This window comes from Salipiger sp. H15 (assembly GCF_040409955.1).
In the GTDB taxonomy this organism is placed as follows: Bacteria; Pseudomonadota; Alphaproteobacteria; order Rhodobacterales; family Rhodobacteraceae; genus Salipiger.
The window spans coordinates 610900-721239 of the sequence record NZ_CP123384.1; the positions used below are offsets into that span (position 1 = coordinate 610900).

The window sequence follows — 110340 nt, forward strand, 5'->3', positions numbered from 1 at the left end:
GGCGCTGATCGAGAATGCCGCGAAGCTCGCCGGAATGCCGCTCGGGCCGCTGCAGCTGGTCGACGAGACCTCGATCGAGCTCGGGGTGAAGATCGCGCAGGCCACCAAGGCGGCGATGGGCGAGAGCTACCGCGACGCCGACGTCGACGAGGTGCTGGGCCGGATGGTCGAACTCGGCCGGCTCGGGCGCAAGGCGGGCGCCGGCTTCTACGCCTACGAGGACGGCAAGCGGCTCGGGCTCTGGGAGGGGCTGGCCGCGGAATGGCCTGTCGCCGCCGAGCAGCCGGACCTCATGGAGCTGCAGCACCGCCTGCTCTTCGTGCAGAGCCTCGAGGCGGTGCGCGCGCTGGAACGGCACGTGCTGTCGGACATCCGCGAGGGCGACGTGGGCGCGGTGCTGGGCTGGGGCTTTGCGCCCTGGTCGGGCGGGCCGTTCTCGTGGCTCGACATGCTGGGCGCGCCCTATGCCGCCGCGCGCGCTGCCGAGCTGGCCGAGCGCCACGGCCGCCGCTTCGCCTGCCCCGAGACGCTGGCCGAGATGGCGCGGAAAGGCCAGAGCTTCTACGGCAGCCGCGCAGCGGGGACCTAGGTCAGGACGCTCGGCGGCAGGTGGGTCCTGAGGAAGCCCACCTGCGCCGCCGCCGCCTCCTCGAAGAGCGGGCCGTCGGTCCAGAGCAGGCCGAAATGGCCGCCGTCGATCTCGTGGAAGGATTTGCGCCCCGGGATGCGGGCGTAGACCGCGCGCTGCACCTCGGGGTCGCAGCCCGGCATCTCGTCGCCGCGCCCGACCATCACCAGCACCGGCATGACCAGCCGCGGCGCGGTGATCCAGGGGGTGAAGGGCACCGGCGTCGCCGGGATCACCCGCGTCACCCGGTTCTGCCAGAGCGTGCCGAAGCGCCCGCCGTATTCGATGAACCAGCGGAAGGCCTGGATCGGGGTCAGCAGCGAGGGCGTTCCGGCCTGGTCGAAGGAGACCACCGGCAGCGGGCCCGTCGTCTCGCCCGGCCCGCCCGAGACATCGCCGCCCGCGAAGGTCTCGCGCAGCAGCTCGAACGCGCCCTCGGGCATCTCCCCCGGCAGGCTGGCGCCACAGGCGGGGATCTGCGCGACGATGGCGCCGATCTCCTCGATCAGCGCCCCCGCCACCAGCACCACCATCGCGGAGTAGCTGTCACCCCAGAGCGCGATGCGCCCGGCCCCGCCGCCGCGCCGCAGGTAGGCGACGGCGTCGCGGTAGCCGCGGCCCTGGGTCCACGGGTTGATCTCCTGCCGCGGCTCGCCGCCGCTCGCGCCGAAGCCGCGGTGGTCATAGGCCAGCACATCGTAGCCCGCGGCAAAGAAGGCCTCGGCATAGGCATCCATCGCCATGGGCACCGTCGCCGAGGTGCCATGCGCCATGACGAGGGTGACCCCCGCCCCGTCCGCATGGGCATAGTGCCGCCCGCGCAGGATAGCCCCTTCCGAGGGAAACTCGACCAGTTCGAACATGTGAGGCTCCTCCCGCGACCGGCCCAGCATAGCACGGCCCGCCCGGGAAGCGTCACGCGAAGGGCAGCGCGCGCGCCCGGCCCTTCTTCTCTTTGAAAATACGCCGGGGGTGAATTGGCCGAAGGCCAAGAGGGGGCAGCGCCCCCTCCCGCTTTTCCGGCTTCAGCCCGTCAGCGCGTCCTCGAAGGTGCGCAGCCCGGTGCGCGGGGCCTGCACCAGCACCGCCATGTTGCCGGGCTTGTGCTGGTTGCGCAGCATCTTCACATGCGCCGCGGGGATCTCGTCCCAGCTGAACACCTCGGACATGCAGGGATCGAGCCGCCGCTCGATCATCAGCTTGTTCGCCGCCGAGGCCTGCTTGAGATGGGCGAAGTGCGAGCCCTGCAGGCGCTTCTGGTGCATCCACATGTAGCGCACGTCGAAGGTGCAGTTGAAGCCGGAGGTGCCGGCGCAGATCACCACCATGCCGCCCTTTTTGCAGACCAGCGCCGAGACCGGGAAGGTCGCCTCGCCCGGGTGCTCGAAGACCATGTCGACGCTGACGCCCTTGCCGGTGATGTCCCAGATCGCCTTGCCGAACTTGCGCGCCTCCTTGAGCCAGTCGTTGTACTCGGGCGTGTTGACCTTGGGCAGCTGGCCCCAGCACTTGAACTCGTTGCGGTTGATGACGCCCTTGGCGCCCATCGACATGACGAACTCGCGCTTGCTCTCGTCCGAGATCACCCCGATGGCATTGGCGCCCGCGGTGTTGATCAGCTGGATCGCGTAGGAGCCGAGCCCGCCCGAGGCGCCCCAGACCAGCACGTTCTGCCCCGGCTTCAGCTCGTGCGGCTCGTGGCCGAAGAGCATCCGGTAGGCGGTGGCCAGCGTCAGCGTGTAGCAGGCGCTTTCCTCCCAGGTGAGGTGCTTCGGCCGCGGCATCAGCTGCTGCGCCTGCACGCGGGTGAACTGGGCGAAGCTGCCGTCCGGCGTCTCGTAGCCCCAGATCCGCTGCGAGGGCGAGAACATCGGATCGCCGCCGTTGCACTCCTCGTCGTCGCCGTCATCCTGGTTGCAGTGGATGACCACCTCGTCACCGACCTTCCAGCGGGTGACCTTGTCGCCCACCTTCCAGACGATGCCCGAGGCGTCCGAGCCCGCGATGTGATAGGGCGCGCCATGGCCGTCGAAGGGGCTGATCGGCACGCCGAGCCCGGCCCAGACGCCGTTGTAGTTGACCCCGGCCGCCATCACCAGGACCAGCACTTCCGAGCTGTCGATCTCCCAGGTGTCGACAACCTCCTTCTGGAAGGACTTGTCCGGCTCGCCGTGACGCTCGCGGCGGATCGCCCAGGCGTACATCTGCTTCGGCACGTGGCCGAGGGGCGGCATCTCGCCGATCTCGTAGAGGTCCTTCATCGGCGCGTCGTAGGGCGCGATCTCGGTCTTGCTGTCCAGCGCCATCATGGCCTCCTTCCTCACTCCTGCATGGCCCGCGCCGCAGTGCAGAATCGCGGGGCTCCTCCCCATCGGGATACAATCGGCTGCGCAATATTGCAACTCAAATGGATTACCATGAGAAACTTTATAACCTCGCGGATGCAGAAACTTTCAGCGCCTCCGATGCCAAACGCATGTATGCTGGGCTCTGGACGATCCGCGTCGCGCTGCGCTGCGGCTGCGGGCGTCCGCCGCGCCGCGGCGAATTGACGAGACATTTTATTTCTCTTATCCACTGCGAACCGCAAGATGATTGCTCGCAAGATTCGCGCCGTCCGAGGGAGGATGACATGAAAGACAGCACCAGCCCGCGCCAGCCCGACCGTCCCTGGCTGATCCGCACCTATGCCGGACACTCGACCGCCAGCGCCTCGAACGCGCTCTACCGGGCGAACCTCGCCAAGGGGCAGACCGGCCTGTCGGTGGCCTTCGACCTGCCCACGCAGACCGGCTACGACAGCGATCACGTGCTGGCGCGCGGCGAGGTCGGCAAGGTGGGCGTGCCGGTCTGCCATCTCGGCGACATGCGCGCGCTCTTCGCGCAGATCCCGCTCGAGCAGATGAACACCTCGATGACGATCAACGCGACCGCGCCCTGGCTGCTGGCGCTCTATATCGCGGTGGCCGAGGAGCAGGGGGCCGACATCGCGCAGCTGCAGGGCACGGTGCAGAACGACCTGATCAAGGAATACCTCAGCCGCGGCACCTATATCTGCCCGCCGAAACCGTCATTGAAGATGATCGGCGACGTGGCCGAATATTGCTACACCCATGTTCCCAAGTGGAACCCGATGAATGTCTGCTCCTACCATTTGCAGGAAGCGGGCGCGACGCCCGAGCAGGAACTGGCCTTTGCCCTCGCCACCGCCTGCGCGGTGCTCGACGAATTGAAGCCGCGGGTGGCGCCCGAAGATTTCCCGGCACTCACCGGACGCATCAGCTTTTTCGTCAATGCCGGCATCCGATTTGTGACCGAGATGTGCAAGATGCGCGCCTTTGTCGATCTCTGGGACGAAATCCTGCAGGAGCGCTACGGCGTGGCGGAGTCGAAATACCGCCGGTTCCGCTATGGGGTGCAGGTCAACAGCCTCGGCCTGACCGAGCAGCAGCCGGAAAACAATGTCTACCGAATCCTGATCGAGATGCTGGCAGTCACGCTCTCGAAGAAAGCCCGCGCCCGCGCGGTGCAATTGCCCGCCTGGAACGAGGCGCTTGGCCTGCCCCGCCCCTGGGATCAGCAATGGTCGATGCGGATGCAGCAGATTCTCGCCTACGAGACCGACCTGCTGGAATTCGACGACCTCTTCGACGGCAATCCCGCGGTCGACCGCAAGGTCGAGGCGCTGAAAGAGGGCGCCCGCGCCGAGCTTGCCAATATCGACTCCATGGGCGGCGCGATTGGCGCGATCGACTACATGAAATCACGGCTCGTCGATGCCAATGCCGACCGGCTCGGCCGAATTGAGCGCAACGAGACCACCGTCGTCGGCGTCAACCGCTGGGTCGAGGGGGAAGTCTCGCCGCTTGTCGGCGCGGACGGCGGCATCATGGTCGTGGATCCGGCGGTCGAGGAAAACCAGATCGCGACCCTGAGGGAATGGCGCGCCGGCCGCGACGCAAATGCCGTCGCGCAGGCACTCGCAGACCTTCGCCGCGCCGCCGAAGCCGGCGAAAATGTCATGCCCGCCTCGATCACCTGCGCGCGCGCCGGGGTCACCACCGGCGAATGGGCCGGGGAAATGCGCGCGGTTCACGGCGAATACCGCGGCCCCACGGGCGTTGCCAAGGCCGTCTCGAACCGCACCGAGGGGCTCGACGACATCCGCGCCGCCGTCGATGCGGTCAGCGACCGGCTCGGGCGCCGCCTGCGCTTTCTCGTCGGCAAGCCGGGGCTCGACGGGCATTCCAACGGCGCCGAGCAGATTGCCTTCCGCGCCCGAGATTGCGGAATGGACATAGACTACGAGGGAATTCGCCTGACGCCGGAACAGATCGTCGCCCAGGCGGGCAAGGGCGCGCATGTGCTGGGGCTTTCCATTCTCTCCGGAAGTCACATCCCGCTCATCGAGGATATAATGCAGAGGTTGCGCGCCGAGGGGCTGACGCATATCCCGGTGGTCGTCGGAGGCATCATCCCCGAAGAGGATGCCGCCCGGCTCAAGGCGCTTGGCGTGGCCCGGATCTACACGCCGAAGAATTTCGAGCTGAACGGCATTATGAAAGACATCATTAACCTTGTAGATCCGGAATGTGTCGCCGCTCAATAACGCGGCGCGCACCGAACTCGGGCTGCAAAAAGAATCGGCTGTTCACCGCTCACGTGAGCAGCCGGCAGACATTGCTCGCAAAAAGTCCATTTGACACAAAGCCATATCTTGAAGAATGACTCCGGATGCCGAATTTTTAAGGCACAGAAAACGGAGACGATCGTGAATATTGATCTTGATACCCTGTCCAAGGACGAGCTGAAGCAGCTGAAGTCCGACGTTGAGAAAGCTCTGGTGACAATAGACGCCCGCCGCAAGGCAGAAGCAAAGCGTGCCGCCGAGCAAGTCGCCAAGGAATTCGGCTACTCTCTCGAAGACATCATCGCAGCCGGGGGCACCAAGGGCTCCAAGGGTGCGCCCAAATACGCAAATCCGGCCGATCCGGCACAAACCTGGACCGGCCGTGGCCGCAAACCCAACTGGGTGATCGAAGCCCTCGACGAAGGGAAGTCGCTCGAAGATCTCGCACTCTGATGACGGTCCATATCGGAGCAAAGCCCGGCGACATCGCCGAAACGGTTCTGATGCCCGGAGATCCGCTGCGCGCGGAATGGGTTGCGGAAACGTTTCTGGAAGACGCGGTCTGCGTCAACCGGGTGCGTGGCATGTACGGATTCACCGGGACCTGGAAAGGTCACCGGGTCACTGTGCATGGCTCCGGCATGGGGATGCCTAGCCTGTCCATCTACGCCAACGAACTGATCCGGGACTACGGGGCGAAGACCCTGATCCGCATCGGCTCCTGCGGCGCGATGCAGGAAAGCGTGTCGGTGCGCGATGTCATCCTCGCGATGACCGCGAGCACCCTGTCGACACCGTCTCGCGGCATCTTCCGCGAGCTGAACTTTGCGCCCTGTGCCGACTTCGGCCTGTTGCGCGCCGCATCAGATGCCGCAGAACGCATCGGTGCGAAGACCCATGTGGGCGGCATCTACTCGGCCGACGTGTTCTACGACGAGCGCCCCGATCTCAACGAGATCATGGTCCGTCACGGGATCCTCGGCGTCGAGATGGAAGCCGCCGAGCTCTACAACCTCGCCGCACGCCATGGAGTGCGGGCGCTGGCGGTGCTCACCGTTTCCGACCATCTCATCACGCATGAGGCGCTGCCTGCCGAAGACCGGCAGAGCTCCTTCGCCGAGATGGTCGAGATCGCGCTCGAAGCCGCGTTCTCCTGAGATACGGGCAGGGCAGAAGCCCTGCCCGACATTTCCCCCCTCCCCGCTCCTTGGCAGAGCCGGCTCCTAGAGCCCGTGCGTGCCGTCGTAGCCGTTGCGCTGCGGCGAGCTCCAGCCTTGCAGCGCCGCCTGCGGCACCGACAGGATGTCGACCTCGAGCGGGGCGCAGCGCGCCGTGTCGGAACTGTGCTCGCTGCTGCAGTCGCCGCCCGGGCAGGCGCTGAGCGCGCCCAGCAGGTCGATCTCGGCGAAGAAGGTCAGGTGATCGCCCGGACGCACCGGGCTTGCCTTCATGAAATACTGGCCGGTGTCGCGGGTGAAGCCGGTGCACATGAAGACGTTGAGCACGTCATGCACCTCGCGCGCCGCCTCCGCCACCGGCAGGCCGGTCGCCCCGGCCAGCGCGCGGGTCAGGTTGGAATGGCAGCAATGGTGGTACTGGCCGCCGCCGCTGAGCAGGTAATGCGTGTGCGGATCGCAGCGCGTGCCGATCACGTCATGCACAGAGCCGCCAAAGGCGTCGATGCCGTACCAGTCGAGGCTGTCCTCGACGATGGTCGCCATCGGGCGCAGGTGCGGAAAGCTCGACCACATGCGCTCGCCGGTGGTCAGGTGCGTGCCGTGCAGGGCGCGGGTCTTGCCCGAGTAGAAGCGCTCCGACAGGTCCGCGGCGTTCCAGAGGTTGAGATCGCCCACCTGCGGCGCCTCGACGCTGCGGATGCGGAAGAAGCCCCCCGCCGGCACGCGGAAGGCGCAGGCCTCGCGCGGGGCGGCGACGACGGTCTCGACCAGCTCCGCCTGCGCCAGCGCGGCACGGTAGAGCGCCATGTCCGGCACCGGCAGCGTCTCGTTCGGGTAGCAGATCACCGGCGGAATCGCGCGGCGCGCCTCTGCATCGGCGGGGGCCTGGGTCATGGCGGATCTCCTTTTGCGCAAGAAGGCCCCGCCCCGCGCGCAGGATCAAGCCCTTCCGCTCACTCGCCGGGTACGAGCCCCCCGCTGCGCCGCGGCCGCATCACCCGCGTGCGCAGCCAGCGCAGCAGCGGGCGTTCGACGACGAGATGCGCCAGCACCCCTGTCGCCATCGCCCCGACGACGAGGATCAGCAGCGTCAGCGCTGGCGGCAGCACCTGCCCGAGCCCCAGCGCCAGCATGACCTTGGTGAGCAGCGCCAGCGCCAGCCCGTGCACGAGGTAGATCGCGTAGGAGGCATCGCCGAGGAACACCATGGCCCGGCCCGCGCCGAGCGCCCCGCCGCTCTCGAGCCGGGCAACGCCCGCGACGCCCAGCATGGCGAAGGCGCCAAAGAGCACGGTCCGCGCCTCGCGCGAGAAGCTCAGCACGTCGAAGACATCGCCGAGCCCGACCACCAGGAAGCCGAGCACGCCCAGGATGGCGGCGATCCGGGCCCCGCGCAGCTCGAACTTCGGATAGGCCCAGGCCGCGAGCATCCCCATCGGGAAGAGCAGGTTGTGGGTGCCGAAGAGCGTGCTCAACGGATAGGCGGCGTCGCCTCCCACCGACAGGGCCGCCGTCGCCAGCTGCCAGGCGACGAAGACCGCGGCCCCGGCACGCGGCAGGAACAGGATGAGCGCGAAGAAGCCGTAGAACAGGAACTCGTGGGTCAGCGTCCAGGCCGGTTCGATCAGCAGCGGGCTGCCGTCCGCCATCGGCAGCAGGAAGGCCGCGTGCAGCGCGCGGGCCAGGTCGAGCCGGGCGCTGCCGAGACCCAGCAGCGTCAGCGCGATGAGGCCGAGCAGCACGCACCAGTAGAACGGCAGGATGCGCAGCACGCGCTTGACGAGGAAGCGCAGCCCGGCGCCGCGCTGGCCGATGTCGCGCCGATGCACCAGGAACATGATGAAGCCGCTCAGGACGAAGAAGAATTCCACCCCGGAATAGCCCATGTCGAAGACCGGGCTGACCGATTGCCCCGGGTGCAGCCGTTCCGGCAGGAAGAAGACATGCGCATGGAAGAAGACCACGGCGATCGCGGCGATCGCCCGCCCGGCCTGCAACGTGGTGAAGGAGACGGAAGATGAACTGCGCGCGGAAGCCTGCGCAGCCCCGCGCAACGTCGCGATATTTACCATGGATCACCCAAGTCAGCCGGTTCGTGCGTTGAGAGGACACCCACACCGACCGCCAACCGGGCCGGAACTTATCAAGACCATGCTCGAGGCTAGCATGGGCAAGAAATCGTTAAAAGAAGATGAAGGTCAGGCCGGTACACTTAAAGGCGAGTTGCCGCTTGTGCAGGCATCGCTGGGGTGGCGCGGCGGCGCGCTAGGTCTTCTGCCTCAGGCAGACATCGGGGGTCTCGCCCCGCGGCCCCTGGGTGACGGCGCCGCATTGCACGCAGGTCCATTGGCTCTCGCCCGCGCCGCGGCGCTCGCGCCAGCGGCACCTGCGCGTCTCGCCGTGCCGGTAGTTGAAGACCAGCAGCAGCACCACCGCAATGACAAAGACCCCCGCGAAAATCACAAGGGGTCTCGATCAGTCAACGTGTCGGAGGAGGTCATGCGCATGGGGGAACCGTAGCGTGCCGGACCTCCGGGAGCCAGCCTCAGGCGGCGCGGTAATAGTCCAGGGTGCCGAGATCCGCGGTCACATCCTTGTGCGCGGCATGCACGAGCACGGGCTCGGGCTGGTAGTAGGCGAAGGCCTGCTCGAGCACTTCGAGGGCTTCACGGGCGGCGGTCTCGGTCTTTGCAGCGGTGCTGGTCATTGCATCATTCCTTGATCTTTCGATCTCCTCCCGTCCGGCTGTGCATATAGGGGCTTCTGCGCTGCGGCACACCCGCCGATCCTGCAACCGCGCTCTGCGCTGAGCGCAACCGTCGACCGCGGGCCGGGAAAAGCGAAAGCGCCGCCCCCGGGGGGACGGCGCTTCGTGATCGCAAGCGACCGGGATCAGACGTGCCGCTCGAGCATCATGTGCTTGATCTCGGCGATCGCCTTTGCCGGGTTCAGACCCTTGGGGCAGGTCTTGGCGCAGTTCATGATCGTGTGGCAGCGGTAGAGCTTGAACGGATCCTCGAGGTTGTCGAGGCGCTCGCCCGTGGCTTCGTCACGGCTGTCGATGATCCAGCGGTAGGCGTGCAGCAGCGCGGCCGGGCCGAGATAGCGGTCGGAGTTCCACCAGTAGCTCGGGCAGGCGGTCGAGCACGAGGCGCACATGACGCACTCGTAAAGACCGTCGAGCTTCTTGCGGTCCTCGATCGACTGACGCCATTCCTTCTGCGGACGGTTCGTCTTGGTCTCGAGCCAGGGCATGATCGACGCGTGCTGCGCGTAGAAATGCGTCAGGTCGGGGATCAGGTCCTTGACCACCGGCATGTGCGGCAGCGGGTAGATTTTCACGTCGCCCTTCACCTCGTCGAGGCCGTAGATGCAGGCCAGCGTGTTGATCCCGTCGATGTTCATCGCGCAGGAACCGCAGATGCCCTCGCGGCACGAGCGGCGGAAGGTCAGCGTCGGATCGATCTCGTTCTTGATCTTGATCAGCGCGTCCAGGACCATCGGACCGCACTTGTCCATGTCGAGGAAGTAGGTGTCGACCCGCGGGTTCTCGCCGTCATCGGGGTTCCAGCGGTAGATCTTGAACGCCCGCACGTTGGTCGCGCCCTCGGGCTTCGGCCAGGTCTTGCCGGTGCGGATCTTGGAGTTCTTGGGAAGTGTGAATTGAACCATGTCGCTCTCCTATCGGATGAGGGCCGGCAGCCCCTCGGCTGCCAGGCAGGTCAGGGTCTCGGGTTTCGAGACGATATCGGCGACAACCTCGACGGTGCTGGCGGTCGGGCCGGTCACGCTGTCGGCGGCCAGCGCGTAGATCTGCGTGGACGACGCATGGTCGATCACGCAGTCCAGCGCCGGTTCCACAGGCACGCCCGGGTACCTGTCGGCCACGACGCGGGCGACCGTGGATTTCGCGGCCTGCCGCGCAATCTGGTCCTGCGTCTGTGGCGAACAGGCCGCCAGCGCGAGTACGAGGCCGAGGGCAACCCGCATCAGAAGGTCCGCGCCTTCGGCGCGATCTTCTTCAGCGAGATGCCGCCTTCGGCTTCCGTGGTCAGCGGGTCGACGACGACCGGGCGGTAGCTCAGCTCCACCTTGTTGCCCTCGACGCGGCTGATCGTGTGCACGCGCCAGTTCTCGTCATCGCGGTTCGCGAAGTCCTCGTGCGCATGCGCGCCGCGGCTCTCGTGGCGCGCCTCGGCGCCGACGATGGTCGCGATCGCGTTCGGCATGAGGTTGGTCAGCTCGAGGCTTTCCATCAGGTCCGAGTTCCAGATCAGCGAGCGGTCGGTGACCTTGATGTCGCCCATCTTGCCGGCGATCTCGGTCATCTTTTCCTTGCCTTCCTTCAGCGTCTCGGAGGCACGGAACACCGCGGCATCGGCCTGCATGGTGCGCTGCATCTCGAGGCGCAGCTCGGCGGTCGGGATCGCGCCCGAAGCGTTGCGCACGCCGTCGAAACGGTCGAAGGCCTTGTCGATCTGCGACTTCGGCGCGGTCGGCACGGCACCCGCACGGTCCACCACCTCGCCGGCGCGGATCGCGGCGGCGCGGCCGAAGACCACGAGGTCGATCAGCGAGTTCGAGCCGAGGCGGGTCGCCCCGTGCACCGAGGCGCAGCCCGCCTCGCCCACCGCCATGAGGCCCGGCACGACGGCGTTCGGGTTCTCGGCGGTCGGGTCGAGCACCTCGCCCCAGTAGTTGGTCGGAATGCCGCCCATGTTGTAGTGCACGGTCGGCAGAACCGGGATCGGCTCCTTGGTCACGTCCACGCCGGCGAAGATCTTCGCGCTCTCGGAGATGCCCGGCAGGCGCTCGGCGAGCGCTTCCTTCGGCAGGTGCGAGAGGTTCAGGTGGATGTGGTCGCCATGCTCGCCCACGCCGCGGCCTTCGCGGATTTCCATGGTCATGCAGCGCGAGACGTAGTCGCGGGGCGCGAGGTCCTTGTACTGGGGCGCATAGCGCTCCATGAACCGCTCGCCGTCCTTGTTGGTCAGGTAGCCGCCTTCACCGCGGGCACCCTCGGTGATCAGGCAGCCCGAGCCGTAGATGCCGGTCGGGTGGAACTGCACGAATTCCATGTCCTGCAGCGGCAGGCCCGCACGGGCCACCATGCCGCCGCCGTCGCCGGTGCAGGTGTGCGCCGAGGTGGCCGAGAAATAGGCCCGGCCGTAGCCGCCGGTGGCCAGCACGGTCATCTTGGCGTTGAACACGTGGAAGGTGCCGTCGTCGAGCTTCCAGCACAGCACGCCCTTGCAGACGCCGTCCTCCATCAGCAGGTCGATGGCGAAATACTCGATGTAGAATTCCGCGTTGTTCTTCAGCGACTGGCCGTAGAGCGTGTGCAGGATCGCGTGGCCGGTCCGGTCCGCCGCGGCGCAGGTGCGCTGCACGGCGGGGCCTTCACCGAACTCGGTGGTGTGGCCGCCGAAGGGGCGCTGGTAGATCTTTCCTTCCTCGGTACGCGAGAAGGGCACGCCGTAATGCTCGAGCTCGTAGACCGCGGCGGGCGCGGAACGGGCGAGGTATTCCATGGCGTCGGTGTCGCCGAGCCAGTCGGAGCCCTTCACCGTGTCGTACATGTGCCACTGCCAGTTGTCCGGGCCCATGTTGGCCAGCGAGGCGGCGATGCCGCCCTGCGCCGCGACGGTGTGCGAGCGGGTGGGGAAGACCTTGGTCACGCAGGCGGTACGCAGGCCCTGCTCTGCCATGCCGAGGGTGGCGCGCAGGCCGGCGCCGCCGGCCCCCACGACCACGACGTCATAGTCGTGCGTCTCGTATTGATATGCTGCAGTCATGTTGTTGTTTCCTCGAGCCGCGAATTCAGAGTGCCAGTTTGACCAGCGCGAAGAGCGCGCCTGCGATCATCGCCCAGGACAGCGCCTGAACGGCGACGAGCACCAGCTTGCCGAGCGTGCCGGGAACGTAGTCGATGACGGCTTCGTCGATTTCACCCTTGCAGTGCAGGATCACCACCACGGCGGTCAGCGCGGTGATGATCGCCGTGCAGGGCTGCGCGAAGTAGGCCAGCACCTCTTCGTAGCCGCGGCCGAGGGCGGCGCCGAAGGTGAAGACGAAGAGCGGCACCAGCACGACCAGCGCGGCCGAGGTGATCATGGCGTTCCAGTGGTGGTGGGTGCCCGTGCGGGCCGCGCCCAGACCCTGCGCCAGTTTGCGGTCGGTCACAAATCGCATGCGATGTCTCCTTACACCACGATGATCGTGAAGAGGGTCAGGACGGTGGCACCGATGAACATGCCCCAGCCAAGCTTCTGCGAGATCTCGACCTCGACGCAGTAGCCGAGATCCCAGATCAGGTGCCGCAGCCGGCCCAGCATGTGATACCAGATCGCCCAGGTCGCCAGCAGCATCAGCAGATCGCCGAAGAAGCTGGTCAGGATGCCGTCGACCACCGCGAAGGCCTCGGGCGAGCTTGCCGCCGCGAGCAGCCAGCAGACCACCAGGAAGGCAAAGCCAAAGGTCGCAATTCCGGTGATCCTGACCATGATGGACGAGATCGACGTCATCTGGGGGCGGTAGTACGTCCCGATCATGAAGGGTGAAAGCGGGCGACTGCCCCGGTTCACATCGGCCATGGCTTGTCCTTTACGGTTCCCTTGTGGCCGCGTTCTAGCGCCTCTTGCCCCGCCCTGTCACGCGGCTGCACCGCGCCTGAGCGTGTTTTTTCCACCCAATTCCAAAAAATGATCGGAATACGTGATCACACTTGAAAAAGCGTGATCACATTTCTGGCGCTAACGGGTAGTTCCGCAGAGTCGCCTTATTCCCAAGCGTTTAACTCGGAATTCCGCACTGCAGCGACGCGACTCAATCGCCCTGCTCGCCCGCGACGCGGCGGCAGCTCAGCGCGGGATCAGCGCCCAGTAATCGAGGTCGAGCAGCACGTGCGGCAGGTATTTCCCGTCCGCCCCCTTCAGCGCGAAGGGCGCCCCGCCCTTGGTCGCCACGAGCCGCAGCCGCAGCGCGCCGACGCCCGGCGCGGCGGTCTCGGCCCGGTCGAGAACCTCGGACCAGACCTTGACGGTATCCCCGGCAAAACAAGGGTTTGCATGGGCCCCGGCGTTCAGCCCGACGATCATCTGCGCATTCGCCAGCCCGTTGAAGCTGAGCGCCCGCGCCATGGAAATCACGTGCCCGCCGTAGATCAGCCGCTTGCCGTCGTCACGGTGGGTGGCGTCGAAATGCACCTTGGCGGTGTTCTGCCAGAGCCGGGTGGCGAGCATGTGCTCGGCCTCCTCGATCGTCACGCCGTCGACGTGGTCGATCTGCTCGCCGACCGCGTAATCGCCCCAGCGATGCGGCTCCCCGGCGAGGGTGAAATCGTAATTCGTGAAGTCGAGCCCCGCGGGGATCACCAGATCCGCCGGCGCCAGCGCCGCCTTCAGTTCGGGCAGCACGGTCTCGGGCGCGGGCGCCTCAGCGTCCTTCTTCCGCACCATCACCCAGCGGCAGTACTCCAGCACGGTCTCGCCGCGCTGGTTGCTGCCGCGCGTGCGCACGTAGACCACGCCCGAGGTGCCGTTCGAGTTCTGCTTGAGCCCGATCACCTCGGAGGAGGCGCGAAGGGTATCGCCCGGATAGACCGGCTGCAGCCAGCGCCCCTCGGCATAGCCGAGGTTCGCGACCGCGTTCAGCGAGACATCGGGCACGGTCTTGCCGAAGACGAGGTGGAACGCCGCCAGATCGTCCAGCGGCGCCGAGGGCAGACCAACGCTCCGGGCGAACTCGTCCGAGGAATAGAGCGCATGACGGGCCGGGTAGAGCGCGTGGTAGAGCGCCCTTTCCCCACCCGAGACGGTGCGCGGCACGGCGTGGTCGATGACCTGACCGATGCGGTAATCCTCGAAGAAGCGACCGGGGTTGGTCTTGGCCATCACTGTGCTCCCAGTTTCATGTCCGGCGTGTAGGGCGTGTCGATGTCCTTGGTCACGGCCTGGCCGCAGCGCATCACGCCATTGGCGGCGTCGAAGGCGTAGGTCGGGCTGCCGTAGAGCTCCCAGCCCTTGCTCAGGGCCTCGGACACCTTGTGGCAGAAGGCCGAGGTGTCGTCCTCGGTCAGCAGTCGGTAGATTTTCATGGTTTCAGTTCCAGACGTTACTCATCCAAAAGTGGGATAGCCGAGCCAGGTGTGGATCGCCCCGATCACGAAGAGCAGCACGAGGCTGGCCGCGACGAAGATCAGGTCCTTCTTGATCTCGCCCTTCGCGGGCGGTGTCCAGTCGGGCTCGGTGCGGTTGATCGTGCTCATCTCGACCAGCGCCCAGATGCCGAGCCCGCCGAAGAGCACGAAGGAGGGCGTGTCGCCGTTCACCAAGAGGTGCGCGATGGCCCAGAGCAGGAAGCCGGTCAGCATCGGGTGGCGCATCTTGTAGAAGATCGCGCCCTTCTTCGGCCCGGGCGAGGTGAGGTAGAGCGCCGCCAGCATCAGCAGGTTGTTGATCCCCACCGTCGCAGGGGTGCGACCGTAGAAGAAGGCGCCGTCGGCCATGCGGTAGCCAAAGATCATCAGGACGACGCTGACGATCAGGGCGAGCGCCATCACGCCCTTGCCCTTCTCGCCCATCTTCGCCCGTGCCTCGGGCGCGAGGCGCTTGAACAGATGCGCCGCCCACCAGAGCGCGACGCCGAGAATCAGAAGCAGCATTGGGGGTCTCCTTATGCCGGGTTCGTCCCGACCCTGCCCTCAAGCCCCCATCGCGGCAATGGCATCGGCCTTGGCCAGCACCGATTTCGCCGTCACCACGTGCAGGTTCTCCACGATCCTGCCGTCGACGACGGCAACCCCCTGCCCCGCGGCCTCGGCCGCCTCGAAGGCGTGGATCTGCCGCCGGGCAAGGTCGATCTCGCCCTCGGTCGGGGCAAAGGCGGCATTGGCGATCTCGACCTGCGCCGGGTGGATCAGCGTCTTGCCGTCGAAGCCCATGTCGCGGCCCTGATCGCATTCGGCCTTCAGCCCATCGTCGTCCTTGAAGGCGTTGTAGACCCCGTCGACGATGGTGCAGCCGCTGGCCTTGGCCGCCAGCAGGCACAGTTGCAGCGAGGTCAGCATCGGCAGCCGGTCGGCGCGGAAGCGCGAGTTCAGCTCCTTGGCAAGGTCGTTGGTGCCCATGACCATGCCCGCCAGCCGCGGATGCGCGCCGATCGCCTGCGCGTTGAGCATGCCCTTCGGCGTCTCCATCATCGCCCAGAGCGGCTTGCCGGTCAGAGCAGCCAGCGCATCGAGCTGCGCCGGATCCTCGACCTTGGGCAGCAGCACCGCGTCGCAATCCATGACATCGGCGGCGCGGGCATCCGCCTCGCCCCATTCGGTGTCGAGCCCGTTGATCCGCACGATCCGCGTGCGGTTGCCATAGCCACCGACGCCCAGCGCCGCGGCCAGCGTCTCGCGCGCGGCGGGTTTCTCCGCGGGGGCCACGGCATCCTCGAGGTCGAAGATGATCGCATCCACCGGCAGGGCGCGCGCCTTGTCGAGCGCCCGCTCCTTCGAGCCGGGAATGTAGAGAACCGAGCGATAGGGCCGAAGCGCGAGATCCATGCCTTCCTCCGTCGAGCAATAATCTTGCGTGAGTGATGCATATCTTTTCCGAAAACTGCAAGGCCCTTCATGCCGCATCGCAGAAGAATTCACCGATCCCCGCCGATGAATGCCCGGCATTTTAACCGGGGACGCATGTTTAACCAATCCTTCGGACTTGCGCCGCAGGCTCGATCCGGAGCCAGAGGCTCTCCGGTTTCCAGCGTTTGAAGGACAGAACGAACCCACCGCGGCGCAGGCCGCCCCTCGGAAAGGAACGGCGATGACGGCACTTCCGACGACCGCCCAGCGCATGGCATGGCCACGGCCCCCCAGCCGTGCGCGCCTTGTTGCGCTCCTTTGCGGGGGGCTCGGCGCGCTGCTGCCCGCGCCCTCCACCGGCCAGAGCCAGACCTGCGGCCCGCGCGAGGCGGTCGTGGCGCGGCTCGCGGAAACCTATGGCGAGACGCGGCATTCCATCGGCCTTGGCAGCAACAACGCGATGATGGAACTGTTCGCCTCGGACGAGACCGGCACCTGGACGATCACCGTCACCTCCGCCGCCGGACTCACCTGCCTCGTCGCCAGCGGCCTCGCCTTCGAGACCCTTGCCGAAACCCTCCCGCCCGAGGAGAGCGACGCCTGAGGACTGCGCAGCGCGCTCGCCTTTTCCGGGAATATGCGCGCAGGACTTGGCCTCCGACCGCCGCCGCCTAGTTTCTGAGCGGAACTCTGTCATACTCGACAGGACGCAACGGAAGGGAGCCGGACGCGCCATGACCCGCAGACTACTTCTTGCCGCCGCCAGCCTCGTGGCCGGCCTCGCCGGCACCGCACAGGCCGATATCGTCGTCTCGTCGAAGATCGACACCGAGGGCGGGCTTCTCGGAAACATGATCGCCCTCGCGCTCGAACACGCCGGCCTGCCGGTCGAGCGGCGCCTGCAGCTCGGCGGCACGCAGGTGGTGCGCGAGGCCATCCTCGCCGACCAGATCGACATCTACCCCGAGTATACCGGCAATGCCGCCTTCTTCTTCAACGAGGCCGATGCGGACCTCTGGAAGGACGCCGCCGCCGCCCATGACCGCGCCAAGGAGCTCGATGCCCAGAACGGCATCACCTGGCTCAGCTCCGCCCCGGCCAACAACACCTGGGCGATCGCCGTGACCGGCCCGGTGGCCGAGGAGAACAAGCTCGACACGATGAGCGACTTCGGCAAGTGGGTCGCCGGCGGAGGCGAGGTGAAGCTCGCCGCCTCGACCGAGTTCGTCTCTTCCCCCGCCGTCCTGCCCGCCATGCAGGAGACCTACGGCTTTGCGCTCACCGAGGACCAGACCGTGATCCTCTCGGGCGGCGACACGGCCGCGACGATCCAGGCCGCCGCGCGCGGCACCTCGGGCGTCAATGCCGCGATGGTCTACGGCACCGACGGCGGCGTCGGCGCGACCGGGCTCGTGGTGATGAAGGACGACAAGGGCGTGCAGCCGGTCTACGAGCCCACGCCCATCGTCCGCGACGCCGTGCTCGAGGAATATCCCACCATCCCCGAGGTGCTGAATCCGATCTTCGAGGGCCTCTCGATGGAGACCCTGCAGGAGCTCAACGGCCGCATCCAGGTCGGCGGCGAGCCCTCCGAGGCGGTGGCGAAGGACTACCTCACCAAGTCCGGGGTGCTGGACTGATCTCCGTCGCGGCGGACCCGACGGCCCGCGCCGGGCGGCGCCTTTCTCCGCCCGGCCTGCTCTTCGCGGCGCTTGGACTGGCGTCGCTTGCCCTGCCCTTCCTGACCCTGCGCGCCAACCGCATCGTCGCGGGCGAGGGCGTGATGCTCTGGGACAGCGCGCCCCTAAATGCAGTGCTTCCGGGTGCGCTCGCGCTCACCGCCGGGCTCGCGCTCGGCATCCCCGCCGGCGCGCCGCTGCGCCGCCTCGGCGGCAGCCTGCTCGGCCTTGCCGGGCTCATCCTTCTTCTCGCGCGCGGCGCGGCCAGCCAGCTCGACGGCGCCGGCGACCTCGCCCGCGTCTCTCCCGCTGCCGGGGCGTGGTGCCTGCTGCTGGTGCTGATGCTGCTCATGGCCGACGCACTGTCGCAATTGCGCCCCGGCCCGCGCGCCCGCGCCGGGCTGCTCGCGCTGCTGCTGGCCGCGCTCGCCGCGCTGCTCTGGTCCGGGGCGCTCTCGAACCTTTCGGTGCTGCAGGAATACGCCAGCCGCAAGGAGGCCTTCCGCACCGCCGCCCTGCGCCACCTCGCGCTGGCGCTCGGCTCGCTCGGCGCGGCGGCGCTGATCGGCTTCCCGCTCGGCATCCTCTGCCACCGCAACGGCAGCCTGCGCGGCATGGCCCTGCCGGTGCTGAGCTTCCTGCAGACCATCCCGTCGCTGGCGATGTTCGGCATCATGATCCCGATCCTCGGCTGGGTGGCCGCGACCTATCCCGCCGCCCGCGCGCTCGGCATCGCCGGGATCGGTTTCGCCCCCGCCTTCCTCGCGCTGGTGCTCTATTCCCTGCTGCCGGTGGTCGCCAACACCGTGACCGGGCTCGCCGCCACCCCGCCCGCCGCCATCGAGGCCGCGCGCGGCATGGGCATGACCGGCGCGCAGCGCCTCTGGAAGGTCGAGCTGCCGCTCGCCATGCCGGTGATCCTTGCAGGCCTTCGCATCGTGCTGGTGCAGAACATCGGCCTTGCCGTCATCGCCGGGCTGATCGGCGGCGGCGGCTTCGGCAGCTTCGTCTTCCAGGGGCTCAACCAGACCGCCACCGACCTCATCCTGCTGGGCGCGCTGCCCACCGTCCTCCTCGCCCTCGTCGCGGCGATCGTCATGGACATCCTCGTCGACCTCACCCGCCGCATCCCGGAGCGCCAGCCATGATTGAGATCGACCGGATCACCAAGCTCTACGGCCGCACCCGCGCCGTCGATGCCGTCTCGCTCACCGCCGAGACCGGCACGATCACCGTGCTTGTCGGCACCTCCGGCTCGGGCAAGACCACGCTGCTGCGGATGATAAACCGGCTGGTCGAGCCGACCTCGGGCGAGGTCCGCATCAACGGCGAGCCCACCCACGCCGTCAAACCGCACCTCCTGCGCCGCCGCATCGGCTACGCCATCCAGGGCCACGGGCTCTTCCCGCACCACACGGTCGCGCGCAACATCGGCGCGGTGCCCGAGCTGCTCGGCTGGCCGAAGGAGAAGATCGCCGCGCGGGTGGACGAGCTGCTGACGCTCTTCGGCATGGAGCCCGCCGAGTTCCGCGACCGCCTGCCGCTCGAGCTTTCGGGCGGCCAGCAGCAGCGTGTCGGCGTTGCCCGCGCCCTTGCCTCGCGCCCGGATCTCCTGCTGATGGACGAGCCCTTCGGCGCGCTCGACCCGATCATCCGCACCCGCGCGCAGGAGGATCTGCGCGCCATCCAGCGCAAGCTCGGCTCGACGATCCTTCTCGTCACCCATGACATGGACGAGGCGATCCGCCTCGGCGACCGCATCGCGGTGATGGATGGCGGGCGGCTGGTGCAATACGGCCCGCCGGAAGAGATCGTCGCGCGCCCCGCCACGCCCTTCGTCGCCGAGATGGTCGGCGACGCCGAGCGGCCCATGCGGCTGCTCTCGCTCATCCCGGTCTCGGACCTCGTCGAGGCAGGGACCGCCGACGGCGCCCCCCTGCCCGCCACCGCCAGCCTGCGCGAGGCGCTCTCCGCCTGCCTCTGGACCGGGCGCGAGGCGATCCCGGTCGAGGCGAACGGCACCCCCGCCGGGCGCGTCACCCTCGCCGCCATCCGCGAGCGCGCGGAGCGCCACGCGTGAAACCCGGGCAGATTCTGCGCGCCGCGCTCATCGCACTCCTGCTGGCGCTGGTGCTGAAACCCGCGCTCTTCACCCCCGTCTTCGCCCCCTTCGCCCCCGCGAACGGCCCGGTGATCTACACCCGCAGCTCGCTGCTCTCGCTGTCGCTGAGCCACCTCGGCCTCGTCGCCCTCGCCTCGACCGCGGCGACGCTGGTGGCGGTGACGCTGGCGATCCTCGTCACCCGCCCCTCAGGCGCCGCCTTCCGGCCGCTCTCGCGCACGCTCACCAATGTCGGGCAGACCTTCCCGCCCGTGGCGGTGCTGGCGCTGGCGGTCCCGGCGCTCGGCTTCGGCGCCGGGCCGACACTGGTGGCGCTCTTCCTCTACGGGCTGCTGCCGATCTTCGAGAACGCGATGACCGGCCTCTCGACCCTGCCCGCCGCCACGATGGAGGCGGCGCGCGGCCTCGGCCTCGACCGCTGGCAGAGGCTCTGGCGGGTCGAGCTGCCGCTGGCCCTGCCGGTGATCCTCGGCGGCATCCGGCTCTCGGTGGTGATCGCCCTCGGCACCGCCACCATCGGCTCGACCGTGGCGGCGCGCACGCTGGGCGAGGTGATCATCGCCGGGCTGCTCACCAGCAACACCGCCTTCGTGCTGCAGGGCGGGCTCATCGTCGGGCTCTTCGCGGTGCTGATCCACGATGCGCTGGTGCAGCTCGAAAGGTATCTCGCGCGGCGCAGCGGGCGCGGCTGAGCGCCCCTCGCCCTTGGACAGAATCGCCCGACTGCCCGTGAATGCGGCAATTTGCGCCCGCAGGTTGCAGCCGCGCCCTGCCCGCCCCCGCGATGCGGCCGCCGAGGGCATACCCTCGTATACGATCACTAGTTTATTGAAAATAAATGTCTTTACCGCAACCATTCCGCATGGTCAGCAATCGAGCTTCCGTGATGCTGCCCTGCAGCGCCCTTGCGCGTCGGCGGCAGAGACCTTACGCAAGCGGCGGACTTCACAAATGGAGCGGAGAACAGATCCATGGCCAGACCCAAGATTGCCCTCATCGGCGCGGGACAGATTGGCGGCACGCTTGCACATCTCGCGGCCCTGAAGGAACTCGGCGACGTCGTGCTCTTCGACATCTCGGAAGGCACGCCGGAAGGCAAAGCGCTCGACATCGCGGAATCCGGCCCCTCCGAAGGCTTTGACGCGAAGCTCAAGGGCACCCAGGACTACGCCGACATCGCGGGCGCAGACGTCTGCATCGTCACCGCCGGCGTGCCGCGCAAGCCCGGCATGAGCCGCGATGACCTGCTCGGCATCAACCTCAAGGTCATGAAGTCGGTCGGCGAAGGCATCAAGGAAAACGCGCCCGACGCGTTCGTCATCTGCATCACCAACCCGCTCGACGCGATGGTCTGGGCGCTGCAGAAGTTCTCCGGCCTGCCCCCGCACAAGGTCTGCGGCATGGCCGGCGTGCTGGACTCGGCCCGCTTCCGCCACTTCCTGTCGGTGGAATTCGACGTGTCGATGAAGGACGTCACCGCCTTCGTGCTCGGCGGCCACGGCGACACCATGGTCCCCTCCGTCCGCTACTCCACCGTCGCCGGCATCCCGCTGCCGGACCTGGTCGAGATGGGCTGGACCACGCAGGAGAAGCTGGACGCGATCGTGCAGCGCACCCGTGACGGCGGCGCCGAGATCGTCGGCCTGCTGAAGACCGGCTCGGCCTTCTACGCGCCGGCAACCTCGGCGATCGAGATGGCGGAAGCCTATCTCAAGGACCAGAAGCGCGTCCTGCCCTGCGCCGCTTACTGCGACGGCGAGTTCGGCCTGACCGACATGTACGTGGGCGTCCCGACCGTGATCGGCGCCGGCGGCATCGAGAAGATCGTGAACATCAAGCTGACCAAGGACGAGCAGGAGATGTTCGACAAGTCGGTCGCCGCGGTGAACGGCCTCGTCGAAGCCTGCAAGGGCATCGACTCCAGCCTCGCGTAAGCCTTTCGCGGGCCCGGACGGGACCGCGTGACACTCCGGGCCCCGGCCGCGAAAGCGTGCCGGGGCCTTTGCATTTCTGCCTGCCGCTGCGGCAGCGCGCTGATTCTTGCGCCGTGAGACGCTAACGGAATCCTACCCGGCGCGGGTTTGTGATCACGCTTTTTGAACGCGTGATCACATCCTGAAAAAAATCTCGCAAATCTTCGCCGATAACCAAAAATCCCTTCGCACGCGGCGGACGAGGCGCGTATACCGGCCGCGAAATCGCAGCAAGACGGGAAGAGTCTTCCATGAACATCCATGAATATCAGGCGAAAGCGCTCCTGCGCGAATACGGCTGCCCGGTTTCGGACGGCCGCGTCGTGCTCAGCGCCAACGAAGCCAAGTCCGCTGCCGGCGAGCTCGACGGTCCGCTCTGGGTCGTCAAGGCACAGATCCACGCAGGTGGTCGCGGCAAGGGCAAGTTCAAGGAAGCCGAAGCTGGCGAGAAGGGCGGCGTCCGCCTTGCCAAGTCGGTGGAAGAGGCCGCTGAAGAAGCCAAGAAGATGCTCGGCAAGACCCTGGTGACCCACCAGACCGGCCCGGCCGGCAAGCAGGTCAACCGCATCTACATCGAGGATGGCTCGGACATCGAGCGCGAGCTCTATCTCGCCCTGCTCGTCGACCGCGTGACCTCGCGCGTGTCCTTCGTCTGCTCCACCGAGGGCGGCATGGACATCGAGGAAGTCGCAGCCTCGACCCCCGAGAAGATCCTGTCGTTCTCCGTCGACCCGGCCACCGGCTACCAGCCGTTCCACGGCCGCCGCGTCGCCTTCGCCCTCGGCCTCGACGGCGCTGCCATGAAGCAGTGCGTCAAGCTGATGGGCCAGCTCTACAAGGCCTTCATCGAGAAGGATATGGAGATGCTGGAGATCAACCCGCTGATCGTCATGCCCGGCGGCAACCTCAAGGTGCTCGACGCCAAGCTCGGCTTCGACGGCAACGCCATGTACCGCCAGCCCGACATCGCCAATCTGCGCGACGAGACCGAGGAAGACGCCAAGGAACTCGAAGCCTCCAAGTACGACCTCAACTACATCGCCCTCGATGGTGAGATCGGCTGCATGGTGAACGGCGCGGGCCTCGCCATGGCGACCATGGACATCATCAAGCTCTACGGCGCAGAGCCTGCCAACTTCCTCGACGTGGGTGGCGGCGCGACCAAGGAGAAGGTGACCGAGGCGTTCAAGATCATCACCTCCGATCCCAACGTCAAAGGCATCCTCGTCAACATCTTCGGCGGCATCATGCGCTGCGACGTGATCGCCGAGGGCGTGCTCGCCGCGGTGAAGGAAGTGGGCCTGAAGGTTCCGCTCGTCGTCCGCCTCGAAGGCACCAACGTGGAGCTCGGCAAGAAGATCATCAACGAGTCCGGTCTGGACGTGATCGCTGCCGACAACCTCTCCGACGGCGCCGAGAAGATCGTGAAAGCGGTCAAGGGCTGACGCATCTGGGGGCGCTGCGGCGCTCCCTCCCCGGAATTCAGGCTGCGCCCGTCGCAGCGACAATCAGGAGAACGCCAAGATGGCAGTCCTCGTCAACGAAAACACCAAAGTCATCTGCCAGGGCCTGACCGGCTCGCAGGGCACCTTCCACACCGAGCAGGCGATCGCCTACGGCACCAAGATGGTCGGCGGCGTGACCCCCGGCAAGGGCGGCCAGGAGCACCTCGGCCTGCCGGTGTTCAACTCGGTCCACGAAGCCAAGCACGTGACCGAAGCCAACGCCTCGGTGATCTACGTTCCGCCGCCCTTCGCCGCGGACTCGATCCTCGAAGCCATCGACGCCGAGATCGAGCTGATCATCTGCATCACCGAGGGCATCCCCGTCCTCGACATGATGAAGGTGAAGCGCGCGCTGGTGAACAGCAAGTCGCGCCTGATCGGCCCGAACTGCCCGGGTGTCATCACCCCCGGCGCCTGCAAGATCGGCATCATGCCCGGCCACATCCACAAGCGTGGCTCGGTCGGCGTCGTCTCGCGCTCCGGCACCCTGACCTATGAAGCCGTGAAGCAGACCACCGACATGGGCCTCGGCCAGTCGTCGGCCGTCGGCATCGGCGGCGACCCCATCAAGGGCACCGAGCACATCGACGTGCTGGACATGTTCCTCGACGATCCGGAAACCCAGTCGATCATCATGATCGGCGAGATCGGTGGCTCGGCGGAAGAAGAAGCCGCGGAGTTCCTCGCCGAGCAGAAGAAGAAGGGCCGCTGGAAGCCGACCGCCGGTTTCATCGCGGGCCGCACCGCTCCGGCCGGCCGCCGCATGGGCCACGCAGGCGCGATCGTCGCCGGTGGCAAGGGCGACGCCGAGTCGAAGATCGAGGCGATGAAATCCGCCGGTATCGTCGTGGCGGACAGCCCGGCGACGCTTGGTGAAGCTGTCATGAAAGCCATTAAGGGCTAAATAGCACAGCGCGGGGCGGCCTGCCCGCCCCGCACCCCCCGCGAGGGGATCCGGCTTGGATATGACCCGGAGCACCACGACGGGGGCCTTCCCGAAGGCCCCCTTCCTGCTGCTTCAAAGATCGGTCAGAAAGGAATGCGCACGATGACGGATCAAGGCTCGAATGACCAGTTCCACGCCCTCAGCTTCATGCAGGGCGCGAACGCGGAATATCTCGAACAGATGTACGCCCGCTATGCCAACGACCCCTCCGCGGTGGACGAGGCATGGAGCGATTTCTTCAAACAGCTCGGTGACGACGAGACCAGCGTGAAGGCCGAGGCCAAGGGCGCGTCCTGGGAACGCTCCGACTGGCCGCCGACCCCGAACGACGACCTGACCGCCGCGCTCACCGGCGAATGGCCGATGATGCCCGCCGCCGAGGCGAAGGGCGCTGGCAAGAAGATCGCCGAGAAGGCCGCCGAAAAGGGCGTCGCGGTGACCGACGACCAGATCAAGCGCGCCGTGCTCGACTCGATCCGCGCGCTGATGATCATCCGCGCGCACCGGATCCGCGGCCACCTCGCCGCCGATCTCGACCCGCTGGGCCTGCACGGCCGTGACGCGCACCCCGAGCTCGACCCCAAGGCCTACGGCTTCACCGAGGCCGACATGGACCGCCCGATCTTCATCGACAACGTGCTCGGCCTGCAGGTCGCGTCGCTGCGCGAGATCATGGGCGTGCTGAAGCGCACCTACTGCGGCACCTTCGCGCTGCAGTACATGCACATCTCGGACCCGGAACAATCTGCCTGGCTCAAGGAGCGCATCGAGGGCTACGGCAAGGAAGTCCGCTTCACCCGCGAGGGCCGCAAGGCGATCCTCAACAAGATGGTGGAAGCCGAGGGCTTCGAGAAGTTCCTGCACGTCAAGTACATGGGCACCAAGCGTTTCGGCCTCGACGGTGGTGAATCGCTGATCCCGGCGCTCGAGCAGATCATCAAGCGCGGCGGCAACCTCGGCATCAAGGAAATCGTCTTCGGCATGCCGCACCGCGGCCGCCTGTCGGTTCTCGCCAACGTGCTGCAGAAGCCCTACCGCGCGATCTTCAACGAATTCCAGGGCGGCTCGTTCAAGCCCGAGGACGTGGACGGCTCGGGCGACGTGAAATACCACCTCGGCGCCTCCTCGGACCGCGAGTTCGACGGCAACAAGGTTCACCTGTCGCTGACCGCCAACCCCTCGCACCTCGAGGCGGTGAACCCGGTCGTGCTGGGCAAGGTCCGCGCCAAGCAGGACCAGATCAACGACTCCGAGCGCCGCGCGGTCCTGCCCGTGCTGCTGCACGGTGACGCGGCCTTCGCCGGCCAGGGCGTCGTGGCCGAGTGCTTCGCGCTCTCCGGCCTGCGCGGCCACCGCACCGGCGGCACCATCCACGTCGTGGTGAACAACCAGATCGGCTTCACCACCGCGCCGCACTTCTCGCGCTCCTCGCCCTACCCCACCGACAACGCGCTGGTGGTCGAGGCGCCGATCTTCCACGTCAACGGTGACGATCCCGAGGCCGTGGTCCACGCCGCCAAGGTCGCGACCGAGTTCCGCCAGAAGTTCGGCAAGGACGTGGTCATCGACATCTTCTGCTACCGCCGGTTCGGTCACAACGAGGGCGACGAGCCCATGTTCACCAACCCGATCATGTACAAGAAGATCAAGCAGCAGAAGACCACGCTGACGCTCTACACCGATCGCCTCGTCAAGGACGGTCTCATCCCTGAGGGCGAGATCGAGGACATGAAGGCCGCCTTCCAGGCGCACCTGAATGAAGAGTTCGAGGCCGGCAAGACCTACAAGCCGAACAAGGCCGACTGGCTCGACGGCCGCTGGTCGCACCTCGACGCGCAGAAGGAAGGCAACTACCAGCGCGGCGAGACGGCGATCGCGCCCGAGACCATGGCCGATGTCGGCAAGGGCCTGACCACCGTTCCCGAGGGCTTCCCGCTGCACAAGACCGTGGGCCGCTTCCTCGAGGCGCGCGAGCAGATGTTCGAAACCGGCAAGGGCTTCGACTGGGCGACCGGCGAGGCACTGGCCTTCGGCTCGCTGCTGACCGAGGGCTACCCCGTCCGCCTCGCGGGCCAGGACTCGACCCGCGGCACCTTCTCGCAGCGCCACTCGGGCCTGATCAACCAGGACAACGAAGACCGCTACTACCCGCTCAACCACATCCGCGAGGGCCAGGCCCGCTACGAGGTCATCGACTCGGCCCTGTCCGAATACGCGGTCTCGGGCTTCGAATACGGCTACTCGCTGGCCGAGCCCAACTCGCTCGTCCTGTGGGAAGCGCAGTTCGGCGACTTCGCCAACGGCGCGCAGATCATGTTCGACCAGTTCATCTCGTCGGGCGAGTCGAAGTGGCTGCGCATGTCGGGCCTCGTCTGCCTGCTGCCGCACGGCTTCGAGGGCCAGGGCCCCGAGCACAGCTCGGCGCGCCTCGAGCGCTTCCTGCAGATGTGCGGCCAGGACAACTGGATCGTCGCGAACTGCTCGACCCCGGCGAACTACTTCCACATCCTGCGCCGCCAGCTGCACCGCAGCTACCGCAAGCCGCTGATCCTGATGACGCCGAAATCGCTTCTGCGTCACAAGCTGGCGGTCTCCGAGGCGAAGGACTTCATCACCGGCTCCTCGTTCCACCGCGTCCTCTGGGACAGCGCGGAATCGGGCGAGAGCGCAACCAAGCTGGTGTCGGACGACAAGATCAAGCGCGTCGTGATGTGCTCGGGCAAGGTCTACTACGACCTGCTCGAAGAGCGTGACGCCCGCGGCATCGACGACGTCTACCTGCTGCGGATCGAGCAGTTCTATCCCTTCCCGGCGATCTCGCTGGTCAAGGAGCTGGAACGCTTCAAGGGCGCCGAGATGGTCTGGTGCCAGGAAGAGCCCAAGAACCAGGGCGCCTGGACCTTCATCGAGCCCAACATCGAATGGGTGCTGGGGCGTATCGACGCCAAGCATCAGCGGCCGGTCTACGTCGGCCGTGCCACCTCGGCCTCGCCCGCCACGGGCCTGGCCAGCCAGCACAAGGCACAGCAAGAGGCGCTTGTGAACGAAGCGCTGACCATCGAAGGGAAATGAAGCGATGACGACCGAAGTGCGCGTCCCCACGCTGGGCGAATCCGTGACCGAAGCCACGGTTGCCACCTGGTTCAAGAAACCCGGTGACTCCGTCGCCGTGGACGAGATGCTCTGCGAGCTCGAGACCGACAAGGTGACGGTCGAGGTCCCCTCCCCCGTCGCGGGCGTCCTCGCGGACATCGTGGCCAAGGAAGGCGACACCGTGGGCGTCGATGCCCTGCTCGCCAACGTCGCCCCCGCGGGCGAGGCCGGCGCCGAGCAGGTCGAGGAACGTCCCTCGGCCAAGGCCGCCGCTGCCGCGCCCGCCGCGGGCGGCGAAGAGGTCAAGGTGATGGTCCCGACGCTGGGCGAGTCCGTCTCCGAGGCCACCGTCGCCACCTGGTTCAAGAAGGTCGGTGACACCGTCCAGCAGGACGAGATGCTCTGCGAGCTCGAGACCGACAAGGTCTCGGTCGAGGTTCCCGCGCCGGCATCCGGCACGCTGACCGCGATCCTCGCGAACGAGGGCGACACCGTCCAGGCCGGCGGCCAGCTCGCCGTGCTCGGCGGCGCAGGTGCGGTTGCCGCGGCTTCGGCCGCCGCCCCCGCGGCAGCTCCGGCGGCAGCCCCCGCCGCGGGTGGCAAGGATGTCGAGGACGCCCCGGCCGCCAAGAAGGCGATGGCCGAGGCAGGTCTCGGCCGTGACCAGGTTCAGGGCTCGGGCAAGGATGGCCGCATCATGAAGCACGACGTTTCCGCGGCCCTCGCCGCCGCCAAGTCGGCCCCGGCAGCCGCGGCACCCGCCGCCGCGCCGCGCGCCCCGGTGGCTGCCGAGGATGCGGCCCGCGAAGAGCGCGTCAAGATGACCCGCCTGCGCCAGACCATCGCCAAGCGCCTCAAGGACGCGCAGAACACCGCGGCCATGCTGACCACCTACAACGAGGTGGACATGACCGAGGTGATGGCGCTGCGGAACCAGTACAAGGACCTCTTCGAGAAGAAGCACGGCGTGCGCCTCGGCTTCATGTCCTTCTTCACCAAGGCCTGCGTGCACGCGCTGAAGGAAGTCCCCGAGGTGAATGCCGAGATCGACGGCACCGACGTGGTCTACAAGAACTTCGTGCACATGGGCATCGCCGCGGGCACGCCGCAGGGCCTCGTGGTTCCGGTGCTGCGCGACGTCGACCAGAAGTCCTTCGCCGAGATCGAGAAAGAGATCAACGAGAAGGGCAAGCGCGCCCGTGACGGCAAGCTCTCGATGGCCGAGATGCAGGGCGGCACCTTCACCATCTCCAACGGTGGTGTCTACGGCTCGCTGATGTCCTCGCCGATCCTGAACCCCCCGCAGTCGGGCATCCTCGGCATGCACAAGATCCAGGACCGCCCGATGGCGATCAACGGCAAGGTGGAAATCCGCCCGATGATGTACCTGGCGCTCAGCTACGACCACCGCATCGTCGACGGCAAGGGCGCCGTGACCTTCCTGGTCCGCGTCAAGGAAGCCCTCGAGGATCCGCGCCGCCTGCTGATGGATCTCTGATCCCGCGCGCCGGGGCCCCGTGCCCCGCATGACAGACCTGCCCCGCCCGGATGTTCGGGCGGGGCGCCCCAGGGCCCCGCGACACCCCGAAGGGAGGGCAAGATGAGCCACCAGCTTCTGCTCCGTTTCGACAGTTTCGATCGCAGCCGCTTCGACGCCGAGGCGGAAACCCGCGCCAACGCCGGGCTCACCCTGCTTCAGCTTTGGCTCGAGGGCAGCACCGCCCATTGGGCGCTCTTCTCCGTCAATGACGTCGAGAAGGCGCAGGCCTGGCTCGCCCAGGAAACCTCCCTCGGCCACGGCCCCTCCGCGTCCCACATGCTGAGCACCGCATGACGCCGGAACTTCTTGCACTGACCCTCGCAAGCCTGCTGCAGGTCGCCCAGATGGCGCTCTACTCGGTGCTGGCCCAGGCCCAGGTCGGGCCGCGCTACGCCGCCTCGGCGCGCGACGAGCCGCGCGTGCTCACCGGCTGCGCCGGGCGCGCCCAGCGGGCGATGAACAACCATTTCGAGGGGCTGCTGCTCTTCGCCATCGCCGTGGCGGTGCTCACCTACACCGACAAGGCCGGCAGCTTCACCGCGCAGCTCGCGCTGCTCTACCTCGCGGCGCGGATCGCCTATGTCCCGGCCTATCTCTTCGGCTGGGCGCCCTGGCGCTCGCTGATCTGGTTCGTCGGCTTTGTCGCGACGACCCTGATGCTGCTGCTGGCGCTGCTCCCATGAGCCCGCGTCCGGCCGGACATATCCCCGGGGAGCCCGGCGGCAGGGGGGACCAGCGCCCCCCGCGCGCCACTTCCCGCCCCGCCTTCCCATGTGCACGGGATGTGCATGCCCGGTGCATGCCCCGTGCCTTCCGAAATACCCGATAGGAGACCCCAATGGCACAATACGACGTCATCGTGATCGGCGCCGGACCCGGCGGCTATGTCGCCGCCATCCGCTGCGCCCAGCTCGGCCTCAAGACCGCCTGCGTCGAGGGCCGCGAAACCCTCGGCGGCACCTGCCTCAACGTCGGCTGCATCCCCTCGAAGGCCCTGCTGCACGCATCGCACCAGCTGCACGAGGCAGAGCACAACTTCGCCAAGATGGGCCTCAAGGGCGCCGCGCCCAAGGTCGACTGGAAGCAGATGCTCGCCTACAAGGACGACGTGATCGGCCAGAACACCAAGGGCATCGAATTCCTGTTCAAGAAGAACAAGATCGACTGGCTCAAGGGCTGGGGCTCGATCCCCGAGGCCGGCAAGGTCAAGGTCGGTGACGAGGTCCACGAGACCAAAAACATCATCATCGCCACCGGCTCCGTGCCCGCCTCCGTACCGGGCGCCGAGGTCGCGGTCGACGAGAAGATCGTCGTGACCTCCACCGGCGCGCTGGAACTCGGCAAGATCCCCAAGAAGATGGTCGTCATCGGCGCCGGCGTGATCGGCCTCGAGATGGGCTCGGTCTACTCGCGCCTCGGCACCGAGGTCGAGGTGATCGAATTCCTCGACGCCATCACCCCCGGCATGGACGCCGAGGTGCAGAAGACCTTCCAGAAGATGCTCACCAAGCAGGGCCTCAAGTTCACCATGGGCGCGGCCGTGTCGAAGGTCGAGACCAAGGGCGGCAAGGCCACGGTGACCTACAAGCTGCGCAAGGACGAGTCCGAGCACAGCACCGAGGCGGACGTGGTGCTCTGCGCCACCGGCCGCGCGCCCTACACCGACGGTCTCGGCCTCGAGGCGCTCGGCGTGACGCTGACCAAGCGCGGCCAGATCGAGACCGACGGCCACTGGCAGACCGCCGTGAAGGGCATCTACGCCATCGGCGACGCCATCGAGGGCCCGATGCTGGCCCACAAGGCCGAGGACGAGGGCATGGCCTGCGCCGAGGTCATCGCCGGCAAGGCCGGCCACGTGAACTACGACGTGATCCCGGGCGTGATCTACACCCACCCCGAGGTCGCCTCGGTCGGCAAGACCGAAGAGCAGCTCAAGGCCGAGGGCCGCGCCTACAAGGTCGGCAAGTTCTCCTTCATGGGCAACGGCCGCGCCAAGGCCGTCTTCGCCGGTGACGGCTTCGTCAAGCTGATCGTCGACAAGGAAACCGACCGCGTTCTGGGTTGCCACATCATCGGCCCGTCGGCCGGCGATCTCATCCACGAGATCTGCGTGGCGATGGAATTCGGCGCCTCGGCCGAGGACGTCGCGCTGACCTGCCACGCCCACCCGACCTTCTCGGAAGCGGTGCGCGAGGCGGCCCTCGCCTGCGGCGACGGCGCGATCCACGCCTGATCCTTTCCGGATCGCGACACAGGGACCCCCGGAGCACCGCTCCGGGGGTCTTTTCTTTGGTCCGCGCCGCAATGCGCAGGAAGCGGATCGCCCCGCGGCGCCCCCTCCCCCGACACTGCTCCCGCAAACCAGCGAAAGGGCGGAGCCATGCTGACGGGACAGACGATCATCGTGACGGGCGCAAGCAGCGGCATCGGCGAGGCCGCCGCCCGGCTGCTGGGACGTGAAGGCGCAAACGTCGTGCTCGGCGCCCGGCGCGGGGCCCGGCTCGAGGCGCTGGCGCAGGAGATCCGCGCGGCGGGCGGCGCGGCGGAATACCTCGCCGGGGAGGTCGCCGATCCCGCCTATGCTGCCGCCAAGGCCGGGCTCATCGGGTTCACGCAGGTGCTTGCCGCCGAGCACGGGCCCGAGAACATCCGCGTCAACGCGCTGCTTCCCGGCGGCACGATGACCGAAATGGCGGGCAGCGATCCCGGCTTCCACGAGATCGTCCGCAACATGCACGCGCTGAAACGCATCGCCGCCCCCGAGGAAATCGCCCGCGCCGCGCTGTTCCTCCTGTCGGACCAGTCCTCCTTCGTCACCGGCAGCGCCATGCTCGCGGACGGCGGCAACTCGATCCTCAAGATGTGAGGCCCGAGAGCCCCTTCGCGAAACCTCGCCGCTGGTCTAAGGTCTGATGACGGAGGGACCATGATCACCGACAGCAACGAGTATTTCGCCAGGGGCTGCGGCCGCTGCGCCCGCTTCGACACCGCCGATTGCGCCACCCGGCTCTGGGCCGAAGGGCTCGCCGCGCTGCGCGAGATCTGCCTTGCTTCGGGTCTTCGGGAAACCGCGAAATGGGGCCATCCGGTCTACGTAGAGGGCGAGCGCAACGTCGCCCTGATCGGCGCCTTCCGCAGCGAGTTCACGCTGGGCTTCTTCAACCCCGCGCTGATGACCGACCCCGAGGGCGTGCTCGAGCGGCAGGGGCCCAACACCCGCCACCCGAACGTGCTCCGCTTCACCTCGGCCGCGCAGGTCGCGCGGATGCGCCCCACGCTCGAGGCCTACCTTGCCGAAGCGAAGGGCTATGCCGCGCAGGGCATCCGCCCGCCGAAGGACGAGACCGAGCTCGAGCTGCCCGAGGAGCTCGTCTCCGCGCTCGACGCCGACCCGGAGCTGGCCGAGGCCTTCGCCGCGCTGACGCCGGGGCGGCAGAAGAGCCACGTCCTCCAGATCGACGGCGCCAAGAAGCCCGAGACCCGCCTCGCGCGGATCGAGAAGTTGCGGCCGAAGATCCTCGCCGGCAAGGGCGCGCTGGATCGCTGAACGGGAAAGGGCGGCCCCAAAGAGGCCGCTCGCAAGAGCCTTCGAAGGCTCTTGCAAATCTCTTCGAAGAGATTTGCCTACTCGCTTGCCGTCCGCCCCGGGATGAACACCTCGGCGCTGCCGCCCTGATCCGGGCCGCCCACGCCGCCCGGGGGCGGACCGTCCGGACGCTCTCCGCCCGGCGGCGGACCGCCCGCCCCCATGCCGCCCTCGGCCGAGGTCGCCGAGGGGTCGATCCCCACCACCAGCGCCGCGTCGTAGAAATCGTACTGCTCGCGGATCGCGGCATAGGCGCCCTCGCCCGCCTGCTTGGCGATGCCGTCGTTCCCGTTCATCGTGTCGCGCTCGGCGCTGCGGTCGTTGTAGGGCGGCACCGACTGGAAGAGGTACTGGCTCAGCGCGTCGGGGAAGAAGATCTGGCTGGTCAGCACGGTGCGCTCGTCGAGGAAGACCTTGTAATGCACGTGCGTGGTGCGGCCGCGGTACCAGCCGGGGTAGATGCTGCGGAACTCCGCCACCCCGTCCGCGCCGGTCATCTGCGTGCCGCGCAGGAAGGTCTCGCCCTCGGTGTCGTTGGTGCCGTCGCTGCCCTGGCTGGCGTAGCCCGAGTAGTTGCCCGCCGCGTCGCAGTGCCAGACATCGACCCGCGCGCCCTCGACCGGGGCGCACTCGGCCGTCACCACCTGCAGCCGCAGCCGCATCGGCACCCCCTCGCGGCCCTCGGTGATGTCGGACCGCAGCAGCGCCTCGTCGAGGTAATAGGGCCCCTCAGTCACCTCCGGCATGACCATGCAGACATTGGCCGAGATGAGCCCCGCCGCCTGCGCCTGCGCGCGGGCCGAGCTGGTGAAGGAGCCGATCCCGGCGACCGCGATCGGCGAGACCGCGAGCCCGCTCAGCAGGGCGCGGCGACTGGGGCGCTTGATGAAATCCGACATGCCCGAAATCCTTTGCGTCTTGTCCGTATTGGACGTCTCACGCGCGGGCGACGGGATTCCGTCGGGCAGGCGGCTCACGAAACCGTCAGCGGCTCACCACATGCTCTGCGCGGCGCGCGCGGGCCAGAGCCGGTCGTATTCCTCGCCGTCGGTGGCCCCCTGCGTGGCCTCGGCCAAGAGCGCGCCGATGCTGGGCAGGCCGCCGCTCTCGTCGCCCGCGCGCCACGTCCCGGCCCGCATCAGGGCCCGGGCGCACTGGCTGTAGATCTCGGCGATCTCGAGGATCAGCACCGTGGCGGGTTGCCTGCCGTGCTTCTCGAACCGCGCCCGCAGCTCCGCGTCGTCGGTGAGCCAGCCGGTGCCGTTCACCCGCACCACGTTGTTGCTGCCGGGCACGAAGAACATCAGCGACACGCGCCCGTCCTCGACCACGTTACGCAGCGAGTCGAGCCGGTTGTTGCCGCGCCAGTCGGGCATGGCGAGCGTGCCCGGGTCGAGCTCCAGCACCACCGGGCCATCGTCGCCGCGCGGCGAGGCATCGGTGCCCGCCGGACCGACCGTGCTCAGCACGCAGAGCCTCGAGGCCTCGATCCACTGGCGGTAGAGCGGTGTCATCCGCCGCACCACCTTGTCGATCGACGCCCCCGCCGCCGTGCCGTAGAGCGCCTCGAGCGCCTCGGTGGTCTCAATCCTGCGCATGGAACCCCGCCTCCGCCATCAGGCGGTTCGAGGCCGCCTCCACGTCCCGTTCGATCTTGGCAAGGAAGGCCTTGCTCGGCATGCCGGGCTCGATCACCGGCAGGAACTCGATCACCGCCGTTCCCGGCTTGCGGTAGATGCCGCGCTTGGGCCAGAAGATGCCGACATTGGTCGCCACCGGCACGCAGGCCTCGCCGCTCTGGCCGTAGAGGATCGCGGTGCCGACCTTGTAGGGCACCTTCTCGCCCGGCGGCACGCGGGTGCCCTGCGGGTAGATGATCAGCTGGCCGGGATGCTCCTCGGCGCTCTTCTTCACGTCGGCCACCATCTTCGAGATCGCCGCGCCGCGCTTGCCGCGGTCCACCGGCACGCAGCCGATGCGGGTGGCGTACTGCCCGAGGACCGGGGTGAAGAGCAGCTCGCGCTTCATCACGAACTTGCCCGCCGGCACCGCCCCGAAGAGCAGGATGATGTCGAAGAAGCTCTGGTGCTTGGCGGCGATGAGGATCTCGCCCTCGGGGACCTTGCCGCGGATCTCGCTCTTCAGCCCCACCATCCACGCGGCCGTCCAGCGCACCCAGAGGCACCAGGCCCGGCAGGCCGCGCGCGCGCCACGGTCGGAGAACAGCGCCCAGGGGAAGAACGAGAGCCCGACCACCGCCATCGCCAGGTAGACCTGGCCGACGAAGAACAGCGATCGGATCCATTGCAGCGCGTGGCGCATCAGCTCAAGTCTCCAAGTACCCGGCGCGCGGCGATCGCCGTTGCGGCAAAGGCCACCGCCGCGGTCAGCAGCGGCACCAGCAGCGGGAAGATCCAGTGCCAGCCGACGAAGGAGAGGCCGGTCAGGAAGCCCGCGGTCTCGTCCGCCGAGGGCATCAGCAGCAGCGCGCCCGAGGCCACCGCCGCGCCGAGCGCCGCGCCGCCGAGGGCACGCAGGGTGAAGCGGCGCACGAAGGCGCGCGCGATGAACCCGTCGGTGGCGCCGACGAGCCGCAGCACGGCGATGACCTGCGCATTGGCCGCGAGCGCCGCGTTGGCCGCCAGCGTGACCATCGCCGCCACCGCGCCCGCGATGAGCAGGATCGACACCGCCCCCAGCAGCCGCAGCTTCGAGGCCGCCGCCACCAGCGGCCGCCGCCAGCGCGTGTGATCGTCAAGCACCCCGCCCGGCACCTCGGCCTGCAGCCGCAGCCGCAGCCCCGCACCGTCAAAGCCCGCGCCCTCCTCGATGATCTCGATGAGCTGCGGCACCGGCAGGTCGGCCAGCGGCAGGTCCGGGCCGAACCAGGGCTCGAGCAGCGCCTGCTGCTCCTCGGCGCTCAGCGCCCGCGCCGAGGCCACGCCCGGCGTCTGCTCGAGCAGGCGCAGCGCCGCCGCGGTCTGCTCGGCCTGCTGCCCGGCGGGGGCCGAGATGCGCAGCGTCGAGGCGCGGGCCAGCTCCTCGCCCCAGCTCGTGGCAAGCCGTCCCGCGGCCAGCGACAGCGCCAGGGCGAAGACCGCGAGGAAGGCCATGGCCCCGGCGGCAAACAGCGTCAGGCTGGCGGTGAAGCCGGTCGGCGGAACAACCCGGTCGGCGCCGGTGTCGGAACGGGTGAAGGCGCCGAGGGAGTCGCGGATCAGTCTCACAGGTCCGCCCCCGCCGACTGCAGCCTGCGGTTGGAAATCCGCAGCACCCGCGCCTGCACCTGCGTCTTGGCCGACCGGATGAGGCCGAGGTCATGCGTCGCGATGAGGATGGTCTTGCCCATCCGGTTGAGCTCGACCAGCAGGCGCAGCAGCCGCTGCGACATCTCCCAGTCGACGTTGCCGGTGGGCTCGTCGGCAAGGATCACCTCGGGCGACATCATCACCGCGCGGGCCAGCGCCGCGCGCTGGCGCTCGCCGCCCGACAGCTCCGGCGGCAGCGCGTCGGCACGGCTCTTGAGCCCGACCCAGGTCATCAGCTCGATGAGGTTCTGCTCGAGCTCCTGCCCGCCCTCGCCCGCCACGGTCAGCGGCAGGGCGACGTTCTCGGCGACCGAGAGGTGGTCGAGGAACTGGCAATCCTGGTGCACCACGCCGATGCGACGGCGGCTGAGCGCGATGGCGTCGCGGTCCATGCGCCGCACGTCCTCGCCGAAGAGCCGCGCGTGGCCCGCGGTCGGCACCAGCGCGCCGTAGCAGAGCTTCAGCAGCGTGGTCTTGCCCGAGCCCGAGGGGCCGGTCAGGAAATGGAAGGACCCGGGCGCAAGCCGCAGCGTGAGCCCGCTCAGCAGCTCCCCGCCGCCGTAGCTGTAGGCCACATTATCCAGTTCGATCACGCCCGCGCGCCCCCGGTAGAAAAGATGTCCTGTTGTGCCCGAGCCGCGACGCAGTTGCAATCCGCCGCCCGGCCCGAAAATTGGCTTTCCCGCTCACCTGTGGCAACCTATTGTCGGCAAAGGGATGATGGCCAGAACAGATGGAAAGCTAAGGACAATATGCGGCTGATATGCCCCAATTGCGGCGCGCAGTACGAGGTGCCGGTCGACGCGATCCCCACGGGCGGGCGCGACGTGCAATGCTCGAGCTGCGGCCACACCTGGTTCCAGCTGGCCGCCCTGGATCGCCCCGTCCCGCAGGAGGACGCCGAGGCTGCCGCAGAGACCGCACCCGAGGACATGCGCGCGCCCGACGACCTCTGGGAAGAGATGGACGAGGGCGCCGAGCCCGCGCCGCTGCACGCCGCCCCCGAACCCGAGCCTGAACCCGAAAGCTGGCCCGAGGAACCCGCCGCCACGCCGGTGCCGCGCCGCCCGGTGCGCGCCCGCGGGCTCGACCCCTCGGTCGCCGAGGTGCTGCGCCAGGAGGCCGAGCGCGAGGCGCGCCGACGCCACGATCCCGAGCCGCTGGAAAGCCAGCCCGAGCTTGGACTGGCCGAACCTTCCGCCGAGGATGCCGCCCACCGCGCCCGCGTCGCGCGCGACCACATGGCGCGCATCCGCGGCGACGCCCCGCTCTCCGATGCGCCCGAGGCCCGGCATGCGCCCGACGACTTCGGCGCGCCCGAGCCGGAACACCCGGCGATCCCGGTCTCGCGGCGCGACCTGCTGCCCGACATCGAGGAGATCAACCAGTCCCTGCGCGTCGCCCCGCCGCCGCGGCGGATGGAGACGCCGCAGGGCCGCGCGCTCGACGCCGAGGAAGAGGAGCAGCAGGGCAGCAACTTCGCCCGCGGCTTCGGCATGATGCTGATCCTCGCGGTGCTGGCGGTGCTGCTCTATGCCCTCGCCCCGGCGATCACCGCCGCGGTCCCGGCCATGGCGCCGCTGCTCGACCCCTACGTGGCGGTGGTGGACGGCATGCGGCTCTGGCTCGACGGCCAGCTCGCCGCGCTGCTGGGCTGACCGGAGCCCGCTTCCGGCGCATCACATCAGGACATGAAGGAGGGGGCCGCCGGCCCCCTCTGCTGTTCCGGCCCCGATTTTCCGGCCCTGCCCCTCTCAGCCGCGCCCCTTCCAGGGCACCAGCTTGCGCTCGGCGAGGCGCATCAGCATGTCGATGCCGAAGCCGATCACCCCGATGAGGATGATCCCCATGATCACGATGTCGGTCAGCTGGAACTTCGAGGCGACCATGATCATCATGCCGGCGCCCTTCTCGGCCGCCACCAGCTCGGCGGCCACGACGGTGCCCCAGCAGACCCCCATCGCCACCCGCGCGCCGGTGAAGATGTCGGGCAGCGAGTTCGGGATGATCACGTGGCGCAGGATCTGCACCTTCGACGCCCCGAGCGAATAGGCCGCGTGGACCTTCGAGATCTTCACCCCCGAGACCCCCGAGCGCGCCGCGATGGCCATGATCCAGAGCGCCGCGAGGAAGAGCAGGATGATCTTGCCCGTTTCGCCGATGCCCGCCCAGATGATCACCAGCGGAATGAGCGCCAGCGGCGGCACCGGGCGCATGAACTCGACGATCGGGTCGAACCAGCCGCGGAACCAGTCGGAAAGCCCCATGGCGTAGCCAAGCGGAATGCCGATCAGCGCGCCGAAGAAGAAGCCCGCGATCACCCGGAAGAGCGACCAGCCGAGATGTTCCCAGAGCGTGCTGTCGCGGTAGCCGTCGCGGGCAATCTCGACCAGCCGCGCCACCACCGCCTCGGGCGCGGGCAGCCAGATCGGCTCCATCTGCCAGCCCTTGGCGGGCTCGAAGTTGAGCGTGCCCTTGGGCGACATGCCGACACGGCCATAGTCGGTTTCCACCGAGCTGCCCGGCGCGATCGGCTGACCGTTGACCGCAACGATGGTGTGACCCTGATCGCGGCCATATTCGTCGTTCTCGTCCACCCGCAGCAGCCCCGAGCGCCACGCGCCGACGCTGGCGGCGTCGTTCTTCGCCCAGCCCTCGCCGGGCGCGACCTCGGGATCGGCGCTTTCCGCCCCGACCGGGAAGACCCGCACGGTCACCGTGGCCTCGTCGGGCGCGACGCCCTCGGCCTCGGCGGTGTAGGTGAAGCTGGCATCGCCCACGAAGGGCCCCGGCGCGTGCAGGAAGGACGGCACCCAGTGCGAGCCGGTGAAGGCGCCCCAGAGCAGAAATATCGTCAGGATCGAGATCACGCTGGCGATCCGGCTCGGGCGTACCGCGCTCTCGTCGCCGAAGGTCACCGTCTTGCGCGCGACGAAGTCGTTGAGCGCGCGGTGCACCAGCAGCCGCACCAGCACCCAGCTCACCACGAAGATGGCGATGTAGAGGGCAAAGACGATCATGATGCGGCCCCCGCGATCTCGCTGCGGCCCATGATCTCTTCCTCCATGTCCCAGATCATCCCGAGGATCTCCTCGCGCGTCGAGGCGAAGTCGGGGTGCTTCTTGACCGCGCGCAGGTCCTGCCCGGCGCCGAGGTCGGCAAAGGGCAAACGGTACTCGCGGTGGATGCGGCCCGGGCGCGGCGCCATGACCAGCAGCCGCTCGCCCAGGAGCAGCGCTTCCTCGACCGAGTGGGTGATCAGGATGATGGTCTTGCCGGTCTCCTTCCAGAGCTTCAGCACGAGGCTCTGCATCTTCTCGCGCGTGAGCGCGTCGAGCGCCCCCAGCGGCTCGTCCATGAGGATCACGTCGGGATCGTTGGCAAGGCAGCGGGCCAGCGCCACGCGCTGCTGCATGCCGCCCGAAAGCTCGTAGACCGCCTTTTCCTTGAAGTCGCGCAGCCCCACCACCTCGAGCAGGTGATCGACGGTCGGCCCGTAGTCGCGCGCGCGCCGCCCGGCCATGCGCGGGCCGAAGCTGACGTTGTCGCGCACGTTCATCCATTCGAAGAGCGCGCCCTGCTGGAACACCATGCCCCGCTCGGCGGCCGGGCCGCGCACCTCGTGGCCACCCAGGATGATCTTGCCCTCGGTGGGCGCGAGGAAGCCCGCGACGATGTTGAGCAAGGTCGTCTTGCCGCAGCCCGAAGGGCCCAGCACCGACAACAGCTCGCCCTGCGCGAGGTCCAGCGAGACGTCCTTCAGCGCCTGCACCGAGCTGCCGTTCGGCAGATCGAAGCGCATGGAGAGGTTCTGGATCGATAGTCCGCTCATGTTCCGCCTTTCGCGGCCCTGCACCGCGGTCCCGGGGGTATGCCCCCCTGTGTCGTTCTGATGCGAAGACCCCGGCGGCAGCCCCCCGCCGCCGGGATCCGAAGCGCCGGAGCTTACATCGAGCCCGCCGCGGCGAGCGGCCCGGTGTTCACGTGGTCGGCGTAGCTGTCGAGCGCCGCGTCGATCGAGCCCGCCGCGACAAAGACATCCGCCACGCCCTTCATGAAGTCGCCCGCGCCGCCGCCGAGCCACTTGCCCGAGAGCTGCTCTTCCGCCGTCGGGAAGACGAAGGTCGCCATGGTCTCGGCGGTCGCCGCCTCGTCCATGCCCGCGTCCTTGGCGATCACCGGCAGCATCTTGGCCTGGTTCGCCTCGTCGGCCCACATAGCGTTGGCATCGGCGGTCACCTTCAGGAAGGCGGCGACGAGGTCCGAGTGCTCGGCCACCCAGGAGGCCGGGCCGGAGGTCACGTCGAAGACGAGGATGCCCAGCTCTTCCTTCTCGGCGCCGGTCAGCAGCACGTTGCCGTGCTCCTTCATCCGGCGCAGCGAGCCGCCCCAGCCGCAGGCCATGTCGACCGCGCCCTGCGCGATGGCGGCAGCACCGTCCGGCGGGGCCATGTCGACGATCTCGAGGCTGGCGAGGTCGACGCCGAAGTGGTCCATCTGCTTGAGGAACCCGTAATGCGCCGCGGTGCCGAGCGGCACGGCGACCTTCTTGCCCGCCAGTTCCGAGGCACTGTCCTTGTCGATCTCGAGCTCGGAGCGCACGACGCAGTTGTCGTTGTCGGCGTAGCTCACCGCCACGTCGAGCGCCTGCAGGTCCTGCCCGGCCGAGGTCGCGACCACGAAGGGCGGCACGCCCTGGCTCACCGACAGCTGCACGTCGCCCGAGGCCATCGCCGCCGACATTGCCGTGCCGGTGTCGAAGCTCACCCAGTTGATCTCGGTGCCCATGACCTCTTCGTACATGCCGGTCGCCTTGGCGTATTCGAAGGGCATGGGCCACTCGAGGAAATAGCCCACGGTGACCGTCTCGGCGCTCGCCATCCCGGCCAGAAGCGCCGCGGCGCCCGCCGCACCCATCAGGGTCTTCTTGATCGTCATCTTGTCACTCCCGTTTCGCCGCCCCGTCCTGTGTCGCGGGGCTTGTGCATGGCCGGCACTTTGGCGTGCCTGGCTCAGCCTAGATCGGACTTGAAAAGACACGCCCGATCAATGGGCAATGCCCGCAGAAACGGCAGTTACCCGGGGGGCAGCAAGGTAAGCTGCCCAATCCCCGGGCACTGGCGCCCGGGAATGCCCCGCGGTTGCTGGCCGAAGCGCCGGAATGGCCCCATGGGCTGGCAATCTGGCCCTATATCAACCCGCATTCTGGCACTAAGACTTCGCGCCTCTTCTGGCACATGTGCTAGCATCCCGCATCGCGGAGTCACGCCTTTGCGCCCGTCGCGGCGCCCGGATTTCAGGAGAGCTTCCATGGACGGCACCCTCACCCAGAACGATCTCAGCCACGTGGTCGAAGCCGACAAGGCCCACGTCTGGCACCACCTCGTGCAGCACAAGCAGTTCGAGACGAACGACCCCAAGATCATCGTCGAGGGCAAGGGCATGCGCGTCTGGGACCAGACCGGCCGCGAGCAGCTCGACGCGGTCTCGGGCGCGGTTTGGACGGTGAACGTCGGCTACGGCCGCAAGACCATCGTCGACGCGATCTCGGCGCAGCTGATGAAGCTGAACTACTACGCCGGTGCCGCGGGCTCGATCCCCGGCGCGCTGTTCGCCGAGAAGCTGATCTCGAAGATGCCGGGCATGAGCCGCGTCTACTATTGCAACTCGGGCTCCGAGGCGAACGAGAAGGCCTTCAAGATGGTCCGCCAGATCGCGCACAAGCGCTACGGCGGCAAGAAGCACAAGATCCTCTACCGCGAGCGCGACTACCACGGCACCACCATCGGCGCCCTGTCGGCCGGTGGCCAGCTCGAGCGCAACGCCCAATACGGCCCCTTCGCGCCGGGCTTCGTGTCGGTGCCGCATTGCCTCGAGTACCGCGCCGGTGACCAGGGCTGGGGCGACCTCTCGGGCGAGGCCTATGGCCAGCGCGCGGCGGATGCCATCGAGGAGGTGATCCTGCGCGAGGGCCCCGACACCGTCGGCGCCATCTGCCTCGAGCCGGTGACCGCGGGCGGCGGCGTGATCGTGCCCCCGGCCGGCTACTGGCAGCGCGTGCAGGAAATCTGCCGCAAGTACGACGTGCTGCTGCACATCGACGAGGTGGTCTGCGGCGTCGGCCGGACCGGCACCTGGTTCGGCTACCAGCACTACGGCGTCGAGCCCGATTTCGTGACCATGGCCAAGGGCGTCGCCTCTGGCTACGCGGCGATCGCCTGCTGCGTCACCAACGAGCGCGTCTTCGACCTGTTCAAGGACGATGCAACCGATCCGATGAACTACTTCCGCGACATCTCGACCTTCGGCGGCTGCACCGCCGGCCCCGCTGCCGCGCTGGAGAACATGCGCATCATCGAGGACGAGAACCTGCTCGAGAACACCACGGCGATGGGCGAGTACATGCTCGGGCAGCTCGAGGCGCTGAAGGACAGGCACGCGGTCGTCGGCGAGGCGCGCGGCAAGGGCCTCTTCCTCGGCGCCGAGCTGGTGACCGACCGCGCCACCCGCGAGCCGATGGACGAGAAGCGCACCGCTGCCGTGGTCGCCGAGGTCAACAATCGCGGCGTCATCATCGGCATGACCAACCGCTCGATCCCCGGCTACAACAACACGCTGTGCTTCGCCCCGGCACTCATCGCCACCAAGGACGACATCGACCAGATCGTCGAGGCCGTGGACGGCGCGCTGGGAACGGTCTTCGGCTGAGATGACCGGACACCGCATGAACGCCCACGGGCAGCCCATCGGGCTGCCCGTCGACGGGAGTTTCCCCCGACCGCTGCCCCCGCGCAGCCCGATGACGGGCCGCTTCGTGACCCTCGAGCCGACGCGCGCGGACCACGCCGCCGCGCTCTTCGAGGCCTTCGAGAAAGACGGCAGCGGCGCCAACTGGACCTACCTGCCGGGCGAGCCGCTGCCTGACCTCGCCGCCGCGGAGGAGTGGTTAACCCGCTGCGCCGAAAGCACGGATCCGCTCTTCCACACGCTCTGCACGCCGGATGGCACGCCGGTGGGAATCGCTTCCTACCTTCGGATCGACCCGGCCAACGGCGTGATCGAGGTCGGGCACATCCATTTCAGCCCCCTGCTGCAACGCAGCCCGGCGGCCACCGAAGCGATGTACCTGATGATGAGGCGCGCCTTCGACGAGCTGGGCTATCGCCGCTACGAGTGGAAGTGCGACGCGCTCAACGCACCGTCGCGCAAGGCGGCAGAGCGGCTCGGCTTCACCTACGAGGGCACCTTCCGGCAAGCCGTGGTGACCAAGGGCCGCAACCGCGACACCGCGTGGTTCTCGATCCTCGATGCCGAGTGGCCGCGCCTGCGCGCGCGTTTCGAGGCCTGGCTCGATCCGGCGAACTTCGACGCCGACGGCCGGCAGATCACCCGCCTGTCAGACCTTTAAATACCTGTAAAACAATAAAAAAGGGCCGCGTAACCGCGGCCCTGTGCTCACGCGAGCAGGAAAGATCAGCCGTTAACGCTGTCCTTCAGCGCCTTCGCGATGGTCATCTTGACCACCTTGTCGGCCTCTTTCTTGAACTGCTCGCCGGTGGCGGGGTTGCGCACCATGCGCTCGGGACGCTCACGGCAGTAGATCTTGCCAACGCCCGGGAGAGTCACGGCGCCGCCGCCTGCAACTTCCTTGGTGATGATGTCGGTGATCGCTTCCAGAGCGGTCGACGCGGTCTTCTTGTCGGCACCCATCTCTTCCGCCAGAGCGGCCACGAGTTGGGTTTTGGTCATCGGCTTCGCCATTTCATGGTCTCCTTGAACTGCCCGAGTACTTGGGCCCCATTGAGGTCACTTAACTCTATGTAGAGTCGAAACACAACGAATAGTGGCTTATTGCAAGAGAAATCTACGCGAATTGCGCTGTAAACTGCCAAGTCACAGGAAGGCTGTTTCGTCGAAGCTACGCAATTTGCGGCTGTGGATCCTCTCGAGGGGCATCGAACGGAGATGTTCCATGGCTCTTATCCCGATCATCAGGTGACGCGCCACCTGAGTCTTGTAGAAATCGGAGGCCATGCCGGGCAGTTTCAATTCTCCGTGCAGCGGCTTGTCGCTGACGCAGAGCAACGTGCCGTAGGGCACCCGGAAGCGGAAGCCGTTGGCGGCGATCGTCGCGCTCTCCATGTCCAGCGCCACGGCGCGGCACTGGCTCAGGCGCTGCACCGGTCCGCTCTGGTCGCGCAGCTCCCAGTTGCGGTTGTCGACCGAGGCGACGGTGCCCGTGCGCATGACCCGCTTGAGGTCATACCCCGAAAGCTGCGTCTCCTCCTCGACCGCGTCCTCGAGCGCCACCTGGATCTCGGCGAGCGCCGGGATCGGCACCCAGACCGGCAGGTCGTCGTCCAGCACCTTGTCCTCGCGCAGGTATGCATGGGCCAGAACGAAATCGCCAAGGCTCTGCGAGTTGCGCAGCCCGGCGCAATGCCCGACCATCAGCCAGGCATGCGGGCGCAGCACCGCGATGTGGTCGGTCGCCGTCTTGGCGTTCGACGGCCCCACCCCGATATTGACCAGCGTGATCCCCGAGCCGTCCTTGCGCTTGAGGTGGTAGGTCGGCATCTGCGGCATCTTCGCGCTGAGCGGGATCTCGGTGTCCGCCGAGGTGATTTCGACATTTCCCGTGGACACGAAGGACACGTAGCCGCTCTCGGGCTTCGCCAGCTGGGCGCGGGCATAGGCCTCGAACTCGCTGACGTAGAACTGGTAGTTGGTGAAGAGCACGTGGTTCTGGAAATGCGCCGGGTCGGTCGCGGTGTAGTGCGCCAGCCGCGCCAGCGAATAGTCCACGCGCTGCGCGGTGAAGGGCGCCAGCGGCTCTGCCCCGTCGGGCGCGGGCTTGGCCACGCCGTTGACGATGTCGTCATTGGTGCTGCCGAGGTCCGGCACGTCGAAGACGTCGCGCAGGATGAACTGCGCCGCCCCCTCCTGCGGCACGGTCAGCTCGGGAAAGTTGGACACGGCGAAATGCACCGGCATGGGCGTCGCCGACAGGCCCACCTGCACCGGCACGCCGTGGTTCTCGATGAGCAGGCCGATCTGCTGTTTCAGGTACTGCCGAAACAGGTCCGGCCGGGTGATCGAGGTGGCATGGGTGCCGGGCGCCGAGACGTGGCCGAAGCTGAGCCGGCTGTCGACCTTGGCAAAGCTCGTGGTGGTGATCCGCACCTCGGGGTAGAAGGCACGGTAGCGGACACCGGGGTGACCCTCGACCATCGAGGACAGGAACCGGTCCTTCAGGAACTCCGCGGCCTGCGAATAGAGCATGCACAGCCGCTCGACCGCCGCCTCGGCGGTATCGAAAAGCTCCGGTGCCGGGGCCTCGGGGGATACGATCTGCAACTTCGCCTGCATGTCCTGCATCTGCGGCTCCTTCCGCTATTTTGCCGGCCAGCGTGGCAGGAAGATGTGACGGGTTCAAGTCGTCGCGGCATGGCCTGAACCGGTGCAGGGCGGCGGCGGAACCCGCCCGCGCGCCGCCGCGTTCGCAGGCATGACACCGCACCCCGACCTCGTCTACTACCCCGACAGCCGCCCCGGCATCCTGAGGCGGCGCTGCGGGCGCGGCTTTTCCTACATCGCCCCCGACGGCACGCGCATCGACGCGGCCGAGGAGCGTGCCCGGATACGGGCGCTGGCCGTGCCGCCGGCCTACGAGCAGGTGTGGATCTGCCCGCGCCCCGACGGCCACCTGCAGGCCACCGGGCGCGACGCGCGCGATCGCAAGCAATACCGCTATCACCCCGACTGGACGGCATTTCGGGCAGAACGGAAATACGGTCATCTCGCCGAGTTCGGCGAGGCGCTGCCCGGCCTTCGCCGCAGCATTCTCACCCAGCTCCGCGCCCGAGAGCCCGGCGACAAGGGCTTCGCCCTCGCCGCCACGCTCGCCCTGCTCGACCGCGCCGGGCTGCGCGTCGGCAACGCCGATTACGCGCTCGAGAATGGCAGCTACGGCGCGACCACGCTGCGCCGAACACATCTGAAGCTCGATGGCGAGGTGCTGCACCTGCGCTTTCCGGCCAAGGGCGGCAAGCGCGTCCACCGGCAGCTGCGCGACCGCACGCTGCAGCGCGCGCTGACCCGGCTCGGCGATCTTCCCGGCAAGGAGCTGATCGCCTGGCTCGATGCGAATGGCACGGCCCATGCGCTGCGCTCGGACGAGGTCAACCGCTGGCTCGCCGAGCGCACCGGCAACCCCGAGCTGACCGCCAAGACATTCCGCACCTGGAACGGCAGCGTCGCGGCGCTCGAGGCCGCGATCCGCGCGGAAACGGTCAGCATCAGGGGGATGGCAGAGGCGGCGGCGGAACGGCTCGCCAACACGCCCGCCGTGGCGCGCAGCTCCTATATCCATCCGAAGGTGATCGCGCTTGCCGAGGAAGGGCTGCCGCCGGAGCTCGCGCGCGCCCCCGACCGGCCCGGGCTGCGCCGCGCCGAGGCGCAGCTGCTTGCCCTTCTGGAGCGCTGAGGCTCAGCCCCGACGCAAGCCGGTCTCGACCAGCATGCCGCGCCGCTTGGCCTCGTAGTAGTAACCCTTGGCGTAGAGCCCGATCGCCGCGTCGGGATTGCCATCCGACAGCAGCCAGGCGCCGCGCAGGTATTTCACGCCGTACTGGAGGTTGGTGTCCGCATCGAGCAGCTCGCCCGGCGTGCCACGGAAGCCCATGGTGCGGGCGGTGGCGGGGAGGATCTGCAGCAGCCCGTAATAGGGACCGTTGCGCGCCTCGGGGGTATGGGTGCTCTCGCGGATCGCCAGGCGGTGCACCAGCCGCCGCGGCACGTCGTAGAAATCAGACCATCGGTTGATCGACGCGCGCAGCTCCGGAGTCTCGTTCGGGTAGAGCGGCGGGTCGTAGCGCGTCACCTCGAGCGACTCTTCCTGTTGCACGGCGCAGGCGGCCAGCGGCAGCAGAAAAAGTGACAGGCAGGCGCGCCGGGTTATTTCGGTCTTTCGGGACATTCCGAATTCCAAGTAGCCTCTGATAGGACCTGATACTCCGGCCGATCGTCTTGGCCTATCCTCCACGATCGTACATGAGCGGAAGAGCGCCGGTGCGCGCGGGCTTGCCAATCGCTCCCGCCCGCCGCAGGTTGCGCGGCATGACAGTGCTTCTCTGCCTCGGATACGGATATTCCGCCGCCGCCCTCGCCCGCCGCCTGCTGCCGCAGGGCTGGCGCGTGCTCGGCACCCATCGCGATCCCGCCCGCGCGGACGGGCTCGCCGCGCAGGGCGTCGAGCCCGTGCTCTGGCAGAAGGACGCGCTCGAGGCGGCGCTCGCAGAGGCAAGCCACGTGCTCGTCTCCGCCGGGCCGCAGGGCGCAGGCGATCCCGCGCTGGCCGAGATCGGCCCCGCAATTGCTGCCCGCGCGGCGCAGCTCGACTGGGTCGGCTACCTTTCGACCACCGGGGTCTACGGCGATCACGCCGGCGGCTGGGTGGACGAGGAGACGCCGCTCGCGCCGAGCACCGAGCGCGGCCGGGCAAGGGCCGAGGCCGAGACGGACTGGCAGGCGATCGCCGGTCTGCCGCTGCACATCTTCCGTCTTGCCGGGATCTACGGCCCCGGGCGCGGCCCCTTCGAGAAGGTCCGGCAGGGCACCGCCCGGCGCATCGTGAAACCGGGCCAGGTGTTCAGCCGCATCCATGTCGAGGACATCGCGCAGGTGCTCGAGGCGTCGATCCGCCAGCCCCGCCCCGGCGCGGTCTACAACCTCTGCGACGACGACCCTGCGCCGCCCGAGGTGGTGCTCGAGCACGCCGCCCGCCTTCTGGGACTGCCGCCGCCGCCCGAGGTGGCTTTCGACGAGGCCGAGATGACCCCGATGGCGCGCAGCTTCTACGCCGAGAACAAGCGCGTGCGGAACGACCGCATCAAGGAAGAGCTGGGCGTGACGCTGCTCTACCCCGACTACCGCGCCGGGCTCGCGGCGCTGCTGCGCGACGAAGGCTAGGCGCCCTCCGGCACAAGACGGCTCGGCAAAAGCACCGCGCCCCCATCTTCCGCATGTCGAGAATATCCCGGGGGAGTCCGCCGGAGGCGGGCGGGGACAGAGCCCCCTCCTCCTCCCGGCCCGTCAGCCGCGCCCGCGGTAGGGGGGCACGCCCTGGTCGGGGATCCAGACGCCTTCGGGCATCGGGCCGGTCTGCCAGAACACGTCGATCGGGATGCCGCCGCGCGGGTACCAGTAGCCGCCGATGCGCAACCATTGCGGCTCGAGGAACGCCGCCAGCCGTCGCGCGATCGAGATCGTGCAATCCTCGTGGAAGGCGCCATGGTTGCGGAACGAGCCGAGGTAGAGCTTCAGCGACTTGCTCTCGACCAGCCATTGCCCCGGCACGTAGTCGATCACCAGGTGCGCGAAGTCGGGCTGGCCGGTCATCGGGCAGAGCGAGGTGAACTCGGGCGCGGTGAAGCGGACGTTGTAGGCGACATCGGCCTGCGGGTTCGGCACGCGCTCGAGTTCGGCTTCTTCGGGCGAGGTGGGCAGCACGGTGGCGCCGCCAAGCTGCTTGAGGCTGCTATAGATGCTTTCGGTCATTTCGGGATCTCCGGAAATGGGATTTCAGACGCCGCGCTTGTTGCCCCAGAGGAGCACGTGCAGCTGCGGCAGGATGCGGGGGGCGAACCAGCCGTCGCCCGTGGCGGTCTCGGTGAGCCAGAGCAGCCGGTCGGCAAGCCTCTGCGGATCGACCGGCACCTCGGGATCGACCTCGGGGTTGCCGGGCTGCAGGTAGAGCGGCAGATCCGGAAAGCGGGCATGGGCATCCTTCGCCCAGGCGTAGTCGGCCGCGTCGAAGATCACGATCTTCATCACCACCTGCCGCGCGCCCTGCCCCGCCGCGACGCAACCCGCGAAGATGTCCCAGTCCACCGTCTCGCCGCTCGAGGGCGGCTTTGGGCTCAGCACCAGCGTGTCGAGCCGCCCGAACCACGGCCGCGCCACCGAGCCCTGCGTCTCGCAGGCAAAGCGGTAGCCGTCCGCCCGGCCGATCTCGATGAGCGGGCCGAAGTCCTGGATCGCCGGGTTGCCGCCGCTGAGCGAGACGGTGATCGGCCGTCCGCCCGAGAGCCGCGTCACCTCTGCCCAGACATCGGCGTCGGACATCGGCGCCCAGGTGTGGCGGAAGGCGCTGTCCACGGCGTGCAGGCTGTCGCACCAGGAGCAGCGGTAGTCGCAGCCCCCGGCGCGCACGAAGACGGTCGGCTCGCCGATCAGCGCGCCCTCGCCCTGGATCGTCGGGCCGAAGATCTCGGCTATGCGCAGCACCATGTCAGGCCGCCAGCGGCTCGGGCCGGTACTCGGCCCAGGTCTTCGGCGTCTCGCTCACCCTGACCGAGGTCGTCTCGGGCCAGCGCGCGGCGCACCACTGGTAGAAATGCAGCGCGAGGTTCTCGGCGGTCGAGGCGACGTTCAGCACCTCGTTGAGGTGCCGGTGGTCGAAGCAGTCGTCGATATAGGCCTTGAGCGGCGCCAGCTCGTGGTAGTCGCGCACGAAGCCGTCGGCGTTGAGCTCGCGCGCCGCCAGTTCCACGACAACCACATAGTTGTGCCCATGCATCCGGGCGCATTGGTGATCGCCCGGCAGGTGCGTCAGCTGGTGCGAGGCGGAGAAGTGGAACTCCTTGCTGATCCGGAACATCAGGCGATCTCCCGGTTCGCCACGGCCTGCACCCAGAAGTCGGGATCGGCATAGGCGGTGGGATCCTCGATGCCCGCGAGGTGGAAGGCCTCGCGCCGCTCGACGCAGGTGCCGCAGCAGCCGCAGTGGATCTCGCCGCCCTTGTAGCAGGACCATGTCTTCTCGAAGGGCGTGCCGTGCCGGGCCCCCTCGATGACGATATCGGCCTTGGTGCGCTCGACGAAGGGCGTGTAGAGCGCGACCTCGGCGTAGCCCTCGAGCGCGTGGCGCTGCATGGTCTCGAAGGCGCGGGTGAAGCCGGGGCGGCAGTCTGGATAGATGAAATGGTCCCCGCCATGCACGGCGGTGGCGACCGCCTCGTCGCCATTGGCGGCGGCGACACCGAAGGCGATGGCGAGCATGATGGCGTTGCGGTTGGGGACCACGGTGATGCGCATGGTCTCCTCGGCGTAATGCCCGTCGGGCACGTCGATGTCCGAGGTCAGCGCCGAGCCGGTGAGCGCGGCGCCGATGCCGCGCATGTCGATGCGCTGGAACGGCACGCCGAGCCGCTCGGCGGCGGCCCTGGCGAAGTCCAGTTCCTTGGCGTGGCGCTGGCCGTAGTCGAAGGAGACGAGGCGGGTGAGGTCGTGCCGTGCCGCGACCATGTGGGCGAGCGAGACGGAATCCAGCCCGCCGGAGCAGATGACGATAGTCTTCATATGTGAACCCTTGTTTTGATGACCGGGTAGGCTGCGACCGGTGTGGGGCGCGTCCTAGCGGCTCGGGCCCCGCGGGGCAAGGGTTGCTTTGTGGCGGCACCGCCGGAGGGGGCTCCGCCCCCGTCCGCTGGCGCGGACTCCCCCGGCGTATTTGGAAAGAGAAGAAGGCGCGGGCGGTGTCAGGCCCGGCGGTTCAGCACGTCGACGCCGAGGGCAGCGAGGACCTTTTGCTCGATATGCTCGGCATCGAGGCCCGCCGCGGCGTACATGTCGTCGGGGCTGGCGTGGTCGATGAACGTGTCGGGCAGCACCATGGAGCGGAACTTCAGCCCGTGGTCGAAGACGCCCTCGTCCGAGAGAAGCTGCGCGACATGGCTGCCGAAGCCGCCGACCGCGCCCTCCTCGATGGTGACCAGAACCTCGTGATCCGCGGCGAGTTTCAGGACCAGCTCGCGGTCGAGCGGCTTGGCGAAGCGCGCGTCGGCGACGGTGGGCGAGATGCCCCGCGCCTCGAGCTTTTCGCAGGCCTTCAGCACTTCCGACAGGCGGGTGCCGAAGCTGAGGATGGCGACGCGCTTGCCTTCGCGGATCATCCGCCCCTTGCCGATCGGCAGGACCTGGGGCGTCTCGGGCATCTCGACGCCGCCCCCCTCGCCGCGCGGGTAGCGGAAGGCGATGGGCCCCTCGTCATGCGCGGCGGCAGTGGCAACCATGTGCACGAGCTCAGCCTCGTCGGCGGCGGCCATGACCACCATGCCCGGCAGGTTGGCCATGAAGGCGATGTCGAAGGCGCCGGCATGGGTGGCGCCGTCGGCGCCGACGAGCCCGGCGCGGTCGATGGCGAAGCGCACCGGCAGGCGCTGGATCGCCACGTCATGCACCACCTGGTCGTAGCCGCGCTGCAGGAAGGTCGAATACATCGCGCAGAAGGGTTTCAGCCCGCCCGCCGCGAGACCGGCGGAGAAGGTCACCCCGTGCTGCTCGGCGATGCCCACGTCGAAGACGCGACCCGGGAAGCGCTCGGCCATGAGATCGAGCCCCGTGCCATCGGGCATGGCCGCGGTCACCGCGCAGATGCGCGGGTCGGCGGCGGCGAGCTGCGTCAGGGTCTTGGCGAAGACCTTGGTGTAGGAGGGCGCGTTGGAGGGCGCCTTCTTCTGCTCGCCGGTGACCACGTCGAACTTGCCGCGGGCATGTCCGCGGTCGGCGGAATCCTCGGCCGGGGCGTAGCCCTTGCCCTTCTTGGTGAGCACGTGGATCAGGATCGGCCCGGTGGCCCGCGCCTTGACCGTACGCAGCACCGGCAGCAGCTGGTGCAGGTCATGCCCGTCGATCGGGCCGACGTAGGAGAAGCCCAGCTCCTCGAAGAGCGTGCCGCCCACGGTCATCGACTTCAGCACGTCCTTGGCGCGCTTGGCGCCCTCGCGCAGCGGCGGCGGCAGCAGGCTGACGGCGCCCTTGGCCGCGGCCTTGAGGTCGTGGAACGGCGCCTCGGCGTAGAGCCGGCTGAGATAGGAGGACATGGCGCCGGTCGGCGGCGCGATCGACATCTCGTTGTCGTTGAGGATGACGATCAGCCGCTTGCCGAGGTGGCCGGCGTTGTTCATCGCCTCGTAGGCCATGCCCGCCGACATCGAGCCGTCGCCGATCACCGCGATGGCGTCGCCGAGCCCGGTGTCGCAGGAGCCGCCCAGCTCGCGCGCCATGGCAAAGCCGAGCGCGGCGCTGATCGAGGTCGAGCTGTGGCCCGCGCCGAACGGGTCATAGGGGCTCTCGGAGCGTTTCGCGAAACCCGAAAGCCCGTCCTTCATGCGCAGCGTGCGGATGCGGTCGCGGCGGCCGGTGAGGATCTTGTGCGGGTAGCACTGGTGCGAGACGTCCCAGATCAGCTTGTCGCGCGGCGTGTCGAAGACCGCGTGCAGCGCCACGGTCAGTTCCACCACGCCGAGCCCCGCGCCGAGGTGACCGCCCGTTTCGGAAACAGCCGAAATGGTCTCGGCCCGCAATTCATGGGCGAGACGGATCAGCTCGTCATCCGAGAGCCGCTTGAGATCGGCGGGCGTGGTCACGCGGTCGAGGACAGGTGTCTCGGGGCGGGAGGACATGGGGTGCACCTCTGGCGTCAGTTGCTGCGGGAGATAACGAAGCGGGCTGCGGCCCGCAAGTTTTCCGCCCGGTCTGCATAGGGAGATAGTGCGTCGCAGGCCTCGTCCACCAGATCGCGCGCGCGCAGCTTCGCAGCGTCCAGCCCGAGCAGTGACACGAAGGTGGCCTTGCCGCGCCCGGCGTCCTTGCCCACCGCCTTGCCCATCATCGCCGCGTCACCCTCGACGTCGAGGATGTCGTCGGCGATCTGGAAGGCGAGGCCGAGCCGCTCGGCATAGGCCGAGAGCGGCGCGGGATCGACCTCGGCCAGCCGCGCGCCGGCCTCGGCGGACCAGCGGATCAGCGCGCCGGTCTTGCCCGCCTGCAGCGCGGTGATCTGCGCGAGGTCGAGCGGCACGTCGCTGCGCTCGGCGGCCATGTCGAGCGCCTGCCCCATGACCATGCCGCGCGCACCCGCGGCGCGGGACAGCGACAGCGCGAGATCGGCGCGCACCTCGCCCGAGGGGTGGCAGCGCGGGTCGCTCACCAGCTCGAAGCCGAGCGCCTGCAGCGCGTCGCCCGCAAGGACCGCGGTGGCCTCGTCCCACTTGCGGTGGACGGTGGGCAACCCGCGGCGCAGGTCGTCGTCGTCCATGCAGGGCAGGTCGTCATGCACCAGCGAATAGGCGTGGATGGCCTCGATCGCGCAGGCCGGCCAGATCGCGTGGCCCTCGGGCACGCCGTGCAGCCGCGCGCTTTCCAGCACGAGATAGCCGCGCAGTGCCTTGCCGCCGCGGGTCGCGTAGCCCATGGCCTCGACCACCGGCAGCGCCGCGTGCCCGGCGAGCACGGTTTCGAGATGCGCCGCGACTGCCGCCGCCGCGCCCACAAGGGATTGCGCGAACATGGGGGATCAGAGCCCTTCGACCGGCCTGGTGCCCGTCGGCTCTCCATTGGCATCGAGGGTGATGGCGGCGACCTTCTCCTCGGCGGCCTTGAGCTTGGTCTCGCAATGTTTGCGCAGGTCGCTGCCGCGCTGGTAGAGCGCGATCGACTCCTCCAGCGGCACCTCGCCGCGCTCGAGCTTGGTCACCACCTGCTCGAGCTCTGCCATTGCCTGTTCAAAGCTCATTTCCGCGACGGGGGTGTCAGTCATCTGCCTGCCTCGATCAATTCTTCTACATGGGCCCGGGCCGAGTCCGCGAGCGCGCGCAGATCATAACCACCTTCGAGAACCGAGACCACCCGCCCCTGTGCGGAGCCCTGCGCAATCCGGCACAGCTCGTGCGTCAGCCAGCGGAAATCCTCGACCGTCCATTCGAGCTCGGCCAGCGGGTCGTCGGCATGGGCGTCGAAACCGGCGGAGAGGATGATCAGCTCTGGCTGGAAGGCCTCGAGCCGCGCGAAGGCCTGGCCCTCGTAGGCGGCGCGCATCGCGGCCCCTCCGGAGCCCGGGGGAAGCGGCAGGTTGAGCACGTTGTCGTGACCGCCGGTCTCGTCCGCCGCGCCGGTGCCGGGCCAGAGCGGGTATTGCTGCGAGGTGATCAGCAGCGCCCGCGGCTCATCCCAGAGCAGCGCTTGCGTGCCGTTGCCGTGGTGCACGTCGAAATCGACGATCGCCACGCGGTCGAGCCCGTGGTGGTCGAGCGCGTGCCTGGCGGCGATGGCGGCATTGCCGAAAAGGCAGAAGCCCATCGGCGTCTCGGCCTCGGCGTGGTGGCCGGGAGGGCGCGTCGCGCAGAAGGCGCTGCGCACCTCGTTCGCCATCACCGCGTCCACCGCGCGCACGGCACCGCCGACCGCCCTCCGCGCCGCCTCGAGCGAGCCCGGCGACAGCCAGGTGTCCTCGTCGAGCCGGTGGTGCCCCTCGCCCGGCAGCGCCGCGATCAGCCGGTCGAGATAGGACTGCGGATGCACGCGCAGGATGTCCCGGTCCTCGCAGCGCGGCGCGGCGATGCGCAGCAGGTCCAGCCCCTGCAGCGCGTGCAGCACGTGGTCGAGACGCGCGACCTGCTCGGGGTGCCCTTCGGGGGTGACATGGTCGAGACAGTCGGCATGGGTGATCAGCGCGGTGCCCATCGCGGCCCTCCTCCGGTTGCGCATTTCGCGCAGAAGACCGCGAATCCCGAAGGCGGACAAGGGGGACAGCCGGTCCTTGGCGGAAAGCCCCGATCGGTCCGGCCGCTTCGGTCAGTCCGGCGCGAGCATGTACCCCGCGCCGCGCACCGTCTGCAGGTAGCGCGGCTGCTTGGGGTCGCTCTCGATCTTGCGGCGCAGGCGGGTGATCTGCACGTCCACGGCGCGTTCCTGCGCCTGCCCCTTGTCGCGCCCGAGCTCCTCGACGAGGCGCGTCCGGCTCAGCGCCTGCCCGGGCTTGGCCGAGAAGATCCGCATCAACTGGCTTTCGGTGGCGGTGAGCCGCACGAGATCGTCGCCGTGCCACATCTCGCCGCGCTCGATGTCGTAGCGGATCGGACCCAGCGTCAGCAGCTTCGGCTGCAACGCGTCGGCGACCGAGGTCTCGGGCATCCGCCGCAGGATGGCGTTGATCCGCAGCAGCAGCTCCTTCGGCTCGAAGGGCTTGGGCAGGTAGTCGTCCGCCCCGGCCTCGAACCCGGTGATCCGGTCCTCGGTCTCGCCCCGGGCGGTGAGCAGCATGATCGGCGTGCGGCGGGTCTCGCGGATGGCGCGGGTGAGGCTGATGCCATCCTCGCCCGGCATCATCACGTCGAGCACGATGAGGTCGAAGTCGAGCCCGGCCATGAGGCGCCGCGCATGCGCCGCGTCGCGCGCGGCGCTGACCAGGAAACCGTGCCGGATCAGGAACTTCTGCAGCAGGCTGCGGATCCGTTCGTCGTCGTCGACGATCAGCAGGTGGGCGTCGGGATCACTCATCCGCGATGCTCCCGCAGCCTCTGGTACTGGCGCTGCATGTCGGGATCCATCATCGCCTCGAGCACCTGCTTGAAGCCCGCGACCGCCTCGGGGCCGACCTGTCGATAGGCGGCGCGCATCCGGGCGCGCTGCGCGTCCGACAGCTGCTTTTCCAGCGCGTCGCCCGACTCGGTGAGGAAGAGGTGACGCTCGCGCTTGTCCGCGCGGCCGACCCGGCTCTCGACCAGCCCGTCCTCGACCAGCGTGCGGAGCACCCGGTTCAGCGACTGCTTGGTGACGCCGAGGATGTTGAGCAGGTTGTTGACCGTGGTGCCCGGCGCGCAATGGATGAAATGGATCGCCCGGTGATGCGCGCGGCCGTAGCTGAGCCCCTGCAGGATGCGGTCCGGGTCGGCGGTGAAGCCGCGATAGGCGAAGAACATCGCCTCGATCCCCTGCCGCAGCTGCTCATCCGTCAGATAGAGCAGCGACTCGCCACCCAGAACCTGACTTGCCGACGCGTCCGCCATAGAACCCTCTAAGTTCGTTTTCTGCACTTTAAGTCAGCGTTGTTGACATTCCAAGTGCGAACTGTTAGCGAGTCGAAGGTTTTTGCGCAACATTATGTCCGATGCGGTCATAACGAGCGCAACTAATGCAAAGCGCCTAAGTTAAGGAGATACCCATGGAAGGAGCTTTCGACGATCGCGACGGCAAGATCTGGATGGATGGCCAGATGGTGGAATGGCGGGATGCCAAGGTACACATCCTGACGCATGCGCTGCATTACGCGAGCTCTGTCTTCGAGGGGGAGCGGGCCTACAACGGCAAGATCTTCCTTGGGCGCGAGCACTCGGAGCGGCTGCATTTCTCCGCCGGCGAGCTCGACTTCAAGATCCCCTACACCGTCGAGGAGATCGACGCGGCCAAGGACGCGGTGCTGAAGGCCAATGGCTTCACCAACGCCTATGTTCGCGCCGTGGCGTGGCGCGGCGCGGGTCAGGACATGGGTGTCGCCTCGGCGCGCAACCCTGTGCGCCTGGCGATCGCGGCCTGGGCCTGGGGCAACTACTACGGTGACGCGAAGATGAAGGGCGCCAAGCTCGACATCGCGAAATGGAAGCGTCCGAGCCCCGAGACGATCCCCGTGCACGCCAAGGCGGCGGGCCTTTACATGATCTGCACCACGTCAAAGCACGCGGCCGAGGCCAAGGGCTGCTCGGACGCGCTGTTCATGGACTACCGCGGCTACGTGGCCGAGGCGACCGGCGCCAACATCTTCTTCGTCAAGGACGGCGAAGTGCACACGCCGACGCCCGACTGCTTCCTCAACGGCCTCACCCGTCAGACGGTGATCCGGCTGCTGAAGGAGAAGGGCATCACCGTGCACGAGCGCCACATCCTGCCCGAGGAGCTGGAAGGCTTCGAGCAGTGCTGGCTGACCGGCACCGCTGCCGAAGTGACCCCGGTGGGCCAGATCGGCGACTACACCTTCGAGGTCGGCGCGCTGACCCGCGACATCGCCGAGACCTACGAGAAGCTCGTCCGCTCCTGAGCGGTCGTGCGGGGCCCTGCCCCAATCCCGGGTTTCGCATCCCGAGAGCGGCCCGCGCATCGCGCGGGCCGTTTGCCTGTCAGCTCATCGCGCGCAGCATCGCGGTGTTGGACTGGATCACCGTGTTCAGCTCGACGATCCGCGCCAGCCGCGCCTCGATCTCGTCCTGCCCCGCATCGAGCTGATCGACGATCCCAGCAAGCGAATCCCCGGTGCCGCTGAGCGCCGCGCTTTCGATCTTGCACATCATCCGGGTGGAGCTGAGCCCGGTGACATAACGCTTCATGTCGAGCACCGAGCGGCCGAGCCGCGTCGCCTCAATCTCGACCACCTTGAGCGCGTCGATCGCAGCCCTCTGGAAGGCGATCTCCTCGGCGATCAGCGTCTCCTTGTCGCGCATCACGTCCTCCTTGGCGGCGGCATGGCGCACGTCTTCCTGGAAGATCGCCGACATCTCGGCCTGCAGGCTGCCCGCGTAGACGAGGAACTGTCCCTGCTGGATCGTGGTCAGCATGCGCATGTAGGTGCTGTCCTCGCCCTCGACGAAGCCGCGGACCCAGGCCGCCATCTCGTCCAGCATAGAGCCGTAGTTCACCGAGATCGCGCTGATCGGCCCGCCGGCATTCTCCAGCCGCGAGGCGAGGATGCGCATGTTCATCGGCACCGTACGGATCGCCTTGATGATCTCGGTCATCTGGTCGGTCTCTTCGCGGATCTGCAGGATGGTCTTGGCCATGGTCATGAAGCGCATCTGCCGCGGCCCAAGCTTTCCGCCCATGCGCCGCGCCCGCTCCTCGAGCTCCTGCGCCAGCGCGGCAGTCATGAACCCCTCGTAGGAGGTGAAGCCGAGCTGCATGACCTCGGCCAGCAGCATCTCCTTGCTGCGCACCGGGTTCACCCCCTGCGCCGTCTCGGCCTCGCGCAGGCGGGCATAGATGTCCTTGACCTGTTCGAGCAGCCCGCAGCAGGGCTTGACCCGCACCGAGATATACCCGCCCTCGATCGGCCAGGCGACGGCGAGCACCCAGTAATAGCGCCCGTCCTTGGACTTGTTCTTGACGTAGGCGGCGACGTAATCCCCGGCCTTCAGCTTGTCCCAGTAGAGCTGGAACACCCCCTTGGGCATGTCCGGATGGCGCACGAGCTTGTGCGGCGCGCCCTTCAGCTCTTCCCACATGTAGCCCGAGATTTTTCGGAACACGCTGTTGCCGTGGATGATCACCCCCCGCGTGTCGGTGCGCGAGAAGAAGAGGTCCTTCAGCTCGAACGGCACCTCGCCGACGGTGCTGTTGCGGGTCTGCGCGATGAGCTGGGAATCGTGTTGGGTCATGGAGGGCCACCCGGGTTCTACGCCAATACGCCCAGCATCATGCGCCCCCCGGGGTTTCCGAAAGATGAAGAGCCGCGGAATTCCGCGGCTCTTCCCGGGTACGTGTCGACCCCCCGGTCAGCTTGGCGAGAGGCCCCGCAGGCGCTCGGAGCGGCGGCGCAGCATCTCGACCGTCGCCAGCAGCAGGATCGAGATCGCCACCAGCACCGTCGCCGCGGCGAGGATGGTCGGCGAGAGCTGCTCGCGCAGGCCGGTGAACATCTGCCACGGCAGGGTCTGCAGCTCGGCCGAGCCGATGAACAGCACGACCACCACCTCGTCGAAGGAGGTGATGAAGGCGAAGAGCGCGCCGGAGATCACCCCGGGCAGGATCAGCGGCATCTGCACGCGGAAGAAGGTGGTTACCGGGTTCGCGCCCATGTTCGCCGCCGCCCGCACGAGACTGCGGTCGAAGCCGACCAGCGTCGCGGTCACGGTGATGATCACGAAGGGAATGCCCAGCACCGCATGCGCCAGCACCACGCCCCAGATCGTGCCGACGATGTTGATCTTCGAGTAGAAGAAATACATGCCGGTGGCCGAGATGATCAGCGGCACGATCATCGGCGAGATCAGGATGGCCATGATCGCGCGCTTGCCCGGAACGTGGCTCTGCGACAGGCCGATGGCGGCGAGCGTGCCGAGGCTGACCGAGATGATCGTCGCCAGCGGCGCGATGATCAGCGAGTTCTTCACCGCGCTGGTCCACTCGGGGTTGGTGAAGAAGTCCCTGTAATGCTTCAGCGAATAGCCTGCCGGGTCGAAGTGCAGCATCTCGGGGGTGAAGGTGAAGAAGTCCTGCGCGTTGAACGACAGCGGCATGACCACGAGGATCGGCGTGATCAGGAAGACGAAGATCGCGCCGCAGATCACCCGGAAGGTGTAGTGCCAGAGCACCTGCCCCGGGGTGAGGTAGGGCACCAGCGCCATGCGGTAGCGCCCGTAGCCGATCCAGTAGGTGAACCAGCCGAAGAACCAGCCGAAGAGCAGGCCGACCAGCCCGCCCGAGACGCCGCCGAACACGAAGCCGAGCAGTGCGAAGACGATGAGGATCCCCCAGCGCAGCGGTTTCTCCCGCCCCTCGGACATCGACATGGCGAGCAGGGCGATGAGCGCCATGACCAGCGCGCCGCCGAGGATGCCGAGCAGCACCGAGCCATTGGCCGCGCCGATGAAGATGCCGGCGAAGGCCCCGGCGGCGGCAACCACCGGCACGGTCAGCGAGAGGGGTTTCTTGACGGCGGGTGTGAGAATGACGTCGCTCATGTCCGTTACCCCAGCTTCACGTTGTCGATGCCGACGATGCGGTCGTAGGCCCAGTAGAGGATCAGCACCACGGCCAGCAGGATCGTGCCGAGCGCGGCCGCGAGCCCCCAGTTCAGCGAGGTCGAGATGTGGTAGGCGATCCGGTTCGAGATGAAGGTGCCGGTGGTGCCGCCGACGATCTCGGGGGTGATGTAGTAGCCGATGGCGAGGATGAAGACGAGGATCGAGCCCGCGCCGATGCCCGGCACCGACTGCGGGAAGTAGACCCGCCAGAAGGTCGTCCAGTTGGTCGCGCCGAGCGACTTGGAAGCGCGCACGTAGCTGGGCGGGATGGTCGACATCACCGAGTACATCGGCAGGATCATGAAGGGCAGCAGGATGTGGGTCATCGCCACGATCGTGCCGAACTGGTTGTTGATCATCGTCAGGCGGCCGTCGTCGGCGACCAGCCCGACCCAGACCAGCACGTCGTTGATGACGCCCTGCTGCTGCAGCATGATCTTCCAGGCCGAGGTCCGCACCAGCAGCGAGGTCCAGAACGGCAGCAGCACGAGGATCATCAGCAGGTTGGCCTTGCGCGAGGGCAGGTTCGACAGGATGTAGGCCACCGGGTAGCCGAGCAGGACGCAGCTCAGCGTGATGACGAAGCTCATGAAGAGGGTGCGCTGGAACAGCGTGAGGTAGATGCGCTCGTTGGCCGGGCGCTTCTCGATCCCGTCCGGCGTCAGCTTCATGTCGACCGAGTTGAGGAAGTAGCCCGAGGTGTATTTCGGCGCGTAGAGCTTGAGCGTGCGCCAGATCTCCGGCTTGGCCCAGTCCTTGTCGATCTCGGCGAAGCCCTCGGTGAAGGTCTTCGACTTGAACTCGGGGCTGTCCACCAGCTTGTCGGCGGCGATCAGCATATCCGAATGCGGGCCCGCGTAGCTGCCCAGATCGCCCGCGGCGAGATCCTCGTAGAGCGCGGCATGCACCGCCGACCAGGGTTCTTCCTTCAGCAGCGACTTGCGGTCCTCGCGGTGGGTGAAGGTGGCAAAGGCCTCGTATTCCTCGGCGGTGCGCGGCAGCAGCGTGTCCATGCCCTCGCGCAGCTCGAACTTCGGCAGGCGTTCGCCCTTCTTCCAGGCGCCCTCTGCCTCGAGCCAATCCTCCGAGCCCATCAGCTCGGCCCAGGTCTCGGCCTCGTCCCAGTTCTTGTCGAGATCCTTGAACTGGTCCTGGTAGAGCTCGCCAAGATCGCTGAGCCCCCGGCCCGACTTGCGGAAGAGCGACGAGGCGCCGGTCAGCTCGTAGTTCAGCCGCGAGCCGAGGCGGGTGTGCTGCTTGCGCTCGGCGGCAAGGAAGAAATCGTAGAAGGCGGCCTCGTAGACCTGCTCGGAGGGCAGGCCCTCGCCGTCCCACTCCTTGAGCAGCCGCGTCGTGCGCGGCAGGGTGTCCGAGACGATCTGGTTCTCGACCGAGCGGAACAGCATGTCGGCGATCGGCGCGATGAAGGTCACCAGCACGAAGATCAGCAGCGGCGCGATCAGCGCCAGCGCGCGCAGCTTCTGCACCCTCAGCGCCCGGGACAGGCTCTTCTTCAGCGGCATGCCGTCGGCGGCCAGCATCGGCCCCTTGGCTTCTTTTTCCGGTTCCGTGGTCGAAGCGGTCATCCTACCCCCTGCGGGTCTGCTTTTCTTATTGTCCGGTCAGTCGCGTGACCGGCCTGGCAAGAGGGGCCGAACCCGGCCCCTCTCTCGTCGCATCAGTGGATTATTGCGCCAGCCACGCCTGGAACTTGGCGTCGATGTCGTCGCGGTAGTCCGACCAGAAGGCGTACTGGGTCACGAAAACGTTGGTCGCGTTGGCCGGGTCGGTCGGCATGTGCGGCGCCATGTCGATGCCGAGCTCGGCGTGCTTGCCGACCAGCGGAGCCGAGGAGGCGCGCGCCGGGCCGTAGGAGATGTAGGCGGCCTGGTCAGCAAGACGCTGGGTGTCGGTCGCGAACTTCAGGAAGTCGAGCACGCGGGCCAGACGGTCCTCGGGCAGGCCCTCGGGGATGATCCAGCCGTCGAAGTCCAGCATCTCTGCGTCCCAGAGCATGCCGATCGGCTGGTTCTGCTCGGCGATGGCCGAGAACAGGCGGCCGTTGTAGGTCGAGCCCATCACGACCTCGCCGTCGGCGAGCAGCTGCGGCGTGTCGGCGCCGGCGGTCCACCAGATGGTCTGGTCCTTGATGGTGCCGAGCTTGGCAAGCGCCCGGTCCTGGCCTTCCGGCGTCGCCAGCACGTCGTAGATGTCTTCCTTGGCAACGCCGTCGCAGAGCAGCGCCCATTCCATGTTGGCCAGCGGACGCTTGTTCAGCGAGCGCTTGCCCGGATAGGTCTCGAGATCGAAGATCGCGCAGATGTCGGAGGGCGGGGTGTCGCCGACCATGTCGGTGCGGTAGCCGACGGTGGTCGAGAACACGATCTGCGGGATGAAGCAGTCGGAGACCAGCGAGTCGCCGAAGTCGTCGGTGGCCGAGGAGCCGTCATCGCCCGGGGCGAGGATCTCGTCGACGTCGACTTCCATCGCGAGGCCCTCGTCGCAGAGACGGATCGAGTCCGCCGCTTCCACGTCCACGAGGTCCCAGGTGATGTTGCCGGCTTCGTTCATCGCGCGCAGCTTGGCCACGGCCTCGGCAGAGCTCTCGTCCCACGAGACGCTGACCTCGGGGTGCATCGCGACGTAGGGCTCGGAATAGGCTTTGACCTGGCTGTTCTGGTACGCGCCGCCCCAGGACACGATGGTCATCGAATTGGCCATGTCCTGTGCAGCCACCGCGCCGGCCGCAACCGAAAGCGCGGTCGTCGCCAGAAGGGTCTTGGTCAGTTTCATCTGTAACTCCCTTGATGACCCGTTGTGTATTTGGGGTTCCGGGACACGGGCTGATCGCCGGAACCTTTCCGGTCCGCGCCGCCTGCCCAACGCAGGGAGCGGCGCGGGCAGATTCACGTCATTTCGCGTCGAGCGCCCGGCAGTCCTCGGGCAGCCAGCCGATCTCGATCTCGGTGCCCGGGGTCAGGCGCACCTGGTCGGGCGCGTTGCGAGTCTTGATGATGAACTCGCGGTTGCCGGCCACTTCGAGGCGGGTGCGGAAGATGTCGCCCATGTAGATGAACTCGAGCACCTTGGCCTTGAGCGTGTGGGCGCCCGGCTGCAGGCGGTCCTTGTTGTACTCGACGCGCTCGGGGCGGATCGACACGCGGGTGCGCTCGCCGACCTGGGTCACGTTCACCGGCTTGGCGTCGATCACCTCGCCACCGTCGAGCCTGACCACGCAGCGGTCGCCGCGGATCTCGGCCACGGTACCCTCGAGCGTGTTGTTCTCGCCGATGAACTGCGCGACGAAGCTGTTCTCGGGCTCCTCGTAGAGGATGTCCGGCGGCGCCAGCTGCTGGATGCGGCCGTCGTTGAACACGGCAACCCGGTCCGACATGGTCAGCGCCTCGGTCTGGTCGTGCGTGACGTAGACCACGGTGATGCCGAGCTGGTGCGCAAGGCTGGTGATCTCGAACTGCATCTTCTCGCGCAGCTGCTTGTCGAGCGCGCCGAGCGGCTCGTCCATCAGCACCAGCTCGGGCTCGAAGACCAGCGCGCGCGCCAGCGCGATCCGCTGCTGCTGCCCGCCCGAAAGCTGCGCCGGCCGCCGGCCGCCGAAGGCGCCCATCTCGACCATGTCGAGCGCGCGCTTGACCTTGGCCTCGCGGTCCGACTTGCCGATCTTGCGCACCTCGAGCGGGAAGCTGAGGTTCTCGGCCACGGTCATGTGCGGGAAGAGCGCGTAGTTCTGGAAGACCATCCCGATGCCGCGCTTGTGCGGCGGGATGTTGTTGATCGGCTTTCCGTCCAGCCTGATCTCGCCATGCGTGGCGGTCTCGAACCCCGCCAGCATCATCAGGCAGGTGGTCTTGCCCGAGCCCGACGGCCCCAGCATGGTCAGGAACTCGCCCTTGGGCAGGCTCAGGTTCAGATCTTTGACGACAAGGGTCTCGCCATCGTAGCTTTTCTGCACGCGCTCGAAGGCGACGAACGCGTCGCTTGTCCCGGTATCTGGCAAATCCGGCTCCCCATTTTATGTTCCGCGGATTTTTCTCCGCTGTCTTGGGGATGATAAAAACGCGTCCGGACCCTTGTTGCAACCGTGTTGCCGGGCATTGATCAAGAATCGCACATCCGCAGGATCACCGGGCAGAAAAGCGTCGCTTCACGGTGAAAAATCGGCATGGGGCAACCATCCGCAGGACGATGTCCCGAAGCTTCCGCTACGTGAACCGTCGCGTCTTTCGGCACAGCCGGGCGAAAAACGGCACAGAATCGCCCCCCGCCACCGCCCGCCGCTCCGGCGCGCGCACATTTCACAGGCAGTTGCCGGGAAATGCGCCGCACCCCCGGAAAGACGCCCCGACTCCGCCCTTTGAAAGCTAGCTCCGCGCGCAATCTCTCCGCTTCCCGGGATCAGAGACCCTTTTGCGCCCGCCCCCGCCCCTGCTAAGTCTTGGGCCATGAGCCATCTTCTGCCCGCCACCGAAGAGCACCTGAGGCACCTCATCGCCTGCCCGACCGTCTCGAGCGAGAGCAACCTCGCCCTGATGACGATGGTGGGGGACTACCTCGACCACCTCGGCGCGAGGGTCGAGATCTTCCACGACGCGACGGGCCGCAAGGCCAACCTCTTCGCCACGCTCGGCCCCGAGATCCCCGGCGGCATGATGCTCTCGGGCCATTCCGACGTTGTGCCGGTGGAGGGCCAAGACTGGAGCAGCGACCCCTTCACGCTGGTGGAGCGGGACGACCACCTCTACGGCCGCGGCAGCTGCGACATGAAGGGCTTCATCGCCGCGGCGCTGGCGCTGGCCGATCCGGTCTCGAAGATGACGCTGCGCCGCCCGCTGCACCTGTGCTTCACCCATGACGAGGAGGTCGGCTGCCTCGGTGCCCGCGCGCTGGTGCCCGAGCTGCAGCGCCGCGGCTACGCGCCGCGCATGGCGATCATCGGCGAGCCCACGGGAATGCGGCTGATCGAGGGGCACAAGGGCTGCTGCGAATATACCACGCGCTTCACGGGGCTCGAGGGCCACGGCTCCGCCCCGGACCGCGGCGTCAACGCCGTGCTCTACGCGCTGCGCTACACGCAGCGGCTGATGGATCTCGCCGAGGCGCTCAAGACGCGCGCGCCCAGGGCCAGCCGGTTCGATCCGCCCTGGACCACGGTGAACGTCGGCCGCCTCGCCGGCGGCGCCGCGCATAACGTCATCCCCGGCAAGGCCGAGATCGACTGGGAGATGCGCCCGGTCCAGCCCGGCGACGCCGAGTTCGTCAACGAGGCGCTGGCCCATTGCATCGAGCACGAGCTGCTGCCCGCGATGCGCGCCGTCCACCCCGGAGCCGCGATCACCACCGAGGTGATCGGCGAGGTCGCGGGGCTGATCCCGATGGACGGGAACGAGGCCCGCGACCTCATCGCGCGGCTCACCGGCAGCAATTCCGCCGACGTCGTGCCCTTCGGCACCGAGGCGGGGCTCTTCCAGCAGATGGGCATGTCGGTCGTGGTCTGCGGCCCCGGCGAGATCGCCCAGGCCCACAAGCCCGACGAGTTCGTCACCCGCGGCCAGCTCGCGCAATGCCTCGGCCTGCTCGAGGGCATCGCCCGCAGCCTCGCCGCCTGAGCGCCCCCGGCTTCCACATGTCGGAAATATCCCACGGGGGTGCGGGGGTGTGACCCCCCCCCCGCTCCTGCCCTCTCAGCCCGCGCGCCAGCCGTCCAGCGGCTCCGGCACCACCAGCCGCGCCCCGGGCAGCATCCGCCCGGCGATCTCGCGCAGGTCGGCGGGGTGGAAGCCGACGCAGCCGGCGGTCGGGAAGCCCGGCCGCCGCCACTGGTGCAGGAAGATCGCCGAGCCGCGCCCCGGCTCGGCCTCGGGCCAGTTCCAGTCGGTGATCAGCACGAGGTCGTAGAGCGGGTCGGCCCGGCGCATGGTCTCGTGGCTCGGCGCGAAGGGCGCCTGCACCAGCTGGTTGTAGGCCAGCGAGGCGCTGTCGTCGCACCAGAGGTCGCGCAGCCCGATCGGCTCGGCCCAGAAGGCGGGTCGCGCCATGCGGTCGGGCCGGTAGAGCATCGCCACCACCCGGTGCACGCCGACCGGCGTCGCGCCATCGCCCTCGCGTTTCCCCGCGCGCACGCCGCCGCGGCCGATCACGCAGGGCCACGTCCGGCCGGCAAAGCGCAGGCCGGAGCGGGTGAGGACCAGATCGCCCGGCGAGACGCTCACAGCAGGTGCCCCGACTTCTCGGCCTTGGTGGCGAGGTAGCGCTCGTTGAAGGCGTTGAGCCCGACCTTCAGCGGCACGCGCTCGGCCACGGTGATGCCGCAGCGCTCCATCATCGCCATTTTCTTGGGGTTGTTGGTCAGCAGCCGCACCGCGCCGAAGCCCATCTTGCGCAGGATCTCCGCGCCGAGCCGGAAGTCGCGCTCGTCATCCTCGAAGCCGAGGCGGAGGTTGGCCTCGACCGTGTCGAAGCCCTGGTCCTGCAGCGCGTAGGCGCGCATCTTGTTGGCCAGCCCGATGCCCCGCCCCTCCTGGTTGAGATAGAGCAGCACCCCCGCGCCCTCCTCGCCCATATGCGCCAGCGCCGCGTTCAACTGCGGGCCGCAGTCGCATTTCAGAGAGCCCAGCAGATCGCCGGTGAAACAGGCCGAATGCAGCCGCGACAGCACCGGCTTCGAGCGGTCCGGGCGGCCGATCTCGATGGCGTAGTGCTCATCCGAGCCGTCCTCGGGGCGGAAGATGTGCAGCCGGGCGTTCTGCGCCGCGCGCAGCGGCACCTTGGCCGAGACGACGTGGTCGAGCCGCGCCAGCGTCAGCATGTAGGGCCCCGCCGGATCGGCCTCGACCACGGTCAGCATCTCGCCCTGCGCGAACCCCTCGGGATCCTCCAGCGGCAGGATCAGCGCGGCGGGCAGCAGCCGGGCCGACTTGACGAGGGTGATCGCCAGCCGGTGCATCCCGGTGTCGCCGCCGCGGCGGGTGGCAAGCGGGCCCTTCATCGGCTTGGCAAGATCATCCGCCGGATCGGCGATCGACTGCACCCAGTCGAGCCCCGCGTCGCCGGGCAGGATCACCCGCGCGAGGTCGCCGTCATAGGCGCGCGCCTTCAGCGTCTCGGCCCGCCGCGCGGTGATGGTGAGGTCGAGCTCTCCCGGCAGCGCCCGCAGAACCGCCAGCCGAGCCGCCGAGACCGTCTCGGCCGCGACCACCAGCGCCCCGCCCGTCTGCGCCTTCAGCACCACCGGCACGCCCATGCGCAGGTCGGCCCGGGCACGGGCGAGCAATTCTCCGAGATCGGGCGCGAGGGACATGGGCGTCTTCCTGTCTGGGCCACGGCAAGGCGGGCGGATGGTACACCCGGGCGAGCCCGCCCGGAAAGGCGCTGCAACAAAGCACCTTCGATCCTGTAACAAAAGCCGGTGCGCAACACGAGGGCGTGAGATCATTGCAGCAAAACTTGTTTGTACCTCCGAACGCTTACATGTGATCCACCACACGAAGACGGAGAGGCAGATGGCCCAGATCAAGAATATCCTGCTGGTGGACGACGATGACGACCTGCGCGAGGCGCTGGCCGAGCAACTGGTCATGACCGAGGATTTCGAGGTGTTCGAGGCCGAGACCGGCGCGGCCGCGATGGCCCGCGTCAAGGAACAGGTCTACGATCTTCTGATCCTCGATGTCGGCCTGCCCGACACCGACGGCCGCGAGCTGTGCAAGCTGATGCGCAAGCAGGGGGTCAAGTCGCCGATCCTCATGCTGACCGGCCATGACACCGACGCGGACACGATCCTCGGGCTCGACGCGGGCGCGAACGACTACGTCACCAAGCCCTTCAAGTTCCCCGTGCTGCTGGCCCGCATCCGCGCGCAGCTGCGCCAGCACGAGCAGTCCGAGGACGCAGTCTTCACCGTCGGGCCTTACACGTTCAAGCCCTCGATGAAGCTTCTGGTGACCGAGGACGACCGCAAGATCCGCCTCACCGAGAAGGAGACGAACATCCTCAAGTTCCTCTACCGCTCGACCGAGGGCGTGGTTCCGCGCGAGATTCTGCTGCACGAGGTCTGGGGCTATAACGCCGGCGTCACCACCCACACGCTGGAGACGCACATCTACCGGCTGCGCCAGAAAATCGAGCCCGATCCTTCGAACGCACGTATTTTGGTCACTGAATCCGGGGGTTACCGTCTAGTCGCCTGAGAAATCGGCGGAAATGTCACGAGTTCGCGGTTTTTCGCCAATCCCCGGGCACTCGCCCATTGGTTGACACTGTACTTGGTGATATCGTGACCTAGCCTTTCGGATAGGCCCGGGATTGCGGACCAGGCCCGATTTGGCCCCCAACGAGTTCCCGTTGCATGTGCGGGTCATCACATGCACCTCCCTGTTGGACTGGGCCGGGCCTTGCGCCCGGCCTTTTTTCAGGGGCGGTTGGTGGGCTTGCGATCTTCAAGAAGAGGTTTCCTGCCAAGGCGCCCTGCCGCGGGCTCATCCGGACGAGCTTGCGGACAGCGTGACGTTCCGGACCCTGGCCTCCCCCGATCAAGGTCCGAAACGCCCCCAAACCCGTGTCATTGAGTCCGTGAGTGATGGCACGACGGCTTGCCCTTCCGATCTGTCGCGAGAATCGTTAACAAATCGGAAACACGTGGGAGATTCCCCGTCCCCCTGACGACTTCCCCCCCCACGATGCTTGCTGATCCGGCAAGAGATGATAGAAGCCCGGCGCCCCTGCCGGAAAGGACCCAGCTTGACCGACACGCCCCGACGTCTCGAACATCCGAACATGAACGCGCAGCTGCTGCACTGGTGGATGCGCGACTACGATCATGTCTTCGTCGTGCTCAACCCCTTCTTCCGTGTGCCGGGCTTCACCCCGGAGACCACCGCCTGGGGGCCGCTGCGCAGCGAAGCGACGACACCGCAGGAGCTCGAGGCGCTGCTCGAGAGCCTCGGCGGCCCGCAACCTGACCAGGCCCCCGACGCCTTTGACGAGATCATCAAGACCACCGGCCAGCCGGTGCGCTGGGACATGATCGCGCAGGCGCTCGGCGTCGGCGACTTCCGGCATTTCGCGCGCATGGTCTGGCTCTGGGTGATCGGGGCCGAGCCGCCGGATCTCGACGCGACGCTGGTCTCGCGCATTGCGCGACACTGCCGGCAGGAAGGGCTCTACAAGCCCGAGGAGGACTGGTTGCCGCTGGTGCTCGAACCGATGCTGATCCCCTACTTCGAGGCGCTCGGGCTCGACGAGATCACGCTCTGGGACGAGACCCGGACCTCCTCGCTCGACTGCCCGGTCGAGGCCTTCCACCGCGACGAGCCGCCGGTGGCGCTGATGGACGCGCCGATCTCGGCGATCTCGGCGCCGGGGCTGCTGCTGAGCTGGTCGCAGGACCAGGTGACCGGGTTGCTGGCGCTGACCGAGGAGATGCGGCAGAAGGCCGATCCCGCGCAGTACCTCGAAGGCTTCTGGGCCGGCGCGGACACGTCCTCGCTCGTGCTCGACCAGCCGCGCGCGCCCGTCCTGCTGCACTGAGCCGGGGCCGCGCCACAGGCGCCGGAAGACACCCTCCGCCAAAAGCAGAACGCCCCGGCCATCAGGCCGGGGCGTTCGCGTTTTCAGGACTGGCCGAGGCCGCGGATCACTCCGCGGTCTCTTCCTTCTTGTCCGCTGCCAGCTCTTCGCCGGTTTCCTGGTCGACCATCTTCATGGCGAGGCGCACCTTGCCGCGATCGTCGAAGCCGAGCAGCTTCACGTAGACTTCCTGGCCTTCCTTCAGCACGTCCGACGGATGGTTCAGGCGGCGGTTCTCGATCTGGCTGACGTGCACGAGGCCGTCGCGCTTGCCGAAGAAGTTCACGAAGGCGCCGAAATCGACGATCTTCACGACCTTGCCCTTGTAGATCGAACCCTCTTCCGGCTCCGCCACGATCGAGTAGATCATGTCGTAGGCCTTCTGGATGGCTTCACCGTTGGCCGAGGCGATCTTGATCACGCCATCGTCGTTGATGTCGACCTTGGCGCCCGACACTTCGACGATCTCGCGGATCACCTTGCCGCCCGAGCCGATCACTTCGCGGATCTTGTCGGTCGGGATCTGCATGGTCTCGATGCGCGGTGCGTGGACCGAGAACTCGCCGGCTTCGGTGAGGGCCTTGGCCATCTCGCCGAGGATGTGCAGACGGCCGGCCTTGGCCTGCGCGAGGGCCTGCTTCATGATCTCGGGGGTGATGCCCGCGACCTTGATGTCCATCTGCAGCGAGGTGATGCCGTTCTCGGTGCCTGCGACCTTGAAGTCCATGTCGCCGAGGTGGTCCTCGTCGCCGAGGATGTCGGTCAGGACCGCATACTCACCGTCGTCTTCCAGCACGAGGCCCATGGCGACGCCGGCCACCGGCGCCTTCAGCGGAACGCCCGCATCCATCATCGACAGCGAGCCGCCGCAGACCGACGCCATCGAGGACGAGCCGTTGGACTCGGTGATCTCGGACACCACGCGGATGGTGTAGGGGAAGTCGGTCGGTGCCGGCAGCACGGCCTGCAGCGCGCGCCATGCCAGCTTGCCGTGGCCGATTTCACGGCGGCCCGGCGAACCAACGCGGCCCACTTCACCCACCGAGTACGGCGGGAAGTTGTAGTGCAGCAGGAAGTTCGAGCGGAAGTTGCCGTGCAGGGCGTCGATGATCTGCTCGTCGTCGCCGGTGCCGAGCGTGGTCACGACCAGCGCCTGGGTTTCGCCGCGGGTGAACAGCGACGAGCCGTGGGTGCGCGGCAGAACCGAGGTTTCCGACACGATCGGACGGACCTGGTCGAGCGCGCGGCCGTCGATGCGGCGCTTGTTCTTCACCACGTCCGAGCGCAGGACCACGGACTCGAGTTTCTTGATCGCCGAACCGAGGTTCGCGTCTTCGAGTTGCTCTTCGGTCAGCTGGGCCTTGATCTCTTCCTTCGCGGCCGACACGGCGGCGACGCGCGCCTGCTTATCGGTGATCGCGTAGGCGGCCTTCATCTTGGCTTCGCCGATGCCTTTGACGACGTCGAAGAGCGCGGAGTAATCCGGCGCCTGGAAGTCGAAGGGCTCTTTGGCGGCGTCTTCGGCGAGGTCGATGATCAGGTCGATGACCGGCTGGATCTGCTCGTGCGCGAAGGTCACGGCGCCCAGCATCTCGTCCTCGGTCAGCTCGTAGGCTTCCGATTCCACCATCATCACGGCGTCCTTGGTGCCGGCGACGACGAGGTCGAGACGCTGGTCGGGGTTGCTGCGCAGCCCCTGCATGTCGTCGACGGTCGGGTTCAGCACGTATTCGCCATCGGTGAAGCCGACGCGGCAGCCGGCGATCGGGCCCATGAAGGGCACGCCCGAGATGGTCAGCGCGGCCGAGGCGGCGATCATCGCCACGACGTCGGGGTCGTTGACGAGGTCGTGCGACAGCACGGTGCACATCACCAGCACTTCATGCTTGAAGCCGGGGACGAAGAGCGGACGGATCGGACGGTCGATCAGGCGTGCGGTCAGCGTCTCTTTCTCGGTCGGACGCGCCTCGCGCTTGAAGAAGCCACCGGGCACCTTGCCCGCGGCGTAGTATTTTTCCTGGTAGTGGACGGTCAGCGGGAAGAAATCCTGACCGGGCTTCGGTTCCTTGGCGAAGGTCACGTTGGCCATGACCGAGGTCTCGCCCAGCGTGGCGATGACGGTGCCGTCTGCCTGACGGGCGACCTTGCCGGTCTCGAGGGTGAGGGTTTCCTCGCCCCACTGCATGGATTTCGTCGTTACGTTGAACATGTAGCGTATCCTGTAAGGGAGCACTCCCGGCCCTCCGGGTCTCCCGTTTGCATGGCGGCCCCATTGCCGCCGCTCCCTATCCTCTTGCATGTGCCCGGGAGCCGAGGGCGTCACGTCTCAGATGGGGCGCGCATACATGAGAATCCGGCTTTTGGGAAGTGATAAGCGCGGAGTCCCCGCCACGGGCCAAAGCGCGCCGGGGGCGATACGAAAGGCGCAGCCGCCGTTTTCCCCCGCCCGTGCTAGTCTGGGCGCCGTCCGGCGAAGGAAGGAAGCCCGGAATGTCCCCGCACAGGCACCTCGTCCGGCAGGTCGCGCTCGCCCTCGCGCTGCTCTGCCCGATCGCCCCGGCCGCCCGCGCCGAGGAGCCGAGGCCCGTCGTCGTGCACGAGATGAGCTTCATCAACTTCAGCCAGGAGGTCGACTACGGCGCGCGCAACGAGGCGGAGCACGCCCGCATCGTCATGCTGTCGGACTATTTCCGCGAGTTGCTCGAGCAGAGCCACCGCTACCGGCTGATCGACCCCGCGCCGCTTGCGGAGGACCTGCGCAAGCACGGCGAGGTCTTCACCTGCAACCATTGCGAGGCCGCCATGGCCCGCAAGCTCGGCGCCGAGCTCAGCTTCTCGGGCGCGGTGCAGAAGATGTCGGTGCTGGTGCAGACCGTGGTGGTGCGGGTGCGCGACGCGCAGAGCGGCGAGGTCGTCGCGCTCTACCAGACCGACATCCGCGGCAATACCGACATCGCCTGGAGGCGCGGGCTGAAGTTCCTCGTCGAGGAGCGACTGAACGCCCTGCCCTGACGCGGCTCCGCCCGCATTCCAGAAACGAGAACACCCGCTCCTTGCGGAGCGGGTGTCTCGAATTCCGTATCCGGATCGGATCAGCGGCGGATGCCGAGGCGCTGGATCAGATCGGTGTAACGCGCTTCTTCCTTGCCCTTCAGGTAGTCGAGCAGCTTGCGGCGCTGAGCCACGAGCTTAAGAAGGCCACGACGCGAGTGGTTGTCCTTCTTGTGGGTCTTGAAGTGCTCGGTCAGGGTCGAGATGCGGCTGGTGAGGATGGCAACCTGGACTTCGGGCGAACCGGTGTCGCCTTCCTTGGTTGCGAATTCCTTCATCAGGCGGTTCTTTTCTTCAACGGTGATCGACATCGGGGTCTCCTTCAAAGGTTGGAGGAATGGCGCAAGCCGGGATGTCGTCCAGCAGGGCCCTTGGAGAGGTCCGGCCCGCATGGCCGGATGCGCGCGTATAGGGCGATTCAGCCCGAAAGGAAAGCCCGAACTTCCCACGCCGCGGCAAGGGACGGGCCGGGCTCAGGCCAGGCCGGGCAGCGCGGCCTGCTGCGCCTCGACGAGCGCGATGTTCTCCAGCCCCGGCACATCCGCCGCCGGCAGCACCGCGAGAACCTCGCCATCGGCGCAGATCTCGGTCATCTCCGGATCGGTTTCGCTCGCGCGCAGCTCCAGCGCCGGCGCCGCGCCTCCCTGCCCGGACCATACGACCACCAGCTGGTCCTGCTGCGGATCGAAATCCACCAGCTCCGCGGGTGCGCCGCCGGAGATCCAGTCGCCAAGGAAAAACGTGTCCTCCCCCTCGCCGCCGCTGGCCACGTCGCCACGCCCGATCCAGAGCGTATCCTCCCCCGCGCCGCCGTTGAGGTAATCCGTCCCGTCCGCATCCCCGCCGGTCCCGTCCGGTTCGACGCCCGAAAGCAGGTCGTTCCCGCTGCCGGCGAACAGCGTGTCCGAGCCCAGCCCGCCGATCAGCGTGTCATCGCCCTCGCGCCCATGCAGCGCATCCTGCCCCACCCCGCCCAGCAGCAGGTCGGCACCAAGCCCGCCCTGCGCCTCGTCGTCGCCCTCGCCGCCGTCGAGCGTGCCGCCGCCGTCATGGGCGTAGAGCAGGTCGTCCCCCGGCCCGCCCTGCAGCAGGTCGGCTCCCGCATCGCCGTGCAGCGTGTCGTTGCCCGCGCCGCCCAGCAGCGTATCGGCCCCGTCCCCGCCAAGCAGCTCGTCATCCCCCGACTGCCCGTCGACAAGGTCATCGCCGCCGAAGCCGCCCAGAAGATCGCTGAACGGCGTGCCGGTCAGCGTATCATCGCCCGCCCCCCCGCTCTCGATGCGGCCCGCCTCCCCTGCCGCGCCGGGCTCCGCCGCAGACAGGCCGGTGTCCTCTGCCTGGGAGCCGCTGTCCGCGCCGGGATCGGGACCCGTATCGAGGCCGCCATCAAGACCCGTGTCGAAGCTGGCGGAGGTGTCGTCGGCCCCGGTCTCCTCGGCTTCCTGCGCCGGATCCTCGGCCTCCGCCTCCGGGTCCGGAAGCGTAAAGACCGCGATCGACCCCAGCAGCGCCATGCCCATCATTCCCGCCAGCAGCAGCATCGCATTTCTCCACACGCACGCTTGCGAAGTGTGACCCGGGAAGGCAGCGGTAACCAAAGCCAATCGCGGCACAAGGTTAACAACGCCTTGACCGCCACCGGGCTAGGGACCGCGCAGCCAGGGCCGGGGCTGCGCCGCGTAAGGCAGGTAGAGCGGGTGGCGCGGGTGCCCGTCCCGGGTGAGCCCCAGCACATGCACCTCCCCCTCCAGCCGCGCCGCGATCTCCGCGCCGCGCCCGAGATAGGCGCCATGCATGCCCCAGCCCGCCAGCGTCATGCGCGCCTGCGCGTGCCAGCGCAGCAGCAGCGCGTCGTTCTCCGGCCCCACCGGGGCGGCGGCGCAGCGCAGCTTGGCGGGCGTCCCGGCGCGGAAGGCGAAGAGGTTGGCGACGCGCATGCCGCCGAAACCCATCGCCCGCGCCCGGCGCTCGCAGCGTTCGAGCGTCGCGTCGTTGCACCGCTCGTCGGCGCTGGCGGGGTTGAGCATGATCCACAGCACCATCTGTCCACCCGCCCCGCCCCAGGCCCGCTCGAGCCCGTAGCGATAGGCCCCGCAGGCCGAGTAGAGCGCCCGCGAGCGCACCCCGTTTTGCTCGTGACGGCGCTCGATCATGCCGCCATCTCGCCACGCCCGCGCCCGGCTGGCAACTGGTTGACAGGGCCCGCGCCCCGGCACAGGGTCTGCCCGACATCGACAAGCCGAGGATCCCCATGGACATCACCCGCATCGAGGCCGCCGCCGGGCGGCTGAAGGGCCACGCCCGCCGCACGCCGCTGCTTTCCTCCCCCTTCCTCGACGAGATCGCCGGGCGCCGCGTGCTGGTGAAGGCGGAATGCCTGCAGCACACTGGCAGCTTCAAGTTCCGCGGCGCATGGGCCGCGGTCTCGGGTCTCGACCCGGAGGTCCGCGCCAAGGGGGTCATCGCCTTCTCCTCGGGCAACCACGCGCAGGGCATTGCCGAGGCGGCGCGGCGCTTCGGCATCACCTCGGTCATCGTCATGCCCGCCGACGCGCCCGCGGCAAAGATCGCCGGCACCCGCGGCCTCGGCGGCGAGGTCGTGCTCTATGACCGCGAGAAGGAAGACCGCGACGCGCTCGGCGCACAACTCGCCGAGGAACGCGGCCTGACGCTGATCAAGCCCTTCGACGAGCCCGAGGTGATCGCGGGGCAAGGCAGCTGCGGGCTCGAGATCGCCGAGCAGGCGGCCGAGGAAGGCGTGACCCAGGCCGACGTGCTGGTCTGCTGCGGCGGCGGCGGGCTGACCTCGGGCATCGCGCTGGCGCTCGAGGCAAAGGCCCCCGGCCTGCGCGTGCGCCCGGCCGAGCCCGAGGGCTTCGACGACGTGAAGCGCTCGCTCGCGGCGGGCTCGATCCAGCGCAACCCGGCGCTCGGCGGCAACATCTGCGACGCCATCGTGACGCCGCAGCCCGGCTACCTGACCTTCCCGATCCTCAGCCGTCTCTGCGGCCCCGGCCTCGCGGTCAGCGAGGAAGAGGTGCTGAAGGCGATGCAACTCGCGGTACGCCACCTCAAGGTCGTCGCCGAGCCCGGCGGCGCCGTGGCGCTGGCCGCGGCGCTCTTCCGCAAGGGCGAGATCGAGGGCGACGCGGTGATCTGCACCATCTCGGGCGGCAACGTCGACCCGGCGATCCTCGCCCGCGCGCTCGCGCTCGAGGTCTGAAACGACAGGAGGCGCGGCCCCGCCCGGCCCGCGCCTCCTTCTTTCTTCTCTTTGAAAATACGCCGGGGAGCGCGAGGGGCTGGCCCCTCGCCCGCGCCGCGGTCCGTCCGGGCTCAGTCGTCGAGCCGGCGCGCCTCGTCGATCAGCATCACCGGAATGCCGTCGCGGATCGGGAAGGCCAGCGCCGCGCTGCGGCTGATCAGCTCCTGCCGCTCGGCATCGTATTCCAGCACCGCGTGGGTCACCGGGCAGACCAGGGCCTCGAGCATGTGCCGGTCGAAGGTCAGGGTGTCTTCGGTCATTGAATCAGGTCCTCTTCTCCGCCGCGCAGGGCGAACTCGATCAGCGTCACCAGCGTCTCGCGGCGCGAGGCCAGCCGTGGCGCCTCGAGCAGCGCCTGCTTTTCCTCGGGCACGAAATCCAGCAACATCGAGAGCGAGTTGATCAGCAGCTCGTCCTCGGCGTCCTTCAGCGTGTCCCAGTCCGCCGAAAGGCCTCGGGCATCGAAATACCGGTCCAGCAGGCGCAGGAAGGCGGCGCGGTCGAATGTCTCGTCGCTGTCCGCGTGCGGGTCGAGATCGTGCTCGAACCCGTCCCAGCTCACCTTGCAGCGGCGGTAGGGGGTGAAGCCGTCGACCTCCTCCATCACGCGGAAGCGCGACAGGCCGGACAGGGTGATCATGTAGCGCCCGTCCTCGGTCTCGGAGAACTGGGTGATCCGCCCGGCACAGCCGATGCGCTGCAGCGCGGGCCGCTCCGCCGGGCCGTTGCCCGTGGGCTGGACCATTCCGATCAGCCGCGCATCGCTCTTCAGCGCATCGTCGAGCATCGCCAGATAACGCGGCTCGAAGATGTGCAGCGGCAGCCGCGAGCGCGGCAGCAGCAGGGCCCCGGGCAGCGGAAAGACCGGGATGAGTCCCGGAAGATCGGTTCGTCTCACCATGACCTGCGAGCTAGGGCGCATCGGCGCTCAGGCAAATATCATCGAGCTCAGCCTGCGCCGCCCGTTCAGCACGACCGGATCGTTCGGCTTGAGCGCGTCGAAGATGGTGAAGAGCTGGGTCTTGGCGGCGCCGTCGTTCCACTCGCGGTCGCGGCGGAAGAGGTCCAGCAGCTGGTCCACGGCGGCCTCGGTCTGGCCGTTGGCGTGCAGCGCCTGCGCGAGGTCGAACCGGGCCTGCAGGTCCGCGGGATCGGCCTCGACCCGGGCGGTCAGCTCGGCCACCGGGCCGGCGTTGCTGGCCTGCTTGGCCAGCTCGATCCTGGCATGGGCCGCTTCCAGCTCGGGCATCTTCGAGATCTCGGCCGGGGCGCCGTTCAGCACCGCCTCGGCCTGCTCGATCTCGCCGAGCGCGAGATAGCAGGCGACCATCCCGGCATAGGCCTTGGCGTTCTTCGGATCCTCCTCGAGCACCGCGGCGAAGATCTGCGCCGCATCGGCGGCCGCGCCCTGCTCGAGCATCTCCTCGGCGGTGGCCACGGCCTCGTCGAGACCGCCCGAGGCATCCCCGCCCGAGACCTGCACGACGCGGGCGATGAAGGCCTTCAGCTCGGAGGGCGGCAGCGCGCCCTGGAAGCCGTCGATCGGCTGGCCCTTGTAGAAGGCATAGACCGTGGGGATCGACTGGATGCGCAGCTGGGCCGCGATCATCTGCGCCTCGTCGACGTTGACCTTGACCATGCGCACCGCGCCGCGGGCCTCGGTGACCGCCGCCTCGAGGGCCGGGCCGAGCTGCTTGCAGGGGCCGCACCAGGGCGCCCAGAAGTCCACGATGACCGGAACTTCCTGCGAGGCGTCCACCACCTCGGCCATGAAGTCGGCTTCGCTGACATCCTTGATGAGATCGCCCTTGGGGGCCTCGGTCTTGCCCAGTTCCAGCATCTTGTCCTCCGCTGCGGCGGTTAGCTTGGCGTGTTACATGGCGCATGGTCTGCCGCGATGCAAGACCGGCGCGGCGTAGGGCGCGGCGGCGGGCTCAGCCCCGGCGCGACAGCTGGGCCCAGATCGGCAGGTGGTCCGAGGCCCGGCGCGCGGCGCCGCCCTCCTCCACCCCGGCATCGTCGAGCGCCAGCGCGCTGCCGTAGGCGATCCCGTCCAGCGCCACGAAGGGGCGCGAGGCATGGTAGCTGCGGCCCGGCAGGGTGAGGGTGAAGTCGCGCTCCCAGGGCTCGTAGCCGCGCACGTCGGACCATTCGTTGAAATCTCCGAAGATCGCCGCCTCGGCGCGCAGCTCGCCCAGCTGGTCGCGGATCTCGGACATCTGCTTGAGCCGGAAGCGGCGCAGCAGCCCGAGATGCGCGCCGACCACGTTCACCCCCTCGACCCGCGCCATCACCGCGCCGCGCGGCTCGAGCCCGGGAAGCTCGAAGCGCCGGGTCTCGGACACCTCGAGCCCCTTGCGCACGAAGATCGCGTTGCCGTGCCAGCCAAGGCTGACGTCGTTGCGGGCAAGGGCGACGACCTCGTAATCGGTCTCCTGCGCGATCAGGAAGCGCGGGATCGCGGCGGGCCGCGGCCCGAGCCGCAGGTCGGCCTCCTGCAGCACCACCACGTCGGCACCGATCTGGTTGATCACGTGCAGGATGCGCGCCGGATCGCGGCGGCGGTCGATGCCCATGGCCTTGCGGATATTGTAGCTCGCGACCTTGAGCACGGCCTTCGGAGCGGCGGCGGCGGCGCGTTTCGGGGAGGAGGAAGCAGACGACATGGCGGACACCTTCACAGGATCGGAGCCAGCAGCCGCGCGAAGGGCGCGGCGGCGCGGACCCACAGCGGATGCGCGCTCAGCGGCTTCTCCATCTTGTAGGCGCTGGTGAAATCGGCCTCCAGCATCTTCGCCACCCGCGACGCGAAGCCGCGGTCGAAAATCACTGCCATTGTCTCGAAATTGAGCCGGAACGAGCGATTGTCGAGGTTGGCCGAACCCACCGCCGCAAGGTCGTCGTCCACCAGCACCACCTTCTGGTGCACGAAGCCGCCCTCGTAGCGCAGCACCTCGACCCCCGCCGCGCGGACCTCGTCGAAGAAGGCATGGGCGGCAAGCCAGGGCAGGTAGTGGTCGATCGCGTCGGGCACCAGCACCTTCACGTCGCAGCCGCGCAGCGCCGCGCTGACGAGGGCCGAGAGCACGTCCTGGTCGGGCACGAAATAGGGCGTGGCGATCCACACCCGGTCACGCGCCTCGGCCAGTGCCGAGATGAAGAAGAGCGCGCCGGTGTCCATGTCGTCGGCCGGGCCCGAGGGCAGCACCAGCCCGGTGAGGTTCGCCTCGGCGCTGTCGGGCCGCCAGTTCAGCCCGCCGCCGATGCTCTCGCCCGTGGCCCAGTGCCAGTCCTCGGCGAAGACGATCTGCAGTTGCGCCACCATCGGGCCGCACAGGTGCAGGTGCGTGTCACGCCAGGGGCCGAAGGTCGGGTTCTTGCCAAGGTAGTCGTCCTTGACGTTGTGCCCGCCGATGAAGCCTTCCTGCCCGTCGATGATCACCGTCTTGCGGTGGTTGCGGAAGTTGATCTGGAAGCGCTTGGTCGGGCCCGGCGCGTTGGCGGGATCGACGACCTGCACCCCGGCGTCGCGCAGCGCCTTGAGGTAATGCGATGGCAGCCCGTAGCTGCCCACCCCGTCGAAGATCAGCCGCACCTCGACCCCGCGCGCGGCGGCGGCGATCATGTGCTCGGCCATGGCATTGCCCACGCCGTCCTCGGCGATCGTGTAGAACTGCACCAGCAGGTAGTGCTGCGCCCGGTCCATCGCCGCGAAGACCGCGTCGAAGGTCGCCTCGCCGTCGACCAGAAGCTCGGCGGAGTTGCCGCCCACCGCCGGCATGGCCGCCAGCCGCTCGAAGGCGCGGTAGCGCATGGGATCGGAGCCGGCGGCCGGGTAGTCGGCGCTGAAGGCATTCATCTCGCGCCGCACGAGGCGGCTGCTGCGCCGGGTGACCCGGTAGCCCTTGAGCTTGTGCTGACCGAAGAACATGTAGGCCGGAAGGGCGAACCACGGCGCCGCCAGCAGGAACACCGTCCAGGCCGCCGCCCCCTGCGGCGTGCGCGCGGTGGTGATCGCGCGCCAGACGGCGAAGGCCACCAGCATTGGCAGGACAACTGCCAGAAGGACGGCAAAGATCGTGGTGTTCGAGCCCATGCGTGGCGCTCCGATGCTGCGTCCGGGAACCATGTCCGGGCCCCGCCTCAACCAGAGCGCATCGCGGATTGTTCCGCAAGCGCCCGGACTTGTCGCAGGTCCGGGCGCTTCTGTGGCTCAGAGGTCGAAGCTGGCGAAAACCGGCACGTGGTCCGAGGGTTTCTCCCAGCCCCGCGCGTCGCGAAGGATGCGCGAGCCGTGGCCGGCGTTCGAGATGTCGGGCGTCGCCCAGACGTGGTCGAGCCGCCGCCCCTTGTCCGCCGCGTCCCAGTCGCGCGCGCGGTAGGACCACCACGAGTAGAGCAGCCCCTCGGGGATGTCCTGCCGGGTGATGTCGACCCACTTGCCCGCGTCCTGCACCTGCGCGAGGTGCTCGACCTCGACCGGCGTGTGCGAGACGATCTTCAGCAGCGCCTTGTGGCTCCAGACGTCATCCTCGCGCGGGGCGATGTTGAGATCGCCGACGAGGATCGACTTCTCGGGCGCGTGGGCGTGGAACCAGTCGCGCATCTCGGTCAGGTAGTCGAGCTTCTGGCCGAACTTCTCGTTGATCTCGCGGTTCGGCTCGTCGCCGCCGGCGGGGACGTAGAAGTTGTGGATGGTGACGCCGTTCTCGAGCCTGCCCGCGACGTGGCGGGCATGGCCGAGCGTGGCGAAGTCCTGGTCCCCGGCGTCGAGCAGCGGCAGTTTCGACAGGATGGCGACGCCGTTGTAGCCCTTCTGGCCGCGCGCCACGACATGGGTGTAGCCAAGCGCCGCGAACTGCTCGAGCGGGATCTTGTCGACCGGGCTCTTGGTCTCCTGCAGGCACAGCACGTCTGGCCCGTGCTCGGCGAGCAGCTTGAGGACGATGGGCTCGCGCAGGCGGACCGAGTTGATGTTCCAGGTGGCAAGGGTGAAGGACATGGGACGGACTCCTCGTTTGGCGCGGAAAATGTCAGCCCCCCGCCCCGCGTGCAACCCGGAAGCGGCGCTCAGAGCACCAGAACGAGGATGAACACCGACAGGCAGAGGAATCCGATGCCCGCCAGCTCGCGCCGGGTGATGCGCTCCTTGAAGAAGAGCACCGAGGCCATGAGCGAGAAGATCAGCTCGACCTGCCCCAGCGCCTGCACGTAGGCGGCGGTCTGCAGCGTGAAGGCGGTGAACCACGACAGGCTCCCGGCCATGGAGGTGAGGCCGAGCCAGATCGCGGTGCGCCGTGCCTGCCAGACCGCGGTGATCTGCCCCGGCTCGAAGAGCCTGAGCCAGATCGCCATGCCGATCGCCTGCGACAGCACCACGCAGACCAGCGTGACGCCGGCGCGCAGGAAGGGCACGTCCGAGGCGATCTCGAGCGAGGCGCCGCGGTAGCCGACGCCGGAGATGGCGAAGAAGAAGCCCGAGGCGAGGCCGAGCGCCACCGCCCGGCTGCCCATGCGCCGCAGCCAGTTGCCCGAGAGGCCCGGCGTCTCCGAAAGCAGCAGCACCCCGACGAGGCCGACGAGGATCGCGCCCCAGCCCGCCGCCGAGATGTTTTCGCCCAGCACCGCAAGGCCTACGAGCGCGGTCTGGATCACCTCGGTCTTCTTGAAGGTGATGCCGACCGCGAAATTGCGCTGCCGGAACAGCGCCACGACGAAGACCGTGGCGAGGATCTGCCCCAGCGCGCCGAAGAGCGCGTAGGCCCAGAAGTTCGCGCCCAGCTGCGGCCAGCCCTGCCCCGTGGCGAACAGGTATCCGCCGACCACCAGCACGGCGGCGGGGGCGGCATAGGCGAAGCGCGCGAAGGTCGAGGAGGTTGCCGTGAGCCCGCCCGTGCTCAGCACCTTGTGCAGCATGAAGCGCAAGGTCTGGAAGAAGGCGGCAGAGAGGGTGACGGCAATCCACAAATCCATGCCGCTGGCATGGCACGCGGCACGGGGATTGACCATAGGTCAGTCGAAAAAAGCGGCGCGGGCCAGAGGTTTCCCTCCGGCCCGCGACATATTTCCCAGCCAAATCCGGTCGACCGGATTTGCAAATCTCTTCGAAGAGATTTGCCCGGCCTCAGACCTCGCGCTTCAGCGCCTCGGCAAGGTCGGTGCGCTCCCAGGAGAAGCCGCCGTCCTCGTCCGGCGCGCGGCCGAAGTGGCCATAGGCGGCGGTGCGCTGGTAGATCGGCTTGTTCAGCTCGAGATGGGTGCGGATGCCGCGCGGGGTCAGGTCCATGACCCGCGGGATCGCGCGCTCGATCGCCTCGGCCTCGAGATCGCCGGTGGTGCCGTGGGTGTCGACGTAGATCGACAGCGGCTTGGCGACGCCGATGGCATAGGAGAGCTGCACGGTGCAGCGCTCGGCCAGACCCGCGGCAACCACGTTCTTGGCAAGGTAGCGCGCGGCATAGGCGGCCGAGCGGTCGACCTTGCTCGGATCCTTGCCCGAGAAGGCGCCGCCGCCGTGCGGGGCCGCGCCGCCGTAGGTGTCGACGATGATCTTGCGGCCGGTGAGGCCGGCGTCACCGTCGGGCCCGCCGATGACGAACTTGCCGGTCGGGTTCACCCACCACTCGGTCTCGGGGCAGATCCATCCCTCGGGCAGGGTGGCGCGGATGTAGGGCTCGACGATGGCACGGATGTCGTCCGAGGTCTGGCCCTCGTCGGTGTGCTGGGTCGACAGCACGATCGAGGTCACGCCGACTGGCTTGCCACCCACATAGCGCACCGAGATCTGCGACTTGGCATCCGGCCCGAGCATCGGCTCGGCGCCGGACTTGCGCACCTCGGCGAGGCGCTTGAGCACGGCGTGCGAGTAGAGGATCGGCGCCGGCATCAGCTCGGGCGTCTCGTTGGTGGCGTAGCCGAACATGATGCCCTGGTCGCCCGCGCCCTCGTCGCGGTTGCCGGCACCGGTCACGCCCTGCGCGATATGCGCGGACTGCTCGTGCAGCAGGTTGGTCACCTCGCAGGTCGCGTGGTGAAACTTGTCCTGCTCGTAACCGATGTCCTTGATGCAGGCCCGCGCGATGTCGGGGATGTGCTGCATGTAGTCGTGCAGCTTGTCCTGGTCGGTAAGGCCGATTTCACCGCCGATCACCACGCGGTTGGTCGTGGCGAAGGTCTCGCAGGCGACACGCGCCAGCGGATCCTCCGCCAGCAGCGCGTCGAGCACGGCATCGGAAATGCGGTCGCACACCTTGTCGGGGTGCCCCTCGGAGACGGATTCCGAGGTAAAGATATAATTCTGTCGGGACATAAGCGCTCCATTAGGTACCAGCTGTCACGCCAGGAAGCCGTTGTGACAGGGATATGACTGACTCTGGCTACGCTGCACGACTAGGCGCGTCAATCGAAATTGCGGCGGCGCGGCACAAAAGCAAACAGCATCAGAAGCGCGAGCAGGCCCAGCAGGGGCAGGTCCCCGGTGCGGCTGTAGAGCGTGACCCGCAGCGGCGGCGGCAGGCGCGCGTCAATGAAGCCCGCCTCGTTGAGCGGCAGCGATTTCAGCACCCGCCCCGCCCCGTCGATCACCGCCGAGACGCCGGTATTGGCCGCGCGCAGCAGCGGCAGCCCCTGCTCGATCGCCCGGATCCGCGCCTGCGCAAGGTGCTGGTAGGGTCCGGAGAAATTGCCGAACCAGGCGTCGTTGGTGATCTGCAGCAGAAGCTCGGGCCGCGCCGCGGCGCGCAGGTCCTGCGGGAAGACCGCCTCGTAGCAGATCAGCGGCAGCGCCAGTCCCATCTGCCCGCCAAGGTCCAGCAGCTTGGCCCCCGGCCCGGCGGAATAGCCGCCCTCGGCCCGCGCCGCGATGCCGCTGACGTTGATGTGCTTGAAGAGCTCCTTGAAGGGCATGTACTCGCCGAAGGGCACGAGGTGGTGCTTGTCGTAGACCGCCTCGACCTTCGGCCCCTGCGAGACCAGCGCCAGCGAGTTGTAGTAGTCGTACCCCTCGCTGCGCTGGATGCCGAGCACCACGCGGCCCGGCAGGGCGGCGTCGGTGATCACCCGGAGCTCGGCCCCGGCGTTTTCCAGCAGCCGCGGCACCGCGGTCTCGGGCCAGACGATCAGCTCGGGGCGCGGCAGCCCGTCCTGCGGCGGGGCCGCGGTGAAATCGACCTGCCGCTCGAAGAAGATCGGCACGTAGGCGCGGTCCCATTTCTGGGTCTGCGCCGCATTGGGCTGCACGAGGCGCACCACCGGCCGCCCGCCCAGATCCTGCAGCGGCGGCACCATCTGCGCCCCGCCCCAGAGCAGCGCCCCGAGAAGCGCCACGCCCGCGATCGCCGGTTTCAACGCGCCGCGCAGCGCGCAGGCCAGAAGCGCCGCCAGCCCGAGCGTCACCAGGGTAAGGCCGAAGGAGCCGGTCCAGGCCACCCATTGGATGGCGTCGGTCGGCTCCCAGAGGTAGCCGACCAGCCCCCAGGGGAAGCCGGTGAAGAGATAGCCGCGCGCCAGCTCGGCCAGCGTCCAGGCCACGACGAGCGCGAAGAGGCGCGCGCGGGGTGCCTGCGCCGCGCCCCAGAAGGCCACGCCCCAGAAGAGCGCGAGCCCGGCCGCCATGAAGAAGAGCGCGAAGGGGGCCATCCAGGCGGTTACCGCGGCATCCACCTGGAAGGGCTCGGTCAGCCAGTTCAGTGCAAGGCCGAAATAGCCCGTGCCCACGCCCATGCCGATGACCAGCGCCGCGCGGGAACTGCGCTGCAGCGAGAAGAGCGCCATCGACAGCACGAGCCCGGCAAGCGCCACGAACCACAGGTTCCACGGTGCCTGCCCCAGCGCCATCATGCCGCCGCAGGCCAGCGCCGGAAGCAGCCGGAAGCGGCCCGTGAGCAGCCGCGCAGCCCGGTCAGAGACCGGGGAGGTCATGTCGCGACGCGCCTCTGCCAGCCCTTCACCCGGCCGCACCTCCGGTTCAGCCACGCGCGGCTCCGGCTTCGCCGCCGTTCACCTGCGCCACACCCTCGGGTTTCGCCGGGGGCAGCAGCGCCGGGGTCGCGATGGGTCCGTCGGGCTTTGCCGGCGCGGAGGGGCGCACGCGCAGCCGCTTGATGCGGCGCGGGTCCGCGTCCACCACCTCGAAGTCGATGCCGTCGGGATGCGGGATCACCTCGCCGCGCGCGGGCACGTGCCCGGCGAGCATGAAGACCAGGCCGCCCAGCGTGTCGATCTCCTCTTCGTCGATCTCGTCGGGATCGGTGAGCGCAAGCCCGGTCGCGGCCTCGAACTCCTGCAGCGGGGTCTTGGCGAGTGCCAGCCAGCTGCCCGACTTCTCGCGGAAGAAGTTGCGCCCTTCCTCGGTGTCGTGCTCGTCCTCGATCTCGCCGATGACCTGTTCGATCAGGTCCTCGATGGTCACGAGCCCGTCGACCCCGCCGTATTCGTCGATCACCAGCGCCATGTGCCGGCGTTCGGTCTGCATCTTGGTGAGCAGCACGCCGATCGGCATCGAGGGCGGCACGAAGAGCAGCGGACGCAGCATCTTCTTCATGTCGAACTCCTCGCCGTGGCCGTTGAAGCCGTGCAGCAGGGCGAAGTCCTTGAGGTGCACCATGCCGACGGGCGTATCGAGCGTGCCGGAATAGACCGGCAGGCGGGTCATGCCGCTGTCGCGGAAGACCGTCACGAGTTCGTCCTTGGTGAGGGTGTCGGGCACGGCGACGATTTCCGCCTTGGGAATCGCCACGTCCTCGACGCGCATGCGCCGGAGGTTCATCATGCCATGTACGGGCCGCTCATAGGCTGCCACGAGATCCTGCCCCGGTTCGCCTTCCTCGCCGATGCCATTGGCACGGCCCGAGAAAATGCGTTTGAAGAAGCCCGGAGGCCTGTCTATCTGCTCGTTTTCCTGCGCGCCTTGCGCTGCATTAGACGAGCCGTCGTTGTCTCCCATCGGTCCTTTTGATCCTGTGTCTCTCAGAGGTCAGACGAATATGGGTCCGCGATACCCATTTTGCCAAGTATTTCCGTCTCGATATTTTCCATGAGCGTCGCATCGCCGTCACGCACGTGATCATAGCCCAGAAGATGCAAAGTTCCATGAACGACGAGATGGGTGACGTGGTCGGTGAGCGATTTTCCCGCCTCCTGCGCCTCGAGCGCGCAGGTCTCGTAGGCGATGGCCAGATCGCCGAGCTCGGTGGCGAAGGGCCCCTCCTCCGCCTCGGGCAGCTCGGGCGTGTCGCCCTCGGTCTCGGCACCGCGCTCCTCGGAGGGCCAGGACAGCACGTTGGTGGGCGTCGGCTTCTCGCGGAACTCGGCGTTCAGCTCGGCGATGCGGGCGTCGTCGCAGGCCAGCACGGCGATCTCGAACCCGTCCGGATCGAGGCCGAGATGCTCCAGCGCCGCACGCGCCGCGGTCTCGGCGAGGTCTTCGAGCCCGGCCTCCTCCCAGCGGTCGTCCTCGATGATCGTATCGGTCAGCTGAGCCATGTGTGCAAGCCGGGGGCGCCGCCCCCGGACCCCCGGTTTGTGTGAGACTGGACGAAGCAGCGGGCGCCGTCAGGCCCCGCGCTCCGCGTCCTTCTCGTAGGCCTCGATGATCTTCGCCACAAGGGGGTGGCGCACCACGTCGGCGGAGGTGAAGTAGTTGAAGCTGATCTTCTCGATGTGGGTCAGCAGGCGCTCGGCGTCCTGCAGGCCCGACATCACCCCGCGCGGCAGGTCGACCTGGCTGCGGTCGCCGGTGATCACCATGCGGCTGCCCTCGCCGAGGCGGGTGAGGAACATCTTCATCTGCATCGAGGTGGCGTTCTGCGCCTCGTCGAGCACCACGAAGGCGTTCGACAGGGTGCGGCCGCGCATGAAGGCGAGCGGCGCGATCTCGATGGTCTTCTCCTCCATCATCTTGGCCAGCTGCTTGCCGGGCAGGAAGTCGTTCAGCGCGTCGTAGAGCGGCTGCATGTAGGGATCGACCTTGTCCTTCATGTCGCCGGGCAGGTAGCCGAGCTTCTCACCCGCCTCGACCGCCGGGCGGCTGAGGATGATCTTGTCGACCTGTCCGGTGATGAAGAGGTTCACGCCGACGGCGACGGCGAGATAGGTCTTGCCGGTGCCGGCCGGGCCGATGCCGAAGGCCAGTTCGTGCTCGAACAGCGAGCGGACATAGGCCTTCTGCGCGTCGGTGCGCGGCTCCACGAGTTTCTTGCGTGTCTTGATCTCGACCTTGCCGCCCGAGAACATCTCGAGCTGGTCACCGGTTTCCTGTTCTTCGGGGGCGAGTCGGAATTCGCGGTCGATGTCGCCGCGTCCGACGGTGCGCCCCTGCTCGAGCCGCTGGTAGAGCGCGTTCAGCACCTCGCGCGCGGCGTCCTGCGCCTCGGCCGGGCCGTGCAGCGCCAAGAGGTTGCCACGGCGCAGGATTTGCACCCCGGTTCGGGCTTCGATGTCGGTGAGGTTGCGGTCATATTCGCCGCACAGATCGATGAGGAGGCGGTTGTCCGGAAATTCCAGGATGGCTTCGGTCAGGATGCCTGTGTTCACGCATGTCTCCTGCGCTTGAGTGCAAGTTGATGGTGCCAAGCCCCGGGGCCTCAGGTCAAGCAGCTTCGGTCCGGTGGCGGGAGGAATGAAGCAAAACGGCCGCGCGGTGGGCACCGCGCGGCCGTTGGCATTGGTATGGGAGCCGGGGGCTCAGAGCGGGTCCCCGATCACCGAGGTGGCCCCTTGCTTGAAGTCGCCGGTGGCGACCGTCGGCGGGGCGATGCCGGAGCAGACCGGCTTGCCGTACTTGTCGAGACGGCGGGCGAGGTAGCCCTCGACGCCGTCATCGGCGATCCAGTTGTCGCAGCCGTCGGGATCGACCCAGACGCCCCAGCGGATCTGCGACAGGTCGTTGCGGTCGATCAGGTTGACGTCCCGGCTCTTGTCGGCGCCGATCGGCATGTCGCAGGCGGCAAGGCCCGAGACGGCGGCGAGCACGAGGGTGAGTTTGGCGAAGGTCATCGGTCCGGTCCCCCTCAGCGCACGCACAGGATTTCGACACGGCGGTTCTGCGCCATGCCCTCGACGGTGCTGTTGGTCGCCACCGGGTAGTTCTCGCCATAGCCGCGCACGTCGATCACGCGGGCGCCGGTGGCATGGGCCACCGAGGCCACGGAGTTGGCACGGTTGAGGCTCAGCCGGTCGTTGTAGGCGTTGCTGGCGCGCGAGTCGGTGTGGCCGACGATGATGTAGCCAAAGGCGGTGGAGTTGCGGAAGAACTCCTCGAGGCGGCCGCGGCTCTGCGGGTAGATGCGGTAGCTGTCGGTGGCGAAATACTGGTCCGCCTTCAGCGTGCCGCAGACGTTGACCTCGTGGCAGACCGGACGGCCGTCGCGGGTCACACGCGAAACGGCATAGCCCTCGGCGCCGTCGTCCATCACCCAGATCTCGCAGCCGTCCGGCGAAAGCGAGATGCCCGGAATGTAGCGCTCGCCGCGGATGGTGCGGGTGTTCTGCGTGGAAATGATCGGTGTGTTGAGACCGTCCGCGGCAGCCGCCGCCGGGGCGGCGAGCCCGGTCAGGGCCAGCGCGGGAACCGCCGCTGCCCCCAGAACGCCGCGGAGGGCCTTGGAAAAGCGTGTCGCCACAGCCTCTGTCCCCTTCGATGTTGATACCCAATGGCGCTCCGGCGCGACTGATCTCGCACCCGAGGCAAACCCCTTACGCGACGGGAGAGTATCAGCAATTTCCAGCCTGTGAAGGGGAAACCACCATATATTGTGTCCAAAAGCCACTCACCCACGTCAATCAGCGCACATTGTCGCCGACGCGAGGCCAATCACCCAAGAAGACCCCGGACCTGTGGCAAAAATACGGCGCGAGTCGCGATCAGACCAGCTCGCCCTTCAGCGAGTTGGTGCCGGAGGAAAGGATGCGCACCCGGCGCAGGTCGCCGGCGGCAAGACCCTCGCCGGTCACGTGCACCGCGTGCAGGTAGTCGGACTTGCCGCTCATCTGCCCCGGGTGGCGGCCGGACCTCTCGAAGAGCACGCCGACCTCGCGGCCGACCATGGCGTCCTGCAGCGCGCGCTGCTGGCGGCCCAGAAGCGCCTGCAGGCGCTGCAGCCGGTCGTCTTTTTCAGCCTCGGAGACCTGCGGGCGCTCGGCGGCCGGGGTGCCCGGACGCTCGGAATACTTGAAGGAGAAGGCCGAGCCGTATTGCACCGCCTCGACGATGTCGAGCGTGGCCCGGAAGTCCTCCTCGGTCTCTTCAGGGAAGCCGACGATGAAGTCGCCCGACAGGTGCAGGTCGGGCCGCGCCGCGCGCAGCCGCTCGACCAGCCGCAGGTAGCTCTCGGCGCTGTGGTGGCGGTTCATCCGCTTGAGGATGCGGTCCGATCCGGACTGCACCGGCAGGTGCAGGTAGGGCATCAGCTTGCCGATCTCGGCATGGGCGGCGATCAGAGCGTCGTCCATGTCGTTCGGGTGCGAGGTGGTGAAGCGGATGCGCTCGAGCCCGTCGATCTTCGCGAGGTCGCGGATGAGCCCGGCAAGCCCCTTCTCGTGCCCGTGGTAGGCGTTGACGTTCTGCCCCAGCAGGGTGATCTCGCGCACGCCGCGCTCGACGAGGTCGCGCGCCTCGGTGAGCACGCGCGCGGCAGGGCGCGAGACCTCGGCGCCGCGGGTGTAGGGAACCACGCAGAAGGCGCAGAACTTGTCGCAGCCCTCCTGCACGGTCAGGAAGGCGGTTGGCCCGCGCTTGGCCTTGGGACGCGCGGCCAGCTTCTCGAACTTGTCCTCCTCGGGGAAATCGGTGTCGAGCGCCCGCCCGCCCTGCGCCACCCGCGCCTCGAGCTCGGGCAGGCGGTGGTAGCTCTGCGGGCCGACGACGATGTCGACCAGCGGCTGGCGCCGGATGATCTCGCGCCCCTCTGCCTGGGCGACGCAGCCCGCGACGCCGATCTTGAGGCCCGGCTTCTCCTCCTTGAGATGCCGCAGCCGCCCCAGTTCGGAATAGACCTTCTCGGCCGCCTTCTCGCGGATGTGGCAGGTGTTGAGCAGGATCATGTCCGCGTCTTCCGGGCTCTGCGTCTCGACGTAGCCCTGCGGACCGAGGGCCTCGACCATGCGCTCGCTGTCGTAGACGTTCATCTGGCACCCGTAGGTCTTGATGAAGAGCTTCTTCGGCTGGGACATGGGAGGACTCCGGTGCGGCGGTTCAGGGCGTGCGCATAGCGCAAAACCGCCCCGTCTTGCAATGCGCGGGCTTTTCCCCGACTGTCCGGGCAAAACGCCGGGCGAAGAGCGGATGCAGTATAGCGGGTTGGACGAGTTCCTGAAACGGCAGGCGGCGGGGCTGGGCAAGGGCCCGGCACAGCGCCCGCTGGCGATGATCTTCTGCGAGGACCAGGCCGAGGTCGACACCACCGCGCGCCATCACATGCAGCTGGGCTTCGCCCCCGTCCTGATGTTCATGCCCCGCCACCTGGCGCTCGCCCCCGATGTCGCCGAGCGCGTCCTTCGGATCGACTTCGACCCGCACGCGCCGGGAGCGGTGCCGCGGGCGGTCTCGCGGGTGGCCTCCGCCGCGCCCGGATGCTGGATGTTCTACTGCTACAACGCCGAGTTCCTCTTCTACCCGTTCTGCGAGACCCGCAGCATTGCCGAGATGCTGGCCTTCCATGGCGAGGAACGGCGCGACGCGATGCTGACCTACGTGATCGACCTCTACGCCGGGGATCTCGGTGCCGCGCCCGACGCCGTCTCGCTCGACGACGCCTGGCTCGACCGCTCGGGCTATTACGCGCTGGCGCGGCCCGACCCGGCGAACCGCGGCCACCCGAAGGAGCGGCAGCTCGATTTCTTCGGCGGGTTGCGCTGGCGCTTCGACGAGCACGTGCCGAAGGAGCGGCGCAAGATCGACCGCATCGCGCTCTTCCGCGCGGCAAAAAGCCTCGGGCTGCGCGACGATCACACCTTCAACGTCGAGGAATACAACACCTACGCCTGCCCCTGGCACCACAACCTGACCGCCGCGCTCGCCTCGTTCCGCACCGCAAAGGCGCTGAAGCGCAACCCCGGCTCGAGCGACGGCATCGCGAGCTTCCGCTGGCGCAACTCCGCCCGGTTCGAGTGGCACTCCCGCCAGCTGCTCGACCTCGGGCTGATGGAGCCGGGACAGTGGTTCTAGCCCCGGCGCCGCACCGTCAGTCGAACTCCTCGGTGACGATGCGCGCCTCGTCCACCCCGATCCCGCGCAGCGCCCCGGTCATGTCATCGAGCATCGGGTCGGGCCCGCAGACGTAGCAGAGATCCCGGCCCGGCTCGACCAGCTGCGCCAGGAGCTCCCCGTCGATGCGCTCGCGGTAGTGCGGGCTCTCCTCCTCGCCGGTCACGACGAAGACCGACTTGAGCCCGGGCATCGCCTCGAACTCCCCGCGCAGGATGATGTCCGCCTCGGCCTTGTTGGAGAAGACGAGCGTGTTGCCCTCGAGCGTGCCCCGCGCCTCGAGCTTCCGGCGCAGGATGGCGATGAAGGGCGTGACGCCCGCGCCGCCGGCGATGAAGACGCCGTCGCCCCGGTCCTCGATCGCCCCCCAGGGCTCCTCGACCAGCACGCTGTCGCCGGGCGACATGCGACCGATGCGCGCGGTCATCCCGGCATGGCCCTCGGCGCTCTCGGGGTAGGACTTGATGACGAATTCCAAGTGGTCCTCGCCGGGCAGCGAGGTCATGGTGAAGGGATGGCGCTCCTCGCGCCAGCCGTCGCGGTCGAGCGCCATGTCCATGGCCTGCCCGGGTTCGAACGCGAGCCCCGGGGGGCGGTCGAACACCAGGCGGTGCACGTCATGGGTCAGCGGCTCGATCGACTGAAGTGTGAGTTTGCGGCTCATGGTCGGCTCCTCTTCCGGTTGTCCGGAAAACGCCGCCGCCGCGCGCGGGGTTCCCCGACGCGCGCAAGGTGCCTTCTGCTTCTTCTCTTGAAAAATACGCCGGGGTGAATTGGCCGAAGGCCAAGAGGGGCAGCGCCCCTGCCGGTGCGGCCTCAGCCGCGGCTCACTTCCGGCGCAGGCGGATCACCACGTCGACCGAGGCGATCTCGGCCCCGTCTGGTGCCTTCGGCAGCTTGGCGATGATCAGGTCCTCCGACGGGGCGTCCGTCAGATGCCCGTCGTCTTCCCAGAAGAAATGCGGGTGGTCATGGGTGTTGGTGTCGAAGTAGCTGCGGCTGCCGTCGACGGTGACTTCCTGGATCAGCCCGACGTCGCAGAAGGCGCGCAGCGTGTTGTAGACCGTGGCCAGCGACACGCTCTCGCCCTCGGCCTGGGCCGCGGCGAAGAGGCTTTCGGCGGTGACATGGCGGTGCCTGCCGTCGCCCATGAGCAGCGCCGCGAGCGCCACGCGCTGCCGCGTCGGCCTCAGCCCTGCCTGGTTCAACCAGTCGCTGCCCCTCTGGATGGCGTCGGAAGTCATTGCTCAGTCCAATTACCTAGCTTCACAGACTGTATATAAAGGTGCACCAGCGCCCTTTTCAAACGGAAATCCAATCATGCGGCGGCGCCGGCCGCAAGGTGACACGGCGATGCGCAGGCTTGCATGGCGCGGTTTCGCGATGATAGAGGGGGCGCAACCTGAAACTAAGGACAAAGGGGCGCGCCTGCATGGCCGATTATCCCACCAGCTTCGGCAAGGAAGATCTTCTGAAATGCGCGCGCGGCGAGCTGTTCGGACCGGGCAATGCGCAGCTTCCCGCGCCGCCCATGCTGATGATGGATCGCATCACCGAGATTTCTTCGGACGGTGGCCTGCACGGCAAGGGGCATGTGGTCGCGGAATTCGACATCACGCCCGACCTCTGGTTCTTCGACTGCCACTTCCCCGGCAACCCGATCATGCCCGGCTGCCTCGGCCTTGACGGGCTCTGGCAGCTGACCGGCTTCAACCTCGGCTGGCGCGGCTGGCTGGGCCGCGGCTACGCTCTCGGCGTGGGCGAGGTGAAGCTGACCGGCATGGTCCGCCCGGACCGCAAGATGCTGACCTACAAGGTCGATTTCACCAAGGCCGTGCAGACCCGCCGGCTGACCATGGGTGTCGCCGACGGCATCGTCGAGGCGGATGGCGAAGTCATCTACCAGGTCAAAGACATGAAAGTCGCTCTTTCCGAGAGCTGAGAGGGAGGTTTCCCATGCGTCGAGTCGTCGTCACCGGACTGGGCATCGTTTCGTCCATCGGCACCAATGCCGAAGAAGTCCTCGCCTCGCTGAAGGCGGGACGCTCCGGCATCACCGCCAACGAGCAGATGAAGGAACACGGGTTCCGCAGCCAGGTCGCGGGGGCCATCGACCTCGACGTGACCCAGCATGTCGACAAGCGCACCCTGCGCTTCATGGGCCCGGGCGCCGCCTATGCCCATATCGCCATGAGCCAGGCGATCGCCGACGCGGGGCTCGAGGAGAGCGACGTCGTCAACCCGCGCACCGGCCTCGTCGCCGGCTCGGGCGGCCCGTCGACCTCGGCCCTGCTCGCGGCGCACCAGACCGTGCTGAGCTCGGGCGCGACCAAGCGCGTCGGCCCCTTCGCGGTGCCCAAGGCGATGTGCTCGACGATCTCGGCGAACCTGTCGACCGCGTTCAAGATCAAGGGCATCAACTACTCGATCACCTCGGCCTGCTCGACCTCGCTGCACTGCATCGGGAACGCCGCAGAGCAGATCATGATGGGCAAGCAGGACGTGATGTTCGCCGGCGGCGGCGAGGAACTCGACTGGACGCTCTCCTGCCTCTTCGACGCCATGGGCGCGATGAGCTCGAAGTACAACGACACGCCGACCAAGGCCTCGCGTGCCTTCGACGCGGGCCGCGACGGCTTCGTGATCTCGGCGGGCGGCGGCATCGTCGTCCTCGAAGAACTCGAGCACGCCAAGGCGCGCGGCGCGAAGATCTACGCGGAAGTGACCGGCTATGCCGCCACCTCCGACGGCCATGACATGGTCGCCCCCTCGGGTGAAGGCGGCGAGCGGGCCATGCGCCTCGCGCTCTCGACCCTGCCCGAGCACCGCAAGGTCGGCTACATCAACGCCCACGGCACCTCGACCCCGGTCGGCGACGTCGGCGAGATCGAGGCGGTACGCCGCGTCTTCGGCGCCGGCAGCACGCCGCTGGTCTCCTCGACCAAGTCGATGACCGGCCACAGCCAGGGCGCCACCGGCGCGCAGGAAGCGATCTACTGTCTGCTGATGTTGCAGAACGACTTCATCGCACCCTCGATCAACGTCGAGACACTGGACCCGGCGCTGAAACCCGAAGAGATTGCCACCAGCCTCATCGAGAACGCGGGGCTCGACACGGTAATGACCAACTCCTTCGGCTTCGGCGGCACCAACGGTTCGATGCTGCTGAGCAAATATCAAGAATAACAGGCGAGAGACGGACATGGGCGAGCTTCTCAAGGGCAAGCGCGGGCTGATCATGGGGGTGGCGAACGACCGCTCCATCGCATGGGGCATCGCCAAGGCACTGCACGAGGCGGGGGCGGAGCTTGCCTTCACCTACCAGGGCGAGGCCTTCGGCAAGCGGCTCCAGCCGCTGGCGCAGAGCATCGGCGCGGATTTCATGGTCGATGTGGACGTCACCGACGACGCCTCGCTCGACGCCGCCTTCGAGCAGCTCGGCGCGCGCTGGCCGACCATCGACTTCGTGGTCCACGCCATCGCTTTCTCGGACAAGTCCGAGCTGACCGGCCGGTTCCTCAACACCAGCCGCGCCAACTTCAAGAACTCGATGGACATCTCGTGCTACTCGTTCATCGAGGTGGCGCGCCGCGCCTACCCGCTGATGTCCGAGAACGGCGGCACGTTGCTGACGCTGACCTACGACGGCTCGGTCAAGGTGGTGCCGAACTACAACGTGATGGGCGTGGCCAAGGCGGCGCTGGAATCCGCGACCCGCTACCTCGCCAACGACCTCGGCCCGGACGGCATCCGCGTCAACGCGATCTCGCCCGGCCCGATGAAGACCCTTGCGGGCGCGGCGATCGGCGGCGCGCGCAAGACCTACAAGTTCACCGAGCAGAATACCCCGCTGCGCAGCAACGCGACGCTCGAGGCCGTGGGCGGCACCGCCGTCTACCTCGTCTCGGACGCGGGTGCCTGCACCACGGGCGAGATCCTGCACGTGGACGGCGGCTTCCACATCCTCGGCATGCCGCAGGCCGAATTCATCTGAGGGCCCTGCCCCTCCGGAAACGCGAAAGCCCGGCCAATGGCCGGGCTTTCTGCTGTTTGGGGCAGGACGGCACCCGCCCTACTTCATCGAGCCGGTCTCGACGTAGCGCTGGTGCCAGCTCAGCGACTCGTCCAGCAGCGTCGGGGCGTGCTTGCCGAAGGAGCCCTGCAGCGCCCGCGCGTAGTAGTCGCGCAGCATCGGCTTGAAGTCCGGGTGCGCGCAGTTCTCGATGATCACGCCGGCGCGCTGGCGCGGCGCGAGACCGCGCAGGTCGGCCAGGCCGTGCTCGGTGACGATCACCTGCACGTCCTGCGAGATGTGGTCGACATGCGCCACCTGCGGCACGATGGCCGAGATCTTGCCGCCCTTGGCGGTCGAGGGCGTCATGAAGATCGACAGGTACGCGTTGCGCGCGAAGTCGCCCGAGCCGCCGATACCGTTCTGGATGCGCGAGCCCATCACGTGGGTCGAGTTCACGTTGCCGTAGATGTCCGCCTCGATCAGCCCGTTCATCGCAATGCAGCCAAGGCGGCGCACCAGCTCGGGGTGGTTCGAGATCTCCTGCGGGCGCAGGATCAGCTTGTCGCGGTAGCGCAGCGCGTCGCGGTTGAACCGCTCGGCCGCCGCCGGGCTGAGCGAGAAGGCCGTGGCCGAGGCCATGCGCAGCTTGCCCGCGTCCAGAAGGTCCAGCATCCCGTCCTGCACCACCTCGGTGAAGGCGGTCATGTCATGGTAGGGCGAGTCCATCAGGCCCGAGAGCACCGCGTTGGTGACGTTGCCGACGCCCGACTGCAGCGGCAGCAGGTTGGCCGGAAGGCGGCCCCGCGCGACCTCGTGGCCGAGAAACTCCAGCAGGTGCCCGGCGATGGCCTGCGCCACGGCATCGGGCTCGGCGAAGGGCAGGTTGCGGTCCGGCGCCTCGGTCTCGACCACGGCGACGACCTTGGAGGGATCGATGCGGAAATGCGTCTGGCCGATGCGGTCATCGGGGCGCACCAGCGGGATCGGCACGCGGTTCGGCGGCAGCGCCGTGCCGTAGTAGATGTCGTGCATCCCGTCGAGCGCGTGGCTCTGCCAGTGGTTGACCTCGAGGATCACCTTCTCGGCCTGGTCGAGCCATGTCTTGTTGTTGCCGATCGAGGTCGAGGGGATGAGGTCGCCCTCCGGCGTGATGCCCGAGACCTCGACCACCGCCATGTCGAGCTTGCCGAGGAAGCCCTCCCAGACCACCGGCGCGACCTGGCTGAGATGCATGTCGACGTAGTTCATCTGGCCCGAGTTGATCTGCTCGCGCGCGATGGGATCGGAGTTGTACGGCAGGCGGAACTCGATGCCGTTCGCCTTGGCCAGCGCGCCGTCGAGCTCGGGCCCGGTCGAGGCGCCGGTGAACACCTTCACCCGGAACGGATCACCCGCCGCATGCGCCGCCTCGATCTGCGCCGCCAGCGCGACGGGCACCGACTTCGGGTAGCCCGAGCCGGTGAAGCCGCTCATGCCGATGGTCATGCCGTCGTGGATCAGCGTGGCGGCATCCTCGGCGCTCATGGCTTTCGAGCGAAGGTCGGGAAAGGCGATACGGGCGTGGGTGTTCAAGGGAGTCCTCCATTGGCTCGCGCGGCGCGCTGCTCTGGCGGAGAAATATCCCGCACCGCCGGGCCGCGGCGTACTTGGGGTCATCTACGCGGGACTCGGCCGCCGCGGCCAGACGGAGATCCGCCCCGCAGGGCGGGTATGCATCCTATGCATAACTAAGGCCTTCAGTTACGCACCTGCAGCATAGCTCGCACTCATATCGATTCCAGTCGCTTGTGCAATGGGCAGCCTGCCGCGCGCGGCAAATCTTCCGTCTGGCACGCTGCACTGCGGCTTGACAGCCCGCCCCGTCCACCCGCCAGATTGTCCGGACTTATGCTGTAAAGGGGCCAGGAATGGACATGCTCACCCGCTACGCCGCGCTAGGATTCGGCGCGGGAACGATCGGATTCGGCCGCCGCTGCGGCATCGTCGTCGTCGATTTCCAGCGCAGCCTGACCGACCCGTCCTTCCCGATGGGCGGCGGCGCCCGCATCGACGCGGCGGTCGAGGCGACGACCCGGCTACTCGCCCCGGCCCGCGCGGCCGGGCTGCCGGTCGCCAGCTGCGTCACCGGCTACAGCTCGGCCCGCGACGCGCTGCGCTGGAAGATTACCGACGTCGAAAACTGGATCCTCGGCACGCCCGGCTGCGAGCTCGACCCGCGCATCTCCGACCCCGGCTACGACACGCATGTCATCAAGCGCGCGCCCTCGATCTTCTTCCAGACCGGCGTCTCGAGTTTCTTCACGCAGGAGGGCGTCGACACGGTGATCGTCACCGGCTGCGCCACCTCTGGCTGCATCCGCGCCTCGGTGATCGACGCCTTCTCGCACGGGTTCCGGGTGATCCTGCCCGAGGAATGCTGCGGCGACCACGACGCGCAGACCCACGCCGCCAACCTCGGCGACATGGGGCGGCGCTATGCCGACGTGCTGCCGCTGGCCGAGGTGCTGGCCCATCTCGAGGCCCTGCCGCAGGCCACCGTCCCGGCCTGATCCCAGCTAGTGCCCGCCGGAGAAGACCAGCGTCTGCACCGGCATGAAGAGCATGCGCAGCCGCAGCCCGGCCGCGTGCACAACGCCGATCGTGTCGACCACGTGCAGGAAGACGCGCTTCAGCGTGCCCATCTCCTCGTGCTCGAGCCGGAGGTGGTTGTCGGTGTAGAGCATCACGATGCAGCTGCTGCCGGGCGGCACGTTCGTCGGCTGCCCGGTGTAGAGCGGCTCGAGGTAGACGAGGATGCTGCCCGGCCGCACGTCGTCCTGCGGGTCGACCAGCCGGTCCGAGGGACGCAGCTGCCCCGAGGGGATCACGTCCTGCACCTCGGTCACCAGCATGGGGATGATGTCGAGCGGCTTGCTCATGCAGCCCATCTCGCCGACCATCCCGGGGTGGATCACCTGCGCGGCGATCTGGTTGAACCCCGCCTGAAAGCGCTCGGACCCGGCGCCGGTGGGCACGAAGATGCCCGCGGGCCGCGCCAGCGGGCTGATGAAATCCCCGACCTGCAGCGCCAGCTGCTCGATCCGCCCGTTCACCCCGGCGGAAATCAGCGTCTTGTCGAATTCCGCCCGCGCCAGCGCAAGCTGCGCCCGCGCGCTCTCGAGCTTGGCGGGAAGCACGTCGTCGATCTGCTGCTGCGCCGCTTCCTTCTCGAGCTCCGCCGCCCGCAGCTGCGCCTTGCGCTGGTCGACGATGTTCTCGAAGCGCTGGATTTCCGCCAGCCGCACCGCGCTCGAGCCCTGGTCGCGCAGCGTCTCGTTGCGCGAGAGCTCGTCCTGTGCCTGTGCAAGCGCGGCGCGGGCCTGCGCGATGCCGGCGTCGGCGCGGGCAAGGTCGGTCTGCGCAAGCTTGACCGAAGCCTCGGTCTCCGTCACCAGCGCCAGCGCCGCGTCCACCTGCGCCTCCTGCGAGAGCCCGTCGAGCCGCACCAGCGGATCGCCCGCCGCGACCTCCTGGTTGTTCTTCACGTAGATCTCCGACACCCGCCCGCTGACCTGCGGCAGGATCGTCACCGTGCGGAAGTAGGACGACACCGAGATGCTGGCCGGGTGGTAGTAGAAGAGCACGGTGATCAGCGAGACGGTGAGGAAGATCCAGACCGTCAGCCCCCAGCGCAGCTCGTACCATACCGAGAAGAGCGTCAGCTCGTGCCCGAACCGCTTGCCCTGCCCATAGCGGCGGTAGAGGTAGTCCGGCAGCAGCGAGACCAGCGAGCAGAGGATGGCTTCGAGCATGCTCAGCCCTCCCCGTCACGGTGCTGGAAGGCAACCTCGGGCGCTCCGGCATCCGAGACCTCGGGGATCTCCTCCTCGACCGGCCGACCGGTGAGCTTCGCCAGCGAGCGCGCGATGGATTGCAGCGGCGAGATCACGTCAGGGAACTGGAAGCCCGCGACCAGCACCGCCGCGACCCAGAAGATGTTGTTGTGGGTAAAGAGCGCGATCAGGGCGAGAATGCCGACGATCTGCAGCTGCGGGTGGCTCGACTTGTGCGCCATGCGTTCGGGAATGGAATGCAGCGTCAGGTAGAGGACGCCAATGCCGATGATCAGCACGATTCCGAAAACCGTCATCGCCGTGAACAATACATCACTGCCATCCGCGCCGGCCACGTATCCCGGAATGTGGTCCGGAGCCGATGGGTGGAGCCCTTGTGCCGCCACCGCCAACTCCATGAATTTCAATCAATTGGTCCAAGATAGGCAGATTCGCTTCCGCAGGGTTAGCTTTTTCGTTCCCGGCACCGGCCCGGGCTGTCCCGCCACGGTCGGCGGCCCCCTGCCGAAACCGGCGCGGCACTGGGCGAGGCGCCGTCGCGGGCTACCTCCCCTTCGTGGCACGGCGTGCCTGCCGGTCTCCCGCAGGGACGCCGGGTGATCTGCCCGCCGCGCGTCCCGGACGTCCCGAGTTCCCGGTCCCGCAACGCGCCGACCGGACAGGTTCCAGCGACGACCACCACCCGACTTGACGAACATGTCCCGAGAAAGGGGAGGACCAGATGACACGTTTCCTTGCAATCCTCGCGGTCAGCGGCCTTGCCGCCGGTGCGGCCTTTGCCGAGGCCACGCACGAACAGGCCATGGCGATCAACCGCTACGCGCCGGATGTCGACGTCTCGATGCTGAGCGACGCGCAGGTGGAGGCCGCCTTCGCCGCCGCCAACGGCTCGGATTCCGATGCCGAGAAGCGCTCCCAGATCGAGTTCATCGCGGGCGGCGGCGGCACCGCGCCGACGACGTTCTCGGAGGAGCAGATCGCGCTCATCGAGCAATACGTGACGCCCGACGAGGTCTCGATGATGACCGGCCAGCAGATGGGCGATGCGCTGGCGATCATCAACGGCGAGGACGGCGATGCCGAGAAATCCGCGCGGATCCGGGCGATGATCGGCAACTGACCGCGACGTGTGACCCGCCCCCGTGCCTTCCCGACCCGGGAGGGCACGACCCTCTCTGGCACGTTCGCCACGCGCGCTTTGAACGGGCTTCCGGCGCAGCCGCGCTGCGCTCTCTAGCCGTGGTACCCGCGGCCGGACTCGAACCGGCACGCCATGCGGCTAGGGATTTTAAGTCCCCTGTGTCTACCATTCCACCACGCGGGCCCCTGCCCTGTCTGCCGCATCTTCAGGCGGTTGACCAGAGGCCAGCTTCACTGCGTGGCGCTGATACGCGTCACGTCACCCGCGCGCAGTTCGAGCGCGCCGTCGGGGGAGAAGCCCAGCCCCGTCACCGCGCCGAGCGCCGCCAGCAGCGCCTTGTCCTGCGCGCCGTCCCCGGGGGCGCAGGTCTCGCTCGCGGCGGGCTCGGCCGCGATGTGCAGGAGCCCCTCCTCGAACTCCCAGCTGCCCTCGAGCGTGCCGCAGGCGATCCGCCCCGCGACCGAGCCATCCTCGCCGAAGCTCAGCTCAGGGGCGCTGCCTTCCAGCGCGTGCCCGTCGACGCTCGCGAGGGTCCAGCGCACCTCGGTCACCTGCGTGACGCGGTCCACCCGGCAATTGCTGAAATCCTGCCCGGCGATCCGCACCATCGCCTCGTCGCCGCGGGTCCAGACGTGGGTCTCGGGGTCGTCGACGGAGTCGAACTTCACCCCCGAGGCGGTGCGGGCCCGCGCCATGGGCATCTCGGCGCCGCTGAAATGCAGCGTGCCGCTGTCGCCCTGCAGGGTCAGCGCCAGCTCGGCATCCTCGCAGCCGAGGTCGACATAGACCGGCAACTCCTCAGCCCCGGCCGGGCCGGACGCCACCACGAGCGCCCCGAGAATCCATCGCAACACCATGACAACACTCCTTTCTGCCCGAATGTGCCGGGGCAGCGGCAGCGCGGGCGGGCGGGAGCGGCCCGCGTCAGTCGACCCGCGTCAGTCGGTGATCTCCGCCAGCCCGTCCTCCTTGACCGCCTGCATGGCGACATAGGTCGATGTGGTCGAGACATGCGGCAGCGTCGAAAGCTTTTCGGCCAGAACCCGCCGGTAGCTGCGCATGTCCGCGGTCCTCACCTTCAGAAGATAGTCGAAACTCCCGGCAATCAAATGCACTTGCTCGATCTCGGGGATCGCCGTAACGGCCTTGTTGAACGCATCGAGCGAGCTTTCGCGGGTGTCCGACATGCGCACCTCGACAAAGGCGACATGGTCGAGCCCCAGCTGGATCGGGTCGAGAATGGCGCGGTAGCCACGGATGACGCCGAGATCCTCGAGCCGCCGGAGCCTTGCCTGTGTGGGGCTCTTCGACAGGCCGATGCGCTTGGCGAGCTCGGTGATCGACAGCCGCCCCTCCTCGGCCAGGGTGGTGAGAATCGCACGGTCGAACCTGTCGAAGTCGTCCGTGACGTTTTGCATCGTGACTTCCATCATTTTCGGAGAACCTGCCTTTCAAAAATATCATCTTCGGGAAAAGCGACTTTCAGCGATGGGATATCATAGGGCAAACGTCCGGAGATCACCATGCCTTACGACACCCTGTCCGACCTGCGCGCCGAGATGGATGCCGCAACCTACGCCGACGAGGCCGGGACCATCGCCCGCCTGCGGGCCCTCGCCGACCTGAGCGACGCCGAGCGCGCCGGGATCAATGCCAAGGGTGCCGAGCTCGTCCGCGCCATCCGCGCCAGCGCCAAGCCGGGGCTGATGGAGGTCTTCCTCGCCGAGTACGGCCTCTCGACCGACGAGGGCATCGCGCTGATGTGCCTCGCCGAGGCGCTGCTGCGCGTACCGGACGCCGAGACCATCGACGCTCTGATCGAAGACAAGATCGCCCCCTCCGACTGGGGCAAGCACATGGGCCGCTCGACCTCGCCGCTGGTCAACGCCTCGACCTGGGCGCTGCTGCTGACCGGCAAGGTGCTCGACCCGAACCAGCGCCCCGGCCCGGTCGGCCACCTCCGCACGGCCATCCGCCGCCTCGGCGAGCCGGTGATCCGCAAGGCCGTCGGCCGCGCGATGAAGGAGATGGGCGCGCAGTTCGTGCTGGGCGAGACCATCGAGGGCGCGATGAAGCGCGGTGCACAGCAGGAGGCCAAGGGCTACACCTACAGCTACGACATGCTGGGCGAGGCGGCCCGCACCGAGCCCGACGCTCTGCGCTACTTCAAGGCCTATGCCGACGCGATCCGCGCCATCGGCAAGGCGGCAAAGACCGAAGACCTGCGCGACAACCCCGGCATCTCGGTCAAGCTCTCGGCGCTCTATGCCCGCTACGAGGAAGGCCAGCACGCCGACGTCATGCAGGTGCTGGTGCCGCGCCTCGTCGAGCTCTGCGAGATGGCCGCCAAGGCGAAGATCGGCCTCAACATCGACGCCGAGGAGGCCGACCGCCTCGCCATCTCGCTCGACGTGATCGAGGCGGCGCTCGCCGCGCCCACGCTCGCCGGCTGGGACGGGTTCGGCGTGGTGGTGCAGGCCTATGGCAAGCGCGCCAGCCAGACGCTCGACTGGCTCTATGCCACCGCGCAGCGGCTCGACCGCAAGATGATGGTGCGCCTCGTGAAGGGCGCCTACTGGGACAGCGAGATCAAGCGCGCGCAGGTCATGGGCCTGAGCGACTTCCCCGTCTTCACCGCCAAGCACAACACCGACATTTCCTACATCGCCAATGCCCGCAAGCTGCTGGGCATGACCGACCGCATCTACCCGCAGTTCGCCGGCCACAACGCGCACACCGTCGCCGCGATCCTCGAGATGGCCGGGACCGACCGCGACAGCTTCGAGTTCCAGCGCCTGCACGGCATGGGCGAGCGCCTGCACGAGATCGTGCACGAGCAGGAAAAGACCCGCTGCCGCATCTACGCGCCGGTCGGCGCGCACCGTGACCTCTTGGCCTACCTCGTCCGCCGCCTGCTGGAGAACGGCGCCAACAGCTCCTTCGTGAACCAGATCGTCGACGAGAGCGTGCCGCCCGAGGCCGTGGCCGCCGACCCGTTCCTCGCCGAGGACAGCCGCGCCCTCGCCCGTGGACCCGAGCTCTTCGCCCCCGAGCGCGCCAACTCCGAAGGCTTCGACCTGACCGACCGCCCGACGCTCGAGCGCATCGAGGAGGCCCGCGCGCCCTTCGAGAGCCATGTCTGGCAGGCCGGCCCGTTGCTCGCCTGCGAGGCGCCCGTCGGCGCGACCGAACAGGTGCTGAACCCCGCCACGCTCGAGCTGACCGGCAAGATCACCTGGGCCAGCGCCGAGACGGTGGCTGCAGCCGCTGCTGCCGCGCGGCCGTGGAGCGCCACGCCGCAAGAGCGCGCCGCGATCCTGAACAAGGCCGCCGATCTCTACGAGGCGAACTTCGGCGAGGTCTTCGCCCTGCTCTCGCGCGAGGCCGGCAAGACCCAGCTCGACGCCGTGGCCGAGCTGCGCGAGGCGGTGGATTTCCTGCGCTACTACGCCGCCCGCACGGATGGCGCCGCGCCGCAGGGCGTCTTCGCCTGCATCAGCCCGTGGAACTTCCCGCTGGCGATCTTCACCGGCCAGCTCTCCGCCGCGCTGGCGGCCGGCAATGCCGTGCTGGCCAAGCCCGCCGAGCAGACCCCGCTCATCGCCTACCGCGCGGTTGAGCTGCTGCTCGAGGCCGGCGTGCCCGCCACCGCGCTGCAGCTGCTGCCGGGTGCCGGTGACGTCGGCGCCGCGCTCACGTCGAACCCGGCGGTCAAGGGTGTCGCCTTCACCGGCTCGACCGAGACCGCGCAGATCATCCACCGCGCGATCGCCGCAAACCTCGAGCCCGGCACGCCCTTCATCGCCGAGACCGGCGGCCTCAACGCGATGATCGTCGACAGCACCGCCCTGCCCGAGCAGGCCGTGCGCGCCATCGTCGAGTCGGCCTTCCAGTCCGCCGGCCAGCGCTGCTCAGCGCTGCGCTGCCTCTACGTGCAGGAGGACATCGCCCCGCATTTCACCGAGATGCTGATGGGCGCGATGGACGTGCTGAAGCCCGGCAACCCGTGGCTGCTCTCGACCGACCTCGGCCCGGTGATCGATGCCGAGGCCAAGGCGGGCATCCTCGCCCATGTCGAGACCGCCCGCGCCGAGGGCCGCCTGCTGAAACAGATCGACGTCCCCGCCGAGGGCCATTTCGTCGCCCCGGCGCTGATCCGGCTCGGCAGCATCACCGAGCTCGAGCGCGAGATCTTCGGCCCGGTCCTGCACGTGGTCACCTTCCGCTCGGACGAGCTCGACGCGGTGATCGACGCGATCAACAGCCGCGGCTACGGCCTCACCTTCGGCCTGCAGACGCGGATCGACGACCGGGTGCAGCACGTGACCGAGCGCGTCCACGCCGGCAACATCTACGTCAACCGCAACCAGATCGGCGCCATCGTCGGCAGCCAGCCCTTCGGCGGCGAGGGGCTCTCGGGCACCGGGCCCAAGGCGGGCGGTCCGCTCTACGTCGACCGCTTCCGCGCCCATCCCGCCCCGCAGGCGGGCTCGGCCTGGGGCACCGACGAGGTTCCGGCCCGCATCGAGCAGGCGCTGAAGACCGCCGGCTGCGCTCCGCAGCCCGAGCGCAAGGACCTGCCCGGCCCGACCGGCGAGGCCAACCAGTACATGACGCTGGCGCGCGAGCCGGTGCTCTGCATGGGCCCGGGACAGGAGGCCGCGCAGGCACAGGCCGAGGCGATCCGCGCGCTTGGCGGCGTGGCGGTCACCGCCCATGGCAAGGTCGCGCCCGACACGCTGACCACGCTCGAGGGCATCTCGGCGGCGCTCTGGTGGGGCGACGCGACGCAGGGCTCAGCCTACCGCCAGGCGCTCGCGCGCCGCGACGGGCCGATCCTGACGCTAATCACCGGCGCCCCCGACAAGGGCCACGCCCGCGCCGAGCGCCACGTCTGCATCGACACCACCGCCTCGGGCGGCAACGCGGCGCTGCTCGGCGGCAACATGTAACAGGTCCCCTCCGGGACCCGCGCACAAGGCACGCCCCCGCGAGCGATCGCGGGGGCGTGTCCCGTTCCGGCCGGTGCCCCGGCGCGGGATTTCGACCGAAATCCGTCCGATCCCGGCGGACACGAAGGGTTTGTTTACTCCCCCCTGCTAGCGAAGGCATGTCCGGCGCACCCCGCGCCATGTCTCGAGCAGGAATGGGTCATGAGCAGGTTCTCCATCCGCATTCAATTGCTGATCCTCGGATCGGTCTTCATGCTGCTGACGCTGGCCCTGGCGCTCGCCTCCGGGTTCATCCAGATGCGCATGTCCGACAGTCTCGATTTCGGCAACGACCTGCGCCGCCAGAGCACGGTGCTGATGACGGTCCAGGGGCGGATCGACCACTCGGGCATGGCGATCCTGCATTTCGAACACGGCGGCACCGAGCCGCTGAACGAGTTGCGCGAGGATCTGCTCGCCCTGCAGACGCTGGTCGACGAGAATGCCGACGCCTTCCTCTCCCCCACCTCGCCCGACGACAAGCGGCCCGAGCTGCTCACCCGCCTCCAGTCCGTCGCCGCGATGGCCAAGGGTCTGGTGCCGCAGATCGACACGCTGACGATCCCGGGCTTCACCCTCTTCGAGCGCGACAACCACATCAGCACGGTCCTGCTGCCCACCGTCGATCGCGCCCGGCGTGAGGTGATCGCGATGCGCGACGAACTGCAGCAGGAAGCGGCGCGCGCCGACCAGCGCGCGACCGAGGCGGTGGAGACCGGCTTCATCATGCTGGTCACGGCGAACGCGGTGGCGGTTGCCCTCTCCCTCGCCTGCGTTCTCGGCTTCGGCAAGCTGCTCGCCCGCCCCTTCCAGACCGCCGCCGGTGCAGTGCAGCGAATCGCGCAGGGCGACTTTGCCACCGAGATCGAGGAGCAGGAGCGCGGCGACGAGGCGGGATCGATCGCCCGCAACCTCGAGGAACTGCGCAACCGCCTGCTTCAGGCGGAGCAGAGCACGGCGCTGGAGCGTGCGGCCAACGAGCGCCGGGTCGAGCTCTTCCAGTCGCTCGGAACCGCGATGGGCAGCCTGTCGCGCGGCGAGACCGGGCAGAGACTGGCCGCCGCGGAGTGGGCCAGCGTCGACGAGAGCGCGGTGCGCCTGTGCGAGGACTTCAATGCGCTCGCCGAGGGAATCGGCACGCTCGTCCAGTCTCTGCGCGCCTCCGCTGACACCGTCCAGCGCAACTCCAAGGAGCTTTCCTCGATGTCCCGCGACATGTCGCGCCGCTCCGAGGTCCAGGCCGCCACGCTCGAGGAATCCGCCGCCGCGCTGGAACAGCTTTCCTCCAGCGTCCGCGCCGCCGCCGAGCGGGCCGAGGATGCCGACCGCCGCGTCGGTGAGGGGCGCCGCCGTGCCGAAGAGGGCGGCGCGGTGATGGAAAAGGCGCTGGCCGCCATGGGCTCGATCGCCGCCTCCTCCGACCAGATCACCCAGATCATCGGGGTCATCGACGACATCGCCTTCCAGACCAACCTGCTCGCGCTGAACGCCGGGGTCGAGGCCGCGCGCGCCGGGGAATCCGGCAAGGGCTTCTCCGTCGTCGCCTCCGAGGTCCGCTCGCTGGCGCAGCGCGCCTCGGAATCCGCGCGCGAGATCAAGGCGCTGGTCTCCAACAGCTCGCAGCAGGTCAAGGATGGCGGGCAACTCGTCGAGGAGACGGGCACCGCCCTGTCGGACATCGTGCGCAACGTGAGCGAGGTCTCGGACCTCGTCGCCGAGATCGCCACCGCCGCGAAGGAACAGGCGGCCGGCCTGCAGGAGATCAACGTCGGCGTCGCCGAGCTCGACAAGGTCACCCAGCAGAACGCCGCCATGGTGGGCGAGACCAGCACCGCGAGCGATCAGCTCAACAGCGAGGCGGACCGGCTCCTCTCGCAGCTCAACCGCTTCACCGGCGCCCTTGATAGTGATGCCTCCGAGGTGACCCCGCTCGCCGCGCCGATCGAGGATTTCGCCCCCGCGCCCCCCTCCGTACCGCCGACCCCGGCCGCCCCGCTGCGCGCCGCCGCCGGAGACGACATCAGCTGGGAAGAATTCTGACGCCCCGGTCCGGCGCGCCAGAACGGGCCGCCGCCGAAAGCGCCACCACAGATGCTCCGCACAGCGGCATCATGAGGCGGCATCCCTGCGAGACGCCCGCGCCCGATCGCCCGCCTCAGGTCACCGAAGCCGGACGGCAGGCGCCCGGGCCCGGCCTCAGCCGATATGCCCGCGGTTCGCGCCGATCTGGCCGCGGTGCAGCAGCAGGTGATCGAGGATCACGCAGGCCATCATCGCCTCGCCCACCGGAACCGCCCGGATGCCGACGCAGGGATCGTGGCGGCCCTTGGTGACGATCTCGGTCTCCTCGCCGGTGACGGTCAGCGTCCGCCGCGGTGTCAGGATCGACGAGGTCGGCTTCACCGCGAAACGCACCACCACGTCCTGCCCGGTGGAAATCCCGCCAAGGATGCCGCCCGCGTGGTTCGAGCTGTAGACCGGCCCATCCGGCCCCATGGTGATCTCGTCGGCGTTCTGGGTGCCGGTCAGCATCGCCGCCGCCATGCCCTCGCCGATCTCGACCGCCTTCACCGCGTTGATCGACATCATCGCCGCGGCAAGGTCGGTGTCGAGCTTGCCGTAGATCGGTGCGCCCAGCCCCGCCGGCACGCCGCGCGCCGTCACCTCGATCACCGCGCCGACGCTGTCGCCGGACTTGCGCAGCCCGTCGAGGTAGTCCGCCCAGCCCTCGGCCGTCTCGGCATCCGGGCACCAGAACGGGTTGCGCGCGATCTCGTCCCAGTCGAAGCGCGACCGGTCGATCGCCTGCGGCCCCATCTGCACCATGTAGCCGGTGATCGAGATCCCCGGCGCCAGCTCGGCCAGCGCCGCCCGCGCCAGCCCGCCCGCGGCGACCCGCGCCGCCGTCTCGCGCGCCGAGGAGCGCCCGCCCCCGCGGTAGTCGCGGATGCCGTATTTCTGGAAATAGGTGATGTCGGCGTGGCCCGGGCGGAACTTCGCCGCGATCTCGGAATAGTCCTTCGAGCGCTGGTCGGTGTTCTCGATCATCAGCTGCACCGGCGTGCCGGTGGTCTGCCCCTCGAAGACGCCCGACAGGATCCGCACCGCGTCGGGCTCGCGCCGCTGCGTGGTGTACTTGTTCTGCCCCGGTTTGCGCAGGTCGAGCCAGTGCTGCAGCGTGGCCTCGTCGATCGGCACGCCCGGCGGGCAGCCGTCCACGGTCGCGCCAAGCGCCGGCCCGTGGCTCTCTCCCCAGGTGGTCACGCGGAAGAGATGGCCGAAGGTGTTGAGGCTCATGGTCGGGTCTCCTGTGTCGTGCCGTCCGGGTGCATGCTTGCCCGGGCCCGCGCCGCGGGCCCGCCTTTCAGGCCAGTCTGTTAGGCCAGCGCGGCCAATGCCTCAAGGGAATTGTCTCGGCCCGGGCCGGCCACGCGCGCATTTCGCCCCGCGGCAATTCACCTTGCCAGAGCCCCGCCGCCCGGCTAGGTCTTGCGCCACCTCGGGGTGCCGGACGCGCAAGCGCCGGCTGAGATGCAAATCCGCGAACCCGTTGAACCTGACCCGGTTAACACCGGCGGAGGGAAGGTCACGGCCCAAGGCGCAGATGCCCCCGGCCCGTCTTGCCCTCTCGCCGCAAATTTGGAGGATGCCATGAAGGCCATCAGTTTTGCAGCGGGATGTCTCTTTGCCAGCACGGCGCTGGCGCAGGAGCCCGTCCTCACCGTCTACGCGGGCGATTACGTCGTCTCGGAATGGGGCCCCGGCCCGAAGATCGAGGAGATGTTCGAGGCGCGCTGCGGCTGCGACCTGCAGTTCAAGCCCGGCGACCTGCTGCCCCGCCTGCTGCTCGAGGGCGCGCAGACCGAGGCCGACGTGGTCTTCGGTCTCAACACCGACGTGACCAAGAAGGCGCGCGAGAGCGGGCTCTTCGCCCCGCACGGCGTCGACCTCTCGCCGCTGACCCTGCCGATCGCGTGGACCGACGACACCTTCCTGCCCTACAACTACGCCGAGACCGCCTTCATCTACGACACGACCCGCCTGGCCGAGCCGCCGCAGAGCTTCGCCGAGCTGCTCGACGCGCCGGATGACCTGAAGATCGTCATCCAGGACCCGCGCAGCTCGATCTCGGGCCTTGCGATGGCGCTCTGGGCCCAGGCGGTCTTCGGCGACAGGACCGAGGACGCCTGGCGCAAGCTGGCGCCGAAGATCCTCACCGTCACCAAGGGTTGGTCGGAAAGCTACGGGCTCTTCACCGACGGCGAGGCGGACATGGTGCTGAGCTACACCACCTCGCCCGCCTACCACATCATCGCCGAGGAGGATCACACCAAGAAGGCGCTGATCTTCCCCGAGGGGAACTACTTCATGGTCGAGCTGGCCGCCAAGGTCGCCACCACCGACCAGCCCGAGCTCGCGCAGCAGTTCATGGACTTCCTGCTGACGCCGGAGTTCCAGCAGATGATCGCCACCGGCAACTGGTCCTTCCCGGCGGCGCTGCCGCATGACCAGTGGCCCGAGGGCTTCAGGGAGCTGCAACAGCCGACCAAGGTGCTCTTCTACTCCGAGGACGAGGCCGCGGCGCTGCGCGACGAGGCCATCGAGGCATGGCGCCGCGGCCTCTCGCAGTAGGCGCCGCCCTCGTCGCGGCCGGGCTGGTGCTTGCACTGGTGCTCGGCCCGGTCGCGGCGGTGCTGGCCCGTGCCGGAGGCTGGGGCGCGCTCGGCCCCGGCGACTGGCAGGCGCTGCGCTTCACGCTCCTGCAGGCGCTGCTTTCGGCGCTCTTCTCGGTCGTGCTCGCGATCCCCGTCGCCCGCGCGCTGTCGCGGCGGCGCTTCCCGGGGCGCGGGCTGCTGATCTCGCTTCTCGGCGCGCCCTTCATCCTGCCCACCATCGTCGCCGTGCTGGGGCTGATCGCGGTCTTTGGTCAGAACGGCATGGTCAACGGCGCGCTCAAGGCGCTCGGCCTGCCCGGCTTCAGCATCTACGGGCTGCACGGCGTGGTGCTGGCGCATGTCTTCTTCAACCTGCCGCTGGCGACGCGGCTGCTGCTGCAGGGCTGGCTGGCGATCCCCGCCGAGCGCTTCCGCCTTGCCGCCTCGCTGGGGCTCTCGCCCTTCGCCATGTTGCGCACTCTGGAGTTGCCCATGCTGCTGCGCATTGCGCCGGGGGCCTTCGCGGTGATCTTCGTCATTTGCCTCTCGAGCTTTGCCGTGGCGCTGACGCTCGGCGGGGGCCCGCGCGCGACGACGGTCGAGCTGGCGATCTACCAGGCGGTGCGCTTCGATTTCGACCTCGGCCGCGCGGCGCTGCTCTCGGTGATCCAGCTCGGACTCGCGCTCTGCGCCGGGCTGGTGGCGCTGCGGCTCGGCACCGGCGGCGGGTTCCGCGCGGGGCTGGGGCGGGTGATGACCCGCTGGGACGCGCGGGCAGGCCTCGCCCGCGTCCTCGACGGTGGATGGATCATCCTCGCCGCGCTCTTCCTGCTCACCCCGCTCGGCATGGTGATCGCGCGCGGCCTGCCCGGACTCGCGCAGCTCGGCGCGGGCAGTTGGGAGGCGGCGTGGAACTCGCTGACCGTGGCGCTGGCCTCGACGTTGCTGTGCCTCTGCTGGGCGCTGCCGCTCTCGACCCGCTGGGGCGAATGGGTGGGCCTGGCGGGCATCGCGGTCTCGCCGCTGGTGCTCGGCACAGGGCTCTTCCTGATCGTGCGCCCCTTCGCCAACCCGCTGTCGCTGGCACTCCCTGTCACCACTTTGGTCAACGCGCTCGCCGCCCTGCCCTTTGCCCTGCGCATCCTGCGCCCCGAGGCCGAGGCGGTGCGCGCGGACTACGCGCGGCTCGCGCAGGCGCTGGGACTGACGCCGATGGCCTGGGTGCGGCTGGTGCTGCTGCCCCGGCTGCGCCGGCCGCTCGGCTTTGCCG

110 protein-coding genes, 1 tRNA gene and 2 riboswitches (2 of these 113 cut by a window edge) are annotated in these 110340 nt (G+C 68.2%); of the genes, 40 read left to right on the forward strand and 71 right to left on the reverse strand.

Translation table 11 applies throughout. The annotated features are described in order from the left end of the window. Positions 1 to 589, forward strand: partial view of a 3-hydroxyacyl-CoA dehydrogenase NAD-binding domain-containing protein gene (locus PVT71_RS02950; RefSeq protein WP_353473003.1) — the end only. Its footprint begins 1595 nt before the window's first position; the window shows 589 of its 2184 coding nt (coding positions 1596–2184); its start codon lies off the left edge, out of view; the stop codon is at positions 587 to 589. Here the strand turns inward: PVT71_RS02950 and PVT71_RS02955 are convergent. Together PVT71_RS02955 and ccrA are read right to left on the reverse strand one after the other, a co-directional pair. Continuing rightward, entirely contained in the window at positions 586 to 1491 is a 906-nt protein-coding gene (locus PVT71_RS02955; protein ID WP_353473004.1) for an alpha/beta fold hydrolase, read from the reverse strand. The genes PVT71_RS02950 and PVT71_RS02955 overlap by 4 nt on opposite strands. A 162-nt stretch (positions 1492 to 1653) precedes the next feature. Next, on the reverse strand, positions 1654 to 2934 hold the full coding sequence (gene ccrA / locus PVT71_RS02960) for a crotonyl-CoA carboxylase/reductase (RefSeq protein WP_353473005.1): 1281 nt from the start codon (positions 2932 to 2934) through the stop codon (positions 1654 to 1656). Between the two features lie 326 nt (positions 2935 to 3260). Between ccrA and PVT71_RS02965 the strand changes: the two genes are divergently transcribed. The 3 genes from PVT71_RS02965 to deoD all read left to right on the forward strand — a co-directional run bounded on the left by PVT71_RS02965 (position 3261) and on the right by deoD (position 6415). Next, complete coding sequence (locus PVT71_RS02965; protein WP_353473006.1) at positions 3261 to 5237, forward strand: protein meaA; 1977 nt, start codon at positions 3261 to 3263, stop codon at positions 5235 to 5237. Between the two features lie 162 nt (positions 5238 to 5399). Then, positions 5400 to 5711, forward strand: coding sequence for an H-NS histone family protein (locus PVT71_RS02970; protein WP_353473007.1), 312 nt, complete (start codon positions 5400 to 5402; stop codon positions 5709 to 5711). Continuing rightward, entirely contained in the window at positions 5711 to 6415 is a 705-nt protein-coding gene (deoD, locus tag PVT71_RS02975) for a purine-nucleoside phosphorylase (RefSeq protein WP_353473008.1), read from the forward strand. Before PVT71_RS02970 ends, deoD begins: the two co-directional genes overlap by 1 nt. Before the next feature lie 66 nt (positions 6416 to 6481). Here deoD and PVT71_RS02980 read toward each other — a convergent pair whose 3' ends face one another. The 13 genes from PVT71_RS02980 to PVT71_RS03040 all read right to left on the reverse strand — a co-directional run bounded on the left by PVT71_RS02980 (position 6482) and on the right by PVT71_RS03040 (position 15989). Further along, entirely contained in the window at positions 6482 to 7330 is an 849-nt protein-coding gene (locus PVT71_RS02980; RefSeq protein WP_353473009.1) for a DUF1989 domain-containing protein, read from the reverse strand. 59 nt (positions 7331 to 7389) lie between these two features. After that, positions 7390 to 8508, reverse strand: a complete 1119-nt coding sequence (locus tag PVT71_RS02985) for an acyltransferase (RefSeq protein WP_353473010.1) — start codon at positions 8506 to 8508, stop codon at positions 7390 to 7392. A 193-nt stretch (positions 8509 to 8701) separates the two neighbouring features. Then, positions 8702 to 8899 carry a hypothetical protein gene (locus tag PVT71_RS02990; RefSeq protein WP_353473011.1) on the reverse strand — a complete coding sequence of 66 codons (198 nt, stop codon included), beginning with the start codon at positions 8897 to 8899 and terminating at the stop codon, positions 8702 to 8704. 82 nt (positions 8900 to 8981) lie between these two features. Further along, positions 8982 to 9143 (reverse strand): hypothetical protein, encoded by a 162-nt coding sequence (locus PVT71_RS02995; protein ID WP_353473012.1) that lies wholly within the window; start codon positions 9141 to 9143, stop codon positions 8982 to 8984. A gap of 185 nt (positions 9144 to 9328) precedes the next feature. Next, positions 9329 to 10108 carry a succinate dehydrogenase iron-sulfur subunit gene (locus PVT71_RS03000; protein WP_353473013.1) on the reverse strand — a complete coding sequence of 260 codons (780 nt, stop codon included), beginning with the start codon at positions 10106 to 10108 and terminating at the stop codon, positions 9329 to 9331. A gap of 9 nt (positions 10109 to 10117) precedes the next feature. Further along, positions 10118 to 10426 (reverse strand): hypothetical protein, encoded by a 309-nt coding sequence (locus tag PVT71_RS03005; RefSeq protein WP_353473014.1) that lies wholly within the window; start codon positions 10424 to 10426, stop codon positions 10118 to 10120. Further along, positions 10426 to 12231, reverse strand: a complete 1806-nt coding sequence (gene sdhA, locus PVT71_RS03010; protein ID WP_353473015.1) for a succinate dehydrogenase flavoprotein subunit — start codon at positions 12229 to 12231, stop codon at positions 10426 to 10428. The genes PVT71_RS03005 and sdhA overlap by 1 nt, the downstream gene beginning before the upstream one ends. Before the next feature lie 25 nt (positions 12232 to 12256). Further along, positions 12257 to 12628, reverse strand: a complete 372-nt coding sequence (sdhD, locus tag PVT71_RS03015; protein ID WP_353473016.1) for a succinate dehydrogenase, hydrophobic membrane anchor protein — start codon at positions 12626 to 12628, stop codon at positions 12257 to 12259. A gap of 11 nt (positions 12629 to 12639) precedes the next feature. After that, positions 12640 to 13029: a succinate dehydrogenase, cytochrome b556 subunit gene (gene sdhC, locus PVT71_RS03020; protein ID WP_353473017.1), complete on the reverse strand. Its 390-nt coding sequence runs from the start codon at positions 13027 to 13029 to the stop codon at positions 12640 to 12642. Positions 13030 to 13296: 267 nt separating this feature from the next. Next, positions 13297 to 14328, reverse strand: coding sequence for a MaoC family dehydratase (locus PVT71_RS03025; protein WP_353473018.1), 1032 nt, complete (start codon positions 14326 to 14328; stop codon positions 13297 to 13299). Further along, a complete protein-coding gene (locus tag PVT71_RS03030) occupies positions 14328 to 14531 on the reverse strand; it encodes a DUF1737 domain-containing protein (protein WP_092425002.1) in 204 nt (67 codons plus the stop codon). Before PVT71_RS03030 ends, PVT71_RS03025 begins: the two co-directional genes overlap by 1 nt. A 21-nt stretch (positions 14532 to 14552) precedes the next feature. Further along, positions 14553 to 15098: an NnrU family protein gene (locus PVT71_RS03035; RefSeq protein ID WP_353473019.1), complete on the reverse strand. Its 546-nt coding sequence runs from the start codon at positions 15096 to 15098 to the stop codon at positions 14553 to 14555. 39 nt (positions 15099 to 15137) lie between these two features. After that, a complete protein-coding gene (locus PVT71_RS03040; RefSeq protein ID WP_353473020.1) occupies positions 15138 to 15989 on the reverse strand; it encodes a CoA ester lyase in 852 nt (283 codons plus the stop codon). A 262-nt stretch (positions 15990 to 16251) separates the two neighbouring features. Between PVT71_RS03040 and PVT71_RS03045 the strand changes: the two genes are divergently transcribed. The 15 genes from PVT71_RS03045 to PVT71_RS03115 all read left to right on the forward strand — a co-directional run bounded on the left by PVT71_RS03045 (position 16252) and on the right by PVT71_RS03115 (position 32415). Beyond that, a complete protein-coding gene (locus tag PVT71_RS03045; RefSeq protein ID WP_353473021.1) occupies positions 16252 to 16614 on the forward strand; it encodes a hypothetical protein in 363 nt (120 codons plus the stop codon). A 130-nt stretch (positions 16615 to 16744) separates the two neighbouring features. Next, positions 16745 to 17650: an ABC transporter substrate-binding protein gene (locus PVT71_RS03050; protein WP_353473022.1), complete on the forward strand. Its 906-nt coding sequence runs from the start codon at positions 16745 to 16747 to the stop codon at positions 17648 to 17650. A 143-nt stretch (positions 17651 to 17793) separates the two neighbouring features. Continuing rightward, positions 17794 to 18837, forward strand: coding sequence for an ABC transporter permease (locus PVT71_RS03055; protein WP_353473023.1), 1044 nt, complete (start codon positions 17794 to 17796; stop codon positions 18835 to 18837). After that, on the forward strand, positions 18834 to 19769 hold the full coding sequence (locus PVT71_RS03060) for an ABC transporter ATP-binding protein (RefSeq protein WP_353473024.1): 936 nt from the start codon (positions 18834 to 18836) through the stop codon (positions 19767 to 19769). Before PVT71_RS03055 ends, PVT71_RS03060 begins: the two co-directional genes overlap by 4 nt. Then, positions 19766 to 20503 carry an ABC transporter permease gene (locus tag PVT71_RS03065; protein WP_353473025.1) on the forward strand — a complete coding sequence of 246 codons (738 nt, stop codon included), beginning with the start codon at positions 19766 to 19768 and terminating at the stop codon, positions 20501 to 20503. The genes PVT71_RS03060 and PVT71_RS03065 overlap by 4 nt, the downstream gene beginning before the upstream one ends. A gap of 279 nt (positions 20504 to 20782) precedes the next feature. Then, positions 20783 to 21745 carry a malate dehydrogenase gene (gene mdh, locus PVT71_RS03070; protein WP_353473026.1) on the forward strand — a complete coding sequence of 321 codons (963 nt, stop codon included), beginning with the start codon at positions 20783 to 20785 and terminating at the stop codon, positions 21743 to 21745. A 290-nt stretch (positions 21746 to 22035) separates the two neighbouring features. Continuing rightward, a complete protein-coding gene (sucC, locus tag PVT71_RS03075; RefSeq protein ID WP_353473027.1) occupies positions 22036 to 23229 on the forward strand; it encodes an ADP-forming succinate--CoA ligase subunit beta in 1194 nt (397 codons plus the stop codon). Positions 23230 to 23308: 79 nt separating this feature from the next. Continuing rightward, on the forward strand, positions 23309 to 24193 hold the full coding sequence (gene sucD, locus PVT71_RS03080) for a succinate--CoA ligase subunit alpha (protein WP_353473028.1): 885 nt from the start codon (positions 23309 to 23311) through the stop codon (positions 24191 to 24193). A 144-nt stretch (positions 24194 to 24337) separates the two neighbouring features. Beyond that, positions 24338 to 27307: a 2-oxoglutarate dehydrogenase E1 component gene (locus PVT71_RS03085; RefSeq protein WP_353473029.1), complete on the forward strand. Its 2970-nt coding sequence runs from the start codon at positions 24338 to 24340 to the stop codon at positions 27305 to 27307. Positions 27308 to 27311: 4 nt separating this feature from the next. After that, a complete protein-coding gene (odhB, locus tag PVT71_RS03090) occupies positions 27312 to 28826 on the forward strand; it encodes a 2-oxoglutarate dehydrogenase complex dihydrolipoyllysine-residue succinyltransferase (protein WP_353473030.1) in 1515 nt (504 codons plus the stop codon). Between the two features lie 102 nt (positions 28827 to 28928). Continuing rightward, positions 28929 to 29162 carry a hypothetical protein gene (locus tag PVT71_RS03095; RefSeq protein ID WP_353473031.1) on the forward strand — a complete coding sequence of 78 codons (234 nt, stop codon included), beginning with the start codon at positions 28929 to 28931 and terminating at the stop codon, positions 29160 to 29162. After that, positions 29159 to 29551, forward strand: coding sequence for an MAPEG family protein (locus tag PVT71_RS03100; protein ID WP_353473032.1), 393 nt, complete (start codon positions 29159 to 29161; stop codon positions 29549 to 29551). Before PVT71_RS03095 ends, PVT71_RS03100 begins: the two co-directional genes overlap by 4 nt. A gap of 155 nt (positions 29552 to 29706) precedes the next feature. Beyond that, positions 29707 to 31101 (forward strand): dihydrolipoyl dehydrogenase, encoded by a 1395-nt coding sequence (lpdA, locus tag PVT71_RS03105; RefSeq protein ID WP_353473033.1) that lies wholly within the window; start codon positions 29707 to 29709, stop codon positions 31099 to 31101. A gap of 147 nt (positions 31102 to 31248) precedes the next feature. Continuing rightward, complete coding sequence (locus PVT71_RS03110) at positions 31249 to 31734, forward strand: SDR family oxidoreductase (RefSeq protein ID WP_353473034.1); 486 nt, start codon at positions 31249 to 31251, stop codon at positions 31732 to 31734. A gap of 60 nt (positions 31735 to 31794) precedes the next feature. Then, on the forward strand, positions 31795 to 32415 hold the full coding sequence (locus PVT71_RS03115) for a YdeI/OmpD-associated family protein (RefSeq protein WP_353473035.1): 621 nt from the start codon (positions 31795 to 31797) through the stop codon (positions 32413 to 32415). A 77-nt stretch (positions 32416 to 32492) separates the two neighbouring features. On the opposite strand, the gene PVT71_RS03120 is transcribed toward PVT71_RS03115, so the two are convergent. The 5 genes from PVT71_RS03120 to PVT71_RS03140 form a co-directional block, all read right to left on the reverse strand. Beyond that, positions 32493 to 33353: an intradiol ring-cleavage dioxygenase gene (locus tag PVT71_RS03120; protein ID WP_353473036.1), complete on the reverse strand. Its 861-nt coding sequence runs from the start codon at positions 33351 to 33353 to the stop codon at positions 32493 to 32495. Positions 33354 to 33446: 93 nt separating this feature from the next. Then, complete coding sequence (locus PVT71_RS03125; RefSeq protein WP_353473037.1) at positions 33447 to 34052, reverse strand: pyridoxamine 5'-phosphate oxidase family protein; 606 nt, start codon at positions 34050 to 34052, stop codon at positions 33447 to 33449. Then, positions 34039 to 34776 carry a 1-acyl-sn-glycerol-3-phosphate acyltransferase gene (locus tag PVT71_RS03130; protein ID WP_353473038.1) on the reverse strand — a complete coding sequence of 246 codons (738 nt, stop codon included), beginning with the start codon at positions 34774 to 34776 and terminating at the stop codon, positions 34039 to 34041. Before PVT71_RS03130 ends, PVT71_RS03125 begins: the two co-directional genes overlap by 14 nt. After that, positions 34776 to 35681 (reverse strand): cell division protein FtsX, encoded by a 906-nt coding sequence (locus PVT71_RS03135; RefSeq protein ID WP_353473039.1) that lies wholly within the window; start codon positions 35679 to 35681, stop codon positions 34776 to 34778. Before PVT71_RS03135 ends, PVT71_RS03130 begins: the two co-directional genes overlap by 1 nt. Beyond that, entirely contained in the window at positions 35678 to 36355 is a 678-nt protein-coding gene (locus PVT71_RS03140) for an ATP-binding cassette domain-containing protein (RefSeq protein WP_353473040.1), read from the reverse strand. Before PVT71_RS03140 ends, PVT71_RS03135 begins: the two co-directional genes overlap by 4 nt. A 159-nt stretch (positions 36356 to 36514) precedes the next feature. Here PVT71_RS03140 and PVT71_RS03145 point away from each other — a divergent pair, with 159 nt between their 5' ends. Continuing rightward, complete coding sequence (locus PVT71_RS03145; protein WP_353473041.1) at positions 36515 to 37420, forward strand: zinc-ribbon domain-containing protein; 906 nt, start codon at positions 36515 to 36517, stop codon at positions 37418 to 37420. A 96-nt stretch (positions 37421 to 37516) separates the two neighbouring features. On the opposite strand, the gene PVT71_RS03150 is transcribed toward PVT71_RS03145, so the two are convergent. The 3 genes from PVT71_RS03150 to PVT71_RS03160 form a co-directional block, all read right to left on the reverse strand. After that, entirely contained in the window at positions 37517 to 38782 is a 1266-nt protein-coding gene (locus PVT71_RS03150; protein WP_353473042.1) for an ABC transporter permease subunit, read from the reverse strand. Further along, positions 38779 to 39594, reverse strand: coding sequence for an ABC transporter ATP-binding protein (locus PVT71_RS03155; RefSeq protein ID WP_353473043.1), 816 nt, complete (start codon positions 39592 to 39594; stop codon positions 38779 to 38781). The genes PVT71_RS03150 and PVT71_RS03155 overlap by 4 nt, the downstream gene beginning before the upstream one ends. A 113-nt stretch (positions 39595 to 39707) precedes the next feature. Further along, a complete protein-coding gene (locus PVT71_RS03160; protein WP_353473044.1) occupies positions 39708 to 40700 on the reverse strand; it encodes an ABC transporter substrate-binding protein in 993 nt (330 codons plus the stop codon). 372 nt (positions 40701 to 41072) lie between these two features. On the opposite strand from PVT71_RS03160, the gene PVT71_RS03165 reads away from it, so the two are divergent. Both PVT71_RS03165 and PVT71_RS03170 read left to right on the forward strand, forming a co-directional pair. Then, on the forward strand, positions 41073 to 42470 hold the full coding sequence (locus PVT71_RS03165) for an aminotransferase class III-fold pyridoxal phosphate-dependent enzyme (protein ID WP_353473045.1): 1398 nt from the start codon (positions 41073 to 41075) through the stop codon (positions 42468 to 42470). Between the two features lies 1 nt (position 42471). After that, positions 42472 to 43170, forward strand: coding sequence for a GNAT family protein (locus PVT71_RS03170; RefSeq protein ID WP_353473046.1), 699 nt, complete (start codon positions 42472 to 42474; stop codon positions 43168 to 43170). 65 nt (positions 43171 to 43235) lie between these two features. Here the strand turns inward: PVT71_RS03170 and PVT71_RS03175 are convergent, their stop codons facing one another. Continuing rightward, the gene (locus PVT71_RS03175; protein ID WP_095881830.1) at positions 43236 to 43523 is read right to left on the reverse strand and encodes an HU family DNA-binding protein; all 288 of its coding nucleotides are present in this window, start codon (positions 43521 to 43523) and stop codon (positions 43236 to 43238) included. A 132-nt stretch (positions 43524 to 43655) separates the two neighbouring features. Then, entirely contained in the window at positions 43656 to 45140 is a 1485-nt protein-coding gene (locus PVT71_RS03180; protein ID WP_353473047.1) for an AMP nucleosidase, read from the reverse strand. Between the two features lie 130 nt (positions 45141 to 45270). On the opposite strand from PVT71_RS03180, the gene PVT71_RS03185 reads away from it, so the two are divergent. Continuing rightward, entirely contained in the window at positions 45271 to 46248 is a 978-nt protein-coding gene (locus PVT71_RS03185) for a DNA topoisomerase IB (RefSeq protein WP_353473048.1), read from the forward strand. Positions 46249 to 46251: 3 nt separating this feature from the next. On the opposite strand, the gene PVT71_RS03190 is transcribed toward PVT71_RS03185, so the two are convergent. Then, complete coding sequence (locus PVT71_RS03190; protein ID WP_353473049.1) at positions 46252 to 46740, reverse strand: lytic transglycosylase domain-containing protein; 489 nt, start codon at positions 46738 to 46740, stop codon at positions 46252 to 46254. A 140-nt stretch (positions 46741 to 46880) separates the two neighbouring features. Between PVT71_RS03190 and PVT71_RS03195 the strand changes: the two genes are divergently transcribed. Next, the gene (locus PVT71_RS03195) at positions 46881 to 47732 is read left to right on the forward strand and encodes an SDR family oxidoreductase (protein ID WP_353473050.1); all 852 of its coding nucleotides are present in this window, start codon (positions 46881 to 46883) and stop codon (positions 47730 to 47732) included. 123 nt (positions 47733 to 47855) lie between these two features. Here PVT71_RS03195 and queF read toward each other — a convergent pair whose 3' ends face one another. From queF to PVT71_RS03245, 10 genes are all read right to left on the reverse strand, one after another. Further along, a complete protein-coding gene (gene queF / locus PVT71_RS03200; protein ID WP_353473051.1) occupies positions 47856 to 48320 on the reverse strand; it encodes a preQ(1) synthase in 465 nt (154 codons plus the stop codon). Positions 48321 to 48344: 24 nt separating this feature from the next. Beyond that, the gene (queE, locus tag PVT71_RS03205) at positions 48345 to 49052 is read right to left on the reverse strand and encodes a 7-carboxy-7-deazaguanine synthase QueE (protein ID WP_353473052.1); all 708 of its coding nucleotides are present in this window, start codon (positions 49050 to 49052) and stop codon (positions 48345 to 48347) included. 1 nt (position 49053) lies between these two features. After that, the gene (gene queD, locus PVT71_RS03210) at positions 49054 to 49422 is read right to left on the reverse strand and encodes a 6-carboxytetrahydropterin synthase QueD (protein WP_353473053.1); all 369 of its coding nucleotides are present in this window, start codon (positions 49420 to 49422) and stop codon (positions 49054 to 49056) included. After that, positions 49422 to 50123 (reverse strand): 7-cyano-7-deazaguanine synthase QueC, encoded by a 702-nt coding sequence (gene queC, locus PVT71_RS03215; protein WP_353473054.1) that lies wholly within the window; start codon positions 50121 to 50123, stop codon positions 49422 to 49424. The genes queD and queC overlap by 1 nt, the downstream gene beginning before the upstream one ends. A 179-nt stretch (positions 50124 to 50302) precedes the next feature. Next, positions 50303 to 52228: a 1-deoxy-D-xylulose-5-phosphate synthase gene (gene dxs, locus PVT71_RS03220; protein ID WP_353473055.1), complete on the reverse strand. Its 1926-nt coding sequence runs from the start codon at positions 52226 to 52228 to the stop codon at positions 50303 to 50305. 17 nt (positions 52229 to 52245) lie between these two features. After that, positions 52246 to 53115 (reverse strand): polyprenyl synthetase family protein, encoded by an 870-nt coding sequence (locus PVT71_RS03225; RefSeq protein ID WP_353473056.1) that lies wholly within the window; start codon positions 53113 to 53115, stop codon positions 52246 to 52248. Between the two features lie 6 nt (positions 53116 to 53121). Next, a complete protein-coding gene (locus PVT71_RS03230; RefSeq protein WP_353473057.1) occupies positions 53122 to 53364 on the reverse strand; it encodes an exodeoxyribonuclease VII small subunit in 243 nt (80 codons plus the stop codon). After that, positions 53361 to 54287, reverse strand: a complete 927-nt coding sequence (locus PVT71_RS03235) for a histone deacetylase family protein (RefSeq protein WP_353473058.1) — start codon at positions 54285 to 54287, stop codon at positions 53361 to 53363. Before PVT71_RS03235 ends, PVT71_RS03230 begins: the two co-directional genes overlap by 4 nt. A gap of 111 nt (positions 54288 to 54398) precedes the next feature. Continuing rightward, the gene (locus PVT71_RS03240) at positions 54399 to 55103 is read right to left on the reverse strand and encodes a response regulator (RefSeq protein WP_353473059.1); all 705 of its coding nucleotides are present in this window, start codon (positions 55101 to 55103) and stop codon (positions 54399 to 54401) included. Next, positions 55100 to 55612 carry a MarR family transcriptional regulator gene (locus tag PVT71_RS03245; RefSeq protein ID WP_353473060.1) on the reverse strand — a complete coding sequence of 171 codons (513 nt, stop codon included), beginning with the start codon at positions 55610 to 55612 and terminating at the stop codon, positions 55100 to 55102. Before PVT71_RS03245 ends, PVT71_RS03240 begins: the two co-directional genes overlap by 4 nt. Before the next feature lie 155 nt (positions 55613 to 55767). Here PVT71_RS03245 and PVT71_RS03250 point away from each other — a divergent pair, with 155 nt between their 5' ends. Further along, entirely contained in the window at positions 55768 to 56637 is an 870-nt protein-coding gene (locus tag PVT71_RS03250; protein ID WP_353473061.1) for a branched-chain amino acid aminotransferase, read from the forward strand. 79 nt (positions 56638 to 56716) lie between these two features. On the opposite strand, the gene PVT71_RS03255 is transcribed toward PVT71_RS03250, so the two are convergent. The 5 genes from PVT71_RS03255 to PVT71_RS03275 form a co-directional block, all read right to left on the reverse strand. After that, a complete protein-coding gene (locus tag PVT71_RS03255; protein WP_353473062.1) occupies positions 56717 to 57967 on the reverse strand; it encodes a PAS domain-containing protein in 1251 nt (416 codons plus the stop codon). 117 nt (positions 57968 to 58084) lie between these two features. After that, entirely contained in the window at positions 58085 to 59272 is a 1188-nt protein-coding gene (locus tag PVT71_RS03260; protein WP_353473063.1) for an ABC transporter permease, read from the reverse strand. A 5-nt stretch (positions 59273 to 59277) separates the two neighbouring features. Further along, complete coding sequence (locus PVT71_RS03265) at positions 59278 to 60921, reverse strand: ABC transporter permease (protein WP_353473064.1); 1644 nt, start codon at positions 60919 to 60921, stop codon at positions 59278 to 59280. A 100-nt stretch (positions 60922 to 61021) separates the two neighbouring features. After that, entirely contained in the window at positions 61022 to 62128 is a 1107-nt protein-coding gene (locus tag PVT71_RS03270; RefSeq protein ID WP_353473065.1) for an extracellular solute-binding protein, read from the reverse strand. A gap of 118 nt (positions 62129 to 62246) precedes the next feature. Next, a complete protein-coding gene (locus PVT71_RS03275) occupies positions 62247 to 63350 on the reverse strand; it encodes an ABC transporter ATP-binding protein (RefSeq protein ID WP_353473066.1) in 1104 nt (367 codons plus the stop codon). Between the two features lie 445 nt (positions 63351 to 63795). Between PVT71_RS03275 and argE the strand changes: the two genes are divergently transcribed. After that, the gene (gene argE / locus PVT71_RS03280; RefSeq protein ID WP_353473067.1) at positions 63796 to 64959 is read left to right on the forward strand and encodes an acetylornithine deacetylase; all 1164 of its coding nucleotides are present in this window, start codon (positions 63796 to 63798) and stop codon (positions 64957 to 64959) included. A 75-nt stretch (positions 64960 to 65034) separates the two neighbouring features. Here the strand turns inward: argE and PVT71_RS03285 are convergent, their stop codons facing one another. Both PVT71_RS03285 and ribA read right to left on the reverse strand, forming a co-directional pair. Then, positions 65035 to 65562, reverse strand: coding sequence for a L,D-transpeptidase family protein (locus PVT71_RS03285; protein ID WP_353473068.1), 528 nt, complete (start codon positions 65560 to 65562; stop codon positions 65035 to 65037). Next, positions 65559 to 66650 (reverse strand): GTP cyclohydrolase II, encoded by a 1092-nt coding sequence (gene ribA, locus PVT71_RS03290; RefSeq protein WP_353473069.1) that lies wholly within the window; start codon positions 66648 to 66650, stop codon positions 65559 to 65561. Before ribA ends, PVT71_RS03285 begins: the two co-directional genes overlap by 4 nt. A gap of 202 nt (positions 66651 to 66852) precedes the next feature. On the opposite strand from ribA, the gene PVT71_RS03295 reads away from it, so the two are divergent. Then, entirely contained in the window at positions 66853 to 67539 is a 687-nt protein-coding gene (locus tag PVT71_RS03295) for a response regulator transcription factor (RefSeq protein WP_095880623.1), read from the forward strand. 550 nt (positions 67540 to 68089) lie between these two features. Next, a complete protein-coding gene (locus tag PVT71_RS03300) occupies positions 68090 to 68878 on the forward strand; it encodes a hypothetical protein (RefSeq protein ID WP_353473070.1) in 789 nt (262 codons plus the stop codon). A gap of 106 nt (positions 68879 to 68984) precedes the next feature. Here PVT71_RS03300 and pnp read toward each other — a convergent pair whose 3' ends face one another. Continuing rightward, the gene (gene pnp / locus PVT71_RS03305) at positions 68985 to 71126 is read right to left on the reverse strand and encodes a polyribonucleotide nucleotidyltransferase (protein ID WP_353473071.1); all 2142 of its coding nucleotides are present in this window, start codon (positions 71124 to 71126) and stop codon (positions 68985 to 68987) included. Positions 71127 to 71407: 281 nt separating this feature from the next. On the opposite strand from pnp, the gene PVT71_RS03310 reads away from it, so the two are divergent. Continuing rightward, positions 71408 to 71929, forward strand: a complete 522-nt coding sequence (locus tag PVT71_RS03310) for a DUF3280 domain-containing protein (protein ID WP_353473072.1) — start codon at positions 71408 to 71410, stop codon at positions 71927 to 71929. Between the two features lie 80 nt (positions 71930 to 72009). Here PVT71_RS03310 and rpsO read toward each other — a convergent pair whose 3' ends face one another. The 3 genes from rpsO to PVT71_RS03325 form a co-directional block, all read right to left on the reverse strand. Further along, entirely contained in the window at positions 72010 to 72279 is a 270-nt protein-coding gene (gene rpsO, locus PVT71_RS03315; protein ID WP_194136326.1) for a 30S ribosomal protein S15, read from the reverse strand. A gap of 162 nt (positions 72280 to 72441) precedes the next feature. Then, positions 72442 to 73509 (reverse strand): calcium-binding protein, encoded by a 1068-nt coding sequence (locus PVT71_RS03320; protein ID WP_353473073.1) that lies wholly within the window; start codon positions 73507 to 73509, stop codon positions 72442 to 72444. A gap of 102 nt (positions 73510 to 73611) precedes the next feature. Continuing rightward, positions 73612 to 74121 (reverse strand): DUF1643 domain-containing protein, encoded by a 510-nt coding sequence (locus PVT71_RS03325; RefSeq protein ID WP_353473074.1) that lies wholly within the window; start codon positions 74119 to 74121, stop codon positions 73612 to 73614. A 98-nt stretch (positions 74122 to 74219) separates the two neighbouring features. Here PVT71_RS03325 and PVT71_RS03330 point away from each other — a divergent pair, with 98 nt between their 5' ends. Continuing rightward, positions 74220 to 75191, forward strand: coding sequence for a threonine/serine dehydratase (locus PVT71_RS03330; RefSeq protein ID WP_353473075.1), 972 nt, complete (start codon positions 74220 to 74222; stop codon positions 75189 to 75191). Positions 75192 to 75304: 113 nt separating this feature from the next. Here the strand turns inward: PVT71_RS03330 and PVT71_RS03335 are convergent, their stop codons facing one another. The 15 genes from PVT71_RS03335 to miaB form a co-directional block, all read right to left on the reverse strand. Further along, positions 75305 to 75493, reverse strand: coding sequence for a Trm112 family protein (locus tag PVT71_RS03335; protein ID WP_353473076.1), 189 nt, complete (start codon positions 75491 to 75493; stop codon positions 75305 to 75307). Next, positions 75490 to 76134, reverse strand: coding sequence for an LON peptidase substrate-binding domain-containing protein (locus tag PVT71_RS03340; RefSeq protein WP_353473077.1), 645 nt, complete (start codon positions 76132 to 76134; stop codon positions 75490 to 75492). Before PVT71_RS03340 ends, PVT71_RS03335 begins: the two co-directional genes overlap by 4 nt. Positions 76135 to 76161: 27 nt before the next feature. Beyond that, positions 76162 to 77073 (reverse strand): thioredoxin, encoded by a 912-nt coding sequence (gene trxA / locus PVT71_RS03345; protein WP_353473078.1) that lies wholly within the window; start codon positions 77071 to 77073, stop codon positions 76162 to 76164. A gap of 94 nt (positions 77074 to 77167) precedes the next feature. Further along, complete coding sequence (locus tag PVT71_RS03350) at positions 77168 to 77899, reverse strand: endonuclease/exonuclease/phosphatase family protein (protein ID WP_353473079.1); 732 nt, start codon at positions 77897 to 77899, stop codon at positions 77168 to 77170. An 11-nt stretch (positions 77900 to 77910) separates the two neighbouring features. Next, the gene (gene cls, locus PVT71_RS03355) at positions 77911 to 79329 is read right to left on the reverse strand and encodes a cardiolipin synthase (RefSeq protein WP_353473080.1); all 1419 of its coding nucleotides are present in this window, start codon (positions 79327 to 79329) and stop codon (positions 77911 to 77913) included. A gap of 117 nt (positions 79330 to 79446) precedes the next feature. Beyond that, entirely contained in the window at positions 79447 to 80235 is a 789-nt protein-coding gene (locus tag PVT71_RS03360; protein WP_353473081.1) for an exodeoxyribonuclease III, read from the reverse strand. 68 nt (positions 80236 to 80303) lie between these two features. Beyond that, positions 80304 to 81206 carry a DMT family transporter gene (locus PVT71_RS03365; RefSeq protein ID WP_353473082.1) on the reverse strand — a complete coding sequence of 301 codons (903 nt, stop codon included), beginning with the start codon at positions 81204 to 81206 and terminating at the stop codon, positions 80304 to 80306. Between the two features lie 151 nt (positions 81207 to 81357). Next, positions 81358 to 82542: a methionine adenosyltransferase gene (metK, locus tag PVT71_RS03370; RefSeq protein WP_353473083.1), complete on the reverse strand. Its 1185-nt coding sequence runs from the start codon at positions 82540 to 82542 to the stop codon at positions 81358 to 81360. A 3-nt stretch (positions 82543 to 82545) separates the two neighbouring features. Beyond that, a riboswitch (SAM-SAH riboswitch) is annotated at positions 82546 to 82594 on the reverse strand. A 37-nt stretch (positions 82595 to 82631) separates the two neighbouring features. Further along, positions 82632 to 84206 carry an apolipoprotein N-acyltransferase gene (lnt, locus tag PVT71_RS03375; RefSeq protein ID WP_353473084.1) on the reverse strand — a complete coding sequence of 525 codons (1575 nt, stop codon included), beginning with the start codon at positions 84204 to 84206 and terminating at the stop codon, positions 82632 to 82634. Then, on the reverse strand, positions 84199 to 85176 hold the full coding sequence (locus tag PVT71_RS03380; RefSeq protein WP_353473085.1) for a hemolysin family protein: 978 nt from the start codon (positions 85174 to 85176) through the stop codon (positions 84199 to 84201). The genes lnt and PVT71_RS03380 overlap by 8 nt, the downstream gene beginning before the upstream one ends. A 23-nt stretch (positions 85177 to 85199) precedes the next feature. Beyond that, positions 85200 to 85715, reverse strand: a complete 516-nt coding sequence (gene ybeY, locus PVT71_RS03385) for an rRNA maturation RNase YbeY (RefSeq protein WP_353473086.1) — start codon at positions 85713 to 85715, stop codon at positions 85200 to 85202. A 69-nt stretch (positions 85716 to 85784) separates the two neighbouring features. After that, positions 85785 to 86765: a PhoH family protein gene (locus tag PVT71_RS03390; RefSeq protein WP_353473087.1), complete on the reverse strand. Its 981-nt coding sequence runs from the start codon at positions 86763 to 86765 to the stop codon at positions 85785 to 85787. A gap of 150 nt (positions 86766 to 86915) precedes the next feature. After that, entirely contained in the window at positions 86916 to 87227 is a 312-nt protein-coding gene (locus tag PVT71_RS03395; RefSeq protein WP_353473088.1) for a hypothetical protein, read from the reverse strand. A gap of 14 nt (positions 87228 to 87241) precedes the next feature. Further along, positions 87242 to 87853 carry an OmpA family protein gene (locus PVT71_RS03400; protein ID WP_353473089.1) on the reverse strand — a complete coding sequence of 204 codons (612 nt, stop codon included), beginning with the start codon at positions 87851 to 87853 and terminating at the stop codon, positions 87242 to 87244. A 241-nt stretch (positions 87854 to 88094) separates the two neighbouring features. After that, positions 88095 to 89402, reverse strand: coding sequence for a tRNA (N6-isopentenyl adenosine(37)-C2)-methylthiotransferase MiaB (gene miaB / locus PVT71_RS03405; protein WP_353473090.1), 1308 nt, complete (start codon positions 89400 to 89402; stop codon positions 88095 to 88097). A gap of 112 nt (positions 89403 to 89514) precedes the next feature. Here miaB and PVT71_RS03410 point away from each other — a divergent pair, with 112 nt between their 5' ends. Further along, positions 89515 to 90396: a hypothetical protein gene (locus PVT71_RS03410; RefSeq protein ID WP_353473091.1), complete on the forward strand. Its 882-nt coding sequence runs from the start codon at positions 89515 to 89517 to the stop codon at positions 90394 to 90396. 16 nt (positions 90397 to 90412) lie between these two features. On the opposite strand, the gene PVT71_RS03415 is transcribed toward PVT71_RS03410, so the two are convergent. Together PVT71_RS03415 and irrA are read right to left on the reverse strand one after the other, a co-directional pair. Next, positions 90413 to 91099, reverse strand: a complete 687-nt coding sequence (locus tag PVT71_RS03415; protein ID WP_353473092.1) for an FAD-binding oxidoreductase — start codon at positions 91097 to 91099, stop codon at positions 90413 to 90415. A gap of 163 nt (positions 91100 to 91262) precedes the next feature. Next, on the reverse strand, positions 91263 to 91679 hold the full coding sequence (irrA, locus tag PVT71_RS03420; RefSeq protein ID WP_353473093.1) for an iron response transcriptional regulator IrrA: 417 nt from the start codon (positions 91677 to 91679) through the stop codon (positions 91263 to 91265). Positions 91680 to 91867: 188 nt separating this feature from the next. On the opposite strand from irrA, the gene fabA reads away from it, so the two are divergent. From fabA to PVT71_RS03435, 3 genes are read left to right on the forward strand one after another with little or no spacing between them, the layout of a single operon-like run. Then, entirely contained in the window at positions 91868 to 92377 is a 510-nt protein-coding gene (gene fabA / locus PVT71_RS03425) for a bifunctional 3-hydroxydecanoyl-ACP dehydratase/trans-2-decenoyl-ACP isomerase (RefSeq protein ID WP_095882308.1), read from the forward strand. Positions 92378 to 92391: 14 nt separating this feature from the next. Continuing rightward, a complete protein-coding gene (fabB, locus tag PVT71_RS03430) occupies positions 92392 to 93621 on the forward strand; it encodes a beta-ketoacyl-ACP synthase I (protein ID WP_353473094.1) in 1230 nt (409 codons plus the stop codon). Between the two features lie 16 nt (positions 93622 to 93637). Further along, complete coding sequence (locus PVT71_RS03435; protein ID WP_353473095.1) at positions 93638 to 94429, forward strand: enoyl-ACP reductase; 792 nt, start codon at positions 93638 to 93640, stop codon at positions 94427 to 94429. A gap of 78 nt (positions 94430 to 94507) precedes the next feature. Here PVT71_RS03435 and PVT71_RS03440 read toward each other — a convergent pair whose 3' ends face one another. Beyond that, positions 94508 to 96022, reverse strand: coding sequence for an acetyl-CoA hydrolase/transferase family protein (locus PVT71_RS03440; protein ID WP_353473096.1), 1515 nt, complete (start codon positions 96020 to 96022; stop codon positions 94508 to 94510). 335 nt (positions 96023 to 96357) lie between these two features. On the opposite strand from PVT71_RS03440, the gene PVT71_RS03445 reads away from it, so the two are divergent. Further along, positions 96358 to 96999 carry an isochorismatase family protein gene (locus PVT71_RS03445; protein ID WP_353473097.1) on the forward strand — a complete coding sequence of 214 codons (642 nt, stop codon included), beginning with the start codon at positions 96358 to 96360 and terminating at the stop codon, positions 96997 to 96999. A gap of 6 nt (positions 97000 to 97005) precedes the next feature. Here PVT71_RS03445 and PVT71_RS03450 read toward each other — a convergent pair whose 3' ends face one another. Continuing rightward, the gene (locus PVT71_RS03450; protein ID WP_353473098.1) at positions 97006 to 98241 is read right to left on the reverse strand and encodes a biotin/lipoyl-binding protein; all 1236 of its coding nucleotides are present in this window, start codon (positions 98239 to 98241) and stop codon (positions 97006 to 97008) included. A 2-nt stretch (positions 98242 to 98243) separates the two neighbouring features. After that, entirely contained in the window at positions 98244 to 98579 is a 336-nt protein-coding gene (locus PVT71_RS03455) for a hypothetical protein (protein ID WP_353473099.1), read from the reverse strand. Positions 98580 to 99004: 425 nt separating this feature from the next. On the opposite strand from PVT71_RS03455, the gene PVT71_RS03460 reads away from it, so the two are divergent. Beyond that, positions 99005 to 99403: a hypothetical protein gene (locus PVT71_RS03460; protein ID WP_353473100.1), complete on the forward strand. Its 399-nt coding sequence runs from the start codon at positions 99005 to 99007 to the stop codon at positions 99401 to 99403. 120 nt (positions 99404 to 99523) lie between these two features. On the opposite strand, the gene PVT71_RS03465 is transcribed toward PVT71_RS03460, so the two are convergent. The 3 genes from PVT71_RS03465 to PVT71_RS03475 form a co-directional block, all read right to left on the reverse strand. Beyond that, a tRNA-Leu gene (locus tag PVT71_RS03465) sits at positions 99524 to 99607 on the reverse strand. A 47-nt stretch (positions 99608 to 99654) separates the two neighbouring features. Then, positions 99655 to 100281: an META domain-containing protein gene (locus tag PVT71_RS03470; RefSeq protein ID WP_353473101.1), complete on the reverse strand. Its 627-nt coding sequence runs from the start codon at positions 100279 to 100281 to the stop codon at positions 99655 to 99657. Positions 100282 to 100362: 81 nt separating this feature from the next. Next, entirely contained in the window at positions 100363 to 100842 is a 480-nt protein-coding gene (locus PVT71_RS03475) for an Lrp/AsnC ligand binding domain-containing protein (protein ID WP_353473102.1), read from the reverse strand. 105 nt (positions 100843 to 100947) lie between these two features. Here PVT71_RS03475 and putA point away from each other — a divergent pair, with 105 nt between their 5' ends. Continuing rightward, on the forward strand, positions 100948 to 104376 hold the full coding sequence (putA, locus tag PVT71_RS03480) for a bifunctional proline dehydrogenase/L-glutamate gamma-semialdehyde dehydrogenase PutA (RefSeq protein ID WP_353473103.1): 3429 nt from the start codon (positions 100948 to 100950) through the stop codon (positions 104374 to 104376). Between the two features lie 201 nt (positions 104377 to 104577). Then, entirely contained in the window at positions 104578 to 106455 is a 1878-nt protein-coding gene (locus PVT71_RS03485; protein ID WP_353473104.1) for a methyl-accepting chemotaxis protein, read from the forward strand. Positions 106456 to 106611: 156 nt separating this feature from the next. Here PVT71_RS03485 and aroC read toward each other — a convergent pair whose 3' ends face one another. After that, positions 106612 to 107712, reverse strand: a complete 1101-nt coding sequence (gene aroC, locus PVT71_RS03490; protein WP_353473105.1) for a chorismate synthase — start codon at positions 107710 to 107712, stop codon at positions 106612 to 106614. Between the two features lie 193 nt (positions 107713 to 107905). Beyond that, a riboswitch (TPP riboswitch) is annotated at positions 107906 to 108015 on the forward strand. A 51-nt stretch (positions 108016 to 108066) separates the two neighbouring features. On the opposite strand from aroC, the gene PVT71_RS03495 reads away from it, so the two are divergent. Together PVT71_RS03495 and PVT71_RS03500 are read left to right on the forward strand one after the other, a co-directional pair. Further along, positions 108067 to 109047, forward strand: a complete 981-nt coding sequence (locus tag PVT71_RS03495; RefSeq protein ID WP_353473106.1) for a thiamine ABC transporter substrate binding subunit — start codon at positions 108067 to 108069, stop codon at positions 109045 to 109047. Then, positions 109023 to 110340, forward strand: partial view of a thiamine/thiamine pyrophosphate ABC transporter permease ThiP gene (locus PVT71_RS03500; RefSeq protein WP_353473107.1) — the 5' portion only. It continues 212 nt past the right edge of the window; the window shows 1318 of its 1530 coding nt (coding positions 1–1318); the start codon lies at positions 109023 to 109025; its stop codon lies beyond the right edge, outside the window. The genes PVT71_RS03495 and PVT71_RS03500 overlap by 25 nt, the downstream gene beginning before the upstream one ends.

Bases quoted from the DNA above. Each gene is read 5' to 3' on its own strand.
- PVT71_RS03040 (WP_353473020.1), bottom strand. From the start codon at position 15,989: ATGGATCTCGCGCTTCGGCCCTATCGCTCGGTTCTCTACATTCCCGGC.
- PVT71_RS03095 (WP_353473031.1), top strand. From the start codon at position 28,929: ATGAGCCACCAGCTTCTGCTCCGTTTCGACAGTTTCGATCGCAGCCGC.
- queE (WP_353473052.1), bottom strand. From the start codon at position 49,052: ATGGTGCTGCGCATAGCCGAGATCTTCGGCCCGACGATCCAGGGCGAG.
- ccrA (WP_353473005.1), bottom strand. From the start codon at position 2,934: ATGGCGCTGGACAGCAAGACCGAGATCGCGCCCTACGACGCGCCGATG.
- PVT71_RS03265 (WP_353473064.1), bottom strand. From the start codon at position 60,921: ATGACCGCTTCGACCACGGAACCGGAAAAAGAAGCCAAGGGGCCGATG.
- sdhA (WP_353473015.1), bottom strand. From the start codon at position 12,231: ATGACTGCAGCATATCAATACGAGACGCACGACTATGACGTCGTGGTC.
- fabB (WP_353473094.1), top strand. From the start codon at position 92,392: ATGCGTCGAGTCGTCGTCACCGGACTGGGCATCGTTTCGTCCATCGGC.
- PVT71_RS02980 (WP_353473009.1), bottom strand. From the start codon at position 7,330: ATGACCCAGGCCCCCGCCGATGCAGAGGCGCGCCGCGCGATTCCGCCG.
- PVT71_RS03245 (WP_353473060.1), bottom strand. From the start codon at position 55,612: ATGGCGGACGCGTCGGCAAGTCAGGTTCTGGGTGGCGAGTCGCTGCTC.
- PVT71_RS03235 (WP_353473058.1), bottom strand. From the start codon at position 54,287: ATGGGCACCGCGCTGATCACCCATGCCGACTGTCTCGACCATGTCACC.
- PVT71_RS03360 (WP_353473081.1), bottom strand. From the start codon at position 80,235: ATGTCCTTCACCCTTGCCACCTGGAACATCAACTCGGTCCGCCTGCGC.
- PVT71_RS03470 (WP_353473101.1), bottom strand. From the start codon at position 100,281: ATGGTGTTGCGATGGATTCTCGGGGCGCTCGTGGTGGCGTCCGGCCCG.
- PVT71_RS03165 (WP_353473045.1), top strand. From the start codon at position 41,073: ATGGACGGCACCCTCACCCAGAACGATCTCAGCCACGTGGTCGAAGCC.
- PVT71_RS03230 (WP_353473057.1), bottom strand. From the start codon at position 53,364: ATGACTGACACCCCCGTCGCGGAAATGAGCTTTGAACAGGCAATGGCA.
- PVT71_RS03350 (WP_353473079.1), bottom strand. From the start codon at position 77,899: ATGTCGTCTGCTTCCTCCTCCCCGAAACGCGCCGCCGCCGCCGCTCCG.
- sdhD (WP_353473016.1), bottom strand. From the start codon at position 12,628: ATGCGATTTGTGACCGACCGCAAACTGGCGCAGGGTCTGGGCGCGGCC.
- argE (WP_353473067.1), top strand. From the start codon at position 63,796: ATGAGCCATCTTCTGCCCGCCACCGAAGAGCACCTGAGGCACCTCATC.
- PVT71_RS03325 (WP_353473074.1), bottom strand. From the start codon at position 74,121: ATGATCGAGCGCCGTCACGAGCAAAACGGGGTGCGCTCGCGGGCGCTC.
- PVT71_RS03240 (WP_353473059.1), bottom strand. From the start codon at position 55,103: ATGAGTGATCCCGACGCCCACCTGCTGATCGTCGACGACGACGAACGG.
- PVT71_RS03330 (WP_353473075.1), top strand. From the start codon at position 74,220: ATGGACATCACCCGCATCGAGGCCGCCGCCGGGCGGCTGAAGGGCCAC.
- PVT71_RS03250 (WP_353473061.1), top strand. From the start codon at position 55,768: ATGGAAGGAGCTTTCGACGATCGCGACGGCAAGATCTGGATGGATGGC.
- dxs (WP_353473055.1), bottom strand. From the start codon at position 52,228: ATGTCCTCCCGCCCCGAGACACCTGTCCTCGACCGCGTGACCACGCCC.
- PVT71_RS03455 (WP_353473099.1), bottom strand. From the start codon at position 98,579: ATGACGGTTTTCGGAATCGTGCTGATCATCGGCATTGGCGTCCTCTAC.
- metK (WP_353473083.1), bottom strand. From the start codon at position 82,542: ATGTCCCGACAGAATTATATCTTTACCTCGGAATCCGTCTCCGAGGGG.
- PVT71_RS03170 (WP_353473046.1), top strand. From the start codon at position 42,472: ATGACCGGACACCGCATGAACGCCCACGGGCAGCCCATCGGGCTGCCC.
- PVT71_RS03410 (WP_353473091.1), top strand. From the start codon at position 89,515: ATGCAGTATAGCGGGTTGGACGAGTTCCTGAAACGGCAGGCGGCGGGG.
- putA (WP_353473103.1), top strand. From the start codon at position 100,948: ATGCCTTACGACACCCTGTCCGACCTGCGCGCCGAGATGGATGCCGCA.
- PVT71_RS03130 (WP_353473038.1), bottom strand. From the start codon at position 34,776: ATGCGCCACGCGCTGCAATGGATCCGATCGCTGTTCTTCGTCGGCCAG.
- PVT71_RS03150 (WP_353473042.1), bottom strand. From the start codon at position 38,782: ATGATCGTCTTTGCCCTCTACATCGCCATCTTCGTGGTGAGCTGGGTG.
- PVT71_RS03100 (WP_353473032.1), top strand. From the start codon at position 29,159: ATGACGCCGGAACTTCTTGCACTGACCCTCGCAAGCCTGCTGCAGGTC.
- PVT71_RS02965 (WP_353473006.1), top strand. From the start codon at position 3,261: ATGAAAGACAGCACCAGCCCGCGCCAGCCCGACCGTCCCTGGCTGATC.
- PVT71_RS03395 (WP_353473088.1), bottom strand. From the start codon at position 87,227: ATGACCTTCGCCAAACTCACCCTCGTGCTCGCCGCCGTCTCGGGCCTT.
- cls (WP_353473080.1), bottom strand. From the start codon at position 79,329: ATGGGCTCGAACACCACGATCTTTGCCGTCCTTCTGGCAGTTGTCCTG.
- ybeY (WP_353473086.1), bottom strand. From the start codon at position 85,715: ATGGCTCAGCTGACCGATACGATCATCGAGGACGACCGCTGGGAGGAG.
- rpsO (WP_194136326.1), bottom strand. From the start codon at position 72,279: ATGTCGATCACCGTTGAAGAAAAGAACCGCCTGATGAAGGAATTCGCA.
- PVT71_RS03270 (WP_353473065.1), bottom strand. From the start codon at position 62,128: ATGAAACTGACCAAGACCCTTCTGGCGACGACCGCGCTTTCGGTTGCG.
- PVT71_RS03175 (WP_095881830.1), bottom strand. From the start codon at position 43,523: ATGGCGAAGCCGATGACCAAAACCCAACTCGTGGCCGCTCTGGCGGAA.
- PVT71_RS03485 (WP_353473104.1), top strand. From the start codon at position 104,578: ATGAGCAGGTTCTCCATCCGCATTCAATTGCTGATCCTCGGATCGGTC.
- PVT71_RS03180 (WP_353473047.1), bottom strand. From the start codon at position 45,140: ATGCAGGACATGCAGGCGAAGTTGCAGATCGTATCCCCCGAGGCCCCG.
- PVT71_RS03050 (WP_353473022.1), top strand. From the start codon at position 16,745: ATGACCCGCAGACTACTTCTTGCCGCCGCCAGCCTCGTGGCCGGCCTC.
- sucD (WP_353473028.1), top strand. From the start codon at position 23,309: ATGGCAGTCCTCGTCAACGAAAACACCAAAGTCATCTGCCAGGGCCTG.
- lpdA (WP_353473033.1), top strand. From the start codon at position 29,707: ATGGCACAATACGACGTCATCGTGATCGGCGCCGGACCCGGCGGCTAT.
- sucC (WP_353473027.1), top strand. From the start codon at position 22,036: ATGAACATCCATGAATATCAGGCGAAAGCGCTCCTGCGCGAATACGGC.
- irrA (WP_353473093.1), bottom strand. From the start codon at position 91,679: ATGACTTCCGACGCCATCCAGAGGGGCAGCGACTGGTTGAACCAGGCA.
- PVT71_RS03030 (WP_092425002.1), bottom strand. From the start codon at position 14,531: ATGAAAATCTACCGACTGCTGACCGAGGACGACACCTCGGCCTTCTGC.
- PVT71_RS03110 (WP_353473034.1), top strand. From the start codon at position 31,249: ATGCTGACGGGACAGACGATCATCGTGACGGGCGCAAGCAGCGGCATC.
- PVT71_RS03035 (WP_353473019.1), bottom strand. From the start codon at position 15,098: ATGCTGCTTCTGATTCTCGGCGTCGCGCTCTGGTGGGCGGCGCATCTG.
- PVT71_RS03155 (WP_353473043.1), bottom strand. From the start codon at position 39,594: ATGAGCGGACTATCGATCCAGAACCTCTCCATGCGCTTCGATCTGCCG.
- deoD (WP_353473008.1), top strand. From the start codon at position 5,711: ATGACGGTCCATATCGGAGCAAAGCCCGGCGACATCGCCGAAACGGTT.
- aroC (WP_353473105.1), bottom strand. From the start codon at position 107,712: ATGAGCCTCAACACCTTCGGCCATCTCTTCCGCGTGACCACCTGGGGA.
- PVT71_RS03045 (WP_353473021.1), top strand. From the start codon at position 16,252: ATGACGGCACTTCCGACGACCGCCCAGCGCATGGCATGGCCACGGCCC.
- PVT71_RS03120 (WP_353473036.1), bottom strand. From the start codon at position 33,353: ATGTCGGATTTCATCAAGCGCCCCAGTCGCCGCGCCCTGCTGAGCGGG.
- PVT71_RS03445 (WP_353473097.1), top strand. From the start codon at position 96,358: ATGGACATGCTCACCCGCTACGCCGCGCTAGGATTCGGCGCGGGAACG.
- ribA (WP_353473069.1), bottom strand. From the start codon at position 66,650: ATGTCCCTCGCGCCCGATCTCGGAGAATTGCTCGCCCGTGCCCGGGCC.
- PVT71_RS03125 (WP_353473037.1), bottom strand. From the start codon at position 34,052: ATGCGCAGGATTGAGACCACCGAGGCGCTCGAGGCGCTCTACGGCACG.
- PVT71_RS03380 (WP_353473085.1), bottom strand. From the start codon at position 85,176: ATGGGAGACAACGACGGCTCGTCTAATGCAGCGCAAGGCGCGCAGGAA.
- PVT71_RS03195 (WP_353473050.1), top strand. From the start codon at position 46,881: ATGACAGTGCTTCTCTGCCTCGGATACGGATATTCCGCCGCCGCCCTC.
- PVT71_RS02955 (WP_353473004.1), bottom strand. From the start codon at position 1,491: ATGTTCGAACTGGTCGAGTTTCCCTCGGAAGGGGCTATCCTGCGCGGG.
- PVT71_RS03460 (WP_353473100.1), top strand. From the start codon at position 99,005: ATGACACGTTTCCTTGCAATCCTCGCGGTCAGCGGCCTTGCCGCCGGT.
- trxA (WP_353473078.1), bottom strand. From the start codon at position 77,073: ATGCTGGAACTGGGCAAGACCGAGGCCCCCAAGGGCGATCTCATCAAG.
- PVT71_RS03450 (WP_353473098.1), bottom strand. From the start codon at position 98,241: ATGCTCGAAGCCATCCTCTGCTCGCTGGTCTCGCTGCTGCCGGACTAC.
- PVT71_RS03085 (WP_353473029.1), top strand. From the start codon at position 24,338: ATGACGGATCAAGGCTCGAATGACCAGTTCCACGCCCTCAGCTTCATG.
- PVT71_RS03145 (WP_353473041.1), top strand. From the start codon at position 36,515: ATGCGGCTGATATGCCCCAATTGCGGCGCGCAGTACGAGGTGCCGGTC.
- queD (WP_353473053.1), bottom strand. From the start codon at position 49,422: ATGTTCCGGATCAGCAAGGAGTTCCACTTCTCCGCCTCGCACCAGCTG.
- PVT71_RS02985 (WP_353473010.1), bottom strand. From the start codon at position 8,508: ATGGTAAATATCGCGACGTTGCGCGGGGCTGCGCAGGCTTCCGCGCGC.
- PVT71_RS03310 (WP_353473072.1), top strand. From the start codon at position 71,408: ATGTCCCCGCACAGGCACCTCGTCCGGCAGGTCGCGCTCGCCCTCGCG.
- miaB (WP_353473090.1), bottom strand. From the start codon at position 89,402: ATGTCCCAGCCGAAGAAGCTCTTCATCAAGACCTACGGGTGCCAGATG.
- PVT71_RS03000 (WP_353473013.1), bottom strand. From the start codon at position 10,108: ATGGTTCAATTCACACTTCCCAAGAACTCCAAGATCCGCACCGGCAAG.
- PVT71_RS03415 (WP_353473092.1), bottom strand. From the start codon at position 91,099: ATGAGCCGCAAACTCACACTTCAGTCGATCGAGCCGCTGACCCATGAC.
- pnp (WP_353473071.1), bottom strand. From the start codon at position 71,126: ATGTTCAACGTAACGACGAAATCCATGCAGTGGGGCGAGGAAACCCTC.
- PVT71_RS03340 (WP_353473077.1), bottom strand. From the start codon at position 76,134: ATGGTGAGACGAACCGATCTTCCGGGACTCATCCCGGTCTTTCCGCTG.
- PVT71_RS03025 (WP_353473018.1), bottom strand. From the start codon at position 14,328: ATGGCCAAGACCAACCCCGGTCGCTTCTTCGAGGATTACCGCATCGGT.
- mdh (WP_353473026.1), top strand. From the start codon at position 20,783: ATGGCCAGACCCAAGATTGCCCTCATCGGCGCGGGACAGATTGGCGGC.
- PVT71_RS03055 (WP_353473023.1), top strand. From the start codon at position 17,794: ATGCTCTGGGACAGCGCGCCCCTAAATGCAGTGCTTCCGGGTGCGCTC.
- PVT71_RS03115 (WP_353473035.1), top strand. From the start codon at position 31,795: ATGATCACCGACAGCAACGAGTATTTCGCCAGGGGCTGCGGCCGCTGC.
- PVT71_RS03005 (WP_353473014.1), bottom strand. From the start codon at position 10,426: ATGCGGGTTGCCCTCGGCCTCGTACTCGCGCTGGCGGCCTGTTCGCCA.
- PVT71_RS03160 (WP_353473044.1), bottom strand. From the start codon at position 40,700: ATGACGATCAAGAAGACCCTGATGGGTGCGGCGGGCGCCGCGGCGCTT.
- PVT71_RS03475 (WP_353473102.1), bottom strand. From the start codon at position 100,842: ATGCAAAACGTCACGGACGACTTCGACAGGTTCGACCGTGCGATTCTC.
- PVT71_RS03260 (WP_353473063.1), bottom strand. From the start codon at position 59,272: ATGAGCGACGTCATTCTCACACCCGCCGTCAAGAAACCCCTCTCGCTG.
- PVT71_RS03295 (WP_095880623.1), top strand. From the start codon at position 66,853: ATGGCCCAGATCAAGAATATCCTGCTGGTGGACGACGATGACGACCTG.
- PVT71_RS03225 (WP_353473056.1), bottom strand. From the start codon at position 53,115: ATGTTCGCGCAATCCCTTGTGGGCGCGGCGGCGGCAGTCGCGGCGCAT.
- PVT71_RS03495 (WP_353473106.1), top strand. From the start codon at position 108,067: ATGAAGGCCATCAGTTTTGCAGCGGGATGTCTCTTTGCCAGCACGGCG.
- odhB (WP_353473030.1), top strand. From the start codon at position 27,312: ATGACGACCGAAGTGCGCGTCCCCACGCTGGGCGAATCCGTGACCGAA.
- PVT71_RS03435 (WP_353473095.1), top strand. From the start codon at position 93,638: ATGGGCGAGCTTCTCAAGGGCAAGCGCGGGCTGATCATGGGGGTGGCG.
- PVT71_RS03190 (WP_353473049.1), bottom strand. From the start codon at position 46,740: ATGTCCCGAAAGACCGAAATAACCCGGCGCGCCTGCCTGTCACTTTTT.
- fabA (WP_095882308.1), top strand. From the start codon at position 91,868: ATGGCCGATTATCCCACCAGCTTCGGCAAGGAAGATCTTCTGAAATGC.
- PVT71_RS03365 (WP_353473082.1), bottom strand. From the start codon at position 81,206: ATGGATTTGTGGATTGCCGTCACCCTCTCTGCCGCCTTCTTCCAGACC.
- PVT71_RS02995 (WP_353473012.1), bottom strand. From the start codon at position 9,143: ATGACCAGCACCGCTGCAAAGACCGAGACCGCCGCCCGTGAAGCCCTC.
- PVT71_RS03185 (WP_353473048.1), top strand. From the start codon at position 45,271: ATGACACCGCACCCCGACCTCGTCTACTACCCCGACAGCCGCCCCGGC.
- queF (WP_353473051.1), bottom strand. From the start codon at position 48,320: ATGACCGAAAGCATCTATAGCAGCCTCAAGCAGCTTGGCGGCGCCACC.
- sdhC (WP_353473017.1), bottom strand. From the start codon at position 13,029: ATGGCCGATGTGAACCGGGGCAGTCGCCCGCTTTCACCCTTCATGATC.
- PVT71_RS03335 (WP_353473076.1), bottom strand. From the start codon at position 75,493: ATGACCGAAGACACCCTGACCTTCGACCGGCACATGCTCGAGGCCCTG.
- PVT71_RS03060 (WP_353473024.1), top strand. From the start codon at position 18,834: ATGATTGAGATCGACCGGATCACCAAGCTCTACGGCCGCACCCGCGCC.
- queC (WP_353473054.1), bottom strand. From the start codon at position 50,123: ATGAAGACTATCGTCATCTGCTCCGGCGGGCTGGATTCCGTCTCGCTC.
- PVT71_RS03255 (WP_353473062.1), bottom strand. From the start codon at position 57,967: ATGACCCAACACGATTCCCAGCTCATCGCGCAGACCCGCAACAGCACC.
- PVT71_RS03320 (WP_353473073.1), bottom strand. From the start codon at position 73,509: ATGCTGCTGCTGGCGGGAATGATGGGCATGGCGCTGCTGGGGTCGATC.